This window comes from Rhodococcus sp. GB-02 (genome assembly GCF_053470465.1).
Window position 1 is genome coordinate 230,687 of sequence record NZ_JBPUKE010000003.1, and the last position, 115,343, is coordinate 346,029.

Here is a 115,343-nt window from a genome sequence, read left to right on the forward strand (position 1 = left end):
GTGACCAGGACGACGGCACCGGTGTAGCTGCGGAGCGCATCGAGCACCTGCTCGCGTGAGATCGGGTCCAGGTTGTTGGTGGGCTCGTCGAGAAGCAGAACATTGGCGGCCGACGACACCAGACCGGCCAGAGCCAGACGCGTCTTCTCGCCACCCGAGAGCGTTCCGGCCGGCTGTTCGAGCTGCGGGCCGGTGAACATGAAGGCACCGAGCAGCGAACGCAGTTCCTGCTCCCCTGTGTCCGGCGCGGCGTGGCGGATGTTCTCCCACACGGATGCGTCGTCGTCGAGGGTGTCGTGCTCCTGAGCGAAGTATCCGACCTTGAGTCCGTGACCGGCGATCAGCTCGCCCGCGTCCGCCTTTTCCGCGCCCGCGAGGATGCGGAGCAGCGTGGTCTTACCCGCACCGTTGAGTCCGAGGATGACCACACGCGATCCACGGTCGATTGCGAGATCGACACCGGTGAAGATCTCGAGCGAGCCGTACACCTTGGTGAGGTTCTTGCCCATCAGCGGAGTCTTGCCACACGCTGCGGGTTCGGGGAAACGAATCCGCGCCACCTTGTCCGAGACGCGTTCTGCGTCGAGGTTCGCCATCAACTTGTCGGCTCGCTTCGCCATGTTCTGCGCGGCGACGGCCTTGGTTGCCTTCGCGCCCATCTTCGCAGCCTGAATCCGCAGCGCGCCGGCCTTCTTCTCGGCATTGGCGCGCTCACGACGGCGACGCTGCTCGTCCGTAGCGCGTGCGTCGAGGTACTTCTTCCAGTTCATGTTGTAGACGTCGGCCTCACCGCGAACGGCATCGAGGAACCACACGCGGTTGACTACGTCGTTGAGCAGGTCGACGTCGTGGCTGATGACCACCAGTCCGCCCTCGTGGTTCTGGAGGAATCCACGCAGCCAGGTGATGGAGTCGGCGTCGAGGTGGTTGGTGGGCTCGTCGAGGAGAAGTGTCGTGTCGGAGCGGGCACCGCTGCCGTCGGAGGCGGCAAAGAGGATTCGCGCCAATTCGACACGACGACGCTGACCGCCGGATAGCGTGCTGAGCGGCTGCCCGAGAATACGGTCTTCGAGGCCGAGGCTGCTGGTGATACGTGCAGCTTCGCTCTCGGCTTCGTAGCCGCCGAGGGCCGAGAACCGATCCTCGAGCTGGCCGTACTTCTTGACGGCGCGATCCTGAGATTCCTGATCGAGCACCTCGCCCATCAGGATCTGCTGCTTCTCCATCTCGCGGAGCATCGTGTCGAGACCTCGCGCGGAGAGAACCCGGTCCTTGGCGAGGATGCTCAGGTCACCCTCTTTGGGGTCCTGAGGGAGGTATCCGAGTTCACCGGTGCGTACGACGCTTCCCGCATATGCCTCCCCTTCACCGGCGAGGATGCGCAGAGTGGTCGTCTTTCCGGCACCGTTACGTCCGACGAGTCCGATCCGGTCGCCCGGCTGGATGCGCAGCGAAGGCCCGGGAGCTGTGAGAAGGGTGCGGACACCGGCACGAACTTCGAGGTCAGTGGCGGTAATCAAGCAAACTCCTCAGGAAAAACGACGAATACGGGTAAACAATGCCTGACTACAGACACAAGAACTATCGATTTTACCGTGACCTGACGGTCGTTCCGACCAGCAGCGTGTGAGTCCGCTAACGTTCGGGACATGACTAGCGAAAACAGCACTCGTCCTCGCGACCTCGAAGGCCGCGCCGCCATCGTCACCGGCGCAAGTCGCGGGATCGGCAAAGCTGTCGCCGCCGAACTCCTCGCGCGCGGCGCAGACGTCCTGATCACCGCCCGCAAGCCGGAGCCCCTCGACGCCGCCGCTACAGAACTGTCCGCTCTCGGTCACGGCGGAAAGGTCGTCGCATTCGCGGGCAACGCTGCCGATGCCCAAGCCCGCTCCGGCGCCGTCGACCGCGCCGTCTCCGAATTCGGTTCACTCGACATTCTGGTCAACAACACCGGCATCAATCCTGTCTTCGGTTCGCTCATGGAGGCGGACCTCGACGCCGTGCGCAAGATCTTCGACGTGAACGTGGTTGCCGCCCTCGGTTACGTCCAACAAGCACATCAAGCGTGGATGGGCGAACACGGTGGAGCCGTCGTTAACCTGGCAAGTGTGGCCGGGATCCGATCGACGGGCGTCATCGCGGCGTACGGCGCGTCGAAGGCTGCGCTCATCAGATTGACGGAAGAACTGGCCTGGCAACTGGGGCCGAAGATTCGTGTCAATGCCGTAGCTCCCGGGATCGTCAAGACGCAGTTCGCGGCAGCCCTGGTCGCTGCCGGCGAGGACAAGGCGTCGGCGGGCTACCCGATGAAGCGGCTCGGCACCCCGGAGGACGTTGCCGGCCTGGTCGGCTTCCTCGTTTCCGACGCGGCGGCATGGATCACGGGCGAAACCGTCCGGGTCGACGGTGGTCTGCTCGCAACGGGATCGATGTAGTGCGCCGACCATGACCACAGACGACTCCTCCGCCGACGTGGTGATCGTGGGCGGCGGGCCGGCGGGACGGGCACTCGCGACCCGCTGTATCGCCCGGCAACTCACCGTCGTCGTTGTCGATCCACACCCCCGCCGGATGTGGACTCCGACGTATTCGGCGTGGGCGGACGAGCTGCCGTCGTGGCTGCCGCGGGAGGTGATCGCGAGCCGGATTCAACGTCCGAGCGTGTGGACCAACGGACAGAAAACGCTTGATCGCGCATATTGTGTATTGAATACACCATTACTGCAATTATTTCTCTCTAATGCTTCTATGCAGTTCAGAGCAATGAGCGCGCGAACACTGTCCCCCACCACCGTCGTATGCGTGGACGGATCGCAGCTGACGGGATCCATCGTCATCGACGCCAGGGGCACCGATCTGGCAGTGACAACCGCGCAGCAGACCGCCTTCGGTGTGATCGTCGACCGCGCCCTGGCATCTCCGATTCTGGGCGGTAACGAAGCCTGGTTCATGGACTGGCGAAGAGACAACGGCACTTCCGACGCCGACGCCCCGTCGTTCCTCTATGCGGTCCCACTCGATGGCGAGCGAGTTCTCCTCGAGGAGACCTGCCTTGCCGGCCGGCCGGCGTTGGGGCTCCGCGAACTCGAAGCACGTCTGCGCACCCGACTTCACAATCGGGGCTGCGAAGTCCCCGACGACGCACCGGTCGAGCGAGTCCGTTTTGCGGTCGAAGGCCCGAGGGGATCCTCACCGGACGGCATCCACCGGTTCGGCGGGCGAGGCGGTTTGATGCATCCGGGAACCGGATACAGCGTTGCCTCCTCACTTGCCGAGGCAGACGCTGTCGCGAAAGCAATCGCCGACGGTGGGGATCCCAACGCTGCACTCTGGCCACGATCGGCCAGGGCGGTGTCTGCCCTTCGACGCGTTGGCCTGAACGCACTTCTCACCCTCGACTCGGGCGACGTCGCGACATTCTTCGAGGCGTTCTTCGATCTACCGGTCGAGGCTCAGCGGTCCTACCTGTCCGATCGGCGGGACGCGTCCGCGACGGCGAAGGTGATGGCAGCCCTGTTCCGGTCGTCACCGCGGCACGTTCGAAAGACGTTGATGCGCGCGCCGTTTCTGCGGTGAATGATCCGTACCGACTCTGCTCCGTACCGACTACTGCACTTCCATCGAGCTTGCGATCATCGGCCAGGAATTGTGTAGGTCGTCCTGCCAGTAACCCCACGAGTGCGTTCCGCTCGGCTTGAAGTCGAAGGTCGCGGGGATGCCCAGTGCGTTCAATCGGTCCGCCAATCCGTGCGTGCACCCGTTGACCGCGGATTCGATGATGCCGCCGACGATGATCTGGTTCAGGAGGGCTCCGGGATTTCCGTGCACATCGGGTGCCTGAAGGTTGTCGTGCGGACCTGGCAGCCCGGATCCGGTGGAGACGTACAGTTCGGTCCCCCGCAGCTTCTCTGCGTTCACAACGGGATCGTTCTCGCGCCATCCCGGACCGTCGAACGGTCCCCACATGTTTGTCGGATCAGCGCCTCCCCGCGCGCCGACAACCAGCCGTACGTAGTCCTGCCCTGGCTGGGTGGAGGTCTCCGCGCATCCGCTGTAGGCCCCGACACTGCGGTAGAGTCCCGGCGCCGCAATCGCGAGGTTGAGAACCGAGGTCGCCGTCATCGAGATCGCCGCGATGGAGTTGACCCCGTTGGTACCGAACTGCGCGTCGATCGCCGGCGGTAGTTCGCGGGTGAGAAATGTCTGCCACTTGTTGCGGCCGAGTACGGGATCGTCCTTCTGCCAATCGGTGTAGTAGCTGAACGCTCCCTCCAACGGCGTCACAACGTTGACGTTCTTGTCGGCGAAGAAGTCCAGGACATCCGTCCGCCCTTCCCACGTTGCACTGTCCTCGCCACCGCCGGCGCCGTTGAGCAGATACAGCGTCGGGCGTGGGGCGCTGGTGTCGGCGGGAAGGATCACCTCGAGGGGTATGTCGCGGTCCATCGCATCCGAATGAACTGTGACCCTGACGGTGCGGGCCTGTTCGGCTGTTGCGGGCCACGGTGCGAACAACAGTGGAACTAGTGAAATCGCCAGCGCAGCGGTGACGCGTCGACGGTAGGTTCGGATACTCATCGGAGTATGCCCCCCAGGTGTGCGAGTCGGATTCTCGAAGCGGATACCCGCTCGCTGTCCCCCGAACCGGCTCACCCGGACGCAACGGTTCGGGATCAACCGAGAGTGTTTGCCTCGCGCAAACGGCCGGCGGCGACCATCATGGGAGACATGCGCTCGATTTGGAAAGGCTCGATAGCCTTCGGTCTGGTCAACGTTCCGGTCAAGGTGTACTCGGCGACCGAGGACCACGACATCCGATTTCACCAGGTCCATGCAAAAGACGGTGGCCGCATCAAGTACAACCGCGTGTGTTCCGAGTGCGGCAACACGGTCCAGTTCGCGGACATCGACAAGGCGTACGACTCGGAAGACGGGTCACGGGTCATCCTGAGCGACGAGGACTTCAACAAGCTCCCAGCGGCCGAGAAGCACGAGATTCCGGTGCTGGAATTCGTGCCGAACGACCAGATCGATCCGATCTTGTTCGAGAAGAGCTACTTCCTCGAACCGGATTCGGCGTCACCGAAGGCGTACGTCCTGCTCTCGACTGTGCTCACCGAGAGTGATCGAACAGCACTGGTGCATTTCACGCTGCGCCAGAAGACGCGTCTGGCCGCGATGCGCGCCCGCGACGGCGTCCTCGTGATCCAGACGCTCCTCTGGCCCGACGAAGTTCGCGCGGCGGAGTTCCCTTCGCTCGACGACGTGGAGAAGCCGAAGGTCAAGGAACTGAAGATGGCGCAGACGCTCGTCGAGAGCATGGCGGGCGACTTCGATCCGACCGAGTTCACCGACGATTACCAACTCCAACTCCGACAGTTGCTCGACGAGATGATCGAGAACGGCGGCAAGAAGGTCATCCCCGCCGCCGAGGTCGACCAAGAGGGCACCGATGCAGAGGTGGTCGACCTGGTTGCCGCACTGCAGCGCAGTGTGGACGAAGCCAAGTCGAACGCAAGCAAAACCTCTGCCGGCAAAACGAGTGGAAGCAAGACGCGAGCGAAGAAGCGCGCCTGAGTCAGCCCCGCACGTCTTGGATCTCGATCAGAGCGTCCAGTTCTGCGTCGACGTCCGGAGCCGCGTGACGACCCGTTCCGACCGCCAGGTTGATCACGGGTCCGATCGCCTCCAGACCTGCCTCGGTGAACATTTCGGCGTGTGACGTGGGCACCGGACGGTCGATGATCACCCCGGACACGAACGGGCGCCACGCCGACGCAGTTCGCAGCGGGTCGAAGGTGTCGGTCTGTGCCGAGAAGAAGAGCAGATCGCCCACGAACTTGCCCGGGCGGTAGCGATGGGCCAGCTCGGCGCCGGCCGAGTACTCCTCGAACAGTCGCTCGATCCGCTCGCTCGAGACCAAGGGATGATCGCCGATAGCTCCGCGCAAGAGTTCTTCGGCGTCCTCGGGTGTCAGGTCGCGCTCGTCGGTGTCCGGCACCGAGATCCCCAACCCGCCGATCAGTTCGGCGAGAGAAGGCTGCGCGCCTGCCATAGTCGGGTCTTCGAGAACGAAGCTGTCGAGCAGTATCAGGTCGGCGACGCTCTCACCGGCTGCTTGCAACTGCACCGCCGCCGCATGAGCGATCAATCCGCCGATCGACCACCCCAGCAGGTGATACGGACCGTGCGGCTGGACTCCGCGGATTTCCTCGACGTACCGCGCAGCGAAGTCCTCGATCAGCTCCGCCCGGAATTCGGGGTCCGTCAGGACCGGCGACTGCAGGCCGTACAGCGGCCGACTCGAATCGACGTAGCGATCGAGCGCCCCGTAGCACCAGGCCAATCCGATAGCCGGATGGAGGCAGAACAGTGGCTCGGCGCGGCCTTCCGGGCGCAGTGGCAGGACTACTGCAAGTGCGGAGGTATCCGCGTCACTTGTCACAACTGTTGCCTCGAGTTCGAAGAGTCTGCGCGCCAATGCCTCCGGAGTCGGGTCGGAGAATATCCATGCGACGGGGACGGTCAGGCTGGTGCGATCCTTGATGGCAGCGACCAAACGCGTTGCCATGAGTGAGTTTCCGCCGAGATCGAAGAAACTCGAATCGGCGAAGGTGTCGGCGTCGGCGAGATCCAGTACCTCTGCGAACGCAGCGCAGATCGCAATCTCGTCGCTGCCTTCCGGGCCGCGTCCACTGGGCGACTCCCAGAGGGGAACAGGTAGAGCGGTGCGATCCAGCTTGCCGGCCGGTGTGGTCGGGACTGCATCGATCGCGACAACAGCGGACGGGATCATGTGCGCAGGCAGCGATATGGCTGCGTGGCGGCGTAACGCGGAGGCGTCGACGGCCCCGTTGGCCGGGACGACGTAGGCGACGATCCGAGCGTCGCCACCTTGACCGACGACCACGCTCACGGCCGAATGCACGGACGCCTCTGCCGCTAGCACCGCGTCGATTTCGCCGAGTTCGATCCGGAACCCTCGCACCTTGACCTGGTGGTCTGCGCGTCCGAGGTAAACAAGCGACCCCGCGCGATCTTCACGCACGAGATCCCCGGTGCGGTACATGCGAGCGCCTTCGGGTCCGTGCGGGTCGGCAACGAACCGCGTCGCCGTCAGCGCGGGGTTGCCGAGGTACCCGCGGGCGAGACCGTCGCCGCTCACGTAGAGCTCACCGACGATTCGGCCGGATACCGAGTGCAGACGGGAATCAAGAACCATCGCCTCCACGCCGCGGATCGGACCGCCAATCGTCAGGGGCTCCCCCGCTGCGAGCGAATCGCTGATGGTGACCGCGACGGTTGCCTCGGTGGGGCCGTACGCGTTGAACATTCGACGTCCCGGGGCCCACCGAGATACGAGGTCGACAGAGCACGCGTCACCGCCGACGACAACGGCTTCGAGATGGTCGAGTCCGGCGGGATCGACAGTCGCCAGCGCGGCCGGAGTCACAAACGCATGGGTGATTGCCTGCTCGTCGAGCAATTCGTGCAATTCGACGCCGCCGATAATTGTCGGGGGCGCTATCACCATCGTTGCGCCGGCGCCGAAAGCCAGCAACAGCTCGAGCACAGAAGCGTCGAAGCTAGTCGAGGCGAAGCTCAGAGCGCGGGAGTGTGCGGTGACGCCGAAGCGTTCACGCTGTTCGTCGGCGAACGCTGCCAGTCCGGCGTGAGTGACCAACACGCCCTTGGGCTTTCCGGTCGAGCCCGAGGTATAGATCAGGTAGGCCGGATTGTCGAGCTCGAGTGGCGCGTCGGGCAGAGTCTCGGAATGGACGGCCTCGATTTCGGCGGTGAATTCGGCCGCGTCGAGTTCGATCCACGACGTGACATCCGGGAGTTCGGCCAGATACCGGCCTCTGGTGATACCGAGGACTGCCCCACTGTCGGTGAGCATGTGCTCGATCCGCTCGGCGGGATACGCGGGATCGACGGGAAGGAACACCCCGCCTGCTTTCGCCACGGCCCAGAGCGCGATTACGTAGTCGGCTGACCTTGGAAGCGCCAATGCCACAATCATTTCGGGAGTGATTCCGCGAGCGATCAGTGCAAACGCCATCGCGTCGGAGCGGCGGTCGAGTTCGCCGTACGTGAGCGTGGTGGATGCCGCGACGTCGACAAGCGCCGGGGCATGCGGATCGGCGGCGCCGCGAAGCAGCAATTCCGGCAAGGTGAGAGCATCGCCGGCCGGACGTCCGTGCAACGCGCGCTGACCTTGTCCTACGAGGTCCACGTCACCGACGACGACGGAGGGCTGGGCGGTCAGTGTCTCGACGATCGTTTCCAGCATTACCGCAAACGACTCCGCCGTGTCGGCGTCGAAGAGGTCCTGTGCATATGTGAGGGAGGCCGCGTAACCGCCGCCCTCCTCCGCGGTCTGTTCGACAACGGTGAACTGCAGGTCGTACTTGGCGATGTCCGGTGTGATCTCGTGGGCACGAACGGTAAGTCCCGGGAGATCCCACGCCTTCGGATGAGCGCCGTGGAACGAGATCATCGTCTGGAACACCGGATGACGGTCTGTAGTCCGGGTCGGCGCCACGACGTCCACGACCTGCTCGAACGGAATGTCCGCGTGGGCGAACGCGTCGAGATCGACGGACCGGACAGTACGCAGGACGTCGACGAAGGTGGATCCGGGATCAATCGTCGTACGCAGCCCTACCGTGCCCACGAACATCCCGACGAGGTCGTCGAGAACTCGGTGTCCTCGCCCGGCGACCGGGGATCCGATCACGATGTCGGTGCTCCGGCTGAGCCTGGCCAGCAGCACCGCGTAGGCAGCGTGCAACACCATGAACGGCGTCGCCGCATTCGCGCCGGCAACCGCCTCGACCGCGATCCGGGTGTGCGCCGGGAGCGAGACCGCGGTGTGGGCACCGCTCAACGACTGGGTGAGCGGGCGAGTTCGATCGCCGGGAAGGTCGATCAGCTCGGGCGCTCCCCGCAATATTTCCCGCCAGTACGACGCCTGTGCCCCGAGCACGCTCTCGGATTCGTTCACCGCGCCCATCGCTTCCCGCTGCCAAATGGCGAAGTCCGCGTAGTGCACCTCGAGAGGCGTGAACACGGGGGCGTGTCCCGAACTTCTCGCGACGTAGGCAGTGAGTACGTCCTTCATCAACGGCGCGATCGACCACCCGTCCGCCGCGATGTGGTGGATCACGATGACCAAAGTGTGTTGTTGCGGCGTCGACTCGAGCAAAAGTGCCCGAACGGGGACTTGGGTTGTGATGTCGAATCCGCGCGACGCAAATTCTCCGGCGAGCTCTGCCGGTTCGCGGGTGTCGGCGTTTCCGAATTCCAGCGAGGTGAACGCGTCCTGGATCACCTGGTGTGGACCGGTGTCGGAGTCGGGGAACACCGTGCGCAGGATTTCGTGCCTTTCGATCACGTCGAGGACAGCAGCTTCGAGGGCCGGCACGTCGAGGGCACCGTCGAGCGAAATCGCGGCAGGGACGTTGTAGGCCGGCGAGCTGGGATCCATCTGATTGAGGAACCAGATGCGTGCTTGCGCGTACGAAAGCGGAATCCGGTCCGGGCGATCGGCAGCGCTGATCGGCGGCAGTGCCTTTACCTCGGCGGAAGTGTCGAGTGCGGCGGCAAGTTCCCGAATTTCGGGGTGCTCGAACAGCATTCGGACAGATATCTGCCTACCCAGGGTCTCCCCGAGGCGCTGGGCCAGTCTGGTGGCGAGCAGGGAGTTGCCACCGAGTTCGAAGAAGCTGTCCGACGCACTGATCTGTTCGATTCCCAGCAGTTCTGCCACGACGCCGGCGACCTGGAATTCTGTCTCGGTGATCAGCGGCTCGACACTTCGTTCGGACGAACGCAGTGTCGGTGCGGGCAGCGACGCTCGGTCGAGTTTCCCGACAGGGGTGAGCGGAATGCGCTCGATCGGGGTGATCGCCGACGGCACCATGAAGGCCGGAAGCGAGTGGCGCGCGTGGCTCAACAGCTCGTCCACCTCGACGACTTCCGTGCCGAGCACCACGTACGACGCCAACATCGTCTCACCGGAAGCTGCGTTCACGCCCACAGTGACCGCGAACTCGACGCCGGGGTATGCGCTGAGCACGGAGTCGATCTCGCCCAGTTCGATGCGGAATCCGCGCACTTTCACCTGGTGATCAGAGCGTCCGACGTATTCGAGCGTCTCATGCGGCGTCCACCGAACCAGGTCTCCGGTCCGGTACATGCGAGTACCGGCCGGGCCGAACGGCGCTGCCACGAATCGCGTCGCCGTCAACGCGGGTTGGTCGAGGTAGCCGCGGGCAAGTCCCAGGCCGGCAATGTACAGCTCGCCGGTGACCCCGACGGGAACCGGCCGAGCGGAACCGTCGAGAACCACTGCGGACACGCCTCGAACGGGTCCGCCGATGGTCACGGTCTCCCCCACGCTCAGCGCATCGCTGATGCAGACCATGACGGTCGTTTCCGTCGGCCCGTATCCGTTGAACAACCGCCGCCCGGGTGCCCACTTGCGGACCAGTTCGGGTGAGCAGGCCTCGCCACCGACAACGATCGACTGCAAGGCGTCCAGCCCGGTGGGATCGACCGAGGCCAGTGCAGCCGGCGTGATGAACGCGTGGGTCACCTGGTGATCGGTGACAAGTTTCGCGAGGTCCTCGCCCCCGTACACGTCGGGAGATGCGATCACCATCGTCCCGCCCTCACCCACGGCGAGCAGAAGTTCGAGGATGGATGCGTCGAAACTCGGTGAGGAGAAGTGCAGCGTCCTCGACTGCGCCGAGATGCCGTAGCGCGCTGTCTGCTCGGCGGCCAATGCGCTCAGCCCACGGTGAGTGACGCTGACGCCCTTGGGCTTTCCCGTCGATCCGGAGGTGTAGATGATGTAGGCGAGGTTGTCGATTCGGATCGGTGCGGCCGGAACCGGCTGCCCGACACCGTCGTCCTCGACGTCGTCGATCGTCATCCACGGAACCGGGCGGGGCAGCGACTCGATCACCGCTTCCGTCGTCACTCCGCGAGTGGCTCCGGAGTCGGTGAGCATGTGCAGAATGCGATCGGCGGGGTATCGCGGATCGACAGGAACAAACGCAGCGCCGGTCAAGGAAACGCCCCACAACGCGACGATCGAGTCGATCGAACGCGGAATCGCTATTGCCACAATGTCTTCGGCGCCGATCCCCTCCGTGGTCAAGCGCCGGGCAAGGGAAGACGCACGGGCGAACAGGTCGCGGTAGAGCACGGTGGTGTCACCGGATCGAAGGGCCACCGATTCGCCTGAGCGGGTAGCAGTCCGTGTCAAGATCTCAGCCAAGGTACGCGAGGCTGTCCACGCCGGACCGCGGACCGGCATCAGCGACGCCCGCTCGAGGGTGCTGAGGAATTCGATGTCGTCGATCGCCGTGTCCGGTTCTGCGGCGACGGCGCGGGCCACAGACTGCACACGGGCGGCGATCGATTCTGCGGTGACGGTGTCGAAGAGCGCCTCGGCAAATCTGAGCGATCCGGTGATCTCCGTGTTCTCGGAATCGCCGGCCAGCAGGGTGAATTCGAGGTCGAACTTCGCCACGGACGGTTCGAGTGGCTGCGCCTCTAGATGCGCGTCGTGGACCGTGACCTGCGGCGAGAGCAGATTCTGGTGGTACGACAGCATGACCTGGAACAGGGGGTGCCGTGTGGTGGACCGGTCGAGATCGAGGGCGTCGACCAGCACCTCGAAAGGCAGCTCGGCGTGCGCGAACGCAGCAAGGTCGAGATCGCGGACCACCTCGAGCAAAGAGGTGAACGACGCTCGGTGATCGACCGGTGTGCGAAGCGGTACCGAATTGACGAACATCCCGATCAGGGAATCCAGTTCGGGTCGCCCGCGGCCTGCCACCGGGGTGCCGATCACCACGTCGTCGGTGGCACCGAGACGCGCCAGAACGACCGTCAAGATCGCGTGCACGACCATGAACTGCGTCGTACCACTGCGCCTTGCCAAGGCGGCGAGTCGCTCCCCCGTCGCCGCGTCGATGACGATCGGCACCGAGCCGACAGCGGTCGTGGTGACAGATCCGCGTGCGCGATCCACGGGTAGCAGTACCTCGTCCGGGGCACCCGCCATGACAACTGTCCAGAAAGTCAGCTCGCGGGCAATCAGAGACTCCTGGTCGTCGATCTGCCCGAGCGAGTCTTGCTGCCACAGCGCGTAATCGGCGTACTGCACGTCGAGTGGAGCAAAAACTGGTGCATCTCCGACAACGCGTGCGGAGTACGCCGCGATGAAATCTGCGGCAAAGGGAGTCAGGGACCAGCCGTCGAAGGCGATGTGGTGGATGACGACGACCAGTACGTGAGCGTCGGTGTCCTCGCGCACGAGCAGTGCCCGAATCGGCAGATCCGAACCGAGATCAAACCCCCGCGCCGCAAACTCCGTTGTCGCCGCGTCGACTCCTTCGGAGCCGACATAGTGCTCGATAGAGAACTGCACGTCGGAAAGCGCTCGGATGACCTGGCTCGGGCCGTCCACGCTGTCGACGTAGATCGTTCGAAGTACCTCGTGGCGTGCGATGACGTCCGCAAGTGCGTCTTCGAGTGCATCCCCGTGGATGTGTCCGGTGATCCGGATCGCGAACGGGATGTTGTAGACCGAGGACTGCGGATCGAAGCGATTTACGAACCACAGTCGTTGTTGTGCAGCGGAGAGTGGCAATCGGTCAGGGCGAGCACCGGCGCTCAGGGCAGGTCGATCGTCTGATTCTTCGGCGTTCGCCGCCAGACGCGCAGCGAGAGCTTCGACGGTCGGTGCTTCGAAGATCGAGCGCACGTCCACGGCGAGTCCCGTCGCTGCACTCAACCGCGCGGACACCTGCGTCGCGACGAGGGAGTTGCCCCCGAGATCGAAGAAGCTGTCTCCGGCCCGGACCTCGGGTACATCGAGCAGTGAAGCGAACACGTCGGCAACGGTTCGTTCGAGCCCGGCCTCGGGTTCACGACCCGTTCCCAGGATTTCGCGCGGTATCGGCGTCGGCAATGCTCTGCGATCGAGTTTGCCGACCGGGGTCAACGGAATCGCGTCGATCGGCGTGATCGACGACGGGATCATGTACCGCGGCAGAGTGTCGGCGAGTCCCACAAAGAGCGACTCGATATCAGCGTCGCCGCTGAGCAACACGTACGACGCCAGGGTGGTACCGGCGGCGGATTCGACGGGAATCGTCGTGGCGAAGTGAACGAGAGGGGAATCCATCAGAGCAGCGTCGATCTCGCCGAGTTCGATGCGGAACCCGCGGATCTTGAGCTGATGGTCGCTGCGGCCCACGTAGCGAAGAGTCAGGTCCTTGGTCCAGCGGACCAGGTCACCGGTTCGGTACATCCGGGCACCGGGCGTCGAGTACGGATGCGCGACAAAACGATCCGATGTCAGCGCGGGACGAAGGTGGTAGCCACGCGCGAGGCCCGGCCCACCGATGTACAGCTCGCCGACGCCGCCGATCGGGACCGGTTGCAGCCGTGCGTCGAGCACCAGGGCGTCGATCCCGCGGATGGGACCGCCGATGGTGATCGGCTCGCCCGGTGAAAGTGGATCACTGATGGCGACCATGACGGTGGTTTCGGTCGGACCGTATCCGTTGTGCAGTCTGCGCCCGTTGCCCCAGCTCGAGACCAGTTCCGGAGTGCACACATCGCCGCCGACGACTACGCATTCCAGCGCCGACACTCCCTCCGGATCGACGGTTGCCAGAGCGGCCGGAGTAATGAACGCATGTGTGACTTCGCGGCTTCGGAGGAACTCGCTCAACGCGTCCCCACCGTAAATGTCGGGGGGTGCGATCACCATCGTCGCGCCGGTCGAACCGGCGAGCAGAAGTTCGAGTACGGCGCCGTCGAAGCTCGGAGACGCAAAATGCAGAGTCCGCGAATCAGCGGTGATCCGGTACCGATCCTGTTGTTCGCGAGAAAGATTGACCAAACCCGCGTGAGTGACGACGGTGCCCTTCGGCACTCCGGTCGAACCGGACGTGTAGATGACGTACGCAGCCGACGCCGCAGTGATCGATCCTGTTCTGTCCGCGTCGTCGATCGCAGCGTCGGAGTAGGCGGCACATTCTGCAACGGTGTCCGCGTCGCCGAGGTCGATCCAGACTGCGACGTTCCCGCCGACCGCCGGACCGGCCGCAACCTCGGCGGACCGAATTCCGATTCGCACGCCCGAATCCTCGAGCATGTGCGCAACTCGATCTGCGGGATAACGGGGATCGACCGGGACAAAAACGCCGCCGGCTTTGGTGACCGCCCAGACTGCGAGCACCGAGTCGACAGATCGGGCGACGGCCAGCGCGACCGGTGTTTCGGGGCCGACGCCCAGGTCCATGAGGTATCGAGCGATCCGATTCGATCGGCGCTCCAACTCTGCGTACGAGAGTGACCGCTCGGAGTCTTCGAGGGCGATCGCGTCGGAATGGGCCAGCGCGGTCTCGCCCAGGATCTGCGCCAAGGTCGATTCGGCGAGCGAGAGGTCACCGCGCCGCGGCAATATCACGGCGCTCTCCCGGGCGCCGAGTACACGAAGGTCACCAACCGGTGCAGACGGTTCCGACACTGCCGATTCCACGAGTGTCACAAAATTGCGCGCCACCGCTTCGACGGTCGTCCTGTCGAACAGGTCGGTGGAATAGGTGAACGTGGCATCGATTCCCGCTGCGGACCCGCCCTCGTGACGCTCCGTGACGGTGAGCTCGAGGTCGAACTTGGTCAGCCCCGTCTCGACTGCCCGCGCCGTCATCGACACTCCAGCGAGTTCGGCTGTGTGAGTGGTGGTTATCCGCGAGGTGATGGCCGCCTGAAAGACCGGGTGATGCGAGGACGAGCGGTCCAGTTCGAGCGCGTCCACGACGACGTCGAACGGCACGTCCGCGTTGTCGAAGGCATCCACATCGCCGGCTCTGACCTGCGCGAGGTACTCCCCGAAGGTTGCATCACGATCGACGACGGTCCGCAAGGCAAGGGTGTTGACGAACATGCCGACCAGCAGATCGAGAGACCTGTCCCCTCGTCCAGCCACCGGTGTTCCGACGACGACGTCGTCGGTGCCGCTGTAGCGGGCCAGAAGGAGCGCGAAGCACGCGTGCAGCGCGATGAATGTAGTGGCGTCGTGATCCGCAGCGAGCGCAACAAGCTTCTGGTGGGTGGAAGCGCCGATCCTGATGTCGACGCCGGCTCCGCCCATGGACGGATCCAGTGGGCGCGGATGGTCTGTCGGCAGGTGGAGTTGCTCAGGCGCTCCCGCCAGCCGCTGCTTCCAGAAGGCAATCTGCGAGTGGGCCAGAGACTGGGCGGACGTAGCGTCACCGAGGTGTTCCCGGTGCCAGAGCGCATAGTCGGCATATTGAACGGGAAGGGGCGCCCACTGAGGTCCGTTGCCGCCGACTCGGGCAGCGTAGGCGCCGGTGAGGTCGGCGGCCAGCGGAGCGAGTGACCAACCGTCGGCCACCATGTGATGCAGAACTACGACGAGGACGGCCTCCTCATCTCTGCCTTCCTTGTCGTCGGCGACAGTGATCAGCAAGTAGCGCACCGGGCGTTCGCGGACCAGATCGAAACCGGCCGAAGAGAATTCGAAGATCACTCTCTCGAGGCTTTCGCGTTCCACCTCGATCGACTCGAGCCCCGCGATACCCTCGCCGAGGCCCAGAACCTTTTGCGTTGCGTTGTCCCCGACCTGAGGAAACACGGTGCGAAGTGACTCGTGGCGGGTCACCACGTCCACGATCGCGGCGCCCAGTGCGTCGGCGTCGACGTCGCCGCGCAGCGACACCGCCAGCGGAATGTTGTAGGCACCTGATTCCGGTGCGACGCGGTTGAGGAACCACAGTCGCTGCTGCGCGGGAGCGAGCGGTAGTACCGCCGGCCTGGCCACGACCTGAATACCGTCGGCGTCCGGCGTCTGTGCGGCACGCTCGATCGTCGCCGCGATCCCGGACACCGTGGGGTGATCGAAGAGAGCACGCAGCGGCATCCGAACCCCGGTAGCTTCGGTCAAGCGCGCTACCGCCGTCGACGCCACCAGCGAGTTTCCGCCCAGATGAAAGAAGTTGTCGTCGAGTCCGAGCGGTCCACTACCCAGGATGTCAGCCAGAACCGCGGCAACCTTGCCCTCGGTCGGTGTCGTCGGAGGCCGGAAGACCTTGGTGGAGGCCAGGATCGGCGACGGCAGCGCACGCCTGTCGAGTTTTCCGTTGGTGGTCAACGGTATTGAATCGATGACCATGAAGGCATCGGGAACCATGTAGGTCGGGAGGACTTCGGCAGCGTGGGCACGGAGGACGTCGACGTCCACGGCGCCGGAAGCCGTCACGTACGTCACGAGAGCGCCACCGGCCGGCGTCGGAGCCACGACGGTCACGGCGTCGTCGATTCCCGGCGCACTGAGGATGACGGAGTCGATCTCGCCGAGTTCGATACGGAATCCGCGGATCTTGACCTGTGCGTCGCCGCGTCCGAGGTATTCGAGTTGTCCGGGCGCGATCCAGCGTGCGCGGTCGCCGGAGCGGTACAGCCGTCGTCCGCCGGCATTGAAGGGATCCGCGACGAACCGGCCTGAGGTGAGATCGGGTCGGCCCAGATAACCACGGGCGAGTTGACCGCCGGCGACGTAGATCTCGCCCGCGATTCCCACCGGGACCGGCGAGAGATGCTCGTCGAGCAGGTACACACGAAGTCCGTCGATAGCGTCACCGATCCGGCTGCCGGTAACCGCACTCGCGCTCGGTCGGTCGAGTTCGAGATGGGTGACATGCACCGTGGTCTCGGTGATGCCGTACATGTTGACGAGTGCGGGCCCGGATTCCGAGAGATTGTCGTGATTGTCGTAGCCCGCATGATTGTCGTACCAGCGTCCGAGGCGACGCAGATCCAAGGCTTCGCCACCGAAGATCACGTACCGGAGCCGAGTCTCCGAATCGGCCCGGAGGTCGGCTTCGATGTACTGGTAGAAAGCCGAGGGCGTCTGATTGAGCACGGTGACGCCTTCTGCGGCGACCAGCGCTCGGAAGGCATCGGGGTCGCGTGAGACTTCGTGATCGACCAGCACCAGAGTTCCACCGTGGAGCAGCGCGCCCCACAGTTCCCACACCGAGAAGTCGAAGGCGAACGAGTGGAACATCGTCCACACATCGTTGCCGTCGAATCCGAACTCGACGTGCGTGTTCTCGAACAATCGCACCACGGTGGCGTGGGTGACGGAGACGCCTTTGGGTCGACCCGTCGACCCCGAGGTGTAGATCACGTACGCCAGATTGTCGGCTCCGTGCCCGCGCGGGCGCACATCGATTTCCAGACTCGCACCGGAGTACTCGTCGGAGTCGACTCCGACGACCGCCACATCGGCGTTCGGGAAGGTGGAATCGGAAATGACGCACACCGGTTGCGCATCCTCGACCACATACGCCAAGCGCTCGGCCGGGTGCGCACGATCGAGCGGAAGATATCCGCCGCCGGCCTTCAGCACCGCGACAGCCGCGATGATCATGTCGACTGACTTCGGCAGCATGATTCCGACCAGCGACTCGGAGTGCACGCCGTGATCGACAAGCTTACGCGCCAACCGATTCGATCGTCGATCGAGTTCGACGTACGACACTCGCTCGTCGCCCACGACAACGGCGATCGCGTCAGGGGTCGCGCGAACACGGTCGGCAAAGATGTCGGAGAGCGTTCGGACCGGTGTAGTCGGCAGAACCGGCGGTACAAGCGCCTGGCGCGCGTCCGCGCGGAGCAAGTCCACAGCGCCGAGCACCGAGTGCGGAGCACTGACCATTGCGGTCAAGATTCGTAGATAGCGGTCGGCGAGGTCTTCGGCTTGCTCTTTCGTGCCGAGCCAATCCAGAACGCCGGAGATCGGCTGATCGAAGTCGGCATGCTCACCCGTCGGAATTGCCAGGGAGACAAACAGTTCCGGAGCTGTCGCGAGGTCGGACCCGATAGGCGCACCGACCATGAGTCCAGGAAATCTCGGATGTGCATCGAGCGGTTCCTCGAAGCAGACCATCGCCCGGAACAACGGGCCCGTCTCCACCCATCGACCATCACCGAGGGCAGCGGTCACCGAAGACAGAAGAATGTCTGCGTGCTCGAAGGCTTCGATCGCGACGGTGTCCACCGCACCGACCAGGTCGGAGAGCGTCATGGTGTTCGACACCGTGGAACGAAGCACCAACTGATTGGCGAACATCGAGACGAAGTCGTCCGGGTTCGAGGCTCCGTACCCGCGGACCGAAACTCCGATCGACACCTCGTCAGCCGAACCGACGCGGCGCAGCAGTCCGGTCATCGCGGACTGGAACAGCACGAACAGACTCGTGTTCATCGTCGTCGCCATCGTCTCGAGGCGCCGGCAGAGGTCTGCCGCGATCTCGAGAGGCGTGGACGTTCGACCGGTTCCCGCGACGACCGGCAAACCCAGATCCTCCGCGGGGCTCGACAATGTCGACGACCAGTATTCGACGTTGCGGGCGTGTTGGACTTCGGCGATCCACTTCCCCGCGGCGTCGGGGTCGATGTCCATCAATCGAGTTCCCGCTTCTGCGGCGCAGAACAAGTCGAGGAATTCGAGGAAACGTCGGTGGTGACGCGAGATGTCCTCGTCGGTGTAGAGGTCCGGATTCGCGGCGAAGTCGATCTGAATCTCTTCGGCTGCGGAAGTCTGATAGACGTTGACCGAGAGGTCTTCGATCGGCCCGGTCGAGATCACGTTCAGTTCGCCGTGCGCGTCCCCGAGAGTGATTCCGGAATGGAACAGCATGAGGTTGATCAAAGGCCCGTGGAAGCCGCGTCCGTCGGCGATGCTGTGATCGCCGGCGTTGAGGTCGCGTCGCAGGTCCTCGTGACGGTACTTCTGATGACGCAGTGCGCCGGTGAGTTCGATCTTCACCTCACGAAGCAAGTCCCCCACCGCAAAGTAGGGGTCGACGCTCGCGCGTATCGGGACGACGTTCGACATCATTCCGCCGGACCTGCGAGCAGCTTTGGTCGTACGCCCCGAAACCGGCAGACTGAGTACGACATCGCGAGTTCCGATCGCCCGGGCGAGGTAGGCGGCCAGAGCGCCGATCACCACTGACGACGTCGTCACGTCGTGCGCTTCGGCAAGGCGTTCGAGGGAGCTTCGCAGTTCCGAAGGCACCGTCGCCGACCGCAGCCGTGACCATGCCTGCGACGGAGCGGTCGAGGACGCGAGCGAGGTTCCGCTCGGCTTGTCGGCCATCTTCGTAGTCCAGTAGTCGCGATCGCGCTCCCACCGCGTAGAGCCGAGATAGTCGGACTCAGCCTTCACCAAAGCCTGGAGAGGCGCAGTTACTGCTGGGGGAACTGGCAGATCTCGTACGGCGGCGGTGTAGATCTCGGCTGTGCGGTTCATCATCGACATCGCACCGAAACCGTCGAGGGCTACGTGATGGATGCGGCTGTACCAGTAGGAATGGTCGTCGCGAAGAATCAGGACCGCGAGCCTGACCAGGCGATCGGTGAACGGATCGATGGCGGCGGTGTGCTCGCGCCGCATCCATTCGCGCGCCGCCGATTCCGGATCCGATTCGGCGCGAAGGTCGACCACGTCGAGGGAATCGTCCATGTCGACATCGAGCCACTGACGCGCAACCCCGTCTACTTCGACCAAGCGCAGATATCCGGAGCCGATCTCACGGCCGGTCTGTTTACTGGCAGCGGTCAGCAGCTCGATGTCGAGCGGGCCGTCCACATCGACGTACTGAGCGATGCTGACGGGAATCTCGGGTCGAAGCTGTTGTGCGACAAGCAGGGAAAGTTGCGCGGCAGAAAGAGGGAAGGTGAGTTCGTCGTCCGGACGAGCTGCGGAAACGATTCCTCGGTCGGGACTGCCATCCACACGAATCTCCCTCTTACAACTTGATCATGATGCAAACAGGTATATGCGCCCGCAGGACGCTTCGAACTCGGGGTACTTCGAAATGAGACGAATACATCGGAAAGCTCGGATGGAAACTGGCAAATCGCCCGCCGGAGATCACATCGTGACAATCAGCTGCGATGTTACCGATCAGTCAGCTTCCAGCAAATATTCATCAAACAACCATTTGGGACTATTGTCCTGAATATAATGGCTAAAACGGCCCTATATAACAAACCGAAGCGCCGGTACCCGACGAACGGGCACCGACGCTCCGGCGAAATCTTTTCAATTGATCGTGCTGCGATTACTCGTCAGACGGTGAAGCCGAGTGCGCGCAGCTGCTCGCGTCCATCCTCGGTGATCTTGTCCGGTCCCCACGGCGGCAACCACACCCAGTTGATCTTCATGTCGGTACACAGATCGCTACGCACCAGTGCGCCGCGTGCCTGGTCCTCGATCACGTCGGTCAACGGGCACGCCGCCGACGTCAAAGTCATGTCGATCGTGACGACACCGTCGTCTTCGAAGAGTCCGTAGACCAAGCCGAGATCGACGACGTTGATTCCCAGTTCGGGGTCGACGACGTCGCGCATCGCTTCTTCGAGTTCGTCGAGTCGCTCAGGCGACGGGACAGTGCCACTGCCCTGTGCGCCACCGAATTCCGCAGTCGAATCGGGATTCGGATTCACCGGAGCGCCGACCTCGGCGTCCTGCACTGGTTGTGTCTCGGTCATGATCCCTGTCCTTCAGTCGTGTCGACCAATTCACTGCTGCTGTCCGCCGTCGACACAGCACCGCCGTCGACAATCTGGACTACAGCATCCTTGAATGCCATCCATCCGAGCAAGGCGCACTTCACGCGTGCCGGATACTTCGAGACACCGACGAACGCGATACCGTCGCCGAGAACGTCCTCGTCCCCCTCGACGGTGCCCCGACTGCTCACCATCTCGTTGAACGCCGTCACCGTCTTCAGTGCGTCGGTGACCTGCATCCCGATGACGAGGTCGTTGAGCACCGACGTCGACGCCTGGCTGATCGAACAACCCTGCCCGTCGTACGAGACGTCGGAGACCGTTCCGTCCTCGGATATCTGGACGCGCAACGTCACCTCGTCGCCACACGTCGGGTTGACGTGGTGCACCTCGGCGCCGAACGGCTCACGGAGTCCGCGGCCGTGCGGATGTTTGTAGTGATCGAGGATCACTTCCTGATACATCTGCTCCATGCGCATGATTCAGTTCAACTCCCCTGCGACACCGAAAAATTCCTGCGCACGCTTGATCGCTGCAACGAGAACATCGATTTCCGAGGTGGTGTTGTAGAGCGCAAACGACGCACGGGCCGTCGCAGCAACACCGAACTTACGATGCAGCGGCCACGCACAATGGTGTCCGACACGGATCGCGACGCCCTCGTCGTCGAGGATCTGTCCGAGGTCGTGGGCGTGAATACCGTCCACGACAAAGGAAATCGCTCCGCCGCGGTCCTCGGACGTCTGCGGTCCGATGATGCGCAGACCTTCGATCGCCGACAACTTTTCGAGAGCATCTTCCACCAACACGTGCTCGTGCGCGGCGACGGCGTCCATCCCGAAGGTGTTCAGGTAATCCACGGCAGCGCCCAGTCCGACCACCTGCGAGGTCATCGGTACGCCGGCCTCGAAACGCTGAGGCGGCGGCGCGTAGGTGCTGACCTCCATGGTGACCGTCTCGATCATCGAGCCGCCGGTGATGAACGGAGGCATCGCTGCCAGCAGCTCACGACGGCCGTACAGAACTCCGACACCCGAAGGGCCGAGCATCTTGTGGCCGGAGAAAGCCGCGTAATCCACTCCCAGTTCGTGGAAGTCGACTGCCATGTGAGGCACCGACTGGCACGCGTCGAGCACGACGAGTGCACCGACGGCGCGTGCTCGTCGCACCAATTCCTCAACCGGTGCGATCGCACCCGTCACGTTGGACTGGTGGGTGAACGAAACAACCTTCACCGTGTCCGTCAACTCCAGCGAATCGAGATCGATCCGGCCGTCGTCGGTGACGCCGTACCACTTGAGGGTCGCGCCGGTTCGGCGCGCAAGTTCCTGCCAGGGAACGAGGTTGGCGTGGTGTTCGAGTTCGGTGATGACGATTTCGTCGCCAGGACCGACGTGGCGGTCGAAGCGATCGTCACCGAGAACGTAGGTCACCAGATTCAGGGCCTCGGTGGCGTTCTTGGTGAACACCAACTCGTCCGAATCCGCACCCACGAAGGAAGCGATGGTGGCGCGAGCATTCTCGTACGCGTCCGTCGCCTCTTCTGCGAGCTGATGAGCACCACGGTGTACTGCCGCGTTACACGTGGTCAGGAAGTCCCGTTCGGCATCGAGAACCTGGACCGGTCGCTGCGAGGTAGCGCCGGAATCCAAGTACACCAAAGGTTTTCCGTCGCGCACGGTTCGCGCCAGGATCGGGAAGTCGGCCCGAACCGCTGTGACGTCGAGCTCGCGCACCGAGGTGGTCATCGTGATTACGCTCCCTGGGTAGCTGCGGTGTCCGCGGTGAAACGAACGTAGCCGTTGGTCTCGAGCTCGTCGGCCAGCTCCGGTCCACCGGACTCGACGATGCGGCCACCGACGAACACGTGAACGAAGTCGGGGTTGATGTAGCGCAGAATGCGCGTGTAGTGCGTGATCAGCAGAACGCCGCCGTTCTCGCGCTCCTTGTAGCGGTTGACGCCTTCGGAGACGGTGCGCAGAGCGTCGACGTCGAGGCCGGAGTCGGTCTCGTCGAGGATCGCGATCTTCGGCTTGAGCATGCCCAACTGCAGGATCTCGTGGCGCTTCTTCTCGCCACCGGAGAAGCCTTCGTTGACCGAGCGCTCGATGAACGAGGGATCGATCTCGAGCTCGCTGAGGGCTTCCTTGACTTCCTTGACCCAGTGGCGCAGCTTGGGAGCCTCGCCTCGCACAGCCGTAGCGGCGGTGCGCAGGAAGTTGGACATGGAAACGCCGGGAACCTCGACGGGGTACTGCATTGCCAGGAAGAGCCCGGCACGTGCACGCTCGTCGACGCTCATTGCGAGGACGTCTTCACCGTTGAGGGTGATGGAGCCGGACGTGACCTGGTACTTGGGGTGACCGGCGATGGCGTACGACAGAGTCGACTTGCCGGAGCCGTTGGGGCCCATGATCGCGTGGGTCTCCCCCGAGCGGACCGTCAGGTCGACGCCCTTGAGGATCTGGATGGGCTCGGCGTTGGCATCGGAGTTGGCGACCTCGACGTGCAGGTCACGAACCTCGAGGACCGAGGTGGTGGTGTTGTCACTGGTAGACATGAAATTCCTTCAAGATGAGGCGGGCGAGCGTAGCGACGGGGTGGTGTCGCAGGCGGGGCGGTCAGGAGCCGACGGCTGCGAGTTCGGCTTCGACTGCGGCTTCGAGGCGATCGCGCACCTCGGGAACAGCGATCTTGTTGATGATTTCGTGGAAGAACCCACGTACGACCAGACGACGAGCCTGATCCTCCGGGATACCACGAGCACGCAGGTAGAACAGCTGCTCGTCGTCGAAACGTCCCGTTGCACTTGCGTGGCCGGCCCCGACGATCTCGCCGGTTTCGATTTCGAGGTTCGGAACCGAGTCGGCGCGGGCGCCGTCGGTCAGCACCAGGTTGCGGTTGAGCTCGAACGTGTCGGTGCCCTCCGCTGCGGCGCGGATGAGAACGTCGCCGATCCACACGGTGTGCGCGTCGGGCTTACCGGATCCGGGATCTCCCTGAAGCGCACCCTTGTAGACCACGTTGGACTTGCAGTTGGGCTGCGAATGATCCACCAGCAGACGCTGTTCCAGATGCTGGCCGGCGTCGGCGAAGTACAGGCCGAGCAGTTCGGCGTCGCCGCCCGGTCCGTCGTACTTGACGGTGGCGGACAGGCGCACCAGGTCGCCGCCCAGGCTGATCGAGGTGTATCGAAGCACTGCGTCGCGGTTCAGGCGAGCGTGGTGTGACGTCACGTGAACTGCGTCGTCCGCCCAGTCCTGGATGGCCACCACGGTCAGCTGCGAACTGTCACCGAGAACGAATTCGATGTTCTCCGCGAAGGTTCCGCTGCCGCGCTGGTCGATCACGAACGTCGCCTTGGCGAACTGCGCCAGACGAATCTGGGTGTGTCCGTAGGCGACGTTGTCGACTCCGGGGCCGGTCATGGTGACCACGACAGGCTTCTCGACCTCGACCTCGGCGCCAACCGAGATGACCGTTGCCGTCTCGAAGCTCGAATACGCCTGCGCTGCAATGCGATCAGCGGGAACGCCGGCTTTGCCCAGACGTGCGTCGTCACGGCCGACGGTCTCGACGGTGATGTCGCTTCCGCCGTCGACCTCGACGGTGACCTGAGCGTTGGCAACTGCGCTGCCGTCGTGCAATCCACGCAGACGACGCAGCGGGGTGAACCGCCAGATCTCGTCACGTCCGCCCGGGACCTCGAATGCATTGACGTCGAACGAGGAGAACTGCTCACCCTTGTTCGTGATGGGCGAGCCGGTGGCTGCACCCTTTACTGGAGCGGTCGGGTTCTCCCCGGCAACAGCTCCGATGACTCCGGTCTCTGGCGTGGTCACTAACCCACAGCCCCTTCCATCTGAAGTTCGATAAGGCGGTTGAGCTCGAGCGCGTACTCCATCGGGAGTTCCTTCGCGATGGGCTCGACGAATCCACGCACGATGGTGGCCATCGCCTCGTCCTCGGTCAGTCCGCGGCTCATCAGGTAGAAGAGCTGATCGTCGCTGACCTTGGAAACCGTGGCCTCGTGACCCATGGTGACGTCGTCCTCGCGGATGTCGACGTACGGGTAGGTGTCGCTGCGGCTGATCTGGTCGACGAGCAGAGCGTCACACTTGACGGTCGACTTCGAGCCGTGGGCACCCTTGTTGACCTGCACCAGACCGCGGTACGACGCACGTCCACCGCCACGGGCGACAGACTTGCTGATGATGGTCGAGGACGTGTGCGGCGCGAGGTGAAGCATTTTGGCGCCGGTGTCCTGGTGCTGACCCTCGCCGGAGAACGCAACGGACAGAACCTCACCGCGGGCGTACTCACCCATCAGCCAGACGGCCGGGTACTTCATGGTGACCTTGGAACCGATGTTGCCGTCCACCCACTCCATCGATCCACCGGCTTCGACCTTGGTGCGCTTGGTCACCAGATTGTAGACGTTGTTGGACCAGTTCTGGATGGTCGTGTAGCGGCAGTGGCCGCCCTTCTTCACGATGATCTCGACTACGGCCGAGTGCAGTGAATCGGACTTGTAGATCGGCGCGGTGCAACCTTCGACGTAGTGCACGGAGGCATCTTCGTCGACGATGATCAGGGTGCGCTCGAACTGACCCATGTTCTCGGTGTTGATGCGGAAGTACGCCTGCAGCGGGATGTCAACGTGGACTCCCGGCGGAACGTAGATGAACGAGCCGCCCGACCACACGGCGGTGTTCAGCGCGGAGAACTTGTTGTCACCGGCCGGGATGACCGATCCGAAGTACTCCTTGAACAGCTCCGGGTGCGTCTTGAGGCCGGTGTCGGTGTCGAGGAAGATGACGCCCTGCTCCTCGAGATCCTCACGGATCGAGTGGTAGACGACCTCGGACTCGTACTGAGCTGCGACGCCGGCTACGAGGCGCTGCTTCTCTGCCTCGGGGATGCCGAGCTTGTCGTACGTGTTCTTGATGTCCTCGGGCAGGTCTTCCCAGGACTCGGCCTGCTTCTCGCTCGAGCGCACGAAGTACTTGATGTTGTCGAAGTGGATGCCTTCGAGGTCGGAGCCCCAGTTCGGCATCGGCTTCTTGTCGAAGGTGCGCAGAGCCTTGAGTCGGATGTCGAGCATCCACTCCGGCTCGCTCTTCTTCGCGGAGATGTCCCGCACGACAGCCTCGGAGAGTCCGCGCTGCGCGCTGGCTCCGGCTTCGTCGGAATCGGACCAGCCGTAGCCGTAATGACCGAGGGACGCGATGGTCTCTTCCTGCGTGAGCGGCTCGGTGCCTGCAGCTGCAGTGGTAGTCGCCTGGTCTGATGTGACGGTCATGCGAGCTCCTTCCGGAGTCTTGTTTCTTGACGGCTGCTCGGTCTCAGCGAGGGCTGGTCGCTGCGGTCGAGCAGTTCTGACTTTGAAGAACTAGCTGAAAAATCTCTATTCGAACGCTGCTCTGAGGTAACGCTCAGTAGAACAACGCTCTGTAGAACACTGTGGTCCGGTCATCTACTCCCGGTGGACACGAGGGGCACGTGCGTCGTGCAGGCGCAGTCACCGTTGGCGATGGTCGCCAGACGCTGGACATGCGTTCCGAGCAACTGCCGGAATGCTTGCTGCTCCGCCTCGCACAGTTCCGGAAACTCTTCTGCCACATGGGAAACCGGGCAGTGATGTTGGCAGATCTGCACGCCGTTGCCGACCGGCCGGGTCGACGCTGCGAACCCCACCGCATTGAAGGCTTCGGCGATTGCGTCCGCTGTCGCCTCGACGTTGTCCACATCTGTCGGATCAGCCGGTTCGACGTCTCCGACGATCGCCTGAACCCGACGCTTGGCGAACTCCTCGATTGCCGCGTCCCCGCCGATTTCGCGGAGTTGCCGCATCGCGGCTCCCGCCAGATCGTCGTAGGTATGGCCGAGGCGCCCGCGACCGGTCGCGGTGATCTGGAACTGCTTGGCAGGTCGACCGCGTCCGCGCTGGCGCAGCGACGCCGCCGAAGCCGTTCGGGCTTCACCGGACTCGATCAACGCGTCCAAGTGACGTCGGACACCTGCGGCACTCAAACCGAGGCGCGTGCCGATTTCGGAGGCCGTAATGGGGCCTTCTTCGAGTAGCAGCTTGACCACTGCGGCCCGGGTCTGGCCTTCGACGCTCACCGTCACCGGATTTGCGGCAGCACTCGGCGAGGTCGCTACAGTGGGCTGACCTGCAACTTCCTTGCTTCGAGGGTCTGACGCATTTCTTTTCACAACACAAGTGTGACCGAATTCTTTTCGCAGGTCTACTAAGGGCAACCTGCATTACATTCGGGAATATCCGGACAACGCACGTTGTTTGTGCTTGTCTGTCCGGCTGGATGGAGCCGCTACGCTGCCTGGTGTGCCGCAGACCCCCGAGAAGACGACGACCGCGCGATCGGCGCGCGCGATCCTGCTGGACAAACCCAAGGCACTCGCGCTTTCCACGATCGGCGTTCGGCCTTTCGGTTCCGCTCCCCGGCAGAGTATGGCCGCCGTGTTGCACGGCGACGAAAGTGAGCGCCCGGGCCTGAACGAGAAGGAAACCGCGCAACTGCGAGGGATCCGCAGATTCGGCGCAACCGGCGCGGTATTGATGGCAGTGGGCGCGCTCGGCGCCGGCGCACAACCCGTCCTGCAGAATCCGACCGCGGGCCTTCGAGTCCTCAGCCTTCCCGGACGTATGCCGACGGTCTCGCTCACCATGACGATGACCGGAACGGTGCTCGTCGTTCTCGCCTGGCTGATGATGGGCCGATTCGCCGTCGGAGACATACGCAGCCGATCCGGCGCACCGCGGCGCATGACCCGCTCTCAGTTGGACCGCACACTCCTGCTCTGGATCCTGCCGCTCTCCGTCGCACCGCCGATGTTCAGCCGCGACGTCTACTCGTATCTGGCACAAAGCGAAATCGCGGCCCGCGGACTCGATCCGTACGCCATCGGCCCCAAGGCGGCGCTGGGCGTCGACCACGTTCTCACCCGCACGGTTCCGACGATCTGGCGCGACACGCCGGCTCCGTACGGACCGTTCTTCCTTTGGCTGGGACGCGGGATCAGCTCACTGACCGGCGACAACATCGTTGCCGGAATCTTCTTGCACCGCCTGCTCGCATTGGCCGGCGTTGCGCTCATCGTGTGGGCGATACCCCGACTGGCCAAGCGATGCGGCGTCTCCGCCGTCAGTTCACTCTGGCTCGGTGCCGCGAACCCGCTGCTGCTCTTCCACCTGGTGGCCGGCATCCATAACGAAGCTCTCATGCTCGGGTTGATGCTCGCCGGAATCGAGATCGCCCTCCGGGCAGTCGAAGGGTCCGAGCCCATCCGTGGGCAAGCACTGTTCTATCTCGTCGCAGGATCCGGGTTGATCGCGTTGTCCTCGACGGTCAAGATTCCGTCTTTGCTTGCACTGGGATTTGTCGGCATGGCCTTGGCCCGGCGTTGGGGTGGAACCTGGAAAGCCCTGGCGGGAGCCGCGATTCTTCTGGGCATCGTTGCCGCCGTCGTCACGTTCGTCATCAGCGTGGCCAGTGGGCTCGGCATGGGTTGGATCAACACGCTCGGTACCGCAACAGCGGTGCGGAGTTGGATGTCCATCCCGACGCTCCTGGGCGTCGGCACGGGATTGGCCGGCGTACTACTCGGACTCGGTGATCACACCACCGCGATCCTCACGATCACGCGTCCCATCGCGTATCTCGTCGCGATGCTCATCACCGCGCGGATGATGATCTCGGTATACATGGGTCGCATTCACCCGGTCGGTGGACTCGGCATCGCCCTCGGCGCGATCGTTCTTCTGTTCCCCGTCGTTCAGCCCTGGTACCTGCTGTGGGCGATACTTCCGCTCGCAGCTTGGGCCACCGCGCCAATTTTCCGCATCCCCGCCGTGGTCTTCACTTCGATCGTCAGCGTCATGTTGATGTCCAACGGCGCCGAATACCTTCCGTTCATGATCGTGCAGGCCGTCATCGCGACCATCCTCACCGCCGGAACGCTCATCGTCTTCACCCGCAATTCACTCCCCTGGCGTAGCGACAAGCCAGTAGCGGAGATCACGAAAGGCGGACCGGTAGACGAAGACAACTCGGCGGGGGCTTACGCTGATTCCCCGTGACCTCGAGAGCTTCCAGATCGTCGACGCCGGCGGTACAGATTCAGGGTGTCGTCAAGTCCTTCGACGGTGTTCGAGCCGTCGACGGTATCGATCTCACTGTCGAGACGGCCCAGGTCGTTGCCCTGCTCGGCCCCAACGGAGCTGGTAAGACAACCACCGTCGAGATGTGCGAAGGGTTTGTCACCCCCGATGCCGGCACCGTTCGAGTGCTCGGTCTCGACCCCATCGCCGACTCCGGTGAAGTCCGCTCGCGAATCGGCGTCATGCTGCAGGGCGGCGGAGCGTACCCCGGGTCCAAGGCCGGAGAAATGCTCGACCTCGTCGCCGCATACTCGGCCGACCCACTCGATCCCACCTGGCTCCTTTCCAAACTCGGCCTCACCGATGCGCGCAAGACGCCCTACCGTCGCCTTTCCGGCGGCCAGCAGCAACGACTGTCTCTGGCGTGCGCACTTGTCGGCCGTCCCGAGTTGGTATTTCTCGACGAACCCACCGCTGGACTCGACGCTCAGGCACGTCTACTCGTGTGGGAACTCATCGACGCTCTGCGCCGCGACGGCGTCAGCGTCCTGCTCACCACGCACCTCATGGACGAGGCCGAAGCGCTCGCCGACGAACTGGTCATCATCGATCACGGCAAAATCGTCGCGTCGGGAACGCCCGCCGAGGTCACCAGCAAGGGCGCCGAAGGACAACTCCGCCTGACGACGGTTCCCGGTTTGAGCCTCGACTCGCTGGTCGGCTCCCTCGCCGGGTTCCGCGTCGAAGAATCCAACCCCGGCACCTACGTCGTCGAAGGTGCAATCGATCCGGCAACTGTGGCGACTGTCGCGACGTGGTGTGCCGATCAGGAAGTGCTGATCAACGACATCCGCGTCGATCAACGGAGTCTGGAAGACGTCTTCCTCGAATTGACGGGCCGGGAACTGAGGGGATGACGGAGATCAAGGTCATGAACGAAACAGCAGCGAGCGGCCAGAACAGTGGGACTGCCAACGGAGCCAGGGAACGCCGGCTCGCCGAGAACCGCTTCGAGCCAGGCACTTTCTCGCCGGATCCCCGTCCCAGTTCGGCGGCCGAAATGCTGGCGGCGCAGACCAAACTGGAACTGACTCTTCTGCTCCGCAACGGTGAGCAATTGCTGCTGACCATGTTCATCCCGATCACCCTGCTCATCGGACTGTGCCTACTTCCGATCGGCGATTTGGGTGATTCTCGGGTCGATACCGTGCTCCCTGGTGTCATGATGGTTGCCGTGATGTCGACGGCGTTCACCGGACAGGCCATTGCCGTCGGATTCGATCGCCGATACGGCGCGCTCAAACGACTCGGTGCAACGCCGCTACCGCGGTGGGGAATCATCGCCGGTAAGAGCGCTGCCGTCATCATCGTCGTGGCACTGCAGGCATTGCTGCTCGGCGCTATCGGTTTGGCGTTGGGGTGGCGTCCGTCGTTCGCCGAACTGGTACTCGGCGCAGTGGTCATTGCCATCGGTACTGTCACGTTTGCAGCGCTGGGACTGCTGCTCGGCGGCACTTTGCGTGCGGAGATCGTTCTAGCTCTCGCCAACGTCTTGTGGTTCATCATGGTGGGCATCGGCAGTGTGGTCTTCGCCAGTGGCGAACTTCCGACCGCTGTTCACACGCTTGTGCGCATAGTTCCGTCCGGTGCTCTCGCACACGCTCTAGAAGCGGCCCTCGACACCTCGATGGACTGGTTCTCGATTCTCGTACTTCTCATCTGGGCTGTGGTGGCCGGTGTCTGCGCAGCAAGGTGGTTCAAGTTCACGTGAGTACACGACGGACAGCTCAGATCGTCGGCTGTGTGGCCGCAACAGTGATGTTGTGTGCCGGACCCGCAACGGCGACTCCCTCGGTGTCCGGTCCACTCGCACCTGCAAATCCGTACCTCGGTCCCGTCGGTACTTCCACCATGCACGGTGACGCGGGCTCGTCCGACGTCACTCCGCTGCCTGGTCCAGGAACCGGCCCACACGAGGTGACAGCTTTCCCGATGATGGCCGCCTGCCCGACGGTCCTCCAGGGTTCCGACGGCATGGTCGTCTCACTCTGCACAACGATGATCGGCCAGATCCCGACCATCCATTTGATCGATCCGAAGGCCGACGCCACGCCGTTGGGCCGGTCGGTCGCGCAACTGCCGCTCGCGAAGGGCAGCCTCCTCGGCGGCGTCTACGCCTACCTCGACAACGAGAACCGTCTCGTCGCCGTCGACGGCAACCGTCAACTGGTCCGCATTTCCCATGCGCAGAATCCGGACGGCAGTTGGCGGCTGGAACTCGCCGATGTAGTCGATCTCAGCGGTGCGGTTGCCGCCGACGACAACGTCACCGGCCTCGCCCCGGATTGGGACGGCAATGTCTGGTTCGCCACGGGGCACGGCACCGTCGGGTATGTCGGCACGGATCGAATCGCGCACAGCATTGCGCTCCCCGAAGGTGAACAGGTGCAGAACAGCATCTCCACCTCCCCGACGGGCACTGCCGTCGCAACTACCCACGCGCTCTACCAACTGAAGCGAAACGGCGACGAGGTCGTCATCGACTGGCGTCAGCCGTACGACCGCGGGCCGGCCCGTAATCCGGGTCAGCTCAGCTGGGGAACCGGATCGACTCCGACGTACTTCGGCCCGTCGACGGGCAGCGATTTCTTGACCATCGTCGACAACGCCCACCCGACAGTGAGCTTGCACGTCTATCGCGCTGACACGGGCACCGAGGTGTGCACGCAGCCGGTGTTGTCCGCTGCCAGCCAGGACGGCTCACCGAGCGGCAGCGAGAACTCCCCCGTCGGCATCGGTCATTCCGTCTACGTCGCCGGCACCTACGGATACCCGTACCCCACGACTCCTGAAGGCGCCGGCCCAGCTGTCCCCGCCACGGCACCCTTCAACGGCGGCATGACCCGCGTCGACATCGACCCGGTCGGCTGCCATGTCGTGTGGGACAACACGATTCGCAGCTCCGCGGTACCCCACCTCTCGACGGCTGACAGCTCGATTTACACCGTGACACGGGACGGTGCTCCGAACACCTCTCCGTTGGACGGTTACTCGTTCGCGGTGATCGACTCGAAGGACGGGTCGCAGATCGGTTCGACTCCCCTGCCGTCGACCATCCTCAACGACACCCTTCAGATGTCTGCACTCATCACCGAGTCCGGCGAGTACTTCCAGGGCACGATCTCGGGAATCGTGCGGGTTAGCGCGAACTGACGCGAGCTGGCCCCAACGACGCGGGGCAGGCGCGGAGCGAGCTGGCCCCAACGACGCGGGGCAGGCGCGGAGCGAGCTGGCCCCAACGACACTGTGTAGTTGATGGGGAACTACGATCGTTGGCGTGGTGAATCGTGTGTATGCCGGATTTTTGCGCTTGGTGGATCGACTACCTCTCCCCTCGCTGAAAACGCAGAAGATCATCGCGTTCATCGTGATCCTGACGCAGGGCGGTATCGCTGTCACCGGTGCGGTGGTTCGCGTGACGGACTCGGGGCTCGGTTGCCCGACGTGGCCGCAGTGCTTCCCCGGTAGCTTTGTCCCGGTCGGCCACGGACAGGTCGCGGTCATTCATCAAGCCGTCGAGTTCGGCAACCGCCTACTCACGTTCCTGGTTGTGATCGTCGCTGCCGCAATCGTGCTCGCGGTGACTCGCGCTCGCCGACGCAAAGAGGTGCTTGTCTACGCCTGGATGATGCCGCTCGGCACTGTCGTTCAGGCAGTGATCGGCGGTATCACCGTCCTCACAGGTCTCCTGTGGTGGACGGTCGCAATCCACCTGGTGGCGTCGATGTTGATGGTCTGGGTTGCCACGGTGATGTACGCGAAGATCGCCGAACCCGACGAGGCAACAACTCTGATCGTGATGCCGAAGCCGCTGCGCTGGCTTACCGTGCTGTCCGGAGTGGCGCTCGCCGGCGTACTGGTCGCCGGAACTCTGGTGACAGGTGCAGGCCCGCACGCGGGCGACAAGGGACTGGAACGCACGGTGCCTCGCCTCGAGGTCGAGATCGTAACACTGGTTCATCTGCACTCGCAGCTGCTGGTCGGATACCTCGCGCTGGTCGTGGGACTGACCTTCGGCCTGTATGCGGTCGGAACGTCAGCGGCCGTGAAGCTCCGCTTGAAGGTTCTCCTGGGACTGATTCTCGCGCAGTCACTCATCGGCGTCGTGCAGTACTTCACCGATGTGCCTGAAGTTCTGGTGATCATGCATGTCGCTGGTGCTGGACTGTGCACGGCTGCGACGGCAGCAGTTTGGGCCGCGGGCAAGACGCGCCAGTTCACGCCGGTCGGCTCGCCGATACCAGCTGTCTGACGCTTGAAGACACGTGTGGGGCGGCAGGAACACCGAAATGTGTTCCTACCGCCCCACACGTCATTTCAGGATTCGTTGCGTGCTTTCGGGAACCGAGTCTGATTGGCAACCCAACCGGCCATCTTCTTGAAGTGGCCTTCCTGCGGGGTGACGATGCTCGTCAGCTCGCGCTCCCACTCGGCAACGGTGACGTTGTCGAAGGATGCGACGACGGCATTGGCCGTGGCGAGGTCCTCGACGACCTGGTCACCGAGGATGCCGTCGGCACCCACGAGAGTGATGCGAACGCCGGCAACGCCGACTGGCTGGATGACGGCGCTGGCGGTTCCGCCGTGCTCGGCGACGAACTTGGTGATGGCATTCACCGTGGACTTCGGCAGTTCCGGCGCGGACGGGGTGGCGTCCGACTTCTCTGTATCGGTGCTCATGACTCGACAATACTGGTCGGTAGCCCGGAAGCGACACCAGGCATGGACTGAGGCTCGGTCGCCGCGGGTGTAGAACAGAAACCATGCGAGCCATCTACGTGACCGAGACCGGCGGACCAGAGGTTCTGACTCTGACCGATCAACCCGAACCGACACCGGGCCCAGGCGATCTACTCGTCCGTACCGAAGCGATCGGCATCAATTTCATCGACACGTACTTCCGAATGGGCCAGTACAAGCGGCCGCTCCCCTACATTCCCGGCGACGAGGGCAGCGGTGTCGTCGAAGCCGTCGGTTCCGATGTCACCGAATTCGCCGTGGGCGACCGTGTCGCGTGGGCCGCGGCCACGAGCAGCTACGCCGAGAAGGTGGCTGTTCCCGCCGCAGTCGCAGTGAAAGTGCCCGACGGTGTCCCGGCATCGGCCGCAGCGTCAGCGCTCCTGCAGGGGATGACGGCGCACTACCTCGCGAAGTCGACGTATCCGATCCAGAGCGGAGACACCGTGCTCGTGCACGCGGGCGCGGGCGGCGTCGGGTTGATCCTGACCCAGATGGCCGTCAGCCTCGGGGCGAAGGTCGTCACGACTGTGTCATCGGATGCGAAGGAAGAACTCTCGCGTGGCGCCGGTGCCTCGGAGGTCTTGCGGTACGACGAGGACATCGCAGCACGCGTTCGGGAGTTCACCGGCGGCGAAGGCGTCGCGGCGGCATACGACGGCGTCGGCGCAACAACTTTTGATTCGAGTTTGGCTTCCGTGCGTATCCGCGGCACCGTCGCATTGTTCGGTGCAGCCAGTGGTCCGGTTCCGCCGGTGGATCCGCAGCGGCTCAATTCGTCGGGCTCGCTGTTCCTGACGCGACCGACGCTCGCTCATCACATTCGCACTCGTGAGGAACTGACCTGGCGTGCCGGCGATGTCTTCGATGACATTGCGGCCGGGAAACTCGATATTCGCGTCGGCGCCGAGTATCCCCTCGCCGATGCGGCAACAGCGCATCGGGATCTGGAAGGTCGAGCAACGACCGGGTCGATCGTTCTGATTCCCTAGCGAAGTGCTGTGCGCCTTTGTTAACCGCCCGCGGTTAATAAAGGCGCACAGCTGAATCAGCTGATTCAGCTGAGCATGTCGCTGATCGTCTGGAGTCCGAGAACCGAGTCGACAGCGAGGCCGACGAAAACGATCGCAAGATAGTTGTTGGACTGCAGGAACAGGCGCAGCGGCTTGACCTGAGCACCGCCACGAACGCTGCGGTACAGCTGATGGGCCATGAGCAGGAACCACGCACCGGCGACGATGGTGATGGCGGCGTAGATGACGCCCGAGGCGGGCACGAGGACAAGCGTCGTGACGACCATTGCCCAGCTGTAGAACAGGATCTGCTTGGTGACGTGCTCTTCGGTGGCGATCACCGGAAGCATCGGGACACCGGCGGCTTTGTAGTCTTCTTTGTACCGCATGGCAAGTGCCCAGGTGTGCGGCGGCGTCCAGAAGAAGATGATCAGGAACAGCACGACGGGCTGCCAGCTCAGCGAACCGGTGACAGCTGCCCAGCCGACGAGCACGGGCATACATCCGGCAGCGCCGCCCCAGATGACGTTCTGCCAGGTACGACGCTTGAGAACCATCGTGTAGATGAGGACGTAGAACGCGATCGTGATCACGACGAGGATGCCGGCGAGGAGGTTGGCTCGCCACCACAGCCACAGGAACGATGCGAGTCCGAGAAGAAGCCCGAAGACGAGCGCGTTACGCGTCGGCACCGCCTCGCGGGCCAGCGGACGCTTCGCCGTGCGCTTCATGACCTTGTCGATGTCGGCGTCGACGACGCAGTTGAGCGAGTTCGCACTCGCCGCGCCCATCCAGCCACCGAAGAGGGTGCTCAGGATCAGAACGATGTCGACTGTTCCGCGATCGGCCAGCAGCATTGCCGGAATGGTTGCCACCAACAGCAATTCGATTACTCGCGGCTTCGTGAGCGCGATATAAGCCAGAACCTTGCCCGTTGCGCGACCCCACACCGTATCGGTATTGGTCGCCCGCGGGGCGGCACCTGGGCTGCCGAAGCCATGTCCGCTCGGCTGTTGCCCTGTCCGCACGTTCTCTCCTTGCACCACGCGTTACCGCACTAACTCTTCACGACACACTGCTGACACTGTTCTCTACTACGAACGATGGTAGACCGCAGCCATTGAGGAACCGAATCGACCCGGGCAGCCAGGACCATTAGGCTGGGTTACGCAGTGGAGGGACACCCCACCCTCGCAATCCACGTACACCATGTCAGGAGACATCTGCCAGTGTCGATCACAGACGAGATCCACGTCCTCACGCAACCCGTCCACCCCTCGGACTGGACCGACCTGGACACCAAGGCTGTCGATACCGCCCGCGTGCTCGCCGCCGACGCGGTTCAGAAGGTCGGCAACGGCCATCCCGGAACTGCAATGAGCTTGGCGCCGTTGGCATACACCCTCTTCCAGCGCGTCATGCGCCACGATCCTTCGGATGCAGAATGGGTCGGCCGTGACCGCTTCGTTCTCTCCTGTGGTCATTCGTCCTTGACGCTGTACACCCAGCTCTACCTGTCGGGCTATGGTCTCGAGCTTGCAGACCTCGAAGCTCTCCGCACGTGGGGCGCACTGACCCCCGGCCACCCCGAGGTCGGCCACACCGTCGGCGTCGAGATGACCACCGGTCCGCTGGGCCAGGGCCTCGCCTCCGCAGTCGGTATGGCGATGGCTGCGCGTCGTGAGCGTGGGCTGTTCGATCCGGAGACCCCGGTCGGCTCCTCCCCCTTCGACCATCACATCTACGTGATCGCGTCCGACGGTGACATCGAAGAAGGCGTCACGTCCGAGGCCTCGTCCCTCGCCGGTGTCCAGGAATTGGGCAACCTCATCGTCTTCTACGACGACAACAAGATTTCCATCGAGCACGACACCACCATCGCTCTCGGCGAAGACGTCGGAAAGCGATACGAGGCCTACGGCTGGCACGTTCAGCACGTCGAAGGTGGCGAGAATGTCTCCGGCATCCTCGACGCGGTTGCCGCAGCCAAGGCCGTCGTCGATCGTCCGTCCATCATCTTGCTCCGCACCATCATCGGTTTCCCGGCGCCGAAGAAGATGAACACCGGCGACGTCCACGGCTCCGCTCTCGGCGCCGACGAAGTTGCAGCGGTCAAGGAAGCCCTCGGCTTCGATCCGGCCAAGTCCTTCGACGTCGACTCCGACGCTCTGGCTCACGCCCGTGAGGTCGTCTCCCGCGGCGCCGACGCACGCAAGGCATGGCAGGTCGAGTTCGACGCGTGGGCCGCACGTGAGACCGAGCGCAAGGAACTCTTCGACCGCCTGTTCGCCGGCGAATTCCCCGCCGGCTGGGCCGACGCTCTCCCGACCTACGAGGCCGACGCCAAGGGCGTTGCGACTCGTAAGGCCTCCGGTTCGGCGCTCAACGCGCTCGGACCGATCCTGCCTGAGCTGTGGGGCGGCTCCGCCGACCTCGCAGGCAGCAACAACACCACCATCAAGGGTGCAGATTCGTTCGGCCCCTTCTCCATCTCCACCAACGACTGGAACGCGCAGCCCTACGGCCGCACGCTCCACTTCGGTATCCGTGAGCACGCGATGGGCTCGATCCTCAACGGCATCGCGCTGCACGGCCCGACCCGCCCGTACGGCGGAACCTTCATGGTCTTCTCCGACTACATGCGTCCGGCGGTTCGCCTGGCCGCACTGATGAAGACGGCCGTCACCTACGTCTGGACCCACGACTCCATCGGTCTCGGCGAAGACGGCCCGACTCACCAGCCGGTCGAGCACCTCGCTGCTCTTCGTGCGATCCCGAACCTCGCCGTCGTTCGCCCGGGTGACGCCAACGAGACCTCGTTCGCATGGCAGGCAGCACTCGAGAACAAGACGGGCCCGACGGCTCTGGCACTCACCCGCCAGGACATCCCGGTTCTCGAAGGCACCAAGGAGAAGGCTGCCGAGGGAGTCAAGCGCGGCGCTTACGTCCTCGTCGACGCAGCCAACGGTTCGCCGGAGGTCATCTTGCTGGCGACCGGTTCCGAACTGCATCTGGCCACCGAGGCTCGCGAGACCCTCGAAGCTCAGGGCGTCGCAACCCGCGTTGTTTCCGTGCCGTGCCTCGACTGGTTCCTCGAGCAGGATCAGGCGTACCGCGACGAAGTCATTCCGCCCGCTGTCCGCGCGCGCGTATCTGTCGAAGCCGGCATCGCGATGCCGTGGTGGCGCATCCTCGGCGACGCCGGTCAGGCCGTCTCGCTCGAGCACTACGGCGCTTCCGCCGATTACAAGACCTTGTTCCGGGAGTTCGGCATCACTGCCGACGCGACTGTAGAAGCCGCGCAGCGCTCCCTCGCAGCTGTGAAGGGATGATCTCGATGACACAGAACGTGAATACCGAAAAGCTCTCCGCTGCAGGCGTTTCCATCTGGCTCGACGACCTCTCGCGAGATCGCATCCAGTCCGGCAACCTGCAGAACCTGATCGACACGAAGTCGATCGTGGGCGTCACGACCAACCCGTCGATCTTCCAGGCAGCACTCTCCAAGGGATCGGCCTACGACGCTCAGGTCCGTGAGCTCGCACAGCGCGGCGCCGATGTCGACGCCACCATCACCGCGGTGACCACCGACGACGTGCGCGCTGCGTGTGACATCCTGGCTCCGCAGTTCGAGGCGTCGAACGGCGTCGACGGCCGCGTGTCCATCGAGGTCGACCCTCGCCTGGCACACGACACCGACGCCACTGTCGCGCAGGCGATCGAGCTGCACAAGATCGTCGATCGCCCGAATGTCCTGATCAAGATCCCCGCGACGCTGGCAGGCATTCCCGCCATCGCCAAGGTGATAGGCGAGGGCATCAGCGTCAACGTCACCTTGATCTTCTCGGTCGAGCGCTACGAAGCAGTCATGGGCGCATACCTCGAAGGTCTGGACACTGCCAAGGCTGCCGGCCGCGACATCTCGTCCATCGAGTCGGTCGCCTCGTTCTTCGTCTCCCGCGTGGATTCCGAGATCGACAACCGCCTCACGGCAATCGGCACGCCGGAAGCGCTCGAGCTTCGCGGCAAGGCTGCACTCGCAAACGCTCGCCTGGCGTACAACGCCTACCAGCAGATCTTCGAGGTCCAGCCACGCTTCCAGGCTCTCCTGGCCGACGGCGCCAAGGCTCAGCGTCCGCTCTGGGCGTCGACCGGCGTGAAGAACCCGGACTACCCCGACACGCTCTACGTCACCGAACTGGTTGCACCCAACACTGTCAACACCATGCCGGAGAAGACGCTCGACGCTCTCGCCGACCACGGTGAGATCACGGGCGACACCATCTCGGGCACCGCCCAGGAGTCACAGGCGGTCTTCGATCAGCTCGCTGCAGTCGGAATCGATCTTGCGGACGTGTTCAAGGTCCTCGAGACCGAAGGCGTCGACAAGTTCGAGGTGTCCTGGAACGAGTTGCTCGACGCAACTGCCGAGCAGCTCCGCGCAGCAACCCAGAAGAGCTGAGCCTGTGAGCGATTCCGCGGCGGCATCAGATTGGGTGAATCCCCTTCGGGACAGCACCGACAAACGGCTTCCGCACATTGCGGGGCCCTGCGCCCTGGTGATTTTCGGTGTTACCGGCGACCTTGCCAGGCGCAAGCTCATGCCCGCCATCTACGACCTCGCCAACCGTGGACTGTTGCCGCCCGGATTCGCTCTGGTCGGGTTCGCCCGGCGTGACTGGACGGACGAGGACTTCACGAACGTCGTCCTCGAAGCAGTCAAGGACGGTGCTCGCACCAAGTTCCGTCAGGACGTGTGGGAGCGGCTCGCCGAAGGCATCCGGTTCGTGGAGGGCAGTTTCGACGAGGCCGAGGCCTTCCAGAACCTGTCCGACACGTTGGCGACGCTCGACAACGAGCGTGGCATCGGCGGCAATCACGGCTTCTACCTCGCGATTCCGCCAAACGCATTCCCTCAGGTCCTCGAACAGCTGTCCGCTTCCGGCCTCGCGCAGGCCGAGGACGGTCAGTGGCGACGCGTTGTCATCGAGAAGCCGTTCGGTCACGACCTCGCGAGCGCCCGCGAACTGAACGCAGTCGTCAACAAGGTGTTCCCCGAGGACACGGTCTTCCGTATCGACCACTATCTCGGCAAGGAAACGGTCCAGAACATCCTGGCTCTGCGCTTCGCGAACCAGTTGTTCGATCCGATCTGGAACGCTCACTACGTCGACCACGTTCAGATCACGATGGCCGAGGACATCGGGCTCGGCGGACGCGCCGGATACTACGACGGCATCGGCGCGGCCCGCGACGTGATCCAGAATCACCTGCTGCAACTGCTCGCGTTCACGGCGATGGAAGAACCCATCAGCTTCGAGCCATTGAACCTGCAGGCGGAGAAGATCAAGGTCCTCTCCGCCACTCGCCTCGCAGAACCCCTCGACGAGACCACCGCCCGCGGCCAGTACGCGGGCGGCTGGCAGGGTGGGCTGCCGGTGGTCGGGCTCCTCGAAGAAGACGGCTTCGCAGCGGACTCCATCACGGAGACCTTTGCCGCCATCACCCTCGAGGTCGACACCCGCCGCTGGGCGGGTGTGCCGTTCTACCTGCGTACCGGCAAACGACTAGGCCGTCGCGTCACCGAGATCGCAGTGGTGTTCAAACGTGCACCGCACCTGCCGTTCGACAAGACGATGACCGAAGACCTCGGCCAGAACGCTCTGGTCATCCGCGTGCAGCCCGACGAGGGCGTCACCATGCGGTTCGGCTCGAAGGTTCCCGGATCGAGCATGGAAGTCCGTGACGTCAACATGGACTTCTCGTACGGTCAGGCTTTCACCGAATCGTCACCGGAGGCGTACGAGCGACTCATTCTCGACGTGTTGCTCGGCGAGCCGTCTCTCTTCCCGGTGAATGCCGAAGTTGAATTATCTTGGGAGATACTCGATCCCGTCCTCGTTCACTGGGCTGCCGGCGGTAAGCCGGAACCCTACGAGGCCGGAACGTGGGGACCACCGTCTGCGGACGAAATGATGCAACGCACCGGACGCGAATGGAGGCGACCCTAGTGATTCTCGATTTGCCGTCCACCACCACGGTCCAGGTCAGCAAGAAACTGGTCGAGGTGCGTAAGACCGGCGGCGCTGTCACCTTGGGGCGAGTGTTGACGCTCGTCGTCTGCACCAGGGACACCGGGAACGCCGAGGAAGCCATCGAGGCCGCCAACGAAGCCAGCCGCGAGCACCCTTGCCGCGTCATCGTGCTTCTGCGTGGTGACGAGCAGAGTGAGCCTCGGCTCGATGCTCAGATCCGTGTCGGCGGCGACGCCGGCGCCTCGGAGGTCGTGGTCCTGCGTCTCTACGGTCCGCTGGCGGATCACGAGAGCAGCGTCGTCATCCCGTTCCTGCTCCCCGACACCCCGGTAGTCGCGTGGTGGCCCCTCGAGGCACCCGAGATTCCGGCGAAGGACCCCGTCGGGAGGCTCGCGATACGGCGCATCACCGATGCCACCGGTGCCCCCGATCCGACGGCCACCATCAAGGGGCGACTCGCGTCGTACACCGCCGGTGATACCGATCTCGCCTGGAGTCGCGTCACCTACTGGCGCGCGCTGCTTGCGTCGGCTCTCGATCAACCGCCGCACGAGAAGATCACCTCCGCAGTGGTCTCCGGTCTCAAAACCGAACCGGCACTGGATATTCTCGCCGGTTGGCTGGCGGCCAAGATCGACGGTCCGGTCATTCGGCGTACGGGTGAGCTGACGGTCGAGTTGAAGCTCGAGACCCGCAGCATTTCCATCAGTCGCCCGCAGGAGGGTACGACTGCGACGTTGATCCGTACCGGTCAGCCCGACGCGCTGGTTTCTCTGGGTCGCCGAGAGACACGCGATTGCCTCGCCGAGGAATTGCGTCGACTCGATCCCGACGAGATCTACGAGGAAGCTCTGGCTGGATTGGAGAAGGTGACCTATGAGTGATGTTGTCGTAGAGAAGTTTTCCGACGCCGGCCAACTGGTCGATGCTGCTGCCGCACGCCTGGTCACGACCATCGTCGAGGCTCAGAAGGCTCGAGGAGTCGCGTCCATCGTTCTGACCGGTGGCGGAACCGGCATTGCACTTCTCGAGAAGTTGCGGAATGCTCCCGGCGACATCGACTGGTCTCAGATCGATCTGTACTGGGGCGACGAGCGGTTCCTGCCGTCCGGCGATCCCGAACGGAACGAAGTGCAGGCACGTGAGGCGCTCCTCGATCATGTATCGGTCGATCCCGACCGGGTACATGCGATGGCCGCGTCCGACGGTATCTACGACGGTGATCCCCACGGTGCGGCGACGGCGTACGAACAACTGCTGGGCGCTCAGGCTCACGGCAATCAGGTTCCGACCTTCGACGTGCACCTGCTCGGCATGGGCGGCGAAGGACACGTCAACTCGTTGTTCCCGCACACCGACGCAGTTCGAGAAGAAGCACGGTTCGTTGTCGCGGTAACGGATTCCCCCAAGCCGCCACCGGTTCGCATCACGCTGACGTTGCCCGCTGTTCGGCGTGCCAAAGAGGTCTGGTTGCTCGTCTCCGGCGCAGCAAAGGCCGAGGCTGTTGCCGAAGCCGTTGGTGGTGCCTCGGCCGAGGACTGGCCGTCCGCCGGAGCCACCGGTTTGGTTGCGACACGTTGGTTCCTCGATACAGACGCTGCCTCGCAGCTTCCGTGATCTGATTTCACAGATCTGATTTTCACACCGGCCGGGAATCGTCTTCGGGCGATTCCCGGACTGGTGGAAGGTCGACAACTTTCTCACTGGGGCGAGTTTCGATTACCCGCCGACTCCGGATCAGATGCGAATTTCCTTTTGACGGAACGGAACTCAATCCCGAGATCCCGTTCCTCCAACTGGCACTCTGCCCGACACAACGATTCATCTCTCCCCCTGTTTCGCTCCCCCGAGCAATTACTACCTTGGACGCCGCGGATCAAGGTTCGGTTCCGCAGATCGCCGTCGCTCTTGAACGAAGCAATCCGGGCGAGAACAATCGAACAATGTCGTGGACACCGAATCCGGACGCTCTTCGCGGGCGAGTAGCTGTTGTTGCCGGGGCGACGAGGGGCGCCGGACGAGGAATCGCCGCAGCCTTGGGCGAGGCGGGTGCAACTGTCATCTGCACTGGTCGGAGCACATCCGCCGGGATACTTCAGTCGGACTACCCGCGCGGCGAGACCATCGAAGAGACTGCGGAACTTGTCACCGCGCTGGGCGGCGTCGGAGTGCCGATTGCTGTCGATCACCTCAAGAGCAAACAAGTGGCTGATCTCGCCGAACGCTTGCGCGCCGACTACGGACATATCGACATCTTGGTCAACGACATCTGGGGCGCAGAGTTGCTCAAGGGTGGGCCCGCGGAGTGGAACACGCCGGTATGGGAACACGATCTGGACAGGGGCTTTCACATCTTGCGCCTGGCGATCGACACCCACATCACCACGTCGCACCACATCCTGCCGCTGATGATCGATCGGCCAGGCGGACTGGTCGCCGAAATAACCGACGGAACTACTGAATACAACGCGTCGAACTATCGCATCTCGGTGTTCTACGACTTGGCAAAAGTTTCCGTGAACCGACTCGCCTTTTCGCAAGGCCACGAATTGGCCCCGTTCGGATGTACTGCCGTCGCCATCACTCCGGGGTTCCTGCGATCGGAGATGATGCTCGACAATTTTGGTGTCCGTGAATCGAATTGGCGTGACGCTTTGTTGCCGAATCGGAATGGTCCAACTGCGCCACCGGATTTCGCACGCTCCGAGTCACCGAGATTTGTCGGACGTGCGATCACGGCCCTCGCCGCCGATCCGAACCGGAAGCGATGGAATCAGCGATCTGTCAGTTCCGGCGAACTCGGAACCGACTACGGGTTCACCGACGCCGACGGGAGCCGACCAGATTTTTGGCGAGCCAACTGAATCCGACTGTGATTAAGATCCGTTCATGGCCGAATTCGCGACGATCGACGAATACATCGCGTCGTTTCCCGCCGACGTGCAACCAGCCCTCGAAAGCATCCGCGAGACGATTCACAACACGGTTCCAGGCCTCGATGAAACCATCAGCTATCAGATGCCGACCATGACGGTGAACGGCAAGAACCTGGTTCATTTCGCAGGCTGGAAACACCACATCTCGATGTACCCACTCCCGGCGGGTGACGCAGAGTTCGAGAAGTCCCTCGACCCGTACCGATCCGCGAAATCAACCGTGAAGTTCCCACTGAACAAACCGATCCCCCTCGATCTCGTGGCTCGGATCGTCGAATTGCTCGCGCAACGCCACTAGCCTCAGTTCCCGTCGGAGCCTCGTGGGAACGTATGGCCGTGCAGAGACAACCCATCCGTCGCATCAAGGCCGGGCCATCGTCGGGAGCTGACGTAGGCAGCTGGCCGATGACGGTGCCTGCGGTCGCGCAGATCGTTCAGTTCGGTCTCGAACTTCCACCAGGTGTCACGATTTTGGTCGGCGAAAACGGAGCCGGTAAGTCGACCGTCATCGAAATCCTCGCCGCCGTTCTCGGGCTCAATGCCGAAGGCGGGTCGACCAATACGCGGCATCAGACCCGATCAAGTGAACCGGGCGGCCTCGACCTTCTGGTCGAACGGAGCCCCGGCGCATCGAAATGGGCGTACTACCTTCGGGACGAAACCTTGCACGGGTTGTACACGTACCTGGAGGACAACCCCAATCCGCGGCACCCTGAACCGCAATATCATCACCTTTCCCATGGAGAAGCGCTGCTCGAGATCTTGTCGTCGAGGACCTCCGACGGCGGGTTCTATCTCATCGACGAGCCCGATGCCGCCCTCTCTTTCCAAGGAACGTTGACGCTCGCCGCGTTGCTCGGTGAGCTGGTGGACTCCGGCGCACAGGCGGTGATCGCGACGCACTCGCCGATCATCGCGGCGCTGCCGAACGCCAACCTGCTCGAGATCGGCGAATGGGGAATCAGAGCCGCAGGATGGGAAGACCTCGATCTCGTCTCGAACTGGCGACGGTTCCTTCACGACCCACAGACGTACCTGCGCCACCTGATCTAACCTGGAACTCCACCCCCAGGAGGCCTCCATGGCATACGACAAAGCGCTAGCTGAGCGTATCCGCGACGCGCTCTCGGGCGAGGACGACGTCGAGGAAGTAAAGATGTTCGGTGGCCTGAGTTTCATGGTCAACGGGAAGCTGGCCGCCAGCGCGAACTCACACGGCAACATCATGGTTCGTTGTGCCCCCGAACGTGTCGACGAGCTGCTGACGCACAAGGGTGCAAGTTGGCCCGAGATGCGGGGTAAACCGATGAGCAAGGGATGGATCGTCGTCGACCGAACCGGGACGAGTTCGAACGTCGAATTCAACGCGTGGATCAAGGAAGCTCTGGACTTCGTTCACTGACAGCTAACGTGCGATGCTCAAGGTGGCTGATGAGACCCTGCTCGCGCAGTATGGCAGCGATCCGCGCCGCCTCCGGAGGGCACAGAGGCGTCCGGCCTACGTCCCGAACGATCGTGGTCATCGGCGGCCGCCTCGAGATCGACGGTTCGCGATATTGAGTGCACCTAGCAGGTCGCGAAGTACAGACCGCGCTGTTGCACTGCGCTGCGGGCAGCCCCACAGTCCCGTGCACACAACGGGGATAAGCAGCAGCGAAATGACTGCTCATGGGATGGCGACGACCGCCGCCAAAGGAAGATGAGGGGCACGTGTAACTCCCGCGGTAGCGCGGGAACGTGACACGAAATTTATACGCGCAGAGCCGATCTCGCTGGGTTACTGATGTCGAGAATCAACCGGCCACCGGTGGGACCGCGAGTGACTTGTGGATGGGTCGCCACCAGGTGACCCGGGGATTCGCCTACCCAAAATAGTCGAGCAGCCCGCGGTCGAACCAGATCCCTTGCTCTTTCGAACCTTCTGCGCAGTAGCAGAACAAGGAATTGGGTCCCGAGCACTCGAAGAGTTGGACCGGAGAGCGGCTCGAACGAGTAGGCGCTCGACAGTCCTTGCCCGCAAAGATCTGCCCGGTCTTGCGCGGGCACGGAAGCGATGAATGAACCGGGGTCCCGTAGCGCTAGCTCGAGATGGTCTATGTCACGACGGCCGCAGCGGGAAACCATAGCCGCCACGATGGACGAGGTCTTTCCCGACAGGGTCGGCAAGCAGAGAACAATAGGACCGATGACACACTGCCCGGGCTGAACCGCAAGAGAACGAAGCTCCTGCTGGAGCTCTAGGGGCACCTCCGCAGGGTCTTCGATCACACGAATCTTCGTGAGGTCGAACCCTGGTGGCATGGTGCAGCGCGACGACTTCCCATCAGCTGAACTGGCCACGTCGAGCATGCACCCCGAAATACGTGGATCCGCCAGATGTTCGCTTATTCCTTTGTCTTTCCTGGGGAACCACAGGGTACTCACTAGTCGAGAAAATAGGCGAGGACCTTCACCTCGGAATCCAAGATCTCTTCCGATGCCACCCCGAGATCGAGTGCGAGCTCGACGGATCCGATGAGGGCGACCTCCACGTCAGGAGAGAAGGCCCGTTCGAGCAACCCGAGGTAGTCGGACATGCTCGTATCGAGCTTCTCGATGAGCTCCCGGTACTCAGCGGCGAGTTGCTCGTCGAGCGCCCGCTGTTCGCCGACGTAATGCGCGATCAGCGCCGCCTCCCGCTGGGAGAGGGAAGACGAAACGGCCTTGTACATGACGATTCCGACGGTGTTGCCGATCACGGCGCCGAGGACAGGCACTGGGATGAGAGCCTGCCCGACGCAGGAGGACAGGGCGCTGATGGCGGTCTCGAGGCAGACGAGCTCCGCGTTCTCGATGAACTCGAGCTCGTCGATCTCGCCACGACGGAGCCTGTTCGCCTGCTCCGCGACGCCGAAAGCCGCGGTGACGATCGAGCTGGCGACAGCGGCGGAGGTGGCGGTGAAGTTCGTAAGCGCGTAGATGCTAAACCCTCGGACACCGCCCTTTGCAACGCCGAAACCGCCTTCGCCCGCGATGTCCGCCCAGTCCTCGCCAGTGAAATCTCTGAGCTGCGTGCCAGCACAGCGTTTCTCGACCACGGCCAGCGCCAAGGCGGTCCCGCCCTCGATCGCGGCGCCCGCAAGCGTGGCCTTCGCGCCCTCCCTCAGGGTCGGCCGGCCTTCCCGGTAGGCATCGCCGCGCAGGGACTGGTCGGTGGAGCGGAGGGAACCCTCCTCCGTCATGAGCGTCGCGTCATAAGCGCCCCTCTGCACTTCGGAGTACTCCAGGTGCGAGGGTTCGAGGGACTCGATGCTGACAGATCCCTCCGCGAAGAAGGCTTGGATCCGGTTCCAGTCCTTGAGCGATGGGCCGTCACCGCCGAGCGTCAGGAGCTTGCCAGCATCCTCGCGTGGCATGGCGTGCAGCTTCCGGATCACCTCGAAGTGGTCGCGGGGAATCTGGTATTTTCCACCGCTTTCGACGAAGTCGGGATACTTCTCGAGATGGTCCGCGATCGCGCCGAGTCCGAAGCGGCCGCCGGCCGCGACGAACTTCTGCTGAATCTCCACGCCGCCGCGCATCAAGTCCACGGGACCGTTGTCATTGACCCACTGATAGACAGGGCCGTTACCGAGGATCTGGCTCCGAGCGTTGCCGACGCCCACCTCAGCGACCTCAGCGATGAAGCCGTGCATGCCCTTGACTCCGCCGCGATTAGCGGCAACCACCTCGAGGTCGATTCTCCTCGTCGCGTCGTGAAGACTGGCGAGCGCGTCCTCGAGGTTCACGTCCTGCCGATTGAGGGCGCGCAGCAGGTTGTCCAGCCGGAGCTGGTTGAGGTAGTTCACCCAGGCGGCGACAGCCTGTTCCTGGTTGCTCTTCCCTAGTGCTGCCGCATCACTCGTCAGTGTTGTCGCGTCACTCGTCATCGGGGTCCTGCTCAATTCGCTTGCCCAGCAAGGCCGCGCCTGCCTTTGTGTTGTTCACCAGCGCGGCGAGCTGGGACTGCTGCGGCGCAGACAACGCCCGGAAGTCGGCGCCGAAGTACCCCAGCGCTTCGCCGTAGCTCTGCAGGAGCAGCTCACGAAGAGAGGCAGTGCGCCGGAGGAGGTCATCGATCTGAGCGTCCATGCCCTTGACGAGCGCAGTGTTCTGCTTCACCGCGGTCAACGCCTCCTGTTTCGCCACGCGGTTCTCGAACTTATTCTTCGCGAACAGCCCGATTGATGCGAGGAGGGTGGCCCCCGCGACCGTCCAGCCGACGGGGCCGGCGAGAGCGAGCAAAGCGCCACCTGCCGCAGTGCCTCCGCCTCCGGCCGCGATGGCTCCTCCTCCGAGCCAGGCCAGAGCAGCCTTGGTCGCGACCGCTCCGGAGAGAGTGGAGATCGCGGTGCCGGTCGATGCGGTGCCGAAGGTGGTGGCAACCCACAACGCAGCTGACGGCGCCATGCTCGCGACCGCGGCACCCGCGGTGAACCCAGCGCCTGCGCCGGCAGCCGACTTTCGCGCGGCTTCGAGGTCCTTGCGTGCGAACTCCTCCGCCGCCAGGAACTCGGTCTTATGGACGTCGATCTCGTCGAAGTCGGTCTCGAACGACTTCGGGGTGTGAGCGACGCTGTTCACCAGCAACCCGACGAGCTCGATCAGGTCCGTCGAGCGCTCGCGCTGGCGTAGGAGAGAAAGGCCCTTGTCGTTCATCGAAGTGAACGCGCCGTTGTACTGGGCTATGGCCTCCTCGTAGGGGTCTGGCTTCTTCGTGGTCAGCTTCCCGCCGGTACCTACGGCGACGTCCTCGAGGTCGCTGGTCTGCTCGATCAGCTGCTTTGAGCTATTCCGCGCGAACTTGCCGAAGCTGCCGACAGCTTTGTCAAAGCCCTGTTTGGCCTTGTCCATCCTGAGCGGTTCAACCATCGAGGTCTCCGAACTCCCTTGTTGTGTTACTGGCAACAGGACAGTATCGGACACACCCGACAAAGTGGACGCACCGGTTGGTTTCGAAGTGACTGGCTACGCCATGATTCCCCCAACTAATGCCATCGCTCTGCGGCCGCCCCTTAGCGGCGATGGGCCACCTGCGACAGCCGGGCCGCCCCGCGTCCCAGACGGACCGGCCTTCTGCCTTCATTGCGGAAGTTCTTCTCTTTGTCCCGTCTACGACTCGGCGACGCGCACAAATTGACCGTTTGATAGTAAACGCCTCGATGGCGCGGGCACGCTGCCCATCATCGAACTCGCTCGACTGGCCGCGGCGTTTCAGCAGCCGAGGCCAAACGGCCCTCCTGGACCACAGGTTGAAATTCTTGTAGATCGCGTTCCAGTTCCGCCTACTGCCGGGTCGGGCAATTTCGGTCGATTCGGCAAAAGTGAACTGGGCGGCCCTTAGACTCCGGAAAAGCATTGGATTGGGCGCCTCGACGCCGCGGAGGAAAGGTGGTCCGTCGCGTGACGTTCACACCCAATCAGCCGGATCATCAACGCGCCTTCGGGTTTCAGCCGCCGACGACCCGCGCAATTCCCTCCCTCATGCCCGACCGTTTCGGACCGAATCTCGTCGGATCGTTGTGGGCGTGCGCCGGGATCGTCGCCGGCAGCCTCGGCCCGTGGACGTCGTCTTCCGCCCTCGACCACAGTGGTATCGACGAATGCGGGGCGGTCACTCTCCTCCTCGCGATGTGCGCGGTCGCCGCACTGATCGCGATCATGGTCCGCGACGTCACCCCCGAGATGAAAAATCACTGCACCGGGCCGCTGGTGGGAATCGCTGTCTTGATCGTTGCCGTCGGAAACGCCGCGACCATCGTGGGACGTAGTACCGAGGTCGCCGGGCCCACCACCGGGCCTTCCATCGGGTGGGGACTGTGGGTGGTCATCGTGTCCGCAGTGATCCTGTGCATCGCGTCATCGACCGTCGCGCACCTGATCAGGTTCCAGGCGGCAATGATCACAAGGTCTTGATCAGACCACCGTCGATCACGAAATCCGCGCCCGTCACGTTCCCCGCTCGATCGCTGGCGAGGAACAACACCAGGTCGGCAACCTCTTCGGGGAAAGTGAACCGCCCCGTCTCGGCGCCGACCGCGGCACTTTCGACGATGTCGTCGGCGGCTGATCCACTCGCCTTCGCCAATGTCGAGGCCACTCCGTGCTTGCCTAGCCACAACTCCGTTTGCACCGGCCCCGGACTGACGGTGTTGACGCGGATCCCTTTCCCGCCCAACTCTTTCGACAACGACTTCGAGAAGTTGGTCAGCGCTGCTTTGGCGGCGCTGTAGTCGATCACCATGGGGTCGGGCAGGAAGGCGTTGACCGAACTGATCGTCACGATGCTCCCGCCGCCTCGGCGGATCAACTCCGGTATCGCAGCGCGAACCGTGCGCACAGCCGACAAGAACGTCAGATTGAACGACGACGCCCACTCTTCGTCTGTGATACTTGCGACACCACTGGTTCTCGGGGTGACGGCACCGACGTTGTTGACCAGGATGTCCACGCCGCCCCTGCCTGCTGCGACCTCGAGCAGTCGAGTTGAGCCTTCGGCACTCGCCAAATCGACGGCAACAAACGTGATACCGCCTCCGGACTGCAGCGATTCGAGTTCCGGTGAGAGCGTCCGAGAGCCGGCGACAACATGGACGCCCTCGGCTGCCAACGCCCGCGTCACAGCCAGTCCGATGCCTTTTCCTGCGCCGGTGACCACCGCCGTTCGCCCGTCCAATTGCAGATCCACTGCGGTCCCCGTTCGGTCCTGTGCGCAGCGGGAGGTGTGCGTGCGACAGCCTTAGAGTCGCCGCACGCACACCGCGATAAACCTGCCGGCCTTATCCGCTGTCACACCTAGCCACTGTTGCGAAGCGCAGTGGCCAGGCCGTTCATCGTCAGTTGGATGCCCCGACGCACTTGATCGCTCTCGTCGCCGGAACGATATCGACGGATCAGCTCGACCTGTAGATGGTTGAGAGGTTCGAGGTACGGGAACCGGTTGTGGACCGAACGCTCGAGGCCCGAGTTGTCGGCGAAGAGGTTCTCGTTTCCCGTGATTGCCTTGTACATGCGAATTGTGCGTTCGTGCTCGTCGGTGATCATTCCGAAGACTCGATCGCGTAGTTCGGCGTCGGGTACGAGGTCCGCGTAGCGGGCCGCCAAACCGAGATCCGACTTCGACATCACCATGGCCATGTTCGAGAGCACGGTTCGGAAAAACGGCCACTTCTCGTACAGGGCCGTCAACGTGGCAAGCCGACTGTCGTCTCCGTCGATCCATCGTTCGAACGCGGCGCCGGTGCCGTACCAACCCGGAAGCATCACGCGAGACTGACTCCACGAGAGCACCCAGGGAATTGCACGCAGGTCGGAGATCGCCTTGGTCTGCTTGCGAGAGGCCGGGCGAGAGCCTATGTTGAGTGCCCCGATCTCGGCGACCGGTGTGGACGCTTCGAAGTACTGCACGAATCCTGGTGTGTCGTGCACCAGTTCGCTGTACGCGGTGCGGGCGAGGGCAGCAAGCTCGTCCAATACCGCGTAGGCCGCATCAGCGTCGCTGCCGAGACCTTCGACGTCGAGCAACGTCGACTCGATAGTCGCGGCGATGAGTGTTTCGAGGTTGCGATGCGCCAGCCGCGGTTCGGCGTACTTAGCGGCAATCACCTCACCCTGCTCGGTGATCCTCAGAGAACCGGCGACTGCACCGGGAGGCTGAGCCAGAATCGCTTCATAGCTCGGTCCGCCGCCACGTCCGACCGTTCCGCCGCGGCCGTGGAAGAGCCTCAGTCTGATTCCGCTCTTACGCGCGGCATCGACGAGGTCGAGCTCGGCACGGTACAGCGCCCAGTTGGCAGCTAGATAGCCGCCGTCCTTGTTGGAATCGGAGTACCCGAGCATCACTTCCTGACTGTCACCGCGGGAACGGACGATCGCACGGTAGATCGGGATGTCGAGCGTCGCCAGCAGTGTGTCGGCGCCGCCCTGCAGATCCTCGATCGTCTCGAACAAAGGAACGATGCCGATCGGGCAGGAGGGTTCGCTACCGACGCCCGGATCGAGCACCCCGACCTCTTTGAGCAGCACTGCGGCTTCGAGCATGTCACTGACCGAAGTACACATGCTGATGATGTAGTTAGGTACCGCGCCCGCTCCGAGAACGCGAACTGCCTTGGCGCCTGCCGCCATGATGGCCAGTTCCTTGGTGGTCAATTCACTGAACTCGGCGTCCGGCGAAGTCAGCGGTCGCCTCGTGGTCAGCTCGGCCGACAACAATTCCACTCGCTCGGCTTCCGGCAACGACGCGTAGTCCGTGTGAACTCCGGCCCACGCCAGAAGTTCTGCGACGACGCCTTCGTGTACCTCGGAGTTCTGCCGCATGTCCAGACCGGACAGATGAAAGCCGAACACCTCCACCGCTTCTCGGAGCCTATCGAGTCGATCGTCGGCAATGGTCTCGTCGCCGAAACGACGCAGTGAGGTGTCGATGATTCCGAGATCCCGCTGCAGTTGTGCCGGATCGGTGTACGCCTCCAGACCGTCATCGGAACCGTGAGCCGGCAACTCCCCCAGCACCGACAGCGCGGTGGCGCTCAATCGCCCACGGATACCGCGAATCGCACGACGGTACGGCTCGTCAGCCCGGAATGCCGAATCGTCGCCGGAAGTGGACGCCAGCAGATCGAGTTCGGGCGTGACGGACACCAACCGCGCCGACATCGACAGTTCACGCTCGAGATGTTCGAGTTCCTCGAGATGATGCTCGAGAGCAGTTGCCGCAGCGCGCGAAGTCGCGCGCTGGACGATTTCACCGGTCACATACGGATTGCCGTCCCGGTCACCGCCGATCCACGAACCCGGCCTCAGGATCGGTTCCGGCAGGAGACCGGCTTCCGGCCAACGCGCGCGCAGAGCCTTGCGGACCTCCGCATTGATCTTCGGAATCACCTCGAACAACGCCGCGTCGTAGTAGCGCAGGCCCACCTCGATTTCGTCCTGGATACGCAGGCGACTGAGCCGGATCAGAGCCGTCTGCCACAGGGTCAGGATCTGACGGCGTAATTGCAGATCGACGTCAGCGGTTTCTGCGACGCTCAGCGCCGTGCGCTCGCGGTATCGCATTAATTCTGTGATCCGACTCTGCGTCTCGAACACCGTGCGGCGACGAGTCTCCGTCGGGTGAGCGGTGATGACGGGCGAGACCAGAGCGCCCCGCAACGCTTCTTCGACGGTGGCCGAGTCGATATCGGCCGCATCGAGTTTGGTGTACGTGGCCGCGAGAGTGCTGTCTCGGGGCGGTTCACCCGCATTGACGTGGATGGCCCGTCGACGCTCGCGGTGGATGTCCTCGGCCAGGTTGGCGAGCAGCGCGAAGTGACTGAACGCACGGATGACGGGAATGGCGTCGTCGGTACTGATCTCGGCGAACAGTGACACCAGTTCTGCGCGGTCGATCTCCGACCGACGGACTCGGAACGATTCGACCCGTGCTCGTTCGACAAGATCGAAAACATTGTCGCCGGCTTGCTCTCGCACTATTTGTCCGAGTATTCCGCCGAGAAGCCGGATGTCTTCGCGCAGCGGCTCGGTGGCCTCTCGCGGTGTTTCTCGATGCGACGCGGTTTCAGTCATCACACAATTATCGACCGAAACAAAGAACCCCGCTCGATAGGCGGGGTTCCGTGTCTGAAATTCGTGGGTGAAGAATTACCGACTGTACGAGCCGACAATCAGGCGAACTTGATCTCCAGGCCGATGCCGACGATCGAGATGAGCCAGATCAACGCGGTGAAGACCGTCAACCGGTCGAGGTTCTTCTCGACAACAGTCGATCCGGACAGGCTGGACTGGACACCGCCACCGAACAGACTCGACAAACCGCCGCCCTTACCGCGGTGCAAGAGCACCAAGGCGATGAGGAGCAAGCTGGTGACGACCAGCAGGATATCCAGGAACAGTTTCATGTCTGTCTACGTCCACCAATCCAATAGGGACAACTACAACCGATAACACCATACAGGCGCGCACAGATAGCCTGACCACATACCCGCCTTGCACACACCTCTGCACCCGGCCAGGCACGACTCTTGGTCAGTGGCATCGATCACACTGTCGAGATACCGATTCAGTAGTTTTTCAGTTGACGCGACTCTACCTCCGAAAGGCCCGCTCCATGCTTTCCGACACTGCCCTGCCCGACACTGCCCTACCCGACACGCCACGTCTGGCTTCGATTCACAACTTCCGCGATGTGGCCGGTCCCGGGTACGTCACGACCAGCGGACAGGCGATGAGCCGCGGAGTCTTCTACCGTGCAAACGTACTGACGCCCTCGCCCGAGGATCTTGCAATCGTGGAATCGCTGGGGCTGACCGCCGTCTATGACGTGCGCTCCGAAACCGAGGCGAACGAAACTCCCGACATCGTGCCGGCGCCGGCGATGTACGCCCACATTCCCATCCTGTCCGGAAACATCCACGCCGAAGCGATGGCTCTCCGAACAGCGGACGCTGCAACAGCTTTCATGCAGAACATCAATCGCAGCTTTGTCGCAGACCCCGTCACTCGGAACGGATTTTCGCAGTTGTTCGCCGCCCTGGCGACCACCGAGGGGCCGCAACTCTTCCACTGCACGGCGGGCAAGGACCGAACAGGTTGGGCGGCAGCACTACTGCAGACACTCGCTGGTGTACCGCGCGAAACGATCACGGCGGACTACCTGCTCACGAACACGTACTCGGCCGAGTACATCGATGCAACAGTCGCGAAGATCGCCGCTGCCACAGATGCAGACAAGGGCGAGGTGATCCGGTTGCTGCTTTCCGTCGACGCGAGTTACCTGGGCGCTGCCTTCGAGCAGGTCGAGCACCACTACGGGACCGTCGAGAACTATCTGACCGCCGGGTTGGAGCTTGCTCCCGAACTCGTCGGCGCTCTGGAAACCAAACTGGTGAGCTGACTCGCGAACAAAAAACTGCGGGTGTGTGACCTACTCGGTCACACACCCGCAGTCTTAGTCTCGAGCAGTTTCAGCTCACTACCCGATCATCACGGGAGTGGACCGCCTGCAGCGATCGCAGACAGTGTCGCGAACTCGTCAGCCTTGAGTGACGCGCCGCCGACAAGAGCGCCGTCGACGTCGGTCTGGCCGACGATCTCTCCGACGTTCTTCGAGCTGACGCTACCGCCGTACAGAACGCGAACGCCGGCCGCGACCTCGGCGTCGGCAAGTTCGGCCACTGTTGCTCGTACCGCAGCACACACTTCCTGTGCATCGGCGGCAGAAGCGACACGGCCGGTGCCGATGGCCCAAACAGGTTCGTACGCGATGACGATCTTGGAGATCTCCTCCGCGCTCAGGCCCGCCAACGAACCCTTGAGCTGTTCGACGTTGTAGGCGACATGCTCGCCCGCTTCGCGGATCTCGAGGCCTTCGCCGATGCACACGATCGGCGTGAGGCCGTTCTTGAGAGCAGCCTTCGTCTTCGCGAGGACGGTCTCGTTGGTCTCACCGTGAAGGGTGCGACGCTCGGAGTGACCGACCACGACGAAGGTGCAACCGAGCTTGGCCAGCATGGAGCCGCTGATCTCGCCCGTGAACGCACCCGAGTCATGAGCCGAGACATCTTGCGCGCCGTACGTGAGGAGGAGCTTGTCGCCCTCGATCAGCGTCTGGACGCTTCGGATGTCGGTGAACGGCGGGATGACCGTGACGTCCACTTTGTCGAAGTACTTCGCAGGCAAGGAGAAAGCGATCTTCTGCACCAGGGCGATAGCCTCGAGGTGGTTCAGATTCATCTTCCAGTTGCCGGCGATCAACGGCTTACGTGCCATGTCGGATCAGCCTTCCAGTACTGCGATGCCAGGCAGCTCTTTGCCCTCGAGGTACTCGAGGGAAGCGCCACCACCGGTGGAAATGTGCGAGAAGCCCTCGTCCGGGATACCGAGCTGACGAACGGCTGCTGCGGAGTCGCCGCCGCCGACGACGCTGAAGGCGCCCTTCTCGGTTGCCTCCACGATTGCCTCGGCGACACCACGGGTGCCTGCCTCGAACTTCGGGAACTCGAACACGCCCATCGGACCGTTCCAGAACACGGTCTTGGCGCCGGTCAGGATCGCGGCAAAGCGCTTGACCGACTTCGGTCCGATGTCCAGACCCATCCAGCCGTCGGGAATCTCGTCGAACGGAACGATCTTCGACTCGGCATCAGCCGAGAAGGAGTCCGCGACAACAACATCCTGAGGGATGTGGATGACGTCGGCGTACCGGTCGAGGAGATCCTTGCAGGTCCCGATCATGGACTCTTCGCACAGCGAATTGCCCACGGACACACCCTGAGCCGCGAGGAACGTGTAGAACATTCCGCCGCCGATCACCAGAGTGTCGACCTTCGGTGCCAGTGCCTCGATGACAGCCAGCTTGTCCGAGACCTTGGAGCCGCCGAGCACCACCGCGTACGGACGCGCTGCGTCCTGCGTGAGCTTGGCGAGCACCTCGACCTCGGCGCCGACCAGGTAACCCGCGTAGTGCGGGAGCAGCTTCGCGACGTCGAAGACCGACGCCTGCTTGCGGTGAACAACACCGAATCCGTCGGAGACGAATGCGCCGTCGTCACCGACCAGCTCGACGAGAGCCTTGGCGAGCTTGACCCGCTCGGCTTCGTCCTTGCTGGTCTCGCGAGGGTCGAAACGGATGTTCTCGAGCATCAGGACGTCACCGTCGGTGAGTCCTTCGGAACGAGCCAGCGCGTCCTGTCCCACGACGTCACCGGCGAGTTGCACGTTGCGACCGAGGATTTCGGCCAACTTCGCGGCAACCGGCGCGAGGGAGAACTTGGGATCGGGCTGACCGTCGGGGCGCCCGAGGTGCGCGGTCACGATGACCTTCGCTCCACCCTCGGCGAGTGCCCGCAGGGTGGGAGCGGACGCGACGATGCGGCCCGGGTCCGTGATTTCTCCGCCATCCAACGGGACGTTGAGGTCGGAACGCACCAGTACGGTGCGCCCCTCGACCCCAGCGTCCAGCAGATCCTTCAGCGTCTGAACTGCCACTGTTATCGAAACTCCGCTCAGAGAGACTTGGCGACGAGGCCGATGAGGTCGGCGAGGCGGTTGGAGTAGCCCCACTCGTTGTCGTACCAGGAAACGATCTTGACCTGGTCGTCGATGACCTTCGTCAGACCCGAGTCGAAGATCGACGAGTGCGGGTCGGTGACGATGTCCGAGGAGACGATCGGTGCGTCGGTGTACTTCAGGATGCCCTTGAGGGGTCCTTCGGCAGCAGCCTTCATCGCGGCGTTGATCTCGTCGGCGGTGGCCGACTTCTTCAGGTTCGCGGTGAGGTCGGTGACAGAGCCCGTGGGGATCGGCACGCGCAGTGCGTAGCCGTCGAGCTTGCCGAGCAGCTGCGGGAGAACCAGGCCGATTGCCTTGGCTGCACCGGTGCCGGTGGGAACGATGTTGAGGGCGGCTGCGCGGGCGCGACGGAGGTCTGCGTGCGGAGCGTCCTGCAGGTTCTGATCCTGGGTGTACGCGTGGATCGTGGTCATCAGACCCTTGACGATGCCGAACTCGTCGTCGAGAACCTTGGCGATGGGGCCGAGGCAGTTGGTGGTGCACGACGCGTTGGAGATGATGTTCTGGCTGCCGTCGTACTTGTCGTCGTTGACGCCCATGACGATGGTGATGTCTTCACCCTTGGCCGGAGCCGAGATGATGACCTTCTTGGCGCCGGCTTCGAGGTGTCCCTTGGCCTTTGCGGCGTCGGTGAAGATGCCGGTGGACTCGACGACGACGTCGACGCCCAGCTCGCCCCAGGGAAGTTCGTTCAACGGGCCGCGGTGTGCGAGGGCCTTGATGCGCTGATCGCCGACGACGATCGTGTCGTCACCGTCGAGCGACACGTCGTACGGCAAACGGCCGAGGATGGAGTCGTACTTCAGCAGGTGAGCGAGCGTCGCATTGTCAGTCAGGTCGTTGACTGCCACGATCTCGATATCGGTGGTTCCGAGCGCCTTCTGCGCATCCACCGCCCTGAAGAAGTTACGTCCGATACGGCCGAAACCGTTTACGCCAACCCGGACAGTCACAATTCGCTCCTTTGACCATGATTCTGGTGTGCAACTTGACCCACGCATACTCCGAATCCGTGTGTGCACGACGCGGACGTGGGGTTCATCGGTCGATGTGACTCATACCCTAATGCGCGTGGCCCGAACGTGCGCAGCCCACCCTGACGGAGGGCAGGTCACCCCTCTTCGAGTAGCTCCGCATTCACTGCCGATTCGGTGTCGGGTATGCCCGTTTCCTTTGCCTTGCGATCAGCCATGGACAGCAGGCGACGGATACGTCCGGCAACGGCGTCCTTGGTCATCGGCGGGTCCGCCAACTGGCCCAGTTCTTCGAGGGACGCCTGCCGATGCTCGACGCGCAGTGCGCCCGCCGCGGCGAGGTGATCGGGCACGTCCTCGCCGAGGATCTCCAACGCACGCTCGACGCGTGCAGCAGCGGCGACGGCAGCGCGAGCAGAGCGTCGCAGGTTGGCGTCGTCGAAATTGGCGAGACGATTGGCGGTGGCGCGGACCTCGCGTCGCATCCGCCGCTCTTCCCACACCAGACGCGTGTCCTGGGCTCCCATTCGGGTCAGGAGATCGCCGATGGCCTCGCCGTCGCGGATCACCACACGGTCCGTTCCGCGCACCTCACGTGCCTTCGCCGAGATGCCGAGACGCCGCGCAGCCCCGACCAATGCCAGTGCGGCTTCCGGGCCCGGGCAGCTGACTTCGAGCGCCGACGAACGGCCTGGTTCGGTCAGGGAACCGTGCGCGAGGAACGCTCCGCGCCACGCTGCTTCGGCGTCGCCGACACTTCCGCCGACCACCTGCGCGGGCAAGCCGCGAACCGGGCGTCCGCGAAGATCGAGTAGTCCCGTCTGGCGAGCGAGCGCCTCACCTTCCTTCGCCACACGCACGATGTAGCGAGCGGACTTACGAAGTCCGCCTGCACTGAGTACGTGAACGTCGGCGCTGTAGGTGAACAGGTCGAAGATCTCCCGACGCAGACGTCGCGCCGTGGAGCCCAGATCCACCTCCGCTTCGACGACCACCCGGCCACCGACTATGTGGAGTCCACCGGCAAAGCGCAGTAACGCGGAGACCTCTGCCTTGCGGCAGCTGACCTGAGTCACCACTAACCGGCTCAGTTCGTCCTTGACCTCCGCTGTCATTGCCACGAAGCGTTCTCCCTCTGTTCTTCGGAATACTGTTCTTGCCGGGAAGGCTGTGTCGAATCCCCCACTGCCGCACTGCTCGACAGTTCGGCCAACACGTCGGCCAGTTTTGCCGGATCGTGTACATGCGCTGCGCCCGGTGAGGTGTCCGCGACATCCGCGTACCTCACTTCGGCCGAAAATTGATCCGCCGCACGCTGCAGATGTTCACGTTCGCGCCCGGCAGGTACCGACGCCGAGTCGACCACCACGTAGTCGACCCGGAAATCGGGCACGTGTTGGGAGAGTACGTGCAGGTGACGCTCTGCGGAGAATCCGGCGGTCTCCCCCGGCTCGGGTGCGAGATTGAGCACCAGCACCTTTCGAGCCTTCGTCGACGAGAGTGATTCGACGAGCTCGGGTACCAGGACATGCGGGATCACGCTCGAGAACCACGACCCCGGGCCGAGGACCACAAGATCGGCACGATCGATCGCGGACACGGCGTCGGGGCACGCGGGAGGATTGGACGGGAGCAGTCTCACGCGCCGGACCTTGCCCGGCGTCGTCGCGACGGCAACCTGACCACGAATGCAGCGGCTGACGCGGGGGTCCTCTTCGAGTCCTTGAACGTCGGCTTCGATCTCGAGCGCGATCGGCGACATCGGCAGCACACGGCCACGGATTCGCAGCAGTCGCGCCATCTCGTCGAGCGCGACCACTGGATCGCCGAGTACCTCGGTGAGGCCGGCCAGGATGAGATTGCCCACCGAGTGCCCGGCGAGCGCACCGACACCGCCGAAGCGATGCTGGATGGTCCGCGTCCAGTCGACTATGTCGGGTTCGTCGGACGCCAGAGCCGCCAGCGCCATCCGTAGGTCGCCGGGCGGGATGACGCCGAGCTCGGCGCGCAGCCGGCCCGACGAACCACCGTCGTCGGCGACCGTGACCACCGCGGTGACGTCGACCGTCAGGCGTCTTACGGCTTGGAGGGTGGCGAACAATCCGTGCCCGCCGCCCAGAGCGACGATTGCCGGCCCCTCGAGCGCATCCGGCGAGTGCTGTGTCGGTTCACTCATTCGCGCCCCAGATCCCGGTGCACGATGCTGACCGAGATGTCTTCCTCGGAACCCAAACGCCTGGCGAGAGCTTCGGACATGGCCACGCTGCGGTGCTTACCGCCGGTGCACCCGACCGCAATTGTCATGTAGCGCTTTCCTTCTCGTCGATATCCGGCGATCGTCAAATCCACCAGATGACGGTAGGTGTCGAGATAGTCCTCGGCACCCTCTCGGGACAGCACGTAGTCGCGGACGTCGGCATCTTGACCGGTGTGCGGACGAAGTTCGGGGATCCAGTGGGGATTCGGCAGGAATCGAACGTCACAGACGAGATCGGCATCCATCGGCAGTCCGTACTTGAATCCGAACGACTGAACCGTCACCTTCATCGTGCGGTTGGCATCGTTCCCGAACGCCGTTTCGATCTTCTGACGCAGCTGATGAGCCTTCAACGCCGACGTGTCGATGACCAGATCGGCGGCCGCCTTTACCACTGCCAACTGCCGACGCTCGGCTGCGATCCCCTCGGACAACGTGCCGTCGATGCCGTCGTTCTGCAAGGGATGGCTGCGGCGCACCTGTTCGAACCGCCGGATCAACACGTCGTCCGATGCTTCGAGGTAGAGCACCCGAGTGTGGATCGGTTCCGCCTCGAGTTCGGTGAGCACCCAACCGAGGTCTCCGGTGAAGAGTCGACTCCGCACGTCGATCACGACGGCGAGACGATCGACCGGCGGATCGGAGGTCAAACTCAGACCGACCATCCGGGAAATCAGCTCAGGTGGCAAATTGTCCGCGACATACCAGCCGAGGTCTTCGAGCACCTTGGCCGCGGTACTCAAGCCTGCTCCGGACAATCCCGTCACCAGCAGGAAATCCATGGTTCGACTGTCTTTGGCGCTGTCGGTAGTCACTGTGCACTCGGCCCCGTCGTCGGCATGGACAATTCTCGCGACTCGGAGCCCTCGTCACCGCTACCGGATTCAGCGCTGGGCGCGTCAGCAGACGTAACAGGCGATTCGGATTCCGTGTCCAGCTCATCATCCCCTACCGCGGCGGGCAGCGCGCGAGCTTCAGCACCCGCATCGGCCGCAGCCGAATCCGTTCCCAGTGCGGCCAGAACTGCTGTGGCGGTGGTCTCACCGATACCAGGGACCTGCATGATCTCCTCGACCGTTGCCGTTTTCAGCTTCGCCACGGAACCGAAGTGAGCCACGAGAGCGGTACGACGAGTTTCACCGAGCCCCTTGACCGAGTCCAACGCCGAAGCCGTCATGCGCCTCGAGCGCTTGCTGCGATGGAACGTGATCGCGAAGCGGTGAGCTTCGTCGCGGATGCGCTGCAATAGGTACAGCGACTCGCTCGTTCGGGGAAGGATCACCGGATCTTCCTCGCCCGGCACCCATACCTCTTCGAGGCGTTTGGCCAACCCGACCACCGCGACGTCGGTGACACCCAGCTCGTCGAGGACAGCAGCTGCCGCCGTGACCTGAGGGGCGCCGCCGTCCACGACGAACAGATTGGGTGGATAGGCGAAGCGCCGAGGCCGACCGGTGGCCGGGTCGATCGCCGCTTCGGGAGCGAGATCTCCGCCGTCCGCGTCCATGGTCGCCGCCGAGGCCGCTAGAACGCCCAGGTCGCGGTTGTGGCGCAGGAACCGCCGGCGGGTGATCTCGGCGATACTCGCCACGTCGTCGGAATGACCGTCGCCGGCAGCTTCCTTGATTGCGTAGTGCCGGTAGTCCGACTTGCGCGGGAGCCCGTCCTCGAACACGACCAGTGACGCCACGACGTCGGTACCCTGGACGTGACTGATGTCGATACATTCGATTCGTAGCGGAGCCGAATCCAGGTCCAGCGCTTCCTGGATGCCCTGCAGCGCCGCAGATCGTGAAGTGAAATCCCCGGCACGCTTCAGCTTGTGCTGCGCCAGAGCCTCTTTCGCATTTCGCTGGACTGTTTCGGCGAGGTCCTTCTTGTCGCCGCGTTGCGGAACCCGCAGTTGCACTTGCGATCCCCGGAGCTCGCTCAACCACGCCTGGATCTCGGTCGCATTGGCCGGCAGTACCGGCACGAGAACTTCCTTGGGTACGGCGCTGATCCCTGCACCGGAGCCCGCTCCCGGGTCGAGGGCCGCCTGCTCTCCGTAGAACTGCGTGAGGAACTGTTCGACCAGAATCGGCAGGTCCGACTCGGCGTCGAGCGCAGCCCAGTCGATGGCGTCGCCTGCCTTCTCCACGACCCATCCACGCTGACCGCGCACACGTCCGCCGCGCACGTGGAACACCTGGACCGCGGCCTCGAGATCATCGGTGGCAAAGGCGACGAGATCGGCGTCGGTGCCGTCACCAAGCACCACTGCCTGCTTCTCGAGTGCCTTCCGCAAGGCTCCGATGTCGTCACGCAGACGAGCTGCGGTCTCGAAGTCGAGATCCTCGGAAGCCTGCTGCATGCGCTTTTCGAGGTCTTTGACCAGCTTGTCGGTGCGGCCGGCGAGGAAGTCGCAGAAATCTTCGACGATCTGTCGATGCTCCATGGCACTGACGCGGCCGACGCAGGGCGCCGAGCACTTGTCGATGTAGCCGAGCAGACACGGACGGCCGATCTGGTTGTGCCGTTTGAAGACTCCGGACGAGCACGTCCGTGCGGGAAACACTCGTAGCAGCAGATCGAGAGTTTCGCGGATCGCCCAGGCATGGGAGTAGGGACCGAAGTAGCGGACACCTTTGCGCCGCGGACCACGGTAGACGAACAACCGCGGGAACTCTTCGTTGAGCGTCACAGCCAGAACCGGATACGTCTTGTCGTCGCGGTACCGCACGTTGAACCGCGGATCGAATTCCTTGATCCAGTTGTACTCGAGCTGAAGCGCTTCGACTTCGGTACTGACGACGGTCCACTCGACGCTGCCGGCGGTGGTCACCATCTGCCGCGTACGGGGATGAAGTGTCGTGACGTCCGCGAAGTACGAGTTCAAACGTGAACGGAGGCTTTTCGCCTTTCCGACGTAGATGACCCGACCATGCGGATCGCGAAATTTGTAGACGCCCGGCGCGGCCGGAATGGTTCCGGTAGCGGGGCGGTAAGTCGAGGGATCCGGCACGGTTTCAGGTTAGTCGCCGCCACCGACCGACTCGGAAACGCGCAGGATGCGGGCACCGAACCGGCCGGAAGACGTCAGTTGCTCTTGTGCGCGACCGGTGCGTAGCGGTCGGCGAGTTCGCGGAACTTACCGACCGTGTCGACGGCGTACTCGCGGTCGTTGGACTGGATCGCCATCACTGCCATGTACTCGTCGTCGGGCAATTCGATGCGTGCCCAGGCGGCGCCGTCGGGGAACGAGAGCCCCTCGAACAGATCCCAGTCGACGATCTTCTCGCCCAGGACGTTTCGTACGGCGATTCCTTGCTTGCCCACCTTGACACGAGGCCGGGTCAACATCAGTACACCGAGAGCAAGAATGGTGCCGATGCCGGCCATCGCAATTTGGTCCGCGGCGCGGAAGTACACGCCGGTGGACCCCTGGCGGAGCAGAAGCGCAAGTGTGACGTGAACGATCACCAGAAGGACAGCGACGCCGATCGCGTACCGCGTCGACTTACGCGGTGAGGCGATCAGTTCCCAGTTCTCGTTGTCGCCGGGTGTGCTCATCGAAACGAATCCTCGGTCCATGGTGCTCGGAGATGACGCAGGGTCACTGCGGTGTCCAGTGCGGCGGCGCAGGCCTGTGCGCCCTTGTCCTCGACGCTACCCGGCAGACCTGAACGGTCAAGAGCCTGCTGCTCGGTGTCGGTGGTCAGGACACCGTTCCCCACGGGAGTGCTTTCGTCGAGCGAGACGCGTGTGAGGCCGGCGGTAACCGCGTCGCACACGTACTCGAAGTGCGGAGTACCACCGCGGATGACGACGCCGAGTGCAACAACGGCGTCGTGGGTGCGAGCCAACGCCTGCGCAACGACCGGTAGTTCGATCGCACCGGCGACACGGACCAGTGTCACGTCCTTGATCTGTGCCTGCTCGGCGACGCGCTGTGCGCCGGCGATCAGGGCCTCGGAAATGGTCGCGTGCCACTGCCCGGCAACGATCGCCAGCTTCAGATCCTTGGCCTCGGCGATCGCGAGTTGCGGCTGACCTTCGCCGCTCACAGTGCGGTTCCGGGCTGTGCTGAGTCCTGGCTCGCCTCGTACTCGTCGAGTCCGATCAGATCGTGGCCCATCCGGTCGCGCTTGGTGCGCAGGTAGGTGAGGTTTTCGGCATTCGCGCGCAGCGGCATCGGAACGCGGTCGGTGATCTGCAGGCCGTAGCCGTCCAGACCGACACGCTTGGCCGGGTTGTTGGTCAGCAGACGCATCGACGAGATGCCCAGATCAACGAGGATCTGCGCACCGATGCCGTAGTCGCGGGCGTCGGCAGGAAGCCCGAGTTCGAGATTGGCGTCGACGGTGTCGGAACCGGCGTCCTGGAGCTGATAAGCCTGCAGCTTGTGCATCAGACCGATGCCACGACCCTCGTGTCCGCGCATGTACAGGACGACTCCTCGGCCTTCCTGAGCGACCATGTCCAGTGCAGCATCGAGTTGCGGGCCGCAGTCGCACCGCAGCGAACCGAAGACGTCGCCGGTGAGGCACTCGGAGTGCACGCGGACGAGTACGTCGCTACCGTCACCGTCCGGGCCCGCGATGTCGCCGCGCACCAGCGCGACGTGCTCGACCTCGTCGTAGATGCTCGTGTAGCCGACAGCGGTGAACTCACCGTGACGGGTGGGGATGCGGGCTTCGGCGATACGCAGCACGTGCTTCTCGTGCTTGCGACGCCACGCGATGAGGTCGGCGATCGAGATCAGTGCAAGGTTGTGTTCGTCGGCGAAGACTCGCAACTCGTCGGTCTGAGCCATCGCGCCCTCGTCCTTCTGGCTGACGATTTCGCAGATGACGCCGGCGGGACGCAGGTCTGCCATGCGGGCAAGGTCGACTGCAGCTTCCGTGTGGCCCGGACGACGCAGTACTCCGCCTTCCTTCGCGCGGAGCGGCACTACGTGGCCGGGACGAGTGAAATCGTTGGCGCCGGTTTCGGGGTTGGCGAGCAGACGCATCGTCGCTGCGCGGTCCGATGCCGAGATGCCGGTACCGATTCCCTCACGGGCGTCGACGGTCACTGTGTATGCGGTTCCGTGCTTGTCCTGATTGGTGGCGTACATCGGGGGCAGGCCCAACCGATCGCAATCGTCACCGTCGAGCGGCACGCACAGGTAGCCGGAGGTGTAGCGAACCATGAACGCCACCAGCTCCGGGGTGGCCTTCTCGGCGGCGAAGATGAGATCGCCTTCGTTCTCACGATCCTCGTCGTCCACAACGACAACAGCTTTACCTGCAGCGATATCTGCTACTGCGCGCTCGATACTGTCGAACCTGGTCACGTGCTCGCACTCCAAAGTCTTGACTTTTCACATCATCGAATACAACGAGTGCATCCGACGGATGCACTCACAACCCTACGACCAATCGGACGGGTCCGATCAGCCTGGTCCTACCGACCGGCAGAGTGAAGTCGCTCGACGTACTTCGCGATCACGTCCACCTCGAGGTTCACCGGAGTGCCGACCACCGCGGTACCGAGCGTCGTCAACTCCAACGTCGTGGGGATCAGTGAGATCTCGAAGTACTCGAACCCACGGTCGCCGCCCAGCGCGGAGACCGTCAGCGAGACACCGTCGACGGTGATCGAACCCTTCTCCACGACGTAACGGGAAATGGAGTCCGGCAGTGCGATCCGCACTACCTCCCAGTTCTCGGAAGGCGAGCGGGAGATGACATGGCCCGTTCCGTCGACGTGCCCTTGAACCAGGTGACCGCCGAGTCGGCTGTTCAGCGCCGCGGCACGCTCGAGGTTGACGCGAGAGCCGACGTCCAACTTCGCCAGGCTCGAGCGGTTCAGCGTTTCCTGCATGACGTCTGCGGTGAACGAACCGTCTGCGAGCACGTCGACGACCGTCAAGCACACACCGTTCACCGCGATCGAATCACCGTGACCGGCGTCGGAGGTGACCAGTGGCCCGCGCACTGTGAACCGTGCAGCATCGACCAGTTCTTCCTTGGCGACAATTTCGCCGAGTTCTTCCACAATTCCTGTGAACACGCGCCCTACTCCTCGTTCCCCGGAGCAGAACTCTCCGGAACCAGACTCAACAAAATATCGGGGCCGATCGTTACCGCGGACTCCAAACGGAATCGGTGGGCGTCGGTAATGGTGTGCACTCCGGCATCGACGAGCGCGGAAGCGCCCGCGCCGAGAAGTATCGGCGCGATGTACGCCTCGATGACGTCGACGTATCCGGCGGCGAGGAATGCTCCGGCCAGACGTGGCCCACCCTCGAGCAGTACGTCTGTGTACTCCCCCAACGCCTCGACCACTTCGTCGATGTTATCGGTGTTGAGCACCAGAGTCGGCGCGGTTTCATCGAGAACGCTTGCAGTCGAAGGTATTTCACGCTTTCCGACGACGACGCGCACGGGCTGGTGCCCCGCGAGCTCACCCGTGGGCTGACGCGCCGTCAGCCACGGATCGTCGGCGAACACGGTGCCGGTGCCGACCACAATTGCGTCGATCTGTGCCCGCTGCGCATGCACGCGCGCTCTCGCCTGCGGACCGGTGATCCACTGACTCGTTCCGTCCTCGGCGGCGCTGCGTCCGTCAAGGCTGGCTGCGTACTTCCACGTGATGTGCGGGCGACCGGTGCGCTGTTTGTGCAGCCAGGATCGCAGTGGACCAGCTTCCACCTCGGGTGCTCGCAGTCCGGCCGTGACGCTGATGCCGGCTCGCATGAGCGTCGCTGCGCCGCCTGAGGCTTCCGGATTGGGATCACCGACTGCGTACACAACTGCCGAGACTCCGGCGTCGATCAACGCCTGTGAGCAGGGTCCGGTTCGTCCCTGGTGATTGCACGGTTCCAGTGTCACCACTGCCGTACCACCACGCGCTGCATCGCCGGCCTCGTCGAGAGCCACGACCTCCGCGTGCGGTCCGCCAGGCGGTTGCGTCATACCGACGCCCGCGATGGTGCCGTCGGCCGCCAGGATGACCGCGCCGACGGGCGGGTTGGGGCTGGTGAATCCGCGCGCGGAATCAGCTGCGGCCAGCGCGATCTGCATCGCGGCGTCGAGATCAGCCGTCGACGCCTGTCCACCCTTTGCCATCGAGCGGCTCAGACCGACAGCGTCAGGTGCGGCGACGCCGAGGCAGCCTGCGCACGGAGCTTGCGCACCGCCTCACCGGGATCGCTGGCTCCGTACACCGCCGAACCGGCGACGAAGCAGTCGATACCTGCTTCCGCTGCCTGCTCGATCGTGGAAGCGTTGATGCCGCCGTCGATTTCGACGAGCAACGTCAGCTCACCCGAATCGACGAGCTTGCGAATTGCGCGTGCTTTGTCGAGCACCTGCGGCATGAAGGACTGGCCGCCGAAGCCGGGTTCGACGCTCATGATCAGAAGGGTGTCGAAGTCCTTGAGAATTTCGAGGTAGTCGTCGATCGGGGTTCCCGGCTTGACGCTCAGCCCGGCCTTGGCGCCCGCCGCACGAATGTCGCGGGCAACCGAACGCGGATCGTCGGTGGCCTCGGCGTGGAACGTGACGTTGTACGCGCCGGCCTCGGCGTACGGCGGTGCCCAGCGCTCGGGGTTCTCGATCATGAGGTGGCAGTCGAGCGGAATGTCCGTCGCCTTCAGCAGACTCTCGACGACGGGCAGACCGAGCGTGAGATTGGGAACAAAATGCGCGTCCATCACGTCGACGTGAAGCCAGTCGGAGCCGGACACGGCAGTCGCTTCATCGGCGAGTCGAGCAAAATCTGCGGACAGAATGGACGGTGCAATCATCGGGGAAGCCACGACGCCGAGTTTAGCTGTGCTTCATTGCCGACCGTGCATGCACATCGACTGTGCTTCATTGCCGACCGTGCATGCACATCGACTGTGCTTCATCGCCGACCGTGCATGCACCACGGGGCAGGTGCAACCTGGTTAGTTCTTCACGACACTCCGCAGCTTGCGCACCTTGGCGGGTGCCTTGATCCGCCACGCATCTTCGAGCATCTCCGCCAAGCGCACCTCGTCGATCAGTTCGAGGTGCACGAGGATGGAGCCGTGACCGTGATAGTGATCTGTCGTGAAGAAAGGCGCCTCACCACTGGCGAGTAGCGCTTCCTTCTCGTCCAGACCGCACATCAAAACCAAGGCGCCCTCCGCTTCGGTGCGGAGTCGCGCAAAAGTCTTGCCTGCCACCTTGAGTGCCGGGGTGTTGTACGAGGTCGACTCCTCCACGGAGGGAAGAGCCGAACCCAGCACTACAACCTGTTCCCACGTAACCATGTAGGCACCATACGACTACCGATGCCCAGAAGTCATCCGATCAGGCCAGCGGCTTGCGCAAAGCGGCCATGAACATCGCGTCCGTGCCGTGCCGGTGTGGCCACAACTGAACCGAAGTCCCGTCTCCGACGTCCGGAACACCGGGCACCAGTTGCTTGGTGTCGAGTTCCACGACGCCGTGACGCCGCACTGCGTCGGCGACGACTGCCAGCGTTTCCGACAGGTGCGGCGAACATGTCGAGTACAGCACCACTCCGCCCGGGCGTACCAGTTCGATTGCAGCGGCGAGCAATTCGCGCTGCAACTTCACGAGCGGCGCGACATCGGACGGCTGGCGACGCCAACGAGCTTCCGGGCGCCGACGCAGGGCACCCAAGCCGGTGCAGGGAGCGTCGACGAGGATGCGGTCGTAGCCGGGTTCGAGTCCGGATTCACGGCCGTCCGCCACGTGCACGTCCACGGGAAGCTCTCGAGTGGTCTTGCGGATCAGCTCGGCACGGTGTTCGACGGGCTCGACGGCGTCGAGCCGTCCGCCTTCGATACCGGCAAGAGCGCCGAGAAGCGCCGCCTTACCTCCTGGACCTGCGCAGAGGTCGAGCCAGCGGCCGGCGTCTTCACCTTCGAGAGGAGCAATGCTGAGGGCGCGGGCAACCAGCTGACTGCCCTCGTCCTGCACGCCCGCCAAGCCTTGGCGAACCGCCTCGAGCTGTCCGGGGTCACCGCCGTCGAGATGCACGGCGTACGGCGAGTACGGCCCGATCTCGCCGCCGGTCACCAGCGCGAGCTCCTCGGCGGAGATCTCACCTGGGCGGGCGACGAGGTGCACGGCGGGGCGGGCGTCGTCGGCGATCAGGACGTCTTCGAGCTCTCCGGCTGCGGCGCCGAGCGAGTCCGCAAACACCTGCGCGATCCACAGGGGGTGGGCGTGCTCGAAGGCGAGTCGGCCGATCGGGTCCTTCGGGGCCAGCAGCTCGACCCACTCGTCCTGAGTGCGTTCGGAGACACGACGCAGGACTGCGTTGACGAATCCTGCTCGGCCCTGACCGTTTTCGGCGCGAACGAGGTCGACCGAGGTGGCAACAGCGGCGTGCGGGGCAACGCGGGTCCGCAACAGTTGATACGAGCCCAGACGGAGAACGTCGAGCAGGGTTCCGTCGATCTCCTCGATCGGCCGACCCGCTGCATGCGCGATGACCGCGTCCAACAGACCCTGAGCGCGTGCGGCACCGTACGCGAGTTCGGTTGCCAGCGCAGCGTCGCGCGCGTCGAGCTTGCGATCGCGAAGCAGTCCTGGCAGTACCAGGTTGGCGTACGCGTCACGTTCACGGACCGCGCGAAGTACGTCGCGCGCAGCCAGTCGCGGTTGATCGAGCCCGGCGGTGGCCGGATCCGGTCGCTTGGCCTGCTTCGGCTTGGTGTTCTTTCCACCGGCTGCGTTCTTGGCTCCGGGCCCCTGTGTCCGTCGTGCCGGTCGTCGTGATTCGGTCACTGTGCTCGTACCTCCGCGTCGAGTCGGGCACCGCGTGCCCAGTCCCCTGCCGACATCAATTTCTTGCCCGGGGGCTGAACCTGCCCGAGTCGTACCGCGGTGGTCGCGGTACCGATGTACAGACCATCCTTGCGTACCGAGATCTCACCGGTTGCCAGGGTCTCGTCCGTGACGGTGACCGGCCCGACCTTGACCCGTAGGTCACCGATCATCGTCCACGCGCCGGGCGCGGGGGTGACGGCACGGATGTGACGGTCGATCGTGCGCGCGGGCAACTCCCACTTCACACGGGCAGCCTCCACAGTCACCTTGGGGGCGTACGAGACGCCGTCGGCCGACTGCGGAACCGCGTTGATCTCTCCGGCCTCGAGTCCGTCGAGTACTGATTCGAGTAGGGCAGCGCCGTTTTCCGCGAGACGTCCGAGCAGGTCGCCTGCCGTATCGGTGTCACGAATTCGCTCGGTCATCACTCCGTACACCGGGCCGGTATCCATACCGGCTTCCAAACGAAACGCGCTGGCTCCGGTCACCTCGTCACCGGCACTGATCGCGGCCTGCACCGGCGCGGCACCGCGCCAGGCGGGGAGCAGGGAGAAATGCAGATTGACCCAACCGAATTTCGGGATGTCGAGTACGTTCTGCGGCAACAAGTTTCCGTAGGCGACAACGGGTGCGCAGTCCGGTTCGAGCCGTGCGAGTTCGGCCGCGAAGTCGGGATCGGACGCCTTGGTCGGTGTCAGCACCGGGATGCCGTGCTCGTCGGCGAGCAATCCGATCGGCGATCGGGTGACTTTTCGGCCTCGACCGGCAACGGCGTCGGGACGCGTGACGACAGCGACCACTTCGTGGTTGGCCGACTCGATGAGCCGACGCAAGGAGGGAACAGCCGGTTCCGGTGTCCCGGCGAACACGACGCGCATGTCAGCTCTCCCGTTTCGGTGGGCTCTTCGGACTCTGATCAGCCGATCGGCCTGTCGAACGCGGTGGACTGCAACTCACGAAAATGCTCCCGGATGTGTCGGTGGATGGAACTGTCAGTCTAAGGACTGCACGAGCTGCGACCTACCTCCCGCCACACCGCATCAGTTTCTCGAGAATTTCTTTGCTCAGAACCCTGCAGATTCACCGGTCGTCGGTATTGACTGTTTCTGTCGTCGCCACTCGGCGGAGGCTGATACGGGCAACACCGATCACACGGAGGAACTTAGATGGCAGGCATCGACAGTAAGTTCGACAAGGCCTACGCGGGAAAGTCCGTCGAAGAATTGGCGGACGCCCCGGTGGCGGCACTCAACGGCGTAAGCGATTCGGACGCAGAACATTTGAAGGCAGCGTTCAACATCAAGACGGTCCGCGATCTGGGAACCAACAAGTTCTTCCTGTGGGCTCAGGCCACTGCCAAGCTCGCCGAGTAAGGATCCTGACCGAAGTGATTTCGGCGCTCACGAATTGGCGTCGATGACCACTCGAGGAATATCCGTGCCGAGCGGCACCGCGCTACACGAAGCGTGCCGCTCGGCGTCGGGATCCAGAACCGTCCGGATGACGTCGATCACGTAGGGGTCGTACGGCATGCGGAAATGACCGGTCAGGTTCGACGGGCACAGATCCTGGAGAACGATGTTCTCCGTACCGGCGCTCCGCAGTGCGATGTTCGAAGATGGCTGGATCATCTCGTCGACAGTCGACCCGATTGTCGTGTAGCGCACACCGGGTACGGTGTCACCGCCGTCGTTGAGCGCGTTCAACGTATCGGAACCCTGCATCTGCTCGCGGACAGCTCGGGAGAAGACTTCTTCGACGAAGTCTTCTCCACCGGGGATCGCGCGGACGATCGGAACCAACCCGAACATCACCCCGCCGTAGGTCGGCGAAGCCAAACCGACCCAATGATCGACGTAGGCGTCCCCGCCCATCTTGTTGACGTAGTACCGCGTCACCGTCGCGCCTTGCGAATAGCCGATGACGTCGACCTTGTCCGCGCCCGTCGCGGTCAGCACCTGATCGACGAAGGAAGCGAACGCGGTGGCACTACCGACTATGTCGCCGACGCCGTACGTCTCATGTGCGACGTCCCCGTCTTCTTCTTTGATCGCACCGCCGTAGTTGAGGGCGAATACGCAGTATCCGTCCTCGGCGAGTGCGGGTGACAGAGCCGCCCAATCCGCGTACGCCTCGGTGTCGGTCCCGTGGGCGAGCACAACCGGCCGGGGATGCGCTGCGGAGGGCGCACATCCGAAATCGTTCGACCCGGCAGGGGCAGATCCGGGATGAGCATGCGCGAATGCGGTGGCTACGGAACGGGACACCTGGCCTGGGCCGATGTCGAGGGGAACGTCCATCGCATCGGCACTCGAGGACGGGAGCGCCGGTGCGGCAGCCGATATCGCGGGCGGTGCTCCGATCAGCAGCGCCACTGCTACCGAAAATGTCAGTCCCACAGACCGTTTGACGCCAGACATTGCTCCTGCTCCTGCTCTGATCCTACGAGGGAGCTGACCGTAACACCAGAAAGTTCGGGGCGCATACCCTACCGAACAGTAGGTATCCGGCGTCTCAATTGCCGCCTTCACCGGCATCGTCACCGGCGAGCACTCGGTACAACGATTTGCGTGCCTCGACCAGCACGTCGGCTGCGGCCTTGACCTGCGCGGGCGTGCCTACGGCGGCCACTTGACCGGCCGCGCCCATCAACTGGCCGATCAGTTCACGAAGGTCCTGCTCAGGCTCCCCCACGCTGAGACGAACGTCATCCCACGGCGCCCCGAGATCGGCGCGATGCTCCTCGACGTACGCAACCCCTTCTTCGGTCAGCTTGGCAGTCTTGCGACCGGCGACCTTTTCGATGATCACCAGACCTTCGTCCTCGAGTTGGGACAGGGCGGGATAGATGGAGCCCGGACTCGGCTTCCAGACGCCGCCACTGCGCTCGACGATCTGTTGAATCAATTCGTAGCCGTGCATCGGCTCTTCGGCGATCAAGAGCAGAATCGCGGCGCGCACGTCTCCGCGACGGCCGCGGCCACCACGTCCTCGCCCGCGACCGAACTGTGCGCCCGGACCGAAGCCGGGGCCGGGTCCGCCGTCGGGACCGAATCGCCCTCGTCGGTGGCCTCTGCGTGGCATGTCGCCGAAGCCCGGACGCTCGTGCGGTCGACCACGACGCCCGCCGTCGTGCTCGCGGGGAGCGCCATCCGGCGCGCCATCGTCCGTCGGCACCCACATCACAAAGGGCGGCCGCTGCTCACGTCCGAAAGCGCCGAAAAAGCCTCGACGGCCGAACATCCCCTCGTTCGGGAAACTTGCATCCATCGCTAAACCTCCATCACTATCGTTGATAGTTCGACGATATATCGTCATACCGGACTGTGCAAGATTATCGGTGCGCGCAAGCACGCACCTGCTCACGCGACACTCAGCCGATGCGGCGCGGATCGATCTGAATGCGGACCGGACCCGAAGACTTCCGCGCACTGCGCGCGGCACGCGCATGTGCCAGAGCATCCGCAAGGCCGCGACCGTCCTTACGTGGGACGCGGACCAGCATTCGCTCCGGCGCGACACCACTCTCGTCCTCACCGGAATACGGAAGCCGCTCCCCCGCAGGCAATTCCACTGGGCCAAGAAGCACAGCACTCGCCGGTAGTTCAGCCGACTCCACCAGCTCCGCGATCGCAGCGGATCCACCGTCGATCGCAGCCATGTGCACGGCCGGAGGAAAGCCGACCTCGTCTCGCTCCTCGAATTGGGACTGTGCGTGTCCCACCGGATCCCACCGGACCAATGCCTGCACCGTCGGGATACCCGAGTCCGCGACAACCACAACTTCCCCGCCTTCGGACAGCGGAATCACCATGGCAGCAGCCGACATCCAGCGTCTGAGTGTTTCCTCGGCGGCGCGAAGGTCCGGCCGACCGAGCAACGCCCAGCCGTCGAGCAGAAGCGCTGCGCCGTAGCCGCCCGTCATCACGGGCTCCGCACCGACCGTCGACACCACCAATGCGGGCCCGTGCGGCAATTCCTTGACCACATCACCGCCCCCGGACAGTACGACTTTCACTCCGGGAAATGCCCGCCCGAGCTCTTCGGCAGTTCGGCCGGCACCGACCACGACCGCCCGCAACGCTTTCGCGCCACACGCATGACATCGGTAGGCGGCATCGGCAACCCCGCACCAGCGGCACGCCGGGGTCCCGGCGCCGTCCGGACCAGCCGCAGCGGGAAGCGCCAGTGGACCGTTGCACCGACGGCACCGTGCCGGGGCACGGCACTTTCCGCAGGCCAAGGTCGGTACGTACCCCCGGCGCGGTACCTGCACCAGGACTCCGTTGCCCTCGCCGAGGGCGCGCCGGGCAGCCGCGAATGCAATGGCGGGCAACCGAGCCGCTCTTGCTCCCGGATCGCGGGCCAAGGCTTGATCGCTGTCGGCCAGCGCCGTGATCTTGGGTGCGTGGGCCCGAACGACGTCCCGCGTGGCGACCAGATCGTGCGCCCATCCCGAATCGACGAGAACCTGGGCTTCTGCGGTTCGTGAGAACCCACCGATCACCACGGCGCACCCGGCGACGTAGCCACGCAGGACGGCAACTTCACGGGCATGTGGATACGGCGACCGCGGCTCGGAGAGATTGTCGTCGCCGTCGTCCCAGACGACAACCAGACCGGTCTCGGGTGTCGGCGCGAAAACAGCGCTCCGCGTGCCGACAACGATCCGGGCGGTCCCGCGCAGTGCAGCGAGCCACTTTCGGTATCGCATGGCTGGTCCCAATCCCGCGGACAGACCCACCACGGCATCAGCTCCGGAGAGTTCGGTGCATGCGGCGAGTACGCGGTCCAGGTCGCGTTGGTCGGGCACAACAAGAATCGCGGATTTCCCGCTTGCCGCTACTGCGCCGGCGAGTTCGGCCAGACGCAAGGGCCAGTTTTCGCCGGGCAACGCCTGCCAGACTGCGCGCGGACTTTTCGATTCGCGAATCGCGGTCAGGAATGCGTCACCGAATCTGTAGAGATACCAACCATGTTCGATCAGTTCCGGAGCAGACGGCGGCTCCGCAGGCTCCCACACTTCGGCTTCGACCTTCGCGTGGCGCGGCGGTACCGCCAAGCGGAGAACATCGGCACGGGTTCCGGCGTAGCGTTCGGCCACGCGATCGACGACCTGCGCGATTTCGGCCGTCAGGACCCGTTCGGACGAGATGACGCGTTCGAGCCAGCCGAACTTCCCCTGGTGGTCACTGGTTGCCTCGCGCGAGACGATGAAGCCGTCCACCAACCGACCAGCGAAGCGGATACGCACCCGGACTCCGGGCTGCGCATCCGCTTCGAGTTCACGAGGAACGAGGTAGTCGAATTCACGGTCGAGGTGAGCGAGCGGGAGCATCGGCAGCACCCGGGCGACCGGATCGACTTCTGCCGCTACTCTTTCCGCGCCCACCCGCGCCCCGTCTGTACGTCAGTGATCAGAGACCAGCTGCGCTACGCAGCTTGTCGGCACGATCCGTGCTCTCCCACGGGAGCTCGATGTCGGTGCGACCGAAGTGACCGTACGCCGCCGTCTGCGCGTAGATCGGACGCAGCAGGTCGAGGTCGCGGATGATCGCTCCCGGACGCAGGTCGAAGATCTCGGTGATCGCCTTCTGGATCCGTGCCGGATCGGTCTTCTCGGTGCCGAAGGTTTCGACGAAGAGTCCGACCGGGGCTGCCTTGCCGATGGCGTAGGCGACCTGAACCTCGATGCGGTCGGCCAGACCTGCGGCAACCGCATTCTTCGCGACCCAGCGCATAGCGTAGGCAGCGCTGCGGTCGACCTTTGACGGATCCTTGCCGGAGAATGCGCCGCCGCCGTGACGAGCCATTCCGCCATACGTGTCGACGATGATCTTGCGACCGGTCAAGCCGGCATCACCCATCGGGCCACCGAGGACGAACTTGCCCGTCGGGTTGACCAGAAGACGAACGTCAGAGGTGTCCAGGTCAGTGAGGTTCACGTCGGTCAGCACCGAGTGGAGTACCTTCTCGCGAAGGTCCGGCGTCAGCAGGTTGTCGAGGTCGATGTCCGCTGCATGCTGGGTGGAGATGACCACCGTGTCGAGACGAACGGCCTTGTCGCCGTCGTACTCGATGGTGACCTGGGTCTTACCGTCCGGGCGCAAGTACGGCAGCACGCCGGACTTGCGGACCTCGGTCAACCGGCGGGACAGACGATGCGCCAGCGCGATGGGCAGCGGCATCAGTTCCGGAGTGTCGGTGGTGGCGTAGCCGAACATCAGGCCCTGGTCGCCGGCACCCTGACGGTCGATCTCGTCGTCACTGATTCCGTCGACGCGAGCCTCGTGCGAGTGATCGACACCCTGTGCGATCTCGGGTGACTGGGCGCCGATCGCGACGTTCACGCCGCACGAGTTTCCGTCGAAACCCTTCGCGGAGCTGTCGTAGCCGATCTCGAGGACCGTATCGCGCACGATCTTCGGGATATCCGCGTACGCAGTGGTGGTGACCTCACCGGCTACGTGAACCTGGCCGGTGGTGACCAGCGTTTCGACGGCCACGCGGGCGCGCGGGTCCTGGGTGAGCAGCGCGTCGAGGATCGAGTCGCTGATCGCGTCACAGATCTTGTCCGGGTGCCCCTCGGTGACGGACTCGCTGGTGAATAGCCGACTGCCGGACTTGCTCACAGATCTCCCTCTCGACGACTGAGTTCTTGACTACAGCTTATTGAAGTATCCGAATCACCGTTCGGTGACCGTTTTGTCATGCTTTGTTAGCTGGGGGCTGAGCCGACGATAACGGTTGGACCGCCTGCGCAACACCCTTGCACTCACCCGATTATCGTGGGGTAACTCTCACCACCGGGCGCGAGTCGCTACTCGGGGAAGAGCTTGACCAGGGCGTCGAGCACTCGGCTGGCCATCAGGGCCTTGGATCCGTGCTCGAGAGCGGACTCCGAACCGTCCGAACCGAGCAGCCAACCGTCGTTGTGATCGACCTCGAACGCCTTGCCCTCGCCGACAGCATTGACGACGAGGAGGTCGCAGCCTTTTCGGGCAAGCTTGGAGCGGGCGTAACTGAGAACGTCACCGTGAGCGTCACCGGTCTCTGCGGCGAATCCGACGATGACCGTTCGAGCATCCAGATCGCCGTCACGACGCGCTTCGACGAGGCCGGCGAGTATGTCGGCATTCCGAGTGAGGCTGATCGAGTCGGGTTCGTTTGCGCCCTTCTTGATCTTGCTGCCTTCGACGGTGGTGGGGCGGAAGTCCGCGACAGCCGCAGCCATGACGACTCCGTCGTGTCCGGGTGCGTGCTTCTCGACTGCCAGTCGGAGATCTTCGGCCGTCTTGATGTGCACGACGTCGACGGCGGCAGGGTCGGCGAGATCTGCCGTGTAGCCGGCGATCAGCGTGACGTGTGCGCCGCGTTGTACGGCCAGACGGGCGAGTGCGTACCCCTGTTTTCCCGAGCTGCGATTACCGAGAAAACGCACGGGATCAAGAGGCTCGCGAGTACCGCCGGCGGTGACCAGAATGCGGCGACCTTCCAGGTCTCGCGGCAATGCATCCGAGCGCTCGAGGAGCAACGACGCCAAACCGACGATCTCGTCGGGCTCGGGAAGTCGCCCCGCTCCGGTGTCTTTACCGGTCAAACGCCCGGAAGCAGGTTCGATCACGTGGACGCCGCGCGAGCGCAGTGTCGCGACGTTGGACACCGTTGCGGGGTGTTCCCACATCTCGGTGTGCATTGCGGGGGCGAAGACGACCGGACAGCGAGCGGTCAACAAAGTGGCCGTCAAGAGGTCGTCTGCGCGGCCCATGACAGCTCGCGCCATCAGATCAGCGGTTGCCGGCGCGATGACAACGAGATCGGCTTCCTGTCCGAGGCGGACATGCGGAACCTGCGGGACGTCGTTGAAGACGCCGGTGTGAACCGGGTTGCCGGAGAGTGCTTCGAACGTGGCGCGGCCGACGAACTCCAGAGCGGATTCGGTCGGAATCACGCGGACGTGATGACCACTCTCGGTGAAGCTGCGGATGATCGAGCACGCTTTGTACGCGGCGATACCCCCACCGACACCGACGACGATGCGCTTACGTATCGATGTGGGCGCGTCGGACACTCCCCCGACACCCGAACGAGGTTCGGGTGCGGCAGACGTGGTGCTCACTCGCCTTCGGTGTGCTCGAGGAGATCAGCGTGGATTTCACGCAACGCGATGGACAGCGGCTTTTCCTGCAGACCGGGCTCCACCAGAGGTCCGACGTATTCGAGGATGCCGTCACCGAGCTGGTTGTAGTAGTCGTTGATCTGGCGCGCACGCTTGGCCGAGTAGATGACCAGGGCGTACTTGGAAGAGGTGCGTTCGAGCAACTCGTCGATCGGCGGGTTGGTGATGCCGAGCGGGGTGTCGTAGGCAGGCAGAGCGCCCTGACCTGCTGCGGACGCGGCTGAAGTGCTGCTCACTCTTTTGTCTCCTGAATTAGATCTTCATTGAAGAACTAGTTTTATCGATCCGGATATCTGAGAAACGGGGTGGAAATCGGTTCCCGAAGGGTGCGGAATCAGTTCCCAACCAACAAGGATACCAACTCATCGCAAGCACGGCTTACATCCTCGTTCACGATGACCGTGTCGAACTCGTCCTGTGCGGCCAATTCCACTCGGGCCGTCTCGAGTCGGCGTGCCACGACGTCTTCCGTTTCGGTTCCCCGTCCGGTCAGCCGTTGCACCAGAACGTCCCAGCTCGGTGGAGCCATGAACACCAACAAAGCTTCGGGCATCGCCTGGCGGACAGCTCGTGCTCCGGCGAGATCGACCTCGACGAGTACGGGCTTTCCAGCTTCGAGCGCTTCTTCGATCGGAGCTGCGGGGGTGCCGGAGCGCTGCAGACCGCCGTGGATTTCCGCCCATTCGAGAAGTTCACCGGAGTCGATCATCCGTTGAAATTCTTCACGGGAGGTGAATCGGTAGTCCTTGCCGTCCACTTCACCTGGACGGGGATCGCGAGTGGTCGCCGAAACGCTGAAAACAAGTTCAGGCAACCGAGTTCTCAGCTCGCGAACGACGCTGGACTTACCGACAGCCGAAGGGCCGGCCAGTACAACCAGCCGACCCCTCCGCACTGCGGTCTTGCTCTCTGACACTGTTGCGTCAGCAATCATCAGACACTGCCGCGTCAGCAATCATCACTTGTCGGCTCAGGCCTCGAAGTCGAACTTGGTGAGCAGAGCCTTGCGCTGCCGATCACCGAGGCCACGAAGGCGACGGGTCGGTGCAATCTCCAGCTCGGTCATGATCTCCTGAGCCTTGACCTTGCCCACCTTGGGCAGCGCCTCGAGCAGTGCCGAAACCTTCATCTTGCCCAAGATTTCGTTGTCTTCGGCGTCCTTGAGGACCTGCTTGAGGTCGGTGCCGCCACGCTTCAGGCGCTCCTTGAGCTCAGCCCTGGCCTTGCGGGCAGCAGCTGCCTTCTCCAAAGCAGCAGCGCGCTGCTCATCAGTCAACTGGGGAAGGGCCACGGTTCCTCCGTCTCGTCGTGTGCAAATTTTGTCTATTCCGCTGATAACCAGCAGCGATAGCGACCGTACTCACGCCTGGCGGGAATTGCTAACCCACCCCCCGCGGTCCGATGCGGATCGCGGTGGGTTATGCGCGACGAATCGATGTCACGGATCGTCGCCATTTTCGGTGAGATCGAGACGGATTCGGCGCAACATGAACGTGCGCACCGTACCGAAATAGACTGTAACACAAAGTATTTCGACAATTGCGGCACGGCCGCCCCGTGCATGTGTGCGAAATCGTTACCTGCGGGAATGAACGTGGTCGCCGACACATTCAAAATTTTCGAGCATTTTCGGCGCCTATGCGCGTGTCGCGGCCTGTTTTCAGGTCTGCAGCGACGATTTCGGATCGTCGGCGTCGACCGTCTCGGGTTCGGTGCGGCTCGCGCCGGGGGCAGCCAGAGCGAGAACCACCGCGAGGCTCGCCCAGAGCAACGAATTCTCCAGAACGAAGCCGAAGACCGGGACATCCATGTCCGCGCCGACGCGAGGAAGCCGAAACAGCACGACGGCAGCGGTGAGGGCGATTGCGATCCAGGACCACACGGGCACTGATCGAGTGCCCTCCCCCACCCCCGACTTGATCGGCACGAGGAGCACGCCCACCGCAGGCACCAACCACACGAAGTGGTGGGTCCAGGCAATGGGGGTCACGATCGCCGCCAGCAGGGCCATCACCGTGAAACCGGCAAGATCACCCCGCAGGCGCTGAGCACGCCGCGTTGCGACAATTCCGAGGACACCCAACACTGCACAGGCGAAGAGCCATGCGGGACCCACCAGGCCCTCGGGAAGTAGCCGCAAGGCCATTCCGCGCACGGACTGGTTGCCGAACACGGACGGGTCACCGACCGCGACGCGCCCCGAGAGTGAGGCGATGTCACCGAAGTAGTCGATCGTCTGGCGTGGGAGAACGGCAAAGCCGAGCGCCGTGGCGCCCAGGAATCCGGCGAGGCCGCCCGCGACTGCTTTCCAACGCCCGGTGATCACGTAGTAGCCGATGTAGACGAGTGGCACCAGTTTGACCGCCCCGGCGATCCCCACCAGCACACCTTCGGGAATCCACCGTGGCCGAGCCAGCACGTCGATCAGGCACAGGAGTGTCAGGAACAACCCGACCTGCCCGTACCCGAGGTGATCGGAAATTGGCGATGCCGCCGTCCACAGGACCAGGAAACCCACGTAGACGACTACTGGCCGCCTACGTGTGAACGGGACTTCGCGATAGCTGAGCACGATGATCGCTGCCAGCATCAGAAGGCTGACAAAACTCCATCCCCACTGGAGCGCACCCCAGGAACCCAAGGCGACGGGAACCGCGACGAGCGCAGCGAAGGGCGGATACGTGAACGGCAATCTCGCGTTGAACGACTCGTCGTACAGGTTCGAGCCGTCGAGGACGGCTTGACCCGCCGTCCGGTACACGGCGAGATCGTCGCCGTGCACGCCGGTGACGGATTGGAACCCGGTGGCCAGCAGCGCACACGCCGCGATGAGAAGTCCGATCTGCCACCAACGATTCACCGACGGACGGTACCACCGGGTTCCACCGCTCGAACGAGCCTCGAGGTCACTCACGGATCAGTTCGCCAATGCGGCTTCGATCTCGTCTCGGTCACGCATTGCTGCCTCCCGAAGTGCCGATACCGAAGGACCATGCTGGAGCACTCCACGGGAAGTGTTCGGCAGCAGGAGTTCCGTCGATCCCGCGAAAATGTCTGCGAGATCCGCTGCCGTTGCGCCCTGCGCGCCGAGCCCCGGAGCGAGAATCGGGCCGTTGAAGTGGGACAGGTCCAGTCCGTGGTCCCGAGTAGCACCGACCACCAGTCCGACGGTGTCGCGGCCGTCGGCGTTCGCGTCGACCGCAGCGTTGACGATCGACTGAGCCACACTCACACCGTCGGCCGACGACTGTTGAAGTACGCCACCCTCGGGATTGGACGTTCGTGCCAGCACGAAGATCCCGCGTGCGTTCTGCCTTGCCAGTTCGAGTGTGGGAGCCAGCGCCCCGAACCCCAAGTACGGCGAGACGGTGACCGAGTCGGAGGTCAACGGCGAATCACCCAACCAGGCTTGCGCGTACGCGTCCATGGTCGACCCGATGTCACCACGCTTGGCGTCCGCGACGACAAGTGTTCCCGCATCGCGAAGGACCGAAATGGTCCGCTCCAACACGGCGAAGCCGGCGCTACCGTAGGCCTCGAAGAACGCAACCTGAGGTTTGACGAGCCCCACCTCACCGGTGAACGCCTCGACGCAGATCTCGGCGAAAGTCTCGAGACCTTCAGCCGTACGTGGCAGTCCCCACGCATCGAGAAGCGCGGGATGCGGGTCGATACCGACGCACAGCCGCCCCCGGTCCGCGATCGCGGACCGGAGACGATGCCCCCAACTGTGACTCACGACTGCTGTGCCGGCGACTGCTGTGCCGGCTGGCGAAGACCTGCGTGCAGTTCCTGCAGGGAGTGAACTCCGATGTCGCCGCGGATGGCCGCTTCGATGCCCTGCACGGCGGCCGAGGCGCCCTGGACCGTCGTGATGCACGGAATGTTCGACGCGACTGCTGCGCTTCGGATCTCATAGCCGTCGACGCGCGGGCCGTTGTTGCCGTAAGGCGTGTTGATGACCATGGCGACCTCACCGCTGCGGATCTGGTCGACGATGGTCTCGGCGCCGGCCGGAACATCTTCACCCGACTGCTTGTACACCTGCTTGCACTCGATACCGTTGCGCCGCAAGACATCCGCGGTCCCCTCGGTAGCAAGGATGGTGAATCCGAGATCTGCCAGGCGCTTGACCGGGAAGATCAGCGAACGCTTGTCCTTGTTGGCGACCGAGACGAACACCGCGCCCGTGGTGGGCAACGATCCGTAGGCAGCGGTCTGCGACTTGGCAAAAGCCGTACCGAAGTCGAAGTCGATTCCCATGACCTCACCGGTGGACTTCATCTCCGGGCTGAGCAAGGTATCCACGCCGGTACCGTCGGCGCGGCGGAAGCGGTTGAACGGCAACACAGCTTCCTTGACCGCGATCGGTGCACCGGCCGGAGTGTTTCCACCGTCACCGGTCGCCGGCAGGATGCCGCTTGCGCGCAGCTCGGCGATGGATTCGCCGAGCATGACGCGGGCGCATGCCTTGGCCAGCTGGACGGCCGTCGCCTTGGACACGAACGGAACCGTACGGCTGGCGCGGGGGTTCGCTTCCAGCACGTAGAGGATGTCGTCCTTGAGGGCGTACTGGACGTTGAGCAGGCCCTTGACACCGATGCCCTTTGCAAGAGCCTCGGTGGAGCGGCGGACGTTCTCGAGATCCGCACGACCCAGGGTGATGGGCGGAAGCGCACACGCCGAGTCACCGGAGTGAATGCCGGCTTCCTCGATGTGCTCCATGACGCCGCCGAGGTACACCTCGGTGCCGTCGCACAGAGCGTCGACGTCGATCTCGACTGCGTCTTCGAGGAAGCGGTCGACCAGAACCGGGCGGTCGTCGGAGATCTCCGTGGCGCGCGAGATGTAGTCGGCGAGGGAAGCCTCGTCGTACACGATCTCCATGCCGCGTCCACCGAGCACGTACGACGGACGCACCAGCACCGGGTAGCCGATGCCTGCCGCGATCTCGCGGGCGCCGTCGAACGTGGTGGCGGTACCGAACTTCGGTGCAGGCAGACCGGCTTCGGTGAGCACGCGACCGAATTCGCCGCGGTCCTCCGCCAGGTCGATGGCTGCGGGGCTGGTTCCCACGATGGGAACGCCGGCAGCTTCGAGGCGCTTCGCCAATCCGAGCGGGGTCTGGCCGCCGAGCTGGACGATGACGCCGGCAACGGTGCCCGACTGCGCCTCCGCGCGGTAGACCTCGAAGACGTCCTCGAATGTCAGCGGCTCGAAGTACAGGCGATCAGCGGTGTCGTAGTCCGTGGAGACGGTCTCGGGGTTGCAGTTGACCATGACGGTCTCGTACCCGGCCTCGGACAGCGTCTGCGCCGCGTGGACACACGAGTAGTCGAACTCGATGCCCTGGCCGATGCGGTTGGGGCCGGATCCGAGGATCAGAACCTTGGGTCGCTCGGTCTGTGGAGCAACTTCGGACTCGGCCTCAGGATCAAGCTCGTAGGTCGAGTAGTGGTACGGCGTCTTGGCCTCGAACTCTGCGGCGCAGGTGTCGACGGTCTTGTAGACAGGTCGCACGCCAAGCTGATCACGCAGAGCGCGAACGGCGTCCTCACCTGCGTGCGTGTCACCACCGAGTTCGGGGCGCAGAGCCGCGATCTGGCGGTCCGAGATGCCGTGGTACTTGGCCTGACGCAGGGCAGCCTCGTCGAAAGACTCTGCAGCGCGCAGCTTTTCACCGAGCTCGTGAATCTGCTGGAACTGGTCGAGGAACCACGGATCGATCTTGGTGGCGTCGAAGAGCTGCTCGACAGTTGCGCCGAGGGCGAATGCCTTCTCGATGCCGTACATGCGGCCGTCCTGCGGAACGCTCAGATCGGCGAGCAGTGCGTCCAGGCTCTCCGTCTCGATGTCGGCGCCGGTCCAGTAACCCGCACGCTTGGTCTCGAGTGAACGCATGACCTTGCCGAAAGCCTCGGTGAAGTTGCGGCCGATGCTCATGGCCTCGCCTACCGACTTCATCGTGGTGGTCAGGGTTCCGTCGGCACCGGGGAACTTCTCGAAAGCGAACCGCGGAGCCTTGACGACGACGTAGTCGAGTGTCGGCTCGAAGCAAGCCGGGGTTTCCTTGGTGATGTCGTTGACGATCTCGTCGAGCGTGTAGCCGATGGCAAGCTTGGCGGCCATCTTGGCAATTGGGTAACCGGTCGCCTTCGACGCCAGAGCCGACGAGCGGGAAACGCGCGGGTTCATCTCGATGACGACCAGGCGGCCGTCCTTCGGGTCCATCGCGAACTGGATGTTGCAGCCGCCGGTGTCGACGCCTACCTCACGCAGAATGTCGATGGAAAGGTCGCGCATCGCCTGGTACTCGCGGTCGGTCAGCGTCATCGCCGGAGCGACGGTGACCGAGTCTCCGGTGTGGACACCGACCGGGTCGACGTTCTCGATGGAGCAGACGATCACGACGTTGTCGCGACTGTCGCGCATGAGCTCGAGTTCGTATTCCTTCCAGCCGAGGATGGATTCCTCGATCAGGACGTTCGCCGTCGGCGACGCGGCCAGACCGCCACCGGCGATGCGGTTGAGATCGTCGACGTCGTACGCCATGCCGGAACCAAGGCCGCCCATGGTGAAGGACGGACGCACGACAACCGGGTAACCGAGTTCGGCGACCGTGGCGTGTACTTCGTCCATCGTGTAGCAAACTGCGGACTTCGCGGATTCGCCACCGACCTTGGCAACGATGTCCTTGAACTTCTGGCGATCCTCGCCGCGCTGGATGGCGTCGAAATCGGCGCCGATCAGTTCGACGTCGTACTTCTCGAGGATTCCCTGCTCGTGCAGCGCCACTGCGGCGTTGAGAGCAGTCTGACCGCCGAGCGTCGCGAGGACGGCGTCGATCTTGTTGCCCTGCAAGGCTTCCTTGGCGATGACCTTCTCGAGGAACTCGGCCGTGATCGGCTCGACGTACGTGGCGTCGGCGAACTCGGGGTCCGTCATGATGGTGGCGGGGTTGGAGTTGACCAGGCTGACGCGCAGGCCCTCCTCCTGGAGGACGCGGCAGGCCTGGGTGCCCGAGTAGTCGAACTCGCAGGCCTGACCGATGACGATCGGACCGGAGCCGATTACCAGGATGTGCTTGAGATCTGTACGGCGTGGCATTAGTTCTTGACTCCGGTTTCTTTCCGTGCGGAGAGCAGGCTGGTGAAGCGGTCGAAGAGGTACGCAGCGTCGTGCGGACCGGCTGCGGCTTCCGGGTGGTACTGCACCGAGAAGGCCGAATCGTCCAGCAGGCGAACACCTTCGACGGCGCCGTCGTTGGCGCAGGTGTGGCTGACCACCGCGCGACCGAACGGGGTGTCGAATTCCTGACCGGCTTCGCCTTCTAGCGCGAAGCCGTGGTTCTGAGCGGTGATCGCGATGCGACCGGTCTGATGCTCGATCACCGGGATGTTGATGCCGCGGTGGCCGAACTTCATCTTGTAGGTGCTCAGGCCCAGGGCACGGCCCAGGATCTGGTTACCGAAGCAGATACCGAACAGCGGCAAGCCCTGTCCGATGACCTCTTTCGTGAGGTGGACTGCGCCGTCGGCGGTGGCCGGGTCACCGGGACCGTTGGAGAGGAACACTCCGTCGGCCTTCAGGTCGAGGATCTGTTCGAGACTCGCGTTGGACGGCAACACGTGGACGCGGATACCGCGCTCGGCGAACATGCGCGGGGTGTTGGTCTTGATACCGAGGTCGATGGCGGCAACCGTGTACAGCGCCTCCCCGCCCTTCGGCTCGACGACGTAGCCGCTGGTGGTGCTGACCTCACCGGCAAGATCGGCGCCGAGCATGGTCGGCTGATCCTGAACCCGTCGGACCAGTTCGTCCTCGGCGGCGATTGCCTCACCCGAGAAGACACCGGCCTTCATCGAGCCGCGGGTGCGCAGGTGGCGAACCAGGGCGCGGGTGTCGATACCGGCGATTCCGACGATGCCCTGCTCTTCGAGCTTGGCCTGCAGCGAGCCCGTTGCACGCCAACTCGAGGTGACCCGAGAAGGATCGCGGACCACGTAGCCGGCAACCCAGATCTTTGCGCCGGCGCGCTCACCCGTCGGTCCGACCGACTCGTCGTCTTCGTCGTTCCAGCCGGTGTTGCCGATCTGCGGCGCTGTGGAGACCACGATCTGGCGGTGGTAGCTGGGATCAGTGAGCGTTTCCTGGTAGCCGGTCATGCCGGTGCTGAACACCGCTTCGCCCAGGGTCTGTCCAACCGCACCGAAGGTGGTTCCGCGGAACACCCGTCCGTCTTCGAGGACCAGTACTGCGGGGCTGTTGTCAAAGCCGCTCATGCGTTCTTTCCGTTCTGCTCGATGTCGCCAGAGCTTGCGTCTTCATTGTCATTCGTCTTGTTCGAAGCAGTCTTGTTCGAAGCAGTTACCGGCTTGACCCAGTCCGGATAAACCGTCTTGTCGTCACCGCGCACGCCCGTGTCGATCTCGGTTCCACTCGGCAATTCCCAGCGGATCACCAGGACGCCGTCCTTGCTCATGACCTTGCCGGCGAGACCGCTCTCCGTGCGGATCGCGCGGATCGACTTCTCCGGGATCCAGATCGCCGACGCACCGTCACGCTCGACGAGAATTCCGCCGCTGTAGCGGCTGATCTCGCAGGTGGCACGAAAACCGAGGTCGCCGACGGCGATACGGTCCTGCCAGCTGGGCGCAATCGTGCTGCCGACGTACAGGCCAGTGGTCGGCAGGACGAGCAGTTCACCCAGAGTTGCCGGTACCGTCGGCAACTCGCCGATCTTGTCTTTCTGGCGTCGAGCGCGTCCACGCCAGCCGACGTACATCAGGCCGATCATCGCGACCCAGAAGATCGCCAGACCGATGATCCACAGTGCTCTGTCCATGACGCGCTACTCCTCGCTACTCCGCAGCCGCACATTCCCGTCGTGTGCGGTGATGCGGCCACGTAACAGTGTGGTCGTGACCCGAGCGGGCAATGTCATCGACTCGTACGGAGTGTTATGCGCGACACTCGCCAGGTCGGGGCCGTGGACCGTCCACTCGGCCGACGGATCGACCAATGTCAGGTTCGCGGGCTCCCCCACCTCGATGGGGCGGCCCTGATCGTCGAGGCCGACGATTGCCGCGGGGCGCTCGCTCATGACCCGGGCAACACCGCGCCAGTCCAACAGGCCAGGCTGGACCATCGTCTCGACGATGATCGAGAGCGCTGTCTCGAGGCCGAGCATCCCGGGGCGAGCGGCTGCGAATTCGCAGCACTTGTCCTGCTCGGCGTGCGGCGCATGGTCGGTCGCGACGCAGTCGATGATGCCCTCGGCCAGACCCTTGCGCAGGGCAGCAACATCGCTGGCCTCACGCAAGGGAGGGTTGACCTTGTTGATCGCGTCGTACGTCTCGAGACGTGAATCGTCGAGGAGCAGGTGATGCGGCGTGACCTCGGCGGTGATCGAAATCCCTTGGCTGCGAGCCCACTTCACGAGCTCGACGGTTCCGGCGGTGGATGCGTGGCAGATGTGAACGCGGGCACCGGCGTCACGCGCGAGCAGTGCGTCGCGGGCCACGATCGATTCTTCGGCTGCTCGCGGCCACCCGGCCAGGCCGAGACGTGCAGCGGTGGGCCCCTCGTGCGCAACCGCACCAACCGTCAGGCGCGGCTCTTCGGCGTGCTGCGCGATCAGAACGCCCAGCGAGCTGGAGTATTCGAGCGCGCGACGCATGATCAGTGGGTCGTAGACGCAATGACCGTCGTCGGAGAACATCTTGACCTTGCCGACGCCGGCCGCCATTGTCGCCATTTCGGCGAGTTGCTTGCCTTCCAGGCCCGCTGTGACTGCGCCGACTGGATGGACGTCGACGAGGCCGACTTCCTGCCCACGTCGCCAGACGTGATCGGTGACGACCACCGAGTCGGCGACAGGGCTCGTGTTGGCCATCGCGAAGACCGCGGTGTATCCACCCAGAGCGGCTGCCGAGCTGCCGGTTTCGATGGTCTCGGTATCCTCGCGACCTGGCTCACGCAGATGTGTGTGCAGGTCCACGAAGCCGGGAAGCAGGATCTGCCCGCCGGCGTCGATCACCTCGGACGCCGTGGCCGGATCGAGGTTCACGCCGATCTCGAGGATGGTGCCCTCGCCGACGAGTACGTCGGCGGGCTCCCCTTCTCCGTAGATCAGGACTCCGCGGAGCAGGACACTCACGGGTGATTCTCCGTTCTCGTTTCTCGTCACAGCGCACCGTCCTCTGAACCGACGAGAAGTCGGAACAAGACAGCCATGCGCATGTGCACACCGTTGGTAACCTGTTGCAGTACAGCAGTTTTCGAGGAATCGGCGACGGCGGATGCGATCTCCATGCCGCGCAGCATCGGACCGGGGTGCAACACCACCGCATGATCGGCCAGCATCGCCAGTCGCTTCTCGGACAGGCCGTAGTTGATCGAGTACTCGCGCTGCGACGGGAAGAAGCCGCCGTTCATGCGCTCGGCCTGAACACGGAGCATCAGCACCGCGTCGAGGCCGGGCAGTTCGGCGTCGAGTGAATGCGAGACCGTGACCGGCCACGTGTGCGCACCGACCGGCAGCAGCGTCGGCGGGGCAACAAGAACAACCTCGGCGCCGAGCATCGACAGCAGCAGCGCATTGGAGCGCGCCACACGACTGTGCAGAATGTCGCCGACGATGGCGATCCGCTTGCCCTCGATGTCGCCGAGGCGCTGGCGGAGGGTCAGAGCGTCGAGAAGCGCCTGGGTGGGATGCTCGTGCGTGCCGTCACCTGCGTTGATGACTGCAGGGCCACCGTCGTCGGCCGCTCCGGTCCACTTGGCGATCTGATGGGCGGCACCCGACGCCGGGTGGCGCACGATGAGTGCGTCGGCACCGGCCGCGCGCAAGGTCATCGCCGTATCGCGTAGGGATTCGCCCTTGGACACCGAGGAACTGGACGCGCTGACGTTGATGACGTCGGCACTCATCCACTTGCCTGCCACCTCGAAAGACACCCGGGTGCGCGTCGAGTTCTCGAAGAACACCGTCATGACCGTGCGTCCGCGCAGCGTCGGGAGTTTGCGTACCTCGCGGCCCAGAAGCGCCTGCTCGAACCGTTCTGCCTCGTCGAGAAGTTCTACCGCGGACTCACGATTGAGGTCTGCGATGGAAAGAAGGTGCTTCACGCGCTCTTACCTCCGGAGATGACTACCGCTTCCCTGCCGTCGTGCTCCTGGAGGAGAACCTTGACGTCCTCGGACCTCGCGGTCGGGACGTTCTTGCCGACGTAATCGGCGCGCAGCGGCAGTTCACGGTGACCGCGATCGACCAACACCGCGAGTTGCACCGCACGGGGGCGACCGAGATCGCGCAACGCATCGAGGGCGGAGCGCACGGTGCGTCCGGAGAAGAGGACATCGTCCACGAGAACGACCAAAGCGTTGTCGACGCCGCCTTCGGGGACGGACGTTCGCTCGAGCGGGCGGTGCGGTTTGTTCCGGAGGTCATCCCGGTAGAGCGTGATGTCGAGAGATCCGATGGGAAGACGCACACCGGAGAATTCTTCGATCTTGGCCCGCAGTCGCGTGGCGAGTGTGGTGCCGCGCGTCGGGATACCGATCAGGACCACACGCGGGGCTGTTCCCTCTGGTCCGTCGAGTGCGGTTTTCTCTATGATCTCGTGAGCGATCCGCGCGATGGTCCGGCCCACATCCTGGGCGGACAACAATTCGCGGGTCTCGCTACTTGCCTCGGCACCGGCGGGTGCCTTCGCGTTATCTGGACCTGCAAGATCGGATGGGCGAGACCCTTCGGGCACGCTCATGCAGCGACCTCCTTCTCCGCCTCACTGGACGGATCGTTAAAGGATGTCTGACGGTCCCCACCCTATCAGCCGACAGACCTGATCCCGCCGCGCGAGCAGTGACTCTGACCGGTTGTGTGCAGGCACACAACTCGCGCAGTGACATCTGTGCGACTCGCACGGCGGGTGGTGGAACAAAACTTGCTACTCGGTACCCGAATCCGATTCCTGCGCGCGCTGAGATGTCGCAGCTGCAGCCGATCGGACCTGCGGCGCAACGAGAACAACCTGCCCGAGGATTCCGTTGACGAATCCCGGAGAGTCGTCCGTCGAAAGCTGCTTCGCGAGTTCGACGGCCTCGTCCACGGCGACAACCGGCGGAACGTCCGTCGCGTGGAAGAGCTCCCACACGGCGATACGCAGAATCGCGCGGTCCACGGCGGGCAGACGCTCGAGCGTCCAATCCTGCAGATGCGAGGAGATGACCTGATCGATGCGATCCAGGTTCTCCGCAACTCCGGAGACCAACGTGACGGTGTAGGCCGCGACGGGCGCTACCGCGTCGTCCTTGACGGCCAGGTCGGAACGCTCCGATGCGAGTGCGACCGGATCGAGGTCACGTGCTTCGGCTTCGAAGAGGAAGTCGACGGCACGCTTGCGCGCCTTGTGGCGTGCACCGAGTTTCTTATGTGTGCCGGACACTCAGGAATTCACACGCCCGAGGTAGTTGCCGTCACGGGAATCGACCTTGAGCTTGTCACCGGTGTTGATGAAGAGCGGCACGTTGATCTCGGCACCGGTCTCGAGGGTGGCAGGCTTGGTGCCGCCGGTGGAGCGGTCGCCCTGCAGGCCCGGGTCGGTGTGCTTGACGACGAGCTCGACCGTGACCGGAAGCTCGACGAAGAGGGGAACGTCTTCGTGGGTCGCGACCTGGACGGCCATGTTCTCGAGCAGGAAACGCGACTGGTCGCCGACGGTGGATTCGCTGATCGACACCTGGTCGTAGGTGTCGCCGTCCATGAAGATGTAGTCGCTGCCGTCGTGGTACAGGTAGGTCATGTCACGACGGTCGACCGTGGCGGTCTCGACCTTCACACCGGCGTTGAACGTCTTGTCCACTACCTTGCCCGAGAGCACGTTCTTGAGCTTGGTGCGCACGAAGGCAGGGCCCTTGCCGGGCTTGACATGCTGGAACTCGATGATCGTCCACAGCTGGCCTTCGATCTGCAGAACCAGACCATTCTTGAAATCACTGGTGGAAGCCACTTGCTTCGCGTCTCCTAGGGGTCGGGAAACCGTCTCAGACGACGGTAAGGTCTTTTGCGGTCAGTGTGAGCAGCTCTGGCCCCTGCTCACGAACAACGAGCGTGTCCTCGATCCGTACACCTCCGCGCCCGGAGAAGTACACGCCCGGCTCGACGGTCACCGCCGCGCCGGAAAGAAGTGTACCGGTGCCGAGCTTGCCGATTCCCGGTGCTTCGTGGATTTCGAGGCCGACACCGTGGCCGAGGCCGTGCAGGAACAACTCGCCATAGCCTGCATCGTCGATCACCGCACGGGCGGCGGCGTCCACGGCCGCACATTCGACACCCGGAGCGAGGGCGTCGCAACCGGCAGCTTGCGAACGCGCGACGAGCTCGTAAATCTCCCGTTGCCAATCGGAAACGGACTCGAGCACGTAGGTCCGGGTCATGTCCGAGTGATACCCGCCGACCTGAGCTCCGAAGTCGAGTTTGACGAAGTCGCCCGACGCAAGAATCGCGCCGGTCGGCCGGTGATGAGGAATTGCCGAGTTGGCACCGGCCGCCACGATCGTCTCGAAGGAAATACCGTCTGCGCCGTTGTCGAGCATCAGGTTTTCCAGCTCGCGGCCGACCTCTCGTTCCGTTCGGCCAGGTCGCAAGCCACCGCGAGCGATCAACTGCGCCAACGCGACATCGGCTGCGGTGCAGGCGGCGCGCAACAACTCCACCTCGTGCTCGTCCTTGACCATGCGCAACTGTTCGACAAGGCCACTCACCGGTTCGAACCTGATCTTCGGCGCTGCCTCGGTCCATGCCCGATGTTCGGCGAATGTCGCTACATGTGATTCGAACGCGAGAACGGGCACCGCGGACGTCTCGATCAAGTGCGCAGCACTCGAACGGGCGATATCGGCACGAAGGTCCGGCACCTGCTCCGCCACCTGCGTCACGTAACGACCGTCGGTGCAGATCACCGTCGCGCGTTCGTCGGACGCTGAATCGGACGCACTGACGACGAGCGCCGCATTCGAACCGGTGAATCCGGTGAGGTATCTGATGTTGAGGAGATCTGTGACGAGAATCGCGTCGAGTTCGCGCTCCGCGAGGAGGCGTCTGAGGGATTCACGGCGTGTTCTGAAGTCGACCGGCATCCCTCGAACCTACCGCCCGCGCAGACCTGCCGATCAACTCGAAACTCACGGTTACAGCAATAAGTGTGGGTTAGGCCACAAGGTGTAATGGGTTCTAGTTAGGCTGTACCCATGAATGCGTGGTTGGTACGTGGCCTCGGCATGGCCCTGATACATGTTGTGTTTCGTGCGTTGCTCGGTGCAGCAATCGCACAGTGGCCACTTCAGGGGTCCACCCTGCGCTGGCTGTCCCTGTTGATCGTCATCGTCTTCGCCGCGATCTGGGGTGGTATCGACGGCATTCGTGACCGCCGAGACTTCCCCGAACCCGAAGACGGCGCCGATCTGACCATGCTGTGGCTCAAGGCTGCGCTGGTCGGCGGATTCGTCGCCGGCGCTGCCAGCTGGGCACTCAGCCTGGTCCCCTCCCTCGAACTGACCCAGCAGGGCTTGTTCTTCGAGGTGACCTCTGGTGCGGCGTTCACGATCCTTCTCATCTTCGTCCCCGCCATGGTCGCCATCACCGTCGGACGCTTCTTCGTCAGCCGTGAACAGCGCAAGAACGGTACAGCTCCGCAGACCCCGACCCACGAGCGTCATCGCGAACCAGTGCCTGTCAGCGAGGGCTACGACTCCCCCACCGAGCAGCACGCATACAGCGGAGCCGCCATGTCCGTCGAGGAATCCGACGCCGATACCGCGGTCTTCCCAGCGATCGATCTGGGCAAGCGCGAGCAGTAACGCCACCCTCTACACAACCGAATGCGGCCCCGAGGAAATTTTCCTCGGGGCCACATTCGTGTGGATGTACTTTCGACTTCGCTTCGTTCAGACCCGCTCGGCGAGGAACCTGATCGCCAGCGGATACGCGGCGACGCCGAGTCCGACGATCACACCGGTCGCGATCGGACTCAGATAGGAATGGTGCCGAAACTCTTCTCGCGCATGAACATTCGAGATATGCACCTCGACCAGTCCGGCGGTCAGCTCGGCACACGCATCGCGTAGGACCACCGACGTGTGCGTCAAGCCACCGGCGTTGAGAATCACCGGTTCCCCCGCGTCTGCTGCGTCGTGGATCCAGCCGAGAAGATCACCTTCGTGATCGCTCTGACGAACGACCACCTCGACGCCGAGATCCTTGCCCGCCGCGACACACAATTCGATCAGATCGTCGTGTGTGGTCGCCCCGTAGACCTCGGGCTGACGCTTACCCAGACGCCCCAGATTGGGTCCGTTGACGACGTTGATCCTCACAGCAGAACCGTTCCGCCGGCCGGTCTCGGATCGCGGGCAATCGCGGAGTACGCCGCGACCAACAAGCTCGGATCCGGCCCTTCGAGGCGGCCCGGCTTGGCCAGTCCGTCGAGGACCACAAAACGAAGCAGCCCGGCACGGTTCTTCTTGTCGGTCTGCATGCCCTTCAGCAGGTCACCGAATGCGTCACCGTCGTACGACGTCGGCAGACCAACGAGGTCGAGGATCGACTTGTGACGATCCGCGGTGACGTCGTCGAGTCGACCGGCGAGCCGTCCGAGTTCGGCAGCGAAGACCAGACCGACCGAGACAGCGGCACCGTGACGCCACTTGTACCGCTCACGACGTTCGATCGCGTGGCCGAGGGTGTGGCCGTAGTTCAGGATTTCGCGCAGATCCGACTCGCGCAGATCCGCGGCCACGACCTTGGCCTTGACCTCGACGGAGCGCCGAATCAGCTCGGGCAGAACAGTTCCCGACGGATCGAGAGCCGCCTTGGGATCGGCTTCGATCAGGTCCAATATCACCGGGTCGGCGATGAATCCGGTCTTGATGACCTCGGCCATGCCGGCAACGATCTCGTTGTGCGGCACCGTCTCGAGTGTCGCGAGATCGATGAACACCGCTCCGGGTTCGTGAAACGAACCGACGAGGTTCTTGCCCGCTTCGGTGTTGATTCCGGTTTTGCCGCCCACCGCTGCGTCGACCATCGCGAGCAACGTGGTCGGGACGTGAACAACCTTGACGCCGCGCATCCAGGTGGCTGCCACGAAGCCGGTGAGGTCGGTCGCCGCTCCCCCACCCAAGCTCATTATCGCGTCGCTGCGAGTCAGACCGATCCGGCCGAGTACGTCCCAGCAGAAGCCGGCGACGGCAAGATCCTTACCGTCTTCGGCGTCGGGAATTTCGATACGGTGAGCGTCGATTCCCTTCTCCGCCAATGCAGCCCGTACTGCCTCCGCGGTCTCTGCCAATGGCGGCTGATGGAAGATCGCGACAGTGCGCGCGCCGTCGAACTCGGCAACAAGATCGCCGAGCAGGCCGCGGCCGATCACGACCGGGTAGGGACTTGCGGTCTTCACCTCTACACGTACGGGTTCGGTCACTGCTCCACTACTCCGCTCCGGTTGTTCATTTGTCTTGAAGTTTCGACACCAATTGCCCGACGACACGCGCCGGACTGCGGCCGTCGGTCCGAATCCGAATCGTGGCCGAACGCCGGTACAGCGGACGACGACGCCTCATCAGCTCCTGGTACTTGACCTTGGGATCTCCGCCGGCCAGCAGCGGACGATGATTGTTCGCCCCCGTGCGGCGAAGCCCTTCGGCGACACTGATCTCCAGGTAGATGACCGTGTGACCTTGGAGCAGTTCGCGCGTGCGATCGGAGAGGATCGCACCACCGCCGAGCGAGACGATTCCGTCGGTGGCCTGCAACGCGTCGCGAACCACCGCTTCCTCGATCTCACGAAACCGAGGCTCTCCGTCGTGGGTGAAGATCTCCGGGATCGTCCTACCCGTGGTCCGTTCGATCTCGGCGTCCGTATCGACCAGTTCGAGTTCGAGGGCCTGCGCGAGGCGTCGACCGATGGTCGATTTGCCGGCGCCGGGCGGACCGATGAGTACAGCCTTCGGCTTCATCGATACGTGAGCCCTATCGAGGCGGTCGGGCTGCGATGCCCTCGGCGTAACGACGGTAGTTGGCAGTGGTTTCAGCAATGGAATCACCACCGAACTTTTCGAGTGCGGCCTGAGCCACGACAAGCGCGACCATCGACTCGGCGACGACGCCGGCGGCCGGAACCGCGCACACGTCGCTGCGCTGGTGGATGGCAACCGCTTCCTCGCCGCTCTCCATGTCGACGGTCGCCAGAGCGCGCGGAACGGTCGAGATCGGCTTCATCGCAGCGCGAACTCGAAGAGCCTCACCATTGGTCATGCCACCTTCGATTCCGCCTGCGCGGTTCGTGGAGCGCACGACGCCGTCCGGTCCCGGACGGATTTCGTCGTGAGCCTCGCTGCCACGACGACGCGCGGTCTCGAAGCCGTCACCGACCTCGACACCCTTGATGGCCTGAATTCCCATGAGGGCAGCGGCAAGTCGTGAATCGAGACGCTCGGCGCCACTGACGAAAGTACCGAGTCCGACAGGCAGGCCGTGGATGACGACCTCGACGACGCCACCGAGGGTGTCGCCGTCCTTCTTGGCCGATTCGATTTCGGCGATCATCGACTCTTCTGCAGCCTTGTCGAATGCGCGCACCGGGCTCGCGTCGATCGCGTCCAGGTCTTTGCCCTCCGGCACGGGGCCGACGTAAGGCTCGGAAGCACCGATGGAAATGACGTGTGAAACGACCTCGGCACCGAATACTTGACGCAGGAACGACCGCGCGACGGTTCCGGCGGCTACACGGGCTGCGGTCTCGCGAGCGCTGGCGCGCTCGAGGACGGGACGCGCGTCGTTGAAGCCGTACTTGAGCATGCCGCTGTAATCGGCATGTCCGGGACGCGGGCGCGTCAGCGGGGCATTGCGAGCCTGATCGGCAAGCAGGTCCGGGTCGACCGGGTCGGCGGACATGATGGTTTCCCACTTGGGCCACTCGGTGTTGCCGATTTCGATCGCCACGGGGCCACCGAGCGTAAATCCGTGGCGGACACCGCCGATGATCGTGACCTTGTCGGCCTCGAACTTCATCCGCGCGCCACGGCCGTAACCGAGTCGACGACGGGCAAGTTCGGACGAGATGGCCTCAGAGGTCACTTCGACCCCCGCGACCATGCCCTCGAGCATCGCGACGAGGGCGGGACCATGGGATTCTCCGGCAGTTATCCAACGCAGCACGCCGACCATCTTTCCACGTCGCGGACCTCAGTTGTCACAGTGGCCCTCCCGGTGAACACAGATGGCCCACACGCACGATGCGTGTGGGCCATCTCAGCAGTACTTGCGGGTCTAGAGAAGGCGGAATCCTCCACCGTTGGCGTTGATGTCAGCCAAACCGATGTTGATGTCCGCCGAGTTGTCGGGAGCGTGGAACGGCGGTGGAAGCGGCTCGAAGCAGTAGGGCGGGAAGCCGTTGCTGATCAAGCCCACCAGGCGATCGCCGACGACGAGTGGTCCACCGGAGTCACCGGGGATCGAGCAGGTGTGCTCGACGATCTCACCGTAGACGGAGTCGTAACCCCAGGTGATACCGCACGTGTTGCCGGTCGAGCGGCCTTCCTTGCACACGATCGTGCCCGGTGCCGGCGGAGCGCCGATACCGTTGATCGTCGTGCCGCCGACGGTACGCAGCGGGGCTACCTTGGAGTCGTCGAGATCGATCACCGCAATGTCCGAGACCGGACTCGAGTAGGAGAATCGGCCGATGGGGCCGGCTTCCGGTAGGTATTCGGCGAACACCCGGTCCCCGACAACTCCGCAGTGTCCGGCGGTGAGTGCCACGAGCGAACCGGCGTTGTCATAGCCGACTGCGGTCAGTGTGCAGGCAGCAACTTGCTCCGGATCGGAGTGATCCACGTCCGGCAGTAGGATTCCTGAGCCCCCGCCCAGTGCCACCGATGATGGTGCAGGCGCGGCGCCGGCGACGCCTGCCCCTGCAGCCACAGCCGCCAAACAGGCTGCCGCAGCGACGAAAAGCCTTGTGCGCATAGGTTCCCCCGATAATCGAGTGCGAAACGAGATTCGTTTTGTCCCATTTCCGAAGCCTCAGTCAACGTCAGGGTGTGGACATTCGGCAAGTCCGACGCGCCGCCTACTGGGACTGCGCGCCTGCGATACCCGCCTGTATGAAACCGACGGTTACGTCTTTCCTGCAGATCACGGTCCGTCGTTGAATAGTCAATAACGCCAGGTTTTCCGCGGATGTTGCGCTCGTCACGTCCACCAGGCAAACGCAATCGAACCGCATGCTGCCAGGCACATCGAGGGTCCGTGCGCAATGGGCGAATTGTGGGCTACCGGTCCCGACTGTTGCCGTTCCAGTCTTCGCAGTTCGATCACGATACCCAGGGTTGCGGTGAGCACCGACGCAGACACCAACGACCACAGCCAGGCGTCAGCGCCCACCAATCCGGTCAGAGCACCCAGAGGAAGAGAGAGCTTCACATCGCCGATACCCATGGAACCAGGCGACATCACGTGCGCCAGGAGGTGGATTCCGGCGAGCAGTACCGATCCCACCGCGGCCACCAACACCGTTCCCGACATCGTCGCGTAGACCATCACGACTGCGTAGCCCGGCAGCGTGAAGCTGTTGGGCAGCCGGCGCACAGCCAGGTCGACAATCGAGATTGCGACACACCACCACACCACGGCGAGACCTGAGATCAGTTGCGCCACCGTGGTAGTCAGTGCGCCGACGACAACCCAACCTAGTGCGACAGCGCACTGCGGCGCACAACAGCGAGTCACGGCTGGTCGATAACCGTGTCGCCGCAACCAACTGTCGACGATCGCCCGAGCACCGAACCCAGCGATTACCCCAGCGCCTGCCAAGACCACCAAAGTCCACATGGTTTCGAGCTTGGAGTCCGGCGTTCACCAGCGGCAGACTCCGAATCGCCTTGTGGACTACCTCAACACTGTGAACAAAGCTAGGCGATAGCGGCTGCCATCGCCTCTCGCGGAGCGGGCTTGCCCGTGAACTGCTCTACCTGTCCGAAGGCCTGATTGAGCAACATCTCGAGGCCACCGATCACCGTGCCACCAGCCGCCTCGACAGCCGAAGCGAGTGGCGTCGGCCAGGGGTTGTAGATCGCGTCAAGGACAAATCGCGCCTTCCCCAATTGCTGGGCAAAGGGCGTTGCCGCATCTGCGGGAACGGTGCTGACCAAGACCGAGGATTCGGCGCAGATTCCACTGAGCCGTGCGTCGTCGAACGCAACCAGATCAATGTCCAACCCGACAGCACCACCGCATTCGATGGCACCGGACGCGCGTCCCGGATCACGTGCGACCACGGTGACTGCCCGAACTCCCATGTCGGCCAACGCGACCAGTGCCGGCCGCGCGGTGCCTCCCGCGCCGACAACTACCGCCGAAGTCCCGCTGAGATCGCCGACACCGCCGGCGATCAACGCACCACTGACTCCGTCGACGTCCGTGCAGTCGGCACGCCAACCGCCGTCGATGCGAACCAAGGTGTTGGCCGAGCCGATGGTCACCGCCCGCGGTGTGCGTTCGGTGGCGTACTCGAGTGCTGCGATCTTGCCGGGCATCGTCACGGAGAGGCCGACCCATTCGGGGCCGAGTGAGTCCACGAGGGCAGGCAACTGCTCGCCGGTGCACTCGATCCGCTCGTAGGTCCAATCGCGAAGACCCAGAGCCTCGTACGCCGCAAGATGCAGCAACGGCGATTTCGAATGAGCGATCGGACTTCCGAGAACAGCTGCTTTGCGCGGCGTCTCGAGTGTTGCCGCGGTACTACCGTCCACTGTCGAGAATCCCACTTTGCTGTGCCAGTTCGATGTTGGCGAGATGCTCTTCGTAGCTCTTGGTAAAGAGTGTCTGGCCTTCCTTGTTTATCGTGACGAAGTACAACCAGTCACCGTCTGCCGGAGATTCCACGGCCTTGAGAGCGTCGATGCTCGGCGAAGCGATGGGTGTCGCGGGCAGGCCGGGCATCGCGTACGTGTTCCAGGGAGTGACGCGCTCACGGTCGGCATCCGTGGTGGCGACCTCGGTGGTGTCGAGTGAGTAGTTGACCGTGGAGTCGAACTGCAACGGCTGATCGACTGCGAGTCGGTTGACGATCACTCGCGCGACCTTGGCCATGTCGCCGGGCAATGCCTCACGCTCGACCAACGACGCTGCCACCAACAACTGGTACGGCGACATACCGACGCCGCTTCCGGCTGTCAGAATCCCGGTGGCCTCGTACTTGGCGGCACTGCCCTCGACCAACGCACGCAAGATCTCGGTGGGCGTCGCAGTCGGGTCGAAATCCCAACTGCTGGCCGCGATCAAACCTTCCAGCTGACGGTCCTTGTCCGGAACGCTCTTGACCGAAGACATGGCCCAGTCCGGGACGCCGAGCGAAGCCAGATCGGAAGATGCTCCCGCAGTGTTCAATTCATCTGTCGATACACATTTCTGAGCGGAAACCGGGCCTACACAACTCGCCTCGGAAATGAGGTTGTAGATGCCCTTCTTGAGCGAGCCCGTCTGCGCGTCCGAACTGTCGTGCAGCTGACGTCCCTCGGCGATGACAACACTGCCGACGCGGGAGTCCGGGGCAACCAAGGCGTCGAGTGCGCTCGCGGCGCTACTCTGCACCGGCACCTGGTAGAAGCCGGGTTGCACCTTCTGGATCTCCGACGGATTGGCGATCGCCGCGTTGTAGAAAGCAGCGGAACTCGCGACGACGTTTTTCGCCTCGAGCGTCGCACCGATTTCCGATGCGGTTTCTCCACTGTTGATCTGGATGACCACGGGTGCGCCTCCTGGGCCGGCGAAGTCCTCCGCGGCCTTGTTGCGATCCATGTACCAGAGAGCGCCGTATGCACCGACACCGAGGACTGCGATCACCAACACCAGTAGGGCGAGAACACCGACCTTCTTGCCTCGCTTGGCGCGCTTGTTGCGCGCTTCGCGTTGCTTGCGTGCCTCGGCTCGCGACATGTGCGGCGGATCGATGTTCTGCGGCAGCGCACGCATGACCATGGTCTCGTCGTTGTCGAAGTCGAACGAACTGGTGGGCCGGCTTCCGCCGCCCTCATCCCACCGCGCGTTCACAGATCGCCCTCCAGTGCAGCGTCCTTCGACGACTCCCCTGGTTTCACAGCTCTACTCCGCTCGTCCAGCCAGCCTTGCAGGATTTCCACCGCCGCAGCCTGATCGATCATCGGCCGCTGCCCGCGTGCCTTCACTCCGCTTTCGCGGAGATTGCGCGCAGCCGTGACAGTCGTCAGTCGTTCGTCGGACAGTCTCACCGGGATCGGTTCGACGGCCCGCTGCAGTCGTTTGGCGAATGCAGTCGCGATACCGGCGGCTTTACCTTGCTCACCGCGCAGCGTCTGTGGCAGTCCGACGATAACCTCAACGGCCTCGTATTCGGACACGATGTCGATAATGCGCCGGATATCCGGCGCGTCGGGCCCACGCTCCTTCGAGCGTGGAACCGTTTCCACCGGTGTAGCGAGGATGCCGTCGGGGTCGCTGGACGCGACGCCGATGCGAACACTGCCGACGTCGATGGCGATGCGCCGCCCGCGACCAGGGTCGTCGATGCCGGGGCGATCGGGACCCTGCTGCGTAGCCACCACTGTCAGCTGCCGCCCGCCAGCTCTCCGACTCTGTCCCGGATCGCATCGAGCGCCGCCGGGATTCCTGCGGAGTCCGAACCCGAGCCCTGGGCCATGTCGGGCTTTCCGCCGCCGCGGCCGCCGATCTTGGGTCCGAACGACGCGACCAGTTCGCCTGCCTTCACACCGAGACCCTGCGCTGCCTTGCTCGAGGCGACCACAAACGGAACCTTGCCGTCGACGTCACCGAGGAGAGCGACGACGGCAGGTTCGGAGCCGAGGCGACCCTTGATGTCCGTGACGAGGCTGCGCAGATCGTTTCCACCGACTCCGGCAGGAGCGGGTTCGGCGATGACGAGGACGCTGCCGATGCGCTTGGCCTTGGCGACGTACTCGCCTGCCGACGCCAGCACAGCCTTGGCCTTGGTCTGCTCGAGTTCCTTCTCGGCCACCTTGAGTCGCTCGACGAGCGCCTCGACGCGAGCAGGCACCTCTTCCGAAGGAACCTTCAGTGAGGAGGACAGTCCGGCCAGGAGCGCGCGCTCCTTGGCGAGGTAGCGGTAGGAATCCAAACCGACGTACGCCTCGACGCGTCGGATTCCGGAGCCGACGGACTGCTCACCGAGCAGCGTAACCTGACCGATCTGAGCGGAGCTTCCGACGTGAGTACCGCCGCACAGTTCCATCGAGAACGGGCCGCCGATTTCGACGACACGAACCTCGTCGCCGTAGTTCTCGCCGAAGAGTGCCATCGCACCCATCGACTTGGCCTTGTCGAGGTCCGTGACAAAAGTGTTGACCGCGTAGTTCGACGCCACGGCTTCGTTGGTGAGGGCTTCGATGTCCTGCTTCTGGGACTCGGACAGCGCGCCCTGCCAGGAGAAGTCGAAACGGAGGTAACCCGGCTTGTTGAGCGAGCCGGCCTGCACGGCGTTGGGGCCGAGCACCTGACGCAGCGCAGCGTGCACCATGTGGGTACCGGAGTGCCCCTGGGTTGCGCCCTTGCGCCACTCGGCGTCGACGTGCGCGAGGACGACGTCACCCTCGGTGATCTCGCCCTTCTTGACCGTCACCTTGTGCGTCCAGACCTTCTTGGCGATCTTCTGCACGTCGTTGACCTTGGCTTCGAGGCCCGGAGCGGTGAGCGAACCGATGTCGGCGATCTGTCCACCGGACTCTGCGTAGAGCGGACTTCGGTCGAGGATGACCTCGACGTCCTGGCCGGCCTTCGCCACCGGCACGCGGACGCCGTCGACGATCAGCGCGAGGACGTGAGCCTCGGAGACGAGTTCGTCGAAACCGGTGAACTCGGTGGCGCCTCGATCGAGCAGTTCCTTGTAGACCGTCAGGTCCGCATGCGCGTGCTTACGCGCTTGAGCGTCGTCCTTGGCGCGCTTGCGCTGCTCGGCCATGAGCGTGCGGAAGCCGTCTTCGTCCACGGTGAGCCCGGCCTCGGACGCCATTTCGAGCGTGAGGTCGATCGGGAAGCCGTAGGTGTCGTGCAGTGCAAACGCCTGATCGCCGGCGATGACCGACTTTCCGGACGACTTGACCGACTCGGCAGCATTCTCGAAGAGTGCCGAACCCGAAGCCAGCGTCTTGAGGAACGCGGTCTCCTCGCCGACGGCAACGTTCTCGATGCGCGTGAAGTCGGTTTCCAGAACCGGGTACGAGGGCGCCATCGTGTCGCGGACGACGATCATGAACTCGCGCATGGTGGGCTGCTCGCTGCCGAGCAGTTTGGCTGAGCGCACGATACGACGCAGCAACCGGCGCAGGACGTAGCCGCGGCCGTAGTTGCCGGGGTTCACACCGTCGGCGATCAACATCGCGGCGGTGCGTGCGTGGTCGGCGATGACGCGGAAACGGACGTCAGAAGTGTGATCGGTCCCGTACACGCTGCCGGTCAGTTCGGCGGCCTTGTCGATGACGGGGCGGAGAAGGTCTGTCTCGTAGACGTTTTCGACGCCCTGGAGGAGGAACGCAACGCGCTCGACGCCCATGCCGGTGTCAATGTTCTTCTTCGGCAACGGTCCGAGGATCGGGTAGTCACCCTTGTTGGTGCCCTCGCCGCGCTCGTTCTGCATGAACACGAGATTCCAGATCTCGATGTAGCGGTCCTCGTCGGCTTCCGGGCCGCCTTCTACGCCGTACTCGGAGCCGCGATCGTAGAAGATCTCCGAGCAGGGGCCACAGGGTCCTGGGATGCCCATGGACCAGTAGTTGTCCTTCATGCCACGGCGCTGGATGCGCTCTTCGGGCAGACCGACCTCGTCGCGCCAGATCGCAAATGCTTCGTCGTCGTCAAGGTAGACGGTGGCCCACAGCCGGGTGGGATCGATGCCGTATCCGCCGTCCTCGACCGAACCTGTCAGCAACTGCCAGGCGTGGGAGATGGCTTCCTTCTTGAAGTAGTCACCGAAGGAGAAGTTGCCCGCCATCTGGAAGAAGGTGTTGTGGCGGGTGGTGATGCCGACTTCTTCGATGTCCAAGGTGCGGACGCACTTCTGCACGGACGTCGCGCGCGAGTAGGACGGCGTCTGCTGCCCGAGGAAGAACGGCACGAATGGAACCATGCCCGCGTTGACGAACAGAAGGTTCGGGTCGTCGAGAATCAGCGAGGCGCTGGGCACCTCGGTGTGGCCGGCCTTGACGAAGTGGTCGAGGAATCGCCTGCGGATCTCGTGGGTTTGCACTAACCGGTCCTTACCTTCAAGAGCGTCGAGCTATGGGTGTCCAGAGTAACGCGTCGACCGGTGGAACCTGGCAGGCGTCAGCCACGAACTATTCGGCGGAGTTTGCTCACCCGATCTGCGATCTCTCGCTCGTTGCCGTGAGCGGTGGGCTGGTAGTAGTCGACACCCACCAGATCGTCCGGCGGATACTGTTGCCGCAGAACACCATCACGTGTGTCGTGCGGGTACTTGTAACCGACTGCGTTGCCCAACTGCTCGGCGCCCTTGTAGTGCCCGTCACGCAGATGCGGCGGCACGAGCCCGGATCTTCCGGCGGCCACATCGGCCATGGCAGCGCCGAGAGCGGCGATGACCGCACCCGATTTGGGGGCTGTCGCCAGATGAATGGTGGCTTGTGCCAGAGCAAGACGCGCCTCGGGCATGCCGATCAGCTGCACTGCCTGCGCGGCGGCGGTAGCAGTCTGCAGAGCCGTCGGATCGGCCATGCCGATGTCTTCGCTGGCGTGAACGACCAGACGCCGTGCAATGAATCGAGGGTCTTCGCCCGCGGTCAGCATCCGTGCGAGGTAGTGCAGAGCGGCGTCGACGTCGGAGCCGCGAATGCTTTTGATGAAGGCACTGATGACGTCGTAGTGCTGATCTCCGGCACGGTCGTACCGAACCGCAGCCCTGTCGACGCTGGCCTCGACGGTCGCGAGGTCGAGCACCACCGGACCAGGCACGTCACCGGCCGTGTCCAGTGCAGCCCCGGCAGCGGCCTCGAGTGCCGTCAGGGCTCGGCGTGCATCACCGGAAGCCAGACGGACGAGATGTTCCATCGCGTCGTCGTCGATCGTGATCGCTCCCCCGAACCCTCGCTCGTCCGCGACCGCACGCTCGAGCAATTCCTGGACATCGGCAGCGGTGAGCGATTGCAGTTGCAGGACCAACGAGCGCGACAACAGCGCGGAGACGACCGAGAACGACGGGTTCTCGGTTGTCGCGCCGACCAAGAGAACGATCCGGTTCTCGACCGCGGCGAGCAAGGCGTCCTGCTGGGTTTTGGAGAAACGATGAACCTCGTCGATGAACAAAACGGTCTGTTCGCCGTTCAGCAGGCGACGACGCGCGAGTTCGATGACACCGCGGACTTCCTTCACACCCGCGGACAGGGCAGACAAGGCCTCGAACCGGCGGCCCGTTGCACCCGAGATCAACGAAGCAAGCGTGGTCTTGCCGGTGCCGGGAGGTCCGTACAGAAGTACCGATGCGGCGCCGGATCCCTCGACCATTCTGCGCAGTGGCGCACCGGGCCCGAGCAAGTGCTGTTGCCCGACAACCTCACCAAGGGTGAGCGGGCGCATGCGGACAGCCAGAGGAGCACCGGGCGGCACCGAGGACAAGGCACGCTCGGCTACCGACACGACATCTGGTTCGTCGACGATCTCGGGCTCTTCCGGTGTTGCCTCGAAGAGACCGTCTTCCGCCACCGCACTGTCTTCCGCTTGCCAATCGCTCACGAATCGACGCTACTAGAGACCACCGACGCCTGACGCAATCCGCAGTTCCAGCCAGCCCTCACGTCCTCGGCGAAGGCGCTGTAATAGCGTTGTCGCCATGAGCACCTCCGAGATCGCCACCGTCCTCGCGTGGCACGATGCACTCAACTCCCAAGACGTCGACACACTGCTGCAGTTGTCGAGTGACGACATCGAGGTAGGCGGCCCCAAGGGCGCGAGCCAGGGACTCGCTGCCCTGCGCGAGTGGGCCACCAACGCCGGCATCACGCTCGTGCCCGGCAAGATGTACGTCCACCACGGCGTAGTCGTCGTCGAACAGACCGCAACGTGGGCGGCCGAACCGGACAAGTCCGCAACTGTGGCCTCGGCTTTCCGAGTCGTGGCGGATCAGGTCACGTCGACGTTCCGGCATCCTGATCTCGAGACGGCGCTCGCAGCGACGGACTTGTCCGAGAACGACCTCGTATCCGAGAGCTGAGCCTCCGTCAACTGAACGGACTCGACAAAAAGGGCGCCCGTGCACGGGCGCCCTTTCTCATGTGATCAGCCAGATGCTCAACTGAACTCTGTACGCAGCGCCGCCACGACCTCGCGGGCGTGCGCTTCGACGGCGCCGTTGCCGGCGAGCTGTGCCGAACGTGCGAGCCTGGCCCAACGGCCGACCAGGGCGTCGGCGCGTGGGATCGAGAGATAGTGCTCTCGGACGGCAGCGATACGTGAATGATCTTCGGGTAGGTACAGATAGGTGCTGAGCCAGACCCAGATGAGTTGGGCTTCGACGATCCTGCGTCCCAACTCGGCCTCGTCGGCCAGGGCGGGCCACATCCCGACGACCTCGGCCCGCCAGGCATCCACCATCGCCGACGCCCGCTCTTCGGTCAGGTCGATGTTGCACAGGCAACCGGGGAACGACACAAGCGCGTAGGTGATGTCGAGGAGAGCGTCGCGGTAGCCGCCCCACTCGTAGTCCAGGAACTGCACGCCGTCGTCGTTGACGATGATGTTGTCCGGGCACAGGTCCGACGGACTGAATGCACGGAACCGGCCGCCACTGAACAGCGTTTGTGCGTGCTGCACCTGCTCGAGAATGTCTGAACTCACATCGATGCCGAGACTTTCCACCAGCATTGTGGGAACGCCGGCCACTGCGCGTCCCACTTGATCCGCTACTTCGTCGGAGCAATGGGCGACCTCGGCGCGACGCAGCAGCGCGGTGAAGTCATCTTCACGGCCTACTGTCGCGGCGTGCATGCGGCCCATGGCCTGCGCCATGGCCATCAACGTGTGCGTGACGGTGTCCGGGTCGGAGTCTTCGAGACGGACGCTGATGGCGGTGGCGTCGCCGAGGTCACTCAGGATCAGGAGACGAGCGTCGAGGTCGGATGCCAACAGTTCGGCGCCGGGGCGGGCGTCCTTGGCAAGCGCGTTGGCGAACTGATACGACACCGCTTCACGGAGAAAGGCGGTTTCGACGTCGAAGTCACCCTCGGACGCGGCGGGGAGCGCAATCGCCGTCTTGGTAGCTCCCTGGAAGTTGTCACGGACCTGCTTGATCACCAGCGTTCGGGGCAGGGAGAACGGGTTTTCGGCGACACGCACGCGCAGTACGACGGTGCGGCCACTCCCCCCGAGATCGACTGGATCCACCAGGGTTACGGGTGCCCCTGTGCGGCGTGTCAGCAACTGCTCAGCAGCTGCGACGACTTCGGAAACGGGGTCTGCCAGTAATGCGGTCATCACCGACCAACTTACCCGTTAGTGACTCCGATCATGCCCAGCTCATCCGCCCACAGCGGAGAATTCAAGCCCTCACGTCAACAGAAATTGCCGTCTACCTGCGGTGATGACAAAAGTCCCTAATCGCCACACCGTCGCACAGTTCTCGCGAGAATTCTGCTGTCGGTGAGCAGAACTCCGAACCGGCCACATCATGGAGTTTTGCCCTCGTCGACAAATCGAGAAATACCTTTCAACGCTGCTTCGAATTCCTCGTCGGCGCGCGTTCTGACCAAGAGAACGAGTACACAGGCGATGACTATCCCGAGCAGGTTGACCGCCAGTTGCAGAGACGACAATCCGGCGATCCGCCACTCGCCATTAGCTGCCGCAACCACGGCGAAACCAGCGGCGGGAACTGTGGTGACCGAGATGAACACCCCGACCAGGGCGGCGGACTTCGAGGAGACGAGCGCCAGCATCCCCGCCGCACCGGCAAGAAGCGCGACGACAAACGAAATGGGCCCGACCTTGTAGACGAAATCGACCTCGTGGAGTGATTCGAGACTGACGACGTCCATCCATCCGAAGAACTTCACCACGAACGTGGCAGCAAGAGTCACGCCCATCGCGATGGGGAATCCGACGGCGAGCGCAAGAATCGAGCGTCGGCGCAACCGTCGATCCCGCCGCACCAGTGCCACCCCAAGGGCTGCCAGCGGCCCGAACTCGGGGCCGACGACCTGGCGCCCACGATCGTGATCTGTGAGTCGGTGACAACGCCGATTGCAGCAAGGAGGCACGCGATCGTCAGGAACGCGACGAACAATCCGTTGAGAGTTGATTCTTCCCGAGTGCGGGACAGCAATTCCTCCCACACGAGGGAATCCGCTGGATCACCCGGCACGTCACGCTCGGCTTTGCGCGCCGCCGCCGACACCACCGTCTCGACCGGTACGAGCGTCATTCCGCCGTCCTCGGCGACGCCGAGGGCGGTCAGAACATCGACGACGTCGTTGGCCGCTTCACGGGCGACGTCGGCCTCCACCATGTCGCCGGCAGGATGAACTGCGACATCACGCAATACGACGATGTGTGTCGCACCCCGCTGCGACGCGAGCGCACCGAGAACTTGCTCGGTGCGCTCGGTCGGGCAGATCACCCGCAAATGCAGCACGGCGATCCGGTGTCGGCTCTACTTGGCTTCGCCGGTGTCGCCTTCGGACTTCTTGTCCTCTGACGTCTTCTCCTCGGACTTCTTCTCGGGCTTCGCATCGATACCCGATTCCTTGCGCTGCTGAGCCGAGATCGGTGCCGGCGCATCCGTAAGCGGGTCGACGCCGCCGCCGGACTTCGGGAACGCGATGACCTCACGGATTGAATCCATGCCGGCGAGGAGCGCGGTGATGCGGTCCCAGCCGAATGCAATTCCGCCGTGCGGAGGCGCGCCGAAGGCGAAGGCGTCGAGGAGGAAGCCGAACTGCTCCTGCGCCTCTTCCTCGGAGATACCCATCACCTTGAACACTCGTTCCTGAATGTCCTTGCGGTGGATACGAATACTGCCGCCGCCGATCTCGTTGCCGTTGCAGACGATGTCGTATGCGTAGGCGAGAGCGGAATCCGGATCGGTGTCGAACGTGTCGAAGAACTCCGGCTTCGGCGAGGTGAACGCGTGGTGCACGGCCGTCCAGGCGGAATGGCCCAGCGCAACGTCACCGGAAGCAGTGGCGTCGGCAGTCGGCTCGAACATCGGAGCGTCGACGATCCACACGAAAGCCCACGCGTCGGGATCGATGAGGTCCTTTTTGCGTGCGACCTCACCACGGGCTGCGCCGAGAAGTGCGCGCATCGGCTTGGTTGCACCTGCTGCGAAGAAGATGCAGTCACCCGGCTGCGCTCCGACATGAGCGGCAAGACCCTCACGCTCGGCGTCGGTAAGGTTCTTGGCAACGGGTCCACCGAGGGTGCCGTCTTCGCCGACCAACACGTACGCCAGCCCCTTGGCCCCGCGCTGCTTGGCCCATTCCTGCCAGGCATCGAGCTGCTTGCGCGGCTGGCTTGCACCACCGGGCATCACGACGGCGCCGACGTACTCGGCCTGGAACACGCGGAACGTCGTGTCCTTGAAGAAGTCCATGCACTCGACTAGTTCGATGTCGAAACGGAGGTCGGGCTTGTCGCTGCCGTAACGACGCATTGCCTCGTTGTAGGTCATGCGGTCGATCGGCGTCTTGATCTCGTGGCCGACCAGCTTCCACAGCGCCGTGAGGATTTCCTCGGCAAGCAGGATGATGTCGTCCTGGCTGACGAATGCCATCTCGATGTCGAGCTGGGTGAACTCCGGCTGACGATCGGCGCGGAAATCCTCGTCGCGGTAGCAACGCGCGATCTGGTAGTACCGCTCGATGCCGCCGACCATGAGGAGCTGCTTGAACAGCTGCGGGCTCTGCGGCAGTGCGTAGAAGCTGCCGGGCTGAAGGCGTGACGGCACGAGGAAGTCCCGGGCACCCTCTGGCGTCGAACGCGTGAGCGTCGGAGTTTCGACCTCGACGAACTCGTGGTGTGAGAGAACGCCGCGGGCTGCAGCACTTACCTTGGAGCGCAAGCGAATTGCGGAGCCGGGGCCTTCACGACGCAGGTCGAGGTATCGGTACTTGAGGCGCGCTTCTTCGCCGACCTGATCGTCGAGCTGGAACGGCAGCGGTGCGCTTTCGTTGAGAACCTCGAGTTCTGTGGCGTTGACCTCGATTGCTCCCGTGGGGATCTCGAAGTTCTGGTTGCCCTCGGGGCGAACCTCTACCGTTCCGGTCACGCGAACGCAGTATTCCGCGCGCAGACGGTGCGCCTGCTCGGCCACGTCACCTGCCCGGAAAACTACCTGCGCAACTCCGGATGCATCACGGAGATCGATGAAGATCACTCCGCCGTGATCACGACGCCTGGCTACCCAACCGGTGAGCGTTACGGTCTGCTCTGCCTGCTCGGGTCGCAATGAACCGGCGAGATGTGTGCGCAGCACGGGATTCCTTTCGAACTACTTCCAATAACCGACGACCGACTACTTTGCCTGCGATCCTACGGAGCGAACTGCGCAGAGCGGAAACGCGGACCCGCATCGCATGCGAAGCTATCCCCAGAAGTGACGGCAAGCACTGGTTCACGACAGCAGAAAGCGGACATAGATGACCTTCAACGAGGGGGCTCGCGGTGAAGCGGGACGCGTTCAGGTTCAAGGCGGCGGGGGCGGCGGTGGCCGGGGCGGCAAAATTGCGATCGGCGGCGGCGCGGGCGGCATCATCGTCCTGATCCTGGCGCTGCTGTTCGGTGGCGATCCCGGCTCGCTTCTGGGCACGTCGACGGAGACGTCGAATTCGTCGACGGGATTGTCCTCGGTAGACGAGTGCACCGGCGCTCAGGCAAATGCAGACGTGAACTGCAGAGTAACTCTGACCGTCGGAAGCCTCGACGATGTCTGGGAACAGCAATTGGTCAAGCAGACCGGCACGGCGTACGTCCGACCCGAGGTCATCTTGTTCAGCGGTTCGGTCAACACCGGGTGCGGCCAGGCGTCGAGTGATGTCGGTCCGTTCTACTGCCCGGCCGACCAGACGGCCTACTTCGACACGAGCTTCTTCCAACTGCTCGTCGACCGTTTCGGTTCCAGCGCGGGACCGCTCGCGCAGGAGTACGTGGTCGCTCACGAGTTCGGACATCACATCCAGAATCAGCTCGGCGACATCGGCCGAGCGCAAGCCGACCCGCAGGGCGAACAGTCGGGTGCGGTTCGCACCGAACTCCAGGCAGATTGCTACGCGGGCGTCTGGGCACATTTCGCGGACACGATTCCCGACGATGCGACTGGTCAGCCATTCCTGAAGCCACTCTCGGAGAAGGACATTCGTGACGCCCTGTCGGCGGCTTCATCTGTCGGAGACGACCGTATCCAGAAGTCCACGACCGGTCGGGTCAACCCCGAGGGCTGGACACACGGCTCTTCCGCGCAACGGCAGGCGTGGTTCGTGACTGGTTATCAAACAGGCCAGGTCTCCTCGTGTGACACCTACTCGGCGAGGGATTTGAACAACCCGCCCGACCTGAAGCGGTAGAGAACCCGGAAACCATCCCACCGACACTTAATTCTGTCTTGACAGAATTAAGTGTCGCGGGATGGTTTTCTCATGTTAGAAGTCGCAGTCATCGATCGCCCCGCTGCCGCGGAAGCATCGCTCGACCCGATACGGCAACGGATTCTGGCCGAATTGACGGTGCCGGGATCGGCATCCTCGCTGGCACCTCGGGTGGGACTGACACGCCAGAAGGTGAACTACCACCTGCGCACTCTCGAAGAGCACGGACTGGTCGAACTCGTCGAGGAACGCAAGCGTGGAAACATGCCCGAGCGCATCATGCACGCCAGCGCCGCGTCGTACGTCATCTCCCCTGCCGCCGTGTCTGCGCTCGCCCCAGATCCGAGCCGGTTCCCTGATCAACTCTCGGCGCGCTGGCTCGTCACTCTCGCAGCACGGATCGTCCGAGAGGTCGGCGAGCTGATCGCCGGAGCAACCGCGGCCGGAAAGCCGTTGGCTTCCTTTGTGATCGACAGCGAGATCACCTTTGAGACGGCATCCGACCGCGCCGCATTCGCCGGCGAGCTCGGCGAATCGATCAACTCACTCGTCGCCAAGTACCACGGCGGCAATTCCGAAGGCGGACGCAAACACCGCTTGGTTGTCGCCCTGCATCCCAGTGCTGACATCGCTGTGCAACATGGAACCGATCCGCATCAACAAGTCCAAGGAATACGCCGAAGCAGCGGGTGGGGACTTGCTGCACGACAAGGCAACTCGCGCCGCGCAGAACAAGGCCCGCCGGATACAGCAGGAGTTCCGCACGTGGGCACTCGACGCCGATCCGGATCGCCGCGAAAGGCTCCTCGACACCTACAACGAACTGTTCAACTCGACCGTCGCACCGCAATGGGACGGCAGCTACCAGACCTTCCCCGGCCTCGGCGACAAGTACGCGCCCTACGAGTACCAGCGCAACGCCGTCGCCCGAATCGTCGGTGAGCCGTCCGTACTGCTCGATCACGTCGTCGGTGCCGGCAAGTCCGGAACCATGTTCATGGGCGCCATGGAACTCAAACGGCTCGGACTCGTCCGCCAACCGTGGATCGTGGTGCCGAACCACATCGTCGAACAGATCGCCATCGAGGCATCGCACTGGTACCCCGGCGCCCGCATCCTCTCCGGATCCGCCGCCACCGATCTCGAATCCCGCAGGCGACTGGTCGCGCAGTCGGCTACCGAGGACTGGGACATGGTCATCGTGCCGCAGTCCGCGTTCAAGCTGATCGGCGTCTCGAATCAGACCAAAGCCGATTTCATCCGCGACGAACTCGACAAGCTCTACGAGCACCGCACCACGATGGAGACCCGCGAGTCGGTCAAGAAACTCGAAATCGCGATCGCCAACGCCGAGGAACGACTCAACGACACTCTCGATCAAACCGGAAAAGACGCTGGTCTGAGCTTCGAGGAGAGCGGCGGTGACTACCTGTTCATCGACGAAGCGCACATGTACAAGAACCTGCGCCGTCAATCGAACGTCGACGAGCTGGCCTGCGCCAAGGGCGCCGATCAGGCCATGGACCTGTCGATGAAGCTGCACTACCTGCGAGGTGTGCGCCGCGCCGAAGCCGTCGAAGCCGGTATCCCCGAGGACAACTACGTCGAACGAGTCGCGACCTTCGCCACCGGAACCCCGGTGGCGAACAGTCTCGGTGAGCTGTGGGTGATGACGAACTATCTGCGCCCGGATCTGCTCGAGGCTTCCGGTGTTGCCGCGCTCGACTCGTGGGGCGCGACATTCACCGCCACGGTCGAGAGCGTCGAACTGAACTCGAGTGGCAGCAAACTCGTTCCCAAGACCAGGGTCGGGGAGTTCACCAACGTCGGTGACCTTGTCGCCATGACCAGTGTGTTCACCGACGTCGTGATGCGCGATCAAGTGCCGGTGACTCTTCCGGTCCTCGACGGTGGGCAGCGCACCGTCATCTCCTTCGAGCCCAGCCAGGAAGTACGGGACTTCATCACCGACCTCGGTCACCGCGCCAGTGCCGCCGATCGCCGCCGTCCCGACATCGACAACTCGCTCAAGATCGCGAGCGACGGCCGCAACGTGACCCTCGACCCGAGGACCGCGCACCTCGGCGCTCCCGAGACCGGCGGTCGAGCTTGCATCCTCGCAGATCAGATCCTCGAGGTCCGCGAAGACACCAAGGACAACGTCTACCTCGACAATCTAGGAAACGAGTCCCCCCTACGCGGAGGACTCCAGATCGTCTTCTGCGACCGGTCGACCCCGAAAGCCAAGAGCCGAGCGTGGAATATCTACACCGGAGTCAGGGACGAACTCGTCGCCGCCGGCATGGATCCTGAATCCATCCGGTTCATCCACGACTACGCGAAAGCGTCGGAGAAGGCGAAGCTGTACGCGGACTGCCGAAACGGCCGTGTCGCTGTTGTTTTCGGTTCCACCGAAAAGATGGGAACCGGCGCCAACATCCAGCCGCGCGCCGTCGCCCTGCATCACATCGACGTGCCCTGGCGGCCTGCTGACCTCGAACAACGAGAAGGCCGCATCATCCGGCAGGGCAACCAGAACAAGCGCGTCCAGATCTTCGCGTACGTTGCCGAACGCACCTTCGACACCTTCATGTGGCAGACCGTGCAACGCAAAGCGCACTTCATCGAGCAGCTCAAGCGCGCGGACCGCACTGTGCGCCGAGTCGAGGATCTGGGCGGGGACGACCTCGCCAAGAACGCAGCAGCGATCAAAGCGATCGCCACCGGAGATCCCCGCTACATGCGCCAAGTCGAACTCGACGGCGCCGTCGCCGACCTACAAGCCGACGCCGACGCGCACTTCGCTGCAGCTCGAAGCCGTGAACGCGAACTCGGAGCCCTCACCACCGCCATACCCGGACACCAGCAGGCAATCGCGGCACTGACCGCGGCCGTACCCGCAGTCGAAGCGCACCTCGCGGCCGAGGGATTCTCGATGACCATCGCCGGCCAAACCTTCACCAAACGCCCCGAGGCATCGAAAGCGCTGGTCCATCACCTACGAGAGACCTACGGTCACCTCAAAGGTGCAGGACTCGACAAGGTCGTCACCGTCGCAACCAAGGGCGGCCTCGAAATCGAGGTCCGCCGGTCCATGGCCGATGCCGCGCTCTACGTCGGCGCGAAAGGACTTCCGCTCTCGACGAGAGTCATTCCCCAAGAAGACATGTACGTCAGCGTACGAGCGAACACCACCATGACCGAAGAAGAACGCGAAGGAGCATTCGGTCACGTCGCGAGCGGCATCATGAGCCGCGTCGAACGCATGGTCGCCGAAGTACCCGACAAACTCGACTCCCGCACCTGGCAACTCGACACCGCCACTGCCCGTCTCGAAGAACTGCAGAAGCAGTCCAGCGAGGACTTTCCCCGAAGCGCCGAGCTCAAGTCGATGTACGCCGAACTCTACGACCTCCAACGCCAGCTCCGAGAGGAAGAAAACAGCCCCGAAGCGATCGCCCGCCGAGCTGAACTGCAAGAGCGGCTCGAATACAAAGGGCGAGAGCCCGGTTGGTCGCTCATGCTCAACGCGACACCGGCACTCGTCGAACAACTCGAATGCGTCGACGCCGACGAGGTCCGAGCGATCATGGCCCGCCGGGAAGCCGAAGCAGCCATGGAACGCAGCCGACTGGCAGCAGTGGCCGAATCTGCAACTGTCTCCGACGCTTCGACGGAACAAGACCCGGCACCTGTTGCGGCAGAGCAGGAAACAGCACAACCCGGCAACGTCGACTCAGATATCCCGGAGGCAGCTGAGTCGTCTCCGGAACCGAATTCACCGTCAAACGAGGCTTCTCCCACGGTGATCGACCTCGCGCACCCGACATCAATACGGGACATGCTCAACCGTCGCCGAGCATCACCCGACCGGCCCAATCCCGCCCGTCCGTCGACCGATCCATCTGTCGAACGTGACCATGGCCAAGAGCTGTAAACGCCATGCACAGGAATGTGCGAAGTGGTTGAGCGGTACGAAAAATGTTGAAATACAATCAATTTGAATCATTCGGCACTGAAATGGAGAAACAATGGCAAAGACCCGCGTATACCTGAACGGACCGATCCCAGGTCTCGAGAGGCACTTCACCGGGGAGGATCTCGCGGCGCTGACCCTCCTTGTCGCGGACCTGCGCAAGGGGCGTGCTGCCACCGAGAAAGCTGCGTCAACGGCCGAGGGTTACAGGGAAGTCGTAACGCAGGCTGCCGTGATCCTGACGGAGTCCACCGAGTATTCGTACATCGATGTCAACGTTAGTCCCGACTTCGTCACGGCAAACCCGGAGCCGGGATGGAACCGCGTACTTCGCGAGGAAGCAACCGACAATCCCATCCACAATGTGGTGTTAGAACTCAAGCTTGCCAGCGAATTCTTCGGTATCTCCGAGCTTGACCTCAAAACGATCGACGTGAAGGACTACCTCACTGGAACCGATGTTCGTGAGTTCTTCCTCCCGGACCGGGCAGTGGCCGCTCTCGAATTGATTCAGGCCTGACGGAGCACAGCAATTTAGAGAACCCCTCAGCCTCGGCCGATCAAGGGAAAGATCATGATCGGAAAGACCATGATCAACTCTGCGATCGCGCGAGTTCATCACCAGTAGCGCCGCAAGCACGGGCGATCACAGTAGCCAACCTGCACTGACGACGGACGGCGTTCCGTTCGTCGTCGGTGAGCCTGCTCTCGCCGGCAACCCGATCCTGCTCGCACGCGTCCCGAAGATTTGAGAGTGCTTGGTCCTTTGTCAGGTCGAGTACCGCCGGCGGGAGTTCGATCCCGTGCTCACCGTCGTAGATCAAGCACCACTCGTACACCTCGTCCAATCGTTTCTGCGATCCC

At 63.6% G+C, this 115,343-nt stretch carries 92 protein-coding genes and 2 pseudogenes (2 of these 94 running past the window's edge); 27 read left to right on the forward strand and 67 right to left on the reverse strand.

Going from position 1 to position 115,343, the window contains the following annotated elements; genetic code table 11:
• Window positions 1-1,520: the 5' portion of an ABC-F family ATP-binding cassette domain-containing protein gene (locus ACSW29_RS21475; RefSeq protein WP_020907739.1), read on the reverse strand. 112 nt of this gene lie to the left of the window's left edge; 1,520 of the gene's 1,632 nt are visible here — the first part of the coding sequence; its start codon is at window positions 1,518-1,520; the stop codon falls past the left edge of the window.
• A gap of 129 nt (window positions 1,521-1,649) precedes the next feature.
• On the opposite strand from ACSW29_RS21475, the gene ACSW29_RS21480 reads away from it, so the two are divergent.
• Window positions 1,650-2,435 carry an SDR family oxidoreductase gene (locus tag ACSW29_RS21480; RefSeq protein ID WP_448278250.1) on the forward strand — a complete coding sequence of 262 codons (786 nt, stop codon included), beginning with the start codon at window positions 1,650-1,652 and terminating at the stop codon, window positions 2,433-2,435.
• A 10-nt stretch (window positions 2,436-2,445) separates the two neighbouring features.
• Entirely contained in the window at window positions 2,446-3,576 is a 1,131-nt protein-coding gene (locus ACSW29_RS21485) for a lycopene cyclase family protein (RefSeq protein ID WP_448278251.1), read from the forward strand.
• Between the two features lie 30 nt (window positions 3,577-3,606).
• Here ACSW29_RS21485 and ACSW29_RS21490 read toward each other — a convergent pair whose 3' ends face one another.
• Window positions 3,607-4,578: an alpha/beta hydrolase gene (locus ACSW29_RS21490; RefSeq protein WP_448278252.1), complete on the reverse strand. Its 972-nt coding sequence runs from the start codon at window positions 4,576-4,578 to the stop codon at window positions 3,607-3,609.
• A 150-nt stretch (window positions 4,579-4,728) separates the two neighbouring features.
• Between ACSW29_RS21490 and ku the strand changes: the two genes are divergently transcribed.
• Complete coding sequence (gene ku, locus ACSW29_RS21495) at window positions 4,729-5,577, forward strand: non-homologous end joining protein Ku (RefSeq protein ID WP_448278253.1); 849 nt, start codon at window positions 4,729-4,731, stop codon at window positions 5,575-5,577.
• Window position 5,578: 1 nt separating this feature from the next.
• Here the strand turns inward: ku and ACSW29_RS21500 are convergent, their stop codons facing one another.
• The 8 genes from ACSW29_RS21500 to ACSW29_RS21535 all read right to left on the reverse strand — a co-directional run bounded on the left by ACSW29_RS21500 (window position 5,579) and on the right by ACSW29_RS21535 (window position 26,856).
• Window positions 5,579-19,858, reverse strand: a complete 14,280-nt coding sequence (locus tag ACSW29_RS21500) for an amino acid adenylation domain-containing protein (RefSeq protein WP_448278254.1) — start codon at window positions 19,856-19,858, stop codon at window positions 5,579-5,581.
• A 335-nt stretch (window positions 19,859-20,193) separates the two neighbouring features.
• A complete protein-coding gene (locus tag ACSW29_RS21505) occupies window positions 20,194-20,616 on the reverse strand; it encodes a metal-sulfur cluster assembly factor (protein WP_003944963.1) in 423 nt (140 codons plus the stop codon).
• On the reverse strand, window positions 20,613-21,116 hold the full coding sequence (gene sufU, locus ACSW29_RS21510; protein WP_448278255.1) for a Fe-S cluster assembly sulfur transfer protein SufU: 504 nt from the start codon (window positions 21,114-21,116) through the stop codon (window positions 20,613-20,615). The genes ACSW29_RS21505 and sufU overlap by 4 nt, the downstream gene beginning before the upstream one ends.
• A 3-nt stretch (window positions 21,117-21,119) precedes the next feature.
• On the reverse strand, window positions 21,120-22,385 hold the full coding sequence (locus ACSW29_RS21515) for a cysteine desulfurase (RefSeq protein WP_448278256.1): 1,266 nt from the start codon (window positions 22,383-22,385) through the stop codon (window positions 21,120-21,122).
• A 5-nt stretch (window positions 22,386-22,390) separates the two neighbouring features.
• Window positions 22,391-23,197 (reverse strand): Fe-S cluster assembly ATPase SufC, encoded by an 807-nt coding sequence (sufC, locus tag ACSW29_RS21520; protein WP_003944795.1) that lies wholly within the window; start codon window positions 23,195-23,197, stop codon window positions 22,391-22,393.
• A 61-nt stretch (window positions 23,198-23,258) separates the two neighbouring features.
• Complete coding sequence (gene sufD / locus ACSW29_RS21525; RefSeq protein WP_448278257.1) at window positions 23,259-24,479, reverse strand: Fe-S cluster assembly protein SufD; 1,221 nt, start codon at window positions 24,477-24,479, stop codon at window positions 23,259-23,261.
• Window positions 24,479-25,939: a Fe-S cluster assembly protein SufB gene (gene sufB, locus ACSW29_RS21530; RefSeq protein ID WP_230815580.1), complete on the reverse strand. Its 1,461-nt coding sequence runs from the start codon at window positions 25,937-25,939 to the stop codon at window positions 24,479-24,481. Before sufB ends, sufD begins: the two co-directional genes overlap by 1 nt.
• Window positions 25,940-26,109: 170 nt before the next feature.
• Entirely contained in the window at window positions 26,110-26,856 is a 747-nt protein-coding gene (locus ACSW29_RS21535; protein WP_076948451.1) for a helix-turn-helix transcriptional regulator, read from the reverse strand.
• Window positions 26,857-26,986: 130 nt separating this feature from the next.
• Here ACSW29_RS21535 and mptB point away from each other — a divergent pair, with 130 nt between their 5' ends.
• The 5 genes from mptB (at window position 26,987) to ACSW29_RS21560 (ending at window position 33,074) form a co-directional block, all read left to right on the forward strand.
• Window positions 26,987-28,741: a polyprenol phosphomannose-dependent alpha 1,6 mannosyltransferase MptB gene (mptB, locus tag ACSW29_RS21540; protein WP_448278258.1), complete on the forward strand. Its 1,755-nt coding sequence runs from the start codon at window positions 26,987-26,989 to the stop codon at window positions 28,739-28,741.
• Window positions 28,738-29,679 (forward strand): ABC transporter ATP-binding protein, encoded by a 942-nt coding sequence (locus ACSW29_RS21545; protein ID WP_230815577.1) that lies wholly within the window; start codon window positions 28,738-28,740, stop codon window positions 29,677-29,679. Before mptB ends, ACSW29_RS21545 begins: the two co-directional genes overlap by 4 nt.
• Window positions 29,680-29,693: 14 nt before the next feature.
• On the forward strand, window positions 29,694-30,533 hold the full coding sequence (locus tag ACSW29_RS21550; RefSeq protein ID WP_230815576.1) for an ABC transporter permease: 840 nt from the start codon (window positions 29,694-29,696) through the stop codon (window positions 30,531-30,533).
• 47 nt (window positions 30,534-30,580) lie between these two features.
• Complete coding sequence (locus ACSW29_RS21555) at window positions 30,581-31,975, forward strand: hypothetical protein (protein WP_448278545.1); 1,395 nt, start codon at window positions 30,581-30,583, stop codon at window positions 31,973-31,975.
• Between the two features lie 124 nt (window positions 31,976-32,099).
• The gene (locus tag ACSW29_RS21560; protein WP_448278259.1) at window positions 32,100-33,074 is read left to right on the forward strand and encodes a COX15/CtaA family protein; all 975 of its coding nucleotides are present in this window, start codon (window positions 32,100-32,102) and stop codon (window positions 33,072-33,074) included.
• 65 nt (window positions 33,075-33,139) lie between these two features.
• Here ACSW29_RS21560 and ACSW29_RS21565 read toward each other — a convergent pair whose 3' ends face one another.
• Window positions 33,140-33,502 carry a hypothetical protein gene (locus ACSW29_RS21565; RefSeq protein WP_230815574.1) on the reverse strand — a complete coding sequence of 121 codons (363 nt, stop codon included), beginning with the start codon at window positions 33,500-33,502 and terminating at the stop codon, window positions 33,140-33,142.
• A gap of 83 nt (window positions 33,503-33,585) precedes the next feature.
• Here ACSW29_RS21565 and ACSW29_RS21570 point away from each other — a divergent pair, with 83 nt between their 5' ends.
• Entirely contained in the window at window positions 33,586-34,551 is a 966-nt protein-coding gene (locus tag ACSW29_RS21570; protein ID WP_317827989.1) for a quinone oxidoreductase family protein, read from the forward strand.
• A gap of 65 nt (window positions 34,552-34,616) precedes the next feature.
• On the opposite strand, the gene ACSW29_RS21575 is transcribed toward ACSW29_RS21570, so the two are convergent.
• On the reverse strand, window positions 34,617-35,600 hold the full coding sequence (locus ACSW29_RS21575) for a heme o synthase (protein ID WP_003944994.1): 984 nt from the start codon (window positions 35,598-35,600) through the stop codon (window positions 34,617-34,619).
• A gap of 201 nt (window positions 35,601-35,801) precedes the next feature.
• Here ACSW29_RS21575 and tkt point away from each other — a divergent pair, with 201 nt between their 5' ends.
• The 9 genes from tkt (at window position 35,802) to ACSW29_RS21620 (ending at window position 44,945) form a co-directional block, all read left to right on the forward strand.
• Entirely contained in the window at window positions 35,802-37,904 is a 2,103-nt protein-coding gene (tkt, locus tag ACSW29_RS21580; protein WP_317827988.1) for a transketolase, read from the forward strand.
• Between the two features lie 5 nt (window positions 37,905-37,909).
• Complete coding sequence (gene tal, locus ACSW29_RS21585; protein WP_039972890.1) at window positions 37,910-39,034, forward strand: transaldolase; 1,125 nt, start codon at window positions 37,910-37,912, stop codon at window positions 39,032-39,034.
• A 4-nt stretch (window positions 39,035-39,038) separates the two neighbouring features.
• Window positions 39,039-40,583 carry a glucose-6-phosphate dehydrogenase gene (zwf, locus tag ACSW29_RS21590; protein WP_448278260.1) on the forward strand — a complete coding sequence of 515 codons (1,545 nt, stop codon included), beginning with the start codon at window positions 39,039-39,041 and terminating at the stop codon, window positions 40,581-40,583.
• On the forward strand, window positions 40,583-41,491 hold the full coding sequence (gene opcA, locus ACSW29_RS21595; protein WP_095970270.1) for a glucose-6-phosphate dehydrogenase assembly protein OpcA: 909 nt from the start codon (window positions 40,583-40,585) through the stop codon (window positions 41,489-41,491). The genes zwf and opcA overlap by 1 nt, the downstream gene beginning before the upstream one ends.
• Complete coding sequence (gene pgl / locus ACSW29_RS21600) at window positions 41,484-42,224, forward strand: 6-phosphogluconolactonase (RefSeq protein ID WP_448278261.1); 741 nt, start codon at window positions 41,484-41,486, stop codon at window positions 42,222-42,224. The genes opcA and pgl overlap by 8 nt, the downstream gene beginning before the upstream one ends.
• Before the next feature lie 326 nt (window positions 42,225-42,550).
• On the forward strand, window positions 42,551-43,471 hold the full coding sequence (locus ACSW29_RS21605; protein ID WP_448278262.1) for an SDR family oxidoreductase: 921 nt from the start codon (window positions 42,551-42,553) through the stop codon (window positions 43,469-43,471).
• Between the two features lie 25 nt (window positions 43,472-43,496).
• Window positions 43,497-43,841: an iron chaperone gene (locus ACSW29_RS21610; RefSeq protein WP_448278263.1), complete on the forward strand. Its 345-nt coding sequence runs from the start codon at window positions 43,497-43,499 to the stop codon at window positions 43,839-43,841.
• Between the two features lie 32 nt (window positions 43,842-43,873).
• Complete coding sequence (locus ACSW29_RS21615) at window positions 43,874-44,596, forward strand: AAA family ATPase (protein WP_230815566.1); 723 nt, start codon at window positions 43,874-43,876, stop codon at window positions 44,594-44,596.
• A gap of 28 nt (window positions 44,597-44,624) precedes the next feature.
• Window positions 44,625-44,945, forward strand: coding sequence for a TfoX/Sxy family protein (locus tag ACSW29_RS21620; RefSeq protein WP_448278264.1), 321 nt, complete (start codon window positions 44,625-44,627; stop codon window positions 44,943-44,945).
• A 1,021-nt stretch (window positions 44,946-45,966) separates the two neighbouring features.
• On the opposite strand, the gene ACSW29_RS21625 is transcribed toward ACSW29_RS21620, so the two are convergent.
• Together ACSW29_RS21625 and ACSW29_RS21630 are read right to left on the reverse strand one after the other, a co-directional pair.
• Complete coding sequence (locus ACSW29_RS21625) at window positions 45,967-47,370, reverse strand: hypothetical protein (RefSeq protein ID WP_448278265.1); 1,404 nt, start codon at window positions 47,368-47,370, stop codon at window positions 45,967-45,969.
• 70 nt (window positions 47,371-47,440) lie between these two features.
• Window positions 47,441-48,433 (reverse strand): hypothetical protein, encoded by a 993-nt coding sequence (locus ACSW29_RS21630; protein WP_448278266.1) that lies wholly within the window; start codon window positions 48,431-48,433, stop codon window positions 47,441-47,443.
• A gap of 531 nt (window positions 48,434-48,964) precedes the next feature.
• On the opposite strand from ACSW29_RS21630, the gene ACSW29_RS21635 reads away from it, so the two are divergent.
• On the forward strand, window positions 48,965-49,477 hold the full coding sequence (locus ACSW29_RS21635) for a hypothetical protein (RefSeq protein ID WP_347872720.1): 513 nt from the start codon (window positions 48,965-48,967) through the stop codon (window positions 49,475-49,477).
• Here ACSW29_RS21635 and ACSW29_RS21640 read toward each other — a convergent pair.
• The 3 genes from ACSW29_RS21640 to secG form a co-directional block, all read right to left on the reverse strand.
• Window positions 49,464-50,249, reverse strand: a complete 786-nt coding sequence (locus ACSW29_RS21640; protein ID WP_448278267.1) for an oxidoreductase — start codon at window positions 50,247-50,249, stop codon at window positions 49,464-49,466. The genes ACSW29_RS21635 and ACSW29_RS21640 overlap by 14 nt on opposite strands.
• Window positions 50,250-50,356: 107 nt before the next feature.
• Window positions 50,357-53,131 (reverse strand): phosphoenolpyruvate carboxylase, encoded by a 2,775-nt coding sequence (gene ppc, locus ACSW29_RS21645; RefSeq protein ID WP_448278268.1) that lies wholly within the window; start codon window positions 53,129-53,131, stop codon window positions 50,357-50,359.
• A gap of 98 nt (window positions 53,132-53,229) precedes the next feature.
• Window positions 53,230-53,463, reverse strand: coding sequence for a preprotein translocase subunit SecG (gene secG / locus ACSW29_RS21650; RefSeq protein WP_095970190.1), 234 nt, complete (start codon window positions 53,461-53,463; stop codon window positions 53,230-53,232).
• A 209-nt stretch (window positions 53,464-53,672) separates the two neighbouring features.
• Here secG and ACSW29_RS21655 point away from each other — a divergent pair, with 209 nt between their 5' ends.
• Window positions 53,673-54,458, forward strand: coding sequence for a tyrosine-protein phosphatase (locus ACSW29_RS21655; protein WP_448278269.1), 786 nt, complete (start codon window positions 53,673-53,675; stop codon window positions 54,456-54,458).
• A gap of 89 nt (window positions 54,459-54,547) precedes the next feature.
• On the opposite strand, the gene tpiA is transcribed toward ACSW29_RS21655, so the two are convergent.
• The 16 genes from tpiA to fmt all read right to left on the reverse strand — a co-directional run bounded on the left by tpiA (window position 54,548) and on the right by fmt (window position 70,541).
• On the reverse strand, window positions 54,548-55,333 hold the full coding sequence (gene tpiA / locus ACSW29_RS21660) for a triose-phosphate isomerase (RefSeq protein WP_042919821.1): 786 nt from the start codon (window positions 55,331-55,333) through the stop codon (window positions 54,548-54,550).
• 6 nt (window positions 55,334-55,339) lie between these two features.
• Window positions 55,340-56,551 (reverse strand): phosphoglycerate kinase, encoded by a 1,212-nt coding sequence (locus tag ACSW29_RS21665; RefSeq protein WP_317827977.1) that lies wholly within the window; start codon window positions 56,549-56,551, stop codon window positions 55,340-55,342.
• Window positions 56,552-56,568: 17 nt separating this feature from the next.
• Window positions 56,569-57,588 (reverse strand): type I glyceraldehyde-3-phosphate dehydrogenase, encoded by a 1,020-nt coding sequence (gene gap, locus ACSW29_RS21670; protein WP_003944851.1) that lies wholly within the window; start codon window positions 57,586-57,588, stop codon window positions 56,569-56,571.
• Between the two features lie 158 nt (window positions 57,589-57,746).
• Window positions 57,747-58,730, reverse strand: a complete 984-nt coding sequence (gene whiA, locus ACSW29_RS21675; RefSeq protein ID WP_230815559.1) for a DNA-binding protein WhiA — start codon at window positions 58,728-58,730, stop codon at window positions 57,747-57,749.
• Window positions 58,721-59,785, reverse strand: a complete 1,065-nt coding sequence (locus ACSW29_RS21680; protein ID WP_347872717.1) for a gluconeogenesis factor YvcK family protein — start codon at window positions 59,783-59,785, stop codon at window positions 58,721-58,723. Before ACSW29_RS21680 ends, whiA begins: the two co-directional genes overlap by 10 nt.
• Window positions 59,782-60,681, reverse strand: a complete 900-nt coding sequence (gene rapZ, locus ACSW29_RS21685) for an RNase adapter RapZ (protein ID WP_172436543.1) — start codon at window positions 60,679-60,681, stop codon at window positions 59,782-59,784. The genes ACSW29_RS21680 and rapZ overlap by 4 nt, the downstream gene beginning before the upstream one ends.
• Window positions 60,678-62,870 (reverse strand): excinuclease ABC subunit UvrC, encoded by a 2,193-nt coding sequence (gene uvrC, locus ACSW29_RS21690; protein ID WP_347872716.1) that lies wholly within the window; start codon window positions 62,868-62,870, stop codon window positions 60,678-60,680. Before uvrC ends, rapZ begins: the two co-directional genes overlap by 4 nt.
• Window positions 62,871-62,944: 74 nt before the next feature.
• On the reverse strand, window positions 62,945-63,418 hold the full coding sequence (locus tag ACSW29_RS21695) for a PH domain-containing protein (RefSeq protein ID WP_448278270.1): 474 nt from the start codon (window positions 63,416-63,418) through the stop codon (window positions 62,945-62,947).
• Window positions 63,415-63,912 carry a 6,7-dimethyl-8-ribityllumazine synthase gene (gene ribH / locus ACSW29_RS21700; protein ID WP_230815555.1) on the reverse strand — a complete coding sequence of 166 codons (498 nt, stop codon included), beginning with the start codon at window positions 63,910-63,912 and terminating at the stop codon, window positions 63,415-63,417. Before ribH ends, ACSW29_RS21695 begins: the two co-directional genes overlap by 4 nt.
• Window positions 63,909-65,183, reverse strand: coding sequence for a bifunctional 3,4-dihydroxy-2-butanone-4-phosphate synthase/GTP cyclohydrolase II (locus ACSW29_RS21705; RefSeq protein WP_347872715.1), 1,275 nt, complete (start codon window positions 65,181-65,183; stop codon window positions 63,909-63,911). The genes ribH and ACSW29_RS21705 overlap by 4 nt, the downstream gene beginning before the upstream one ends.
• A 110-nt stretch (window positions 65,184-65,293) precedes the next feature.
• Window positions 65,294-65,902 carry a riboflavin synthase gene (locus ACSW29_RS21710; RefSeq protein ID WP_003944892.1) on the reverse strand — a complete coding sequence of 203 codons (609 nt, stop codon included), beginning with the start codon at window positions 65,900-65,902 and terminating at the stop codon, window positions 65,294-65,296.
• A 5-nt stretch (window positions 65,903-65,907) separates the two neighbouring features.
• Window positions 65,908-66,960, reverse strand: coding sequence for a bifunctional diaminohydroxyphosphoribosylaminopyrimidine deaminase/5-amino-6-(5-phosphoribosylamino)uracil reductase RibD (gene ribD, locus ACSW29_RS21715; RefSeq protein ID WP_230815553.1), 1,053 nt, complete (start codon window positions 66,958-66,960; stop codon window positions 65,908-65,910).
• A gap of 8 nt (window positions 66,961-66,968) precedes the next feature.
• Complete coding sequence (gene rpe, locus ACSW29_RS21720) at window positions 66,969-67,652, reverse strand: ribulose-phosphate 3-epimerase (RefSeq protein ID WP_230815552.1); 684 nt, start codon at window positions 67,650-67,652, stop codon at window positions 66,969-66,971.
• A gap of 132 nt (window positions 67,653-67,784) precedes the next feature.
• Complete coding sequence (locus ACSW29_RS21725) at window positions 67,785-68,132, reverse strand: MmcQ/YjbR family DNA-binding protein (protein WP_317827974.1); 348 nt, start codon at window positions 68,130-68,132, stop codon at window positions 67,785-67,787.
• Between the two features lie 40 nt (window positions 68,133-68,172).
• Entirely contained in the window at window positions 68,173-69,621 is a 1,449-nt protein-coding gene (locus tag ACSW29_RS21730; protein ID WP_230815550.1) for an RsmB/NOP family class I SAM-dependent RNA methyltransferase, read from the reverse strand.
• Entirely contained in the window at window positions 69,618-70,541 is a 924-nt protein-coding gene (gene fmt / locus ACSW29_RS21735; RefSeq protein WP_230815549.1) for a methionyl-tRNA formyltransferase, read from the reverse strand. The genes ACSW29_RS21730 and fmt overlap by 4 nt, the downstream gene beginning before the upstream one ends.
• A gap of 288 nt (window positions 70,542-70,829) precedes the next feature.
• Between fmt and ACSW29_RS21740 the strand changes: the two genes are divergently transcribed.
• Complete coding sequence (locus ACSW29_RS21740; RefSeq protein ID WP_003944900.1) at window positions 70,830-71,036, forward strand: hypothetical protein; 207 nt, start codon at window positions 70,830-70,832, stop codon at window positions 71,034-71,036.
• Between the two features lie 27 nt (window positions 71,037-71,063).
• Here the strand turns inward: ACSW29_RS21740 and ACSW29_RS21745 are convergent, their stop codons facing one another.
• From ACSW29_RS21745 to ACSW29_RS21835, 19 genes are all read right to left on the reverse strand, one after another.
• Entirely contained in the window at window positions 71,064-72,083 is a 1,020-nt protein-coding gene (locus ACSW29_RS21745; RefSeq protein ID WP_448278271.1) for an esterase/lipase family protein, read from the reverse strand.
• A 94-nt stretch (window positions 72,084-72,177) separates the two neighbouring features.
• Window positions 72,178-72,846 (reverse strand): PadR family transcriptional regulator, encoded by a 669-nt coding sequence (locus ACSW29_RS21750; protein ID WP_308251486.1) that lies wholly within the window; start codon window positions 72,844-72,846, stop codon window positions 72,178-72,180.
• 190 nt (window positions 72,847-73,036) lie between these two features.
• Window positions 73,037-75,055, reverse strand: a complete 2,019-nt coding sequence (locus ACSW29_RS21755; protein WP_317827971.1) for a primosomal protein N' — start codon at window positions 75,053-75,055, stop codon at window positions 73,037-73,039.
• A gap of 25 nt (window positions 75,056-75,080) precedes the next feature.
• A complete protein-coding gene (gene metK / locus ACSW29_RS21760) occupies window positions 75,081-76,295 on the reverse strand; it encodes a methionine adenosyltransferase (RefSeq protein WP_230815546.1) in 1,215 nt (404 codons plus the stop codon).
• A gap of 188 nt (window positions 76,296-76,483) precedes the next feature.
• The gene (coaBC, locus tag ACSW29_RS21765; protein ID WP_374228042.1) at window positions 76,484-77,782 is read right to left on the reverse strand and encodes a bifunctional phosphopantothenoylcysteine decarboxylase/phosphopantothenate--cysteine ligase CoaBC; all 1,299 of its coding nucleotides are present in this window, start codon (window positions 77,780-77,782) and stop codon (window positions 76,484-76,486) included.
• Window positions 77,779-78,078, reverse strand: coding sequence for a DNA-directed RNA polymerase subunit omega (rpoZ, locus tag ACSW29_RS21770; protein ID WP_003944996.1), 300 nt, complete (start codon window positions 78,076-78,078; stop codon window positions 77,779-77,781). The genes coaBC and rpoZ overlap by 4 nt, the downstream gene beginning before the upstream one ends.
• Before the next feature lie 98 nt (window positions 78,079-78,176).
• Entirely contained in the window at window positions 78,177-78,776 is a 600-nt protein-coding gene (gmk, locus tag ACSW29_RS21775) for a guanylate kinase (RefSeq protein WP_029255329.1), read from the reverse strand.
• A 36-nt stretch (window positions 78,777-78,812) separates the two neighbouring features.
• On the reverse strand, window positions 78,813-79,133 hold the full coding sequence (gene mihF, locus ACSW29_RS21780; RefSeq protein WP_003944825.1) for an integration host factor, actinobacterial type: 321 nt from the start codon (window positions 79,131-79,133) through the stop codon (window positions 78,813-78,815).
• 369 nt (window positions 79,134-79,502) lie between these two features.
• Window positions 79,503-80,702: a glycosyltransferase 87 family protein gene (locus ACSW29_RS21785; RefSeq protein ID WP_448278272.1), complete on the reverse strand. Its 1,200-nt coding sequence runs from the start codon at window positions 80,700-80,702 to the stop codon at window positions 79,503-79,505.
• Between the two features lie 57 nt (window positions 80,703-80,759).
• Window positions 80,760-81,581 (reverse strand): orotidine-5'-phosphate decarboxylase, encoded by an 822-nt coding sequence (gene pyrF, locus ACSW29_RS21790; protein WP_230815543.1) that lies wholly within the window; start codon window positions 81,579-81,581, stop codon window positions 80,760-80,762.
• On the reverse strand, window positions 81,578-84,949 hold the full coding sequence (gene carB / locus ACSW29_RS21795; protein ID WP_448278273.1) for a carbamoyl-phosphate synthase large subunit: 3,372 nt from the start codon (window positions 84,947-84,949) through the stop codon (window positions 81,578-81,580). Before carB ends, pyrF begins: the two co-directional genes overlap by 4 nt.
• A complete protein-coding gene (carA, locus tag ACSW29_RS21800) occupies window positions 84,949-86,124 on the reverse strand; it encodes a glutamine-hydrolyzing carbamoyl-phosphate synthase small subunit (protein ID WP_230815541.1) in 1,176 nt (391 codons plus the stop codon). Before carA ends, carB begins: the two co-directional genes overlap by 1 nt.
• Entirely contained in the window at window positions 86,121-86,687 is a 567-nt protein-coding gene (locus tag ACSW29_RS21805; protein ID WP_230815540.1) for a PH-like domain-containing protein, read from the reverse strand. The genes carA and ACSW29_RS21805 overlap by 4 nt, the downstream gene beginning before the upstream one ends.
• A gap of 6 nt (window positions 86,688-86,693) precedes the next feature.
• Window positions 86,694-88,001 (reverse strand): dihydroorotase, encoded by a 1,308-nt coding sequence (locus ACSW29_RS21810; protein WP_448278274.1) that lies wholly within the window; start codon window positions 87,999-88,001, stop codon window positions 86,694-86,696.
• 26 nt (window positions 88,002-88,027) lie between these two features.
• On the reverse strand, window positions 88,028-88,972 hold the full coding sequence (locus ACSW29_RS21815; RefSeq protein WP_230815538.1) for an aspartate carbamoyltransferase catalytic subunit: 945 nt from the start codon (window positions 88,970-88,972) through the stop codon (window positions 88,028-88,030).
• Window positions 88,969-89,610 (reverse strand): bifunctional pyr operon transcriptional regulator/uracil phosphoribosyltransferase PyrR, encoded by a 642-nt coding sequence (pyrR, locus tag ACSW29_RS21820; RefSeq protein WP_230815537.1) that lies wholly within the window; start codon window positions 89,608-89,610, stop codon window positions 88,969-88,971. Before pyrR ends, ACSW29_RS21815 begins: the two co-directional genes overlap by 4 nt.
• Before the next feature lie 183 nt (window positions 89,611-89,793).
• Window positions 89,794-90,291 (reverse strand): transcription antitermination factor NusB, encoded by a 498-nt coding sequence (gene nusB, locus ACSW29_RS21825; protein ID WP_214886555.1) that lies wholly within the window; start codon window positions 90,289-90,291, stop codon window positions 89,794-89,796.
• Entirely contained in the window at window positions 90,292-90,855 is a 564-nt protein-coding gene (gene efp, locus ACSW29_RS21830) for an elongation factor P (protein WP_003944958.1), read from the reverse strand.
• A gap of 34 nt (window positions 90,856-90,889) precedes the next feature.
• A complete protein-coding gene (locus ACSW29_RS21835; RefSeq protein ID WP_448278275.1) occupies window positions 90,890-91,984 on the reverse strand; it encodes a M24 family metallopeptidase in 1,095 nt (364 codons plus the stop codon).
• 111 nt (window positions 91,985-92,095) lie between these two features.
• Between ACSW29_RS21835 and ACSW29_RS21840 the strand changes: the two genes are divergently transcribed.
• A complete protein-coding gene (locus ACSW29_RS21840) occupies window positions 92,096-92,704 on the forward strand; it encodes a B-4DMT family transporter (RefSeq protein ID WP_230815534.1) in 609 nt (202 codons plus the stop codon).
• 87 nt (window positions 92,705-92,791) lie between these two features.
• Here ACSW29_RS21840 and aroQ read toward each other — a convergent pair whose 3' ends face one another.
• From aroQ to ACSW29_RS21895, 11 genes are all read right to left on the reverse strand, one after another.
• Window positions 92,792-93,220 (reverse strand): type II 3-dehydroquinate dehydratase, encoded by a 429-nt coding sequence (aroQ, locus tag ACSW29_RS21845; RefSeq protein ID WP_448278276.1) that lies wholly within the window; start codon window positions 93,218-93,220, stop codon window positions 92,792-92,794.
• Window positions 93,217-94,326, reverse strand: a complete 1,110-nt coding sequence (gene aroB, locus ACSW29_RS21850; RefSeq protein ID WP_230815532.1) for a 3-dehydroquinate synthase — start codon at window positions 94,324-94,326, stop codon at window positions 93,217-93,219. The genes aroQ and aroB overlap by 4 nt, the downstream gene beginning before the upstream one ends.
• A gap of 25 nt (window positions 94,327-94,351) precedes the next feature.
• Window positions 94,352-94,861: a shikimate kinase gene (locus ACSW29_RS21855; RefSeq protein ID WP_230815531.1), complete on the reverse strand. Its 510-nt coding sequence runs from the start codon at window positions 94,859-94,861 to the stop codon at window positions 94,352-94,354.
• 13 nt (window positions 94,862-94,874) lie between these two features.
• Window positions 94,875-96,062 (reverse strand): chorismate synthase, encoded by a 1,188-nt coding sequence (gene aroC / locus ACSW29_RS21860; RefSeq protein ID WP_214886552.1) that lies wholly within the window; start codon window positions 96,060-96,062, stop codon window positions 94,875-94,877.
• Window positions 96,063-96,173: 111 nt separating this feature from the next.
• Entirely contained in the window at window positions 96,174-96,872 is a 699-nt protein-coding gene (locus ACSW29_RS21865; RefSeq protein WP_230815530.1) for a S1 family peptidase, read from the reverse strand.
• Window positions 96,873-97,097: 225 nt separating this feature from the next.
• Window positions 97,098-97,736 (reverse strand): prepilin peptidase, encoded by a 639-nt coding sequence (locus tag ACSW29_RS21870; protein WP_448278277.1) that lies wholly within the window; start codon window positions 97,734-97,736, stop codon window positions 97,098-97,100.
• 80 nt (window positions 97,737-97,816) lie between these two features.
• Entirely contained in the window at window positions 97,817-98,656 is an 840-nt protein-coding gene (locus ACSW29_RS21875) for a shikimate dehydrogenase (RefSeq protein WP_347872703.1), read from the reverse strand.
• Complete coding sequence (gene mltG, locus ACSW29_RS21880; protein ID WP_230815527.1) at window positions 98,646-99,956, reverse strand: endolytic transglycosylase MltG; 1,311 nt, start codon at window positions 99,954-99,956, stop codon at window positions 98,646-98,648. Before mltG ends, ACSW29_RS21875 begins: the two co-directional genes overlap by 11 nt.
• Window positions 99,953-100,486, reverse strand: coding sequence for a Holliday junction resolvase RuvX (gene ruvX / locus ACSW29_RS21885; RefSeq protein ID WP_230815526.1), 534 nt, complete (start codon window positions 100,484-100,486; stop codon window positions 99,953-99,955). Before ruvX ends, mltG begins: the two co-directional genes overlap by 4 nt.
• 2 nt (window positions 100,487-100,488) lie before the next feature.
• Window positions 100,489-103,161 (reverse strand): alanine--tRNA ligase, encoded by a 2,673-nt coding sequence (gene alaS, locus ACSW29_RS21890; RefSeq protein ID WP_347872702.1) that lies wholly within the window; start codon window positions 103,159-103,161, stop codon window positions 100,489-100,491.
• A 77-nt stretch (window positions 103,162-103,238) separates the two neighbouring features.
• Window positions 103,239-104,660 carry a replication-associated recombination protein A gene (locus ACSW29_RS21895; RefSeq protein ID WP_448278278.1) on the reverse strand — a complete coding sequence of 474 codons (1,422 nt, stop codon included), beginning with the start codon at window positions 104,658-104,660 and terminating at the stop codon, window positions 103,239-103,241.
• 97 nt (window positions 104,661-104,757) lie between these two features.
• Here ACSW29_RS21895 and ACSW29_RS21900 point away from each other — a divergent pair, with 97 nt between their 5' ends.
• A complete protein-coding gene (locus ACSW29_RS21900) occupies window positions 104,758-105,138 on the forward strand; it encodes a nuclear transport factor 2 family protein (protein WP_317827960.1) in 381 nt (126 codons plus the stop codon).
• Between the two features lie 77 nt (window positions 105,139-105,215).
• Here the strand turns inward: ACSW29_RS21900 and ACSW29_RS21905 are convergent, their stop codons facing one another.
• From ACSW29_RS21905 to aspS, 3 genes and pseudogenes are all read right to left on the reverse strand, one after another.
• On the reverse strand, window positions 105,216-106,397 hold the full coding sequence (locus tag ACSW29_RS21905; RefSeq protein ID WP_230815523.1) for a kinase: 1,182 nt from the start codon (window positions 106,395-106,397) through the stop codon (window positions 105,216-105,218).
• A 191-nt stretch (window positions 106,398-106,588) separates the two neighbouring features.
• Window positions 106,589-107,553 (reverse strand): annotated as a pseudogene (locus tag ACSW29_RS21910) (DUF389 domain-containing protein).
• Window positions 107,554-107,571: 18 nt separating this feature from the next.
• Window positions 107,572-109,395 (reverse strand): aspartate--tRNA ligase, encoded by a 1,824-nt coding sequence (aspS, locus tag ACSW29_RS21915; protein ID WP_448278279.1) that lies wholly within the window; start codon window positions 109,393-109,395, stop codon window positions 107,572-107,574.
• Between the two features lie 163 nt (window positions 109,396-109,558).
• Here aspS and ypfJ point away from each other — a divergent pair, with 163 nt between their 5' ends.
• From ypfJ to ACSW29_RS21935, 4 genes and pseudogenes are all read left to right on the forward strand, one after another.
• Window positions 109,559-110,482 (forward strand): KPN_02809 family neutral zinc metallopeptidase, encoded by a 924-nt coding sequence (ypfJ, locus tag ACSW29_RS21920; RefSeq protein WP_347872699.1) that lies wholly within the window; start codon window positions 109,559-109,561, stop codon window positions 110,480-110,482.
• Between the two features lie 72 nt (window positions 110,483-110,554).
• Window positions 110,555-111,124 (forward strand): annotated as a pseudogene (locus ACSW29_RS21925) (ArsR/SmtB family transcription factor); the annotation flags it as partial.
• A 19-nt stretch (window positions 111,125-111,143) separates the two neighbouring features.
• Window positions 111,144-114,440, forward strand: a complete 3,297-nt coding sequence (locus tag ACSW29_RS21930; RefSeq protein ID WP_448278280.1) for a helicase-related protein — start codon at window positions 111,144-111,146, stop codon at window positions 114,438-114,440.
• 94 nt (window positions 114,441-114,534) lie between these two features.
• On the forward strand, window positions 114,535-114,999 hold the full coding sequence (locus ACSW29_RS21935; RefSeq protein ID WP_448278281.1) for a hypothetical protein: 465 nt from the start codon (window positions 114,535-114,537) through the stop codon (window positions 114,997-114,999).
• Window positions 115,000-115,072: 73 nt separating this feature from the next.
• On the opposite strand, the gene ACSW29_RS21940 is transcribed toward ACSW29_RS21935, so the two are convergent.
• Window positions 115,073-115,343: the 3' portion of a hypothetical protein gene (locus tag ACSW29_RS21940; protein ID WP_448278282.1), read on the reverse strand. Its footprint extends 260 nt past the window's final position; the window shows 271 of its 531 coding nt (coding positions 261-531); the start codon falls outside the window, past its right edge — the gene reads right to left on this strand; it ends in the stop codon at window positions 115,073-115,075.

Excerpts from the sequence above, each read along its gene's own strand:
- ACSW29_RS21870 (WP_448278277.1), bottom strand. The coding sequence starts at position 97,736 with ATGTGGACTTTGGTGGTCTTGGCAGGCGCTGGGGTAATCGCTGGGTTC.
- ACSW29_RS21805 (WP_230815540.1), bottom strand. The coding sequence starts at position 86,687 with ATGGACAGAGCACTGTGGATCATCGGTCTGGCGATCTTCTGGGTCGCG.
- fmt (WP_230815549.1), bottom strand. The coding sequence starts at position 70,541 with ATGCGCGTCGTGTTCGCCGGGACACCGGAACCGGCTGTTCCCTCCTTG.
- ACSW29_RS21620 (WP_448278264.1), top strand. The coding sequence starts at position 44,625 with ATGGCATACGACAAAGCGCTAGCTGAGCGTATCCGCGACGCGCTCTCG.
- tal (WP_039972890.1), top strand. The coding sequence starts at position 37,910 with ATGACACAGAACGTGAATACCGAAAAGCTCTCCGCTGCAGGCGTTTCC.
- ACSW29_RS21610 (WP_448278263.1), top strand. The coding sequence starts at position 43,497 with ATGGCCGAATTCGCGACGATCGACGAATACATCGCGTCGTTTCCCGCC.
- ACSW29_RS21930 (WP_448278280.1), top strand. The coding sequence starts at position 111,144 with ATGGAACCGATCCGCATCAACAAGTCCAAGGAATACGCCGAAGCAGCG.
- ACSW29_RS21630 (WP_448278266.1), bottom strand. The coding sequence starts at position 48,433 with ATGGTTGAACCGCTCAGGATGGACAAGGCCAAACAGGGCTTTGACAAA.
- carB (WP_448278273.1), bottom strand. The coding sequence starts at position 84,949 with ATGCCACGCCGTACAGATCTCAAGCACATCCTGGTAATCGGCTCCGGT.
- ACSW29_RS21490 (WP_448278252.1), bottom strand. The coding sequence starts at position 4,578 with ATGAGTATCCGAACCTACCGTCGACGCGTCACCGCTGCGCTGGCGATT.
- ACSW29_RS21935 (WP_448278281.1), top strand. The coding sequence starts at position 114,535 with ATGGCAAAGACCCGCGTATACCTGAACGGACCGATCCCAGGTCTCGAG.
- ACSW29_RS21680 (WP_347872717.1), bottom strand. The coding sequence starts at position 59,785 with ATGAGTGAACCGACACAGCACTCGCCGGATGCGCTCGAGGGGCCGGCA.
- ACSW29_RS21605 (WP_448278262.1), top strand. The coding sequence starts at position 42,551 with ATGTCGTGGACACCGAATCCGGACGCTCTTCGCGGGCGAGTAGCTGTT.
- ACSW29_RS21855 (WP_230815531.1), bottom strand. The coding sequence starts at position 94,861 with ATGAAGCCGAAGGCTGTACTCATCGGTCCGCCCGGCGCCGGCAAATCG.
- ACSW29_RS21725 (WP_317827974.1), bottom strand. The coding sequence starts at position 68,132 with ATGGTTACGTGGGAACAGGTTGTAGTGCTGGGTTCGGCTCTTCCCTCC.
- ribD (WP_230815553.1), bottom strand. The coding sequence starts at position 66,960 with ATGGCAAAGGGTGGACAGGCGTCGACGGCTGATCTCGACGCCGCGATG.
- ACSW29_RS21695 (WP_448278270.1), bottom strand. The coding sequence starts at position 63,418 with ATGAGCACACCCGGCGACAACGAGAACTGGGAACTGATCGCCTCACCG.
- ACSW29_RS21740 (WP_003944900.1), top strand. The coding sequence starts at position 70,830 with ATGGCAGGCATCGACAGTAAGTTCGACAAGGCCTACGCGGGAAAGTCC.
- ACSW29_RS21750 (WP_308251486.1), bottom strand. The coding sequence starts at position 72,846 with ATGTGGGTGCCGACGGACGATGGCGCGCCGGATGGCGCTCCCCGCGAG.
- ACSW29_RS21555 (WP_448278545.1), top strand. The coding sequence starts at position 30,581 with ATGTTGTGTGCCGGACCCGCAACGGCGACTCCCTCGGTGTCCGGTCCA.
- ACSW29_RS21550 (WP_230815576.1), top strand. The coding sequence starts at position 29,694 with ATGAACGAAACAGCAGCGAGCGGCCAGAACAGTGGGACTGCCAACGGA.
- sufB (WP_230815580.1), bottom strand. The coding sequence starts at position 25,939 with ATGACCGTCACATCAGACCAGGCGACTACCACTGCAGCTGCAGGCACC.
- ACSW29_RS21655 (WP_448278269.1), top strand. The coding sequence starts at position 53,673 with ATGCTTTCCGACACTGCCCTGCCCGACACTGCCCTACCCGACACGCCA.
- ACSW29_RS21480 (WP_448278250.1), top strand. The coding sequence starts at position 1,650 with ATGACTAGCGAAAACAGCACTCGTCCTCGCGACCTCGAAGGCCGCGCC.
- gmk (WP_029255329.1), bottom strand. The coding sequence starts at position 78,776 with ATGATTGCTGACGCAACAGTGTCAGAGAGCAAGACCGCAGTGCGGAGG.
- ACSW29_RS21615 (WP_230815566.1), top strand. The coding sequence starts at position 43,874 with ATGGCCGTGCAGAGACAACCCATCCGTCGCATCAAGGCCGGGCCATCG.
- sufC (WP_003944795.1), bottom strand. The coding sequence starts at position 23,197 with ATGTCTACCAGTGACAACACCACCACCTCGGTCCTCGAGGTTCGTGAC.
- ACSW29_RS21505 (WP_003944963.1), bottom strand. The coding sequence starts at position 20,616 with ATGACCGAGACACAACCAGTGCAGGACGCCGAGGTCGGCGCTCCGGTG.
- secG (WP_095970190.1), bottom strand. The coding sequence starts at position 53,463 with ATGAAACTGTTCCTGGATATCCTGCTGGTCGTCACCAGCTTGCTCCTC.
- ppc (WP_448278268.1), bottom strand. The coding sequence starts at position 53,131 with ATGACTGAAACCGCGTCGCATCGAGAAACACCGCGAGAGGCCACCGAG.
- ypfJ (WP_347872699.1), top strand. The coding sequence starts at position 109,559 with ATGACCTTCAACGAGGGGGCTCGCGGTGAAGCGGGACGCGTTCAGGTT.
- ACSW29_RS21905 (WP_230815523.1), bottom strand. The coding sequence starts at position 106,397 with ATGACCGCATTACTGGCAGACCCCGTTTCCGAAGTCGTCGCAGCTGCT.
- ACSW29_RS21835 (WP_448278275.1), bottom strand. The coding sequence starts at position 91,984 with ATGCCGGTCGACTTCAGAACACGCCGTGAATCCCTCAGACGCCTCCTC.
- ACSW29_RS21515 (WP_448278256.1), bottom strand. The coding sequence starts at position 22,385 with ATGACCACCTCGGTGCGCGAGCTCGACGTCACAGCGGTTCGGGCCGAC.
- ACSW29_RS21565 (WP_230815574.1), bottom strand. The coding sequence starts at position 33,502 with ATGAGCACCGATACAGAGAAGTCGGACGCCACCCCGTCCGCGCCGGAA.
- ACSW29_RS21865 (WP_230815530.1), bottom strand. The coding sequence starts at position 96,872 with ATGCGCACAAGGCTTTTCGTCGCTGCGGCAGCCTGTTTGGCGGCTGTG.
- ACSW29_RS21485 (WP_448278251.1), top strand. The coding sequence starts at position 2,446 with ATGACCACAGACGACTCCTCCGCCGACGTGGTGATCGTGGGCGGCGGG.
- carA (WP_230815541.1), bottom strand. The coding sequence starts at position 86,124 with ATGAGCGGCTTTGACAACAGCCCCGCAGTACTGGTCCTCGAAGACGGA.
- sufU (WP_448278255.1), bottom strand. The coding sequence starts at position 21,116 with ATGCGCATGGAGCAGATGTATCAGGAAGTGATCCTCGATCACTACAAA.
- pyrR (WP_230815537.1), bottom strand. The coding sequence starts at position 89,610 with ATGAGCGTGCCCGAAGGGTCTCGCCCATCCGATCTTGCAGGTCCAGAT.
- ku (WP_448278253.1), top strand. The coding sequence starts at position 4,729 with ATGCGCTCGATTTGGAAAGGCTCGATAGCCTTCGGTCTGGTCAACGTT.
- ACSW29_RS21840 (WP_230815534.1), top strand. The coding sequence starts at position 92,096 with ATGAATGCGTGGTTGGTACGTGGCCTCGGCATGGCCCTGATACATGTT.
- ACSW29_RS21900 (WP_317827960.1), top strand. The coding sequence starts at position 104,758 with ATGAGCACCTCCGAGATCGCCACCGTCCTCGCGTGGCACGATGCACTC.
- ACSW29_RS21745 (WP_448278271.1), bottom strand. The coding sequence starts at position 72,083 with ATGTCTGGCGTCAAACGGTCTGTGGGACTGACATTTTCGGTAGCAGTG.
- ACSW29_RS21570 (WP_317827989.1), top strand. The coding sequence starts at position 33,586 with ATGCGAGCCATCTACGTGACCGAGACCGGCGGACCAGAGGTTCTGACT.
- tpiA (WP_042919821.1), bottom strand. The coding sequence starts at position 55,333 with ATGGCACGTAAGCCGTTGATCGCCGGCAACTGGAAGATGAATCTGAAC.
- pgl (WP_448278261.1), top strand. The coding sequence starts at position 41,484 with ATGAGTGATGTTGTCGTAGAGAAGTTTTCCGACGCCGGCCAACTGGTC.